At 30.6% G+C, this 115,343-nt stretch carries 107 protein-coding genes (2 of these 107 only partly in view); 52 read left to right on the forward strand and 55 right to left on the reverse strand.

Features of this window, described 5'->3' with window-relative positions:
- The 3 genes from WHD54_RS01565 to WHD54_RS01575 form a co-directional block, all read left to right on the forward strand.
- Positions 1 to 879: the 3' portion of an adenylosuccinate synthase gene (locus WHD54_RS01565; RefSeq protein ID WP_088322911.1), read on the forward strand. 396 nt of this gene lie to the left of the window's left edge; 879 of the gene's 1,275 nt are visible here — the last part of the coding sequence; the start codon falls outside the window, past its left edge; it ends in the stop codon at positions 877 to 879.
- A gap of 195 nt (positions 880 to 1,074) precedes the next feature.
- A complete protein-coding gene (locus WHD54_RS01570; protein ID WP_233130954.1) occupies positions 1,075 to 2,649 on the forward strand; it encodes an OstA-like protein in 1,575 nt (524 codons plus the stop codon).
- A gap of 9 nt (positions 2,650 to 2,658) precedes the next feature.
- Complete coding sequence (locus WHD54_RS01575; RefSeq protein ID WP_088322912.1) at positions 2,659 to 3,843, forward strand: aspartate aminotransferase family protein; 1,185 nt, start codon at positions 2,659 to 2,661, stop codon at positions 3,841 to 3,843.
- Positions 3,844 to 3,952: 109 nt separating this feature from the next.
- Here WHD54_RS01575 and WHD54_RS01580 read toward each other — a convergent pair whose 3' ends face one another.
- Together WHD54_RS01580 and WHD54_RS01585 are read right to left on the reverse strand one after the other, a co-directional pair.
- Complete coding sequence (locus WHD54_RS01580; RefSeq protein WP_088322913.1) at positions 3,953 to 6,394, reverse strand: polysaccharide biosynthesis tyrosine autokinase; 2,442 nt, start codon at positions 6,392 to 6,394, stop codon at positions 3,953 to 3,955.
- A gap of 4 nt (positions 6,395 to 6,398) precedes the next feature.
- Positions 6,399 to 7,190, reverse strand: a complete 792-nt coding sequence (locus tag WHD54_RS01585) for a polysaccharide biosynthesis/export family protein (RefSeq protein WP_088322914.1) — start codon at positions 7,188 to 7,190, stop codon at positions 6,399 to 6,401.
- A gap of 89 nt (positions 7,191 to 7,279) precedes the next feature.
- On the opposite strand from WHD54_RS01585, the gene WHD54_RS01590 reads away from it, so the two are divergent.
- From WHD54_RS01590 to WHD54_RS01610, 5 genes are all read left to right on the forward strand, one after another.
- Entirely contained in the window at positions 7,280 to 8,056 is a 777-nt protein-coding gene (locus WHD54_RS01590; protein ID WP_088322915.1) for an O-methyltransferase, read from the forward strand.
- A 108-nt stretch (positions 8,057 to 8,164) separates the two neighbouring features.
- Complete coding sequence (locus WHD54_RS01595) at positions 8,165 to 8,737, forward strand: cob(I)yrinic acid a,c-diamide adenosyltransferase (protein WP_088322916.1); 573 nt, start codon at positions 8,165 to 8,167, stop codon at positions 8,735 to 8,737.
- Positions 8,738 to 8,907: 170 nt separating this feature from the next.
- Entirely contained in the window at positions 8,908 to 9,129 is a 222-nt protein-coding gene (locus WHD54_RS01600) for a DUF2795 domain-containing protein (RefSeq protein WP_077809574.1), read from the forward strand.
- Between the two features lie 150 nt (positions 9,130 to 9,279).
- Complete coding sequence (gene secA / locus WHD54_RS01605; protein WP_088322917.1) at positions 9,280 to 12,621, forward strand: preprotein translocase subunit SecA; 3,342 nt, start codon at positions 9,280 to 9,282, stop codon at positions 12,619 to 12,621.
- 198 nt (positions 12,622 to 12,819) lie between these two features.
- On the forward strand, positions 12,820 to 13,584 hold the full coding sequence (locus WHD54_RS01610; protein ID WP_088322918.1) for a LuxR C-terminal-related transcriptional regulator: 765 nt from the start codon (positions 12,820 to 12,822) through the stop codon (positions 13,582 to 13,584).
- A 103-nt stretch (positions 13,585 to 13,687) separates the two neighbouring features.
- Here WHD54_RS01610 and folE read toward each other — a convergent pair whose 3' ends face one another.
- The 5 genes from folE to nadC form a co-directional block, all read right to left on the reverse strand.
- Positions 13,688 to 14,353 carry a GTP cyclohydrolase I FolE gene (folE, locus tag WHD54_RS01615; RefSeq protein WP_394364873.1) on the reverse strand — a complete coding sequence of 222 codons (666 nt, stop codon included), beginning with the start codon at positions 14,351 to 14,353 and terminating at the stop codon, positions 13,688 to 13,690.
- A 181-nt stretch (positions 14,354 to 14,534) separates the two neighbouring features.
- On the reverse strand, positions 14,535 to 15,899 hold the full coding sequence (gene hisS / locus WHD54_RS01620; protein ID WP_088322920.1) for a histidine--tRNA ligase: 1,365 nt from the start codon (positions 15,897 to 15,899) through the stop codon (positions 14,535 to 14,537).
- A gap of 102 nt (positions 15,900 to 16,001) precedes the next feature.
- Positions 16,002 to 16,949: a YihY/virulence factor BrkB family protein gene (locus WHD54_RS01625; protein WP_088322921.1), complete on the reverse strand. Its 948-nt coding sequence runs from the start codon at positions 16,947 to 16,949 to the stop codon at positions 16,002 to 16,004.
- 16 nt (positions 16,950 to 16,965) lie between these two features.
- Complete coding sequence (locus WHD54_RS01630; RefSeq protein ID WP_088322922.1) at positions 16,966 to 17,538, reverse strand: pentapeptide repeat-containing protein; 573 nt, start codon at positions 17,536 to 17,538, stop codon at positions 16,966 to 16,968.
- Between the two features lie 37 nt (positions 17,539 to 17,575).
- Positions 17,576 to 18,433 carry a carboxylating nicotinate-nucleotide diphosphorylase gene (gene nadC / locus WHD54_RS01635; protein WP_088322923.1) on the reverse strand — a complete coding sequence of 286 codons (858 nt, stop codon included), beginning with the start codon at positions 18,431 to 18,433 and terminating at the stop codon, positions 17,576 to 17,578.
- 159 nt (positions 18,434 to 18,592) lie between these two features.
- On the opposite strand from nadC, the gene rlmH reads away from it, so the two are divergent.
- The 5 genes from rlmH (at position 18,593) to WHD54_RS01660 (ending at position 22,723) form a co-directional block, all read left to right on the forward strand.
- Positions 18,593 to 19,066: a 23S rRNA (pseudouridine(1915)-N(3))-methyltransferase RlmH gene (gene rlmH / locus WHD54_RS01640; protein ID WP_088322924.1), complete on the forward strand. Its 474-nt coding sequence runs from the start codon at positions 18,593 to 18,595 to the stop codon at positions 19,064 to 19,066.
- Between the two features lie 86 nt (positions 19,067 to 19,152).
- Positions 19,153 to 19,737, forward strand: coding sequence for a non-canonical purine NTP diphosphatase (locus WHD54_RS01645; RefSeq protein ID WP_088322925.1), 585 nt, complete (start codon positions 19,153 to 19,155; stop codon positions 19,735 to 19,737).
- A gap of 27 nt (positions 19,738 to 19,764) precedes the next feature.
- Entirely contained in the window at positions 19,765 to 20,787 is a 1,023-nt protein-coding gene (locus WHD54_RS01650; RefSeq protein ID WP_088322926.1) for a FecCD family ABC transporter permease, read from the forward strand.
- Between the two features lie 112 nt (positions 20,788 to 20,899).
- A complete protein-coding gene (locus WHD54_RS01655) occupies positions 20,900 to 21,604 on the forward strand; it encodes an ABC transporter ATP-binding protein (protein WP_317043141.1) in 705 nt (234 codons plus the stop codon).
- 69 nt (positions 21,605 to 21,673) lie between these two features.
- Positions 21,674 to 22,723, forward strand: coding sequence for a M28 family metallopeptidase (locus tag WHD54_RS01660; RefSeq protein ID WP_088322928.1), 1,050 nt, complete (start codon positions 21,674 to 21,676; stop codon positions 22,721 to 22,723).
- Between the two features lie 68 nt (positions 22,724 to 22,791).
- Here the strand turns inward: WHD54_RS01660 and recG are convergent, their stop codons facing one another.
- Positions 22,792 to 24,888, reverse strand: a complete 2,097-nt coding sequence (recG, locus tag WHD54_RS01665) for an ATP-dependent DNA helicase RecG (protein ID WP_088322929.1) — start codon at positions 24,886 to 24,888, stop codon at positions 22,792 to 22,794.
- Between the two features lie 101 nt (positions 24,889 to 24,989).
- Here recG and WHD54_RS01670 point away from each other — a divergent pair, with 101 nt between their 5' ends.
- From WHD54_RS01670 to WHD54_RS01690, 5 genes are all read left to right on the forward strand, one after another.
- The gene (locus WHD54_RS01670; RefSeq protein WP_088322930.1) at positions 24,990 to 26,213 is read left to right on the forward strand and encodes an RsmB/NOP family class I SAM-dependent RNA methyltransferase; all 1,224 of its coding nucleotides are present in this window, start codon (positions 24,990 to 24,992) and stop codon (positions 26,211 to 26,213) included.
- Between the two features lies 1 nt (position 26,214).
- Positions 26,215 to 28,380 (forward strand): endonuclease, encoded by a 2,166-nt coding sequence (locus WHD54_RS01675; RefSeq protein ID WP_088322931.1) that lies wholly within the window; start codon positions 26,215 to 26,217, stop codon positions 28,378 to 28,380.
- A gap of 164 nt (positions 28,381 to 28,544) precedes the next feature.
- The gene (gene purL, locus WHD54_RS01680; RefSeq protein ID WP_088322932.1) at positions 28,545 to 32,228 is read left to right on the forward strand and encodes a phosphoribosylformylglycinamidine synthase; all 3,684 of its coding nucleotides are present in this window, start codon (positions 28,545 to 28,547) and stop codon (positions 32,226 to 32,228) included.
- A gap of 43 nt (positions 32,229 to 32,271) precedes the next feature.
- Positions 32,272 to 33,081 carry a helix-turn-helix domain-containing protein gene (locus WHD54_RS01685; protein ID WP_088322933.1) on the forward strand — a complete coding sequence of 270 codons (810 nt, stop codon included), beginning with the start codon at positions 32,272 to 32,274 and terminating at the stop codon, positions 33,079 to 33,081.
- A gap of 157 nt (positions 33,082 to 33,238) precedes the next feature.
- Complete coding sequence (locus WHD54_RS01690; protein WP_088322934.1) at positions 33,239 to 35,011, forward strand: AMP-dependent synthetase/ligase; 1,773 nt, start codon at positions 33,239 to 33,241, stop codon at positions 35,009 to 35,011.
- Between the two features lie 113 nt (positions 35,012 to 35,124).
- Here the strand turns inward: WHD54_RS01690 and sucC are convergent, their stop codons facing one another.
- The gene (gene sucC, locus WHD54_RS01695; protein WP_088322935.1) at positions 35,125 to 36,324 is read right to left on the reverse strand and encodes an ADP-forming succinate--CoA ligase subunit beta; all 1,200 of its coding nucleotides are present in this window, start codon (positions 36,322 to 36,324) and stop codon (positions 35,125 to 35,127) included.
- 303 nt (positions 36,325 to 36,627) lie between these two features.
- On the opposite strand from sucC, the gene WHD54_RS01700 reads away from it, so the two are divergent.
- The 8 genes from WHD54_RS01700 to WHD54_RS01735 all read left to right on the forward strand — a co-directional run bounded on the left by WHD54_RS01700 (position 36,628) and on the right by WHD54_RS01735 (position 45,452).
- Positions 36,628 to 37,311: an ABC transporter ATP-binding protein gene (locus WHD54_RS01700; protein ID WP_088322936.1), complete on the forward strand. Its 684-nt coding sequence runs from the start codon at positions 36,628 to 36,630 to the stop codon at positions 37,309 to 37,311.
- Position 37,312: 1 nt separating this feature from the next.
- Positions 37,313 to 37,858: a CPBP family intramembrane glutamic endopeptidase gene (locus WHD54_RS01705; protein ID WP_088322937.1), complete on the forward strand. Its 546-nt coding sequence runs from the start codon at positions 37,313 to 37,315 to the stop codon at positions 37,856 to 37,858.
- Between the two features lie 2 nt (positions 37,859 to 37,860).
- Complete coding sequence (locus tag WHD54_RS01710) at positions 37,861 to 38,625, forward strand: TIGR02757 family protein (RefSeq protein ID WP_088322938.1); 765 nt, start codon at positions 37,861 to 37,863, stop codon at positions 38,623 to 38,625.
- A gap of 68 nt (positions 38,626 to 38,693) precedes the next feature.
- Complete coding sequence (locus tag WHD54_RS01715) at positions 38,694 to 40,178, forward strand: S10 family peptidase (RefSeq protein WP_088322939.1); 1,485 nt, start codon at positions 38,694 to 38,696, stop codon at positions 40,176 to 40,178.
- A gap of 4 nt (positions 40,179 to 40,182) precedes the next feature.
- Complete coding sequence (locus tag WHD54_RS01720) at positions 40,183 to 42,126, forward strand: BatA domain-containing protein (RefSeq protein WP_088322940.1); 1,944 nt, start codon at positions 40,183 to 40,185, stop codon at positions 42,124 to 42,126.
- The gene (locus WHD54_RS01725) at positions 42,123 to 43,382 is read left to right on the forward strand and encodes a dihydroorotase (RefSeq protein ID WP_088322941.1); all 1,260 of its coding nucleotides are present in this window, start codon (positions 42,123 to 42,125) and stop codon (positions 43,380 to 43,382) included. Before WHD54_RS01720 ends, WHD54_RS01725 begins: the two co-directional genes overlap by 4 nt.
- Positions 43,383 to 43,485: 103 nt before the next feature.
- The gene (locus WHD54_RS01730; RefSeq protein ID WP_088322942.1) at positions 43,486 to 44,127 is read left to right on the forward strand and encodes an alpha/beta hydrolase; all 642 of its coding nucleotides are present in this window, start codon (positions 43,486 to 43,488) and stop codon (positions 44,125 to 44,127) included.
- An 89-nt stretch (positions 44,128 to 44,216) separates the two neighbouring features.
- On the forward strand, positions 44,217 to 45,452 hold the full coding sequence (locus tag WHD54_RS01735) for a DEAD/DEAH box helicase (RefSeq protein WP_088322943.1): 1,236 nt from the start codon (positions 44,217 to 44,219) through the stop codon (positions 45,450 to 45,452).
- Between the two features lies 1 nt (position 45,453).
- Here WHD54_RS01735 and WHD54_RS01740 read toward each other — a convergent pair whose 3' ends face one another.
- The 6 genes from WHD54_RS01740 to WHD54_RS01765 all read right to left on the reverse strand — a co-directional run bounded on the left by WHD54_RS01740 (position 45,454) and on the right by WHD54_RS01765 (position 49,525).
- Positions 45,454 to 47,001: an ATP-binding response regulator gene (locus tag WHD54_RS01740; protein WP_088322944.1), complete on the reverse strand. Its 1,548-nt coding sequence runs from the start codon at positions 46,999 to 47,001 to the stop codon at positions 45,454 to 45,456.
- A 6-nt stretch (positions 47,002 to 47,007) separates the two neighbouring features.
- Positions 47,008 to 47,493: a Rab family GTPase gene (locus tag WHD54_RS01745; protein WP_088322945.1), complete on the reverse strand. Its 486-nt coding sequence runs from the start codon at positions 47,491 to 47,493 to the stop codon at positions 47,008 to 47,010.
- A 1-nt stretch (position 47,494) separates the two neighbouring features.
- Positions 47,495 to 48,301, reverse strand: a complete 807-nt coding sequence (locus tag WHD54_RS01750; RefSeq protein WP_088322946.1) for a cell envelope biogenesis protein OmpA — start codon at positions 48,299 to 48,301, stop codon at positions 47,495 to 47,497.
- Positions 48,302 to 48,430 carry a hypothetical protein gene (locus tag WHD54_RS01755; RefSeq protein WP_262502695.1) on the reverse strand — a complete coding sequence of 43 codons (129 nt, stop codon included), beginning with the start codon at positions 48,428 to 48,430 and terminating at the stop codon, positions 48,302 to 48,304.
- A gap of 108 nt (positions 48,431 to 48,538) precedes the next feature.
- Positions 48,539 to 48,670, reverse strand: a complete 132-nt coding sequence (locus tag WHD54_RS01760) for a hypothetical protein (protein ID WP_262502696.1) — start codon at positions 48,668 to 48,670, stop codon at positions 48,539 to 48,541.
- Positions 48,671 to 48,742: 72 nt separating this feature from the next.
- A complete protein-coding gene (locus WHD54_RS01765; protein ID WP_088322947.1) occupies positions 48,743 to 49,525 on the reverse strand; it encodes an MBL fold metallo-hydrolase in 783 nt (260 codons plus the stop codon).
- Between the two features lie 77 nt (positions 49,526 to 49,602).
- On the opposite strand from WHD54_RS01765, the gene WHD54_RS01770 reads away from it, so the two are divergent.
- From WHD54_RS01770 to WHD54_RS01785, 4 genes are read left to right on the forward strand one after another with little or no spacing between them, the layout of a single operon-like run.
- A complete protein-coding gene (locus WHD54_RS01770; protein ID WP_088322948.1) occupies positions 49,603 to 51,051 on the forward strand; it encodes a nicotinate-nucleotide adenylyltransferase in 1,449 nt (482 codons plus the stop codon).
- Positions 51,052 to 51,106: 55 nt separating this feature from the next.
- Complete coding sequence (locus tag WHD54_RS01775) at positions 51,107 to 51,655, forward strand: RNA polymerase sigma factor (protein ID WP_088322949.1); 549 nt, start codon at positions 51,107 to 51,109, stop codon at positions 51,653 to 51,655.
- Positions 51,656 to 51,688: 33 nt separating this feature from the next.
- Positions 51,689 to 52,234 (forward strand): hypothetical protein, encoded by a 546-nt coding sequence (locus WHD54_RS01780; RefSeq protein WP_088322950.1) that lies wholly within the window; start codon positions 51,689 to 51,691, stop codon positions 52,232 to 52,234.
- A gap of 1 nt (position 52,235) precedes the next feature.
- Positions 52,236 to 52,688, forward strand: a complete 453-nt coding sequence (locus tag WHD54_RS01785; protein ID WP_143744233.1) for a sensor of ECF-type sigma factor — start codon at positions 52,236 to 52,238, stop codon at positions 52,686 to 52,688.
- An 80-nt stretch (positions 52,689 to 52,768) separates the two neighbouring features.
- Here the strand turns inward: WHD54_RS01785 and WHD54_RS01790 are convergent, their stop codons facing one another.
- Complete coding sequence (locus tag WHD54_RS01790) at positions 52,769 to 53,512, reverse strand: DUF6503 family protein (protein ID WP_088322952.1); 744 nt, start codon at positions 53,510 to 53,512, stop codon at positions 52,769 to 52,771.
- A gap of 94 nt (positions 53,513 to 53,606) precedes the next feature.
- On the opposite strand from WHD54_RS01790, the gene smpB reads away from it, so the two are divergent.
- The 3 genes from smpB to WHD54_RS01805 all read left to right on the forward strand — a co-directional run bounded on the left by smpB (position 53,607) and on the right by WHD54_RS01805 (position 55,626).
- The gene (gene smpB / locus WHD54_RS01795; RefSeq protein WP_088322953.1) at positions 53,607 to 54,065 is read left to right on the forward strand and encodes an SsrA-binding protein SmpB; all 459 of its coding nucleotides are present in this window, start codon (positions 53,607 to 53,609) and stop codon (positions 54,063 to 54,065) included.
- Between the two features lie 63 nt (positions 54,066 to 54,128).
- The gene (locus WHD54_RS01800) at positions 54,129 to 55,022 is read left to right on the forward strand and encodes a geranylgeranylglycerol-phosphate geranylgeranyltransferase (RefSeq protein WP_158211796.1); all 894 of its coding nucleotides are present in this window, start codon (positions 54,129 to 54,131) and stop codon (positions 55,020 to 55,022) included.
- A 25-nt stretch (positions 55,023 to 55,047) separates the two neighbouring features.
- Positions 55,048 to 55,626, forward strand: a complete 579-nt coding sequence (locus tag WHD54_RS01805) for a Maf-like protein (protein ID WP_088322955.1) — start codon at positions 55,048 to 55,050, stop codon at positions 55,624 to 55,626.
- A gap of 335 nt (positions 55,627 to 55,961) precedes the next feature.
- Here the strand turns inward: WHD54_RS01805 and rpsA are convergent, their stop codons facing one another.
- Entirely contained in the window at positions 55,962 to 57,782 is a 1,821-nt protein-coding gene (gene rpsA / locus WHD54_RS01810) for a 30S ribosomal protein S1 (RefSeq protein WP_088322956.1), read from the reverse strand.
- Positions 57,783 to 58,119: 337 nt separating this feature from the next.
- Between rpsA and WHD54_RS01815 the strand changes: the two genes are divergently transcribed.
- Positions 58,120 to 58,749: a 7-carboxy-7-deazaguanine synthase QueE gene (locus WHD54_RS01815; RefSeq protein ID WP_088322957.1), complete on the forward strand. Its 630-nt coding sequence runs from the start codon at positions 58,120 to 58,122 to the stop codon at positions 58,747 to 58,749.
- Between the two features lie 55 nt (positions 58,750 to 58,804).
- On the opposite strand, the gene cmk is transcribed toward WHD54_RS01815, so the two are convergent.
- From cmk to WHD54_RS01885, 14 genes are all read right to left on the reverse strand, one after another.
- Positions 58,805 to 59,497 (reverse strand): (d)CMP kinase, encoded by a 693-nt coding sequence (gene cmk / locus WHD54_RS01820; protein ID WP_088322958.1) that lies wholly within the window; start codon positions 59,495 to 59,497, stop codon positions 58,805 to 58,807.
- A gap of 13 nt (positions 59,498 to 59,510) precedes the next feature.
- Positions 59,511 to 60,545, reverse strand: a complete 1,035-nt coding sequence (gene porQ / locus WHD54_RS01825; RefSeq protein WP_088322959.1) for a type IX secretion system protein PorQ — start codon at positions 60,543 to 60,545, stop codon at positions 59,511 to 59,513.
- 106 nt (positions 60,546 to 60,651) lie between these two features.
- The gene (locus WHD54_RS01830; protein ID WP_088322960.1) at positions 60,652 to 61,545 is read right to left on the reverse strand and encodes an EamA family transporter; all 894 of its coding nucleotides are present in this window, start codon (positions 61,543 to 61,545) and stop codon (positions 60,652 to 60,654) included.
- An 85-nt stretch (positions 61,546 to 61,630) separates the two neighbouring features.
- The gene (gene hisIE, locus WHD54_RS01835; RefSeq protein WP_088322961.1) at positions 61,631 to 62,230 is read right to left on the reverse strand and encodes a bifunctional phosphoribosyl-AMP cyclohydrolase/phosphoribosyl-ATP diphosphatase HisIE; all 600 of its coding nucleotides are present in this window, start codon (positions 62,228 to 62,230) and stop codon (positions 61,631 to 61,633) included.
- Between the two features lie 69 nt (positions 62,231 to 62,299).
- Positions 62,300 to 63,055, reverse strand: coding sequence for an imidazole glycerol phosphate synthase subunit HisF (gene hisF / locus WHD54_RS01840; RefSeq protein ID WP_088322962.1), 756 nt, complete (start codon positions 63,053 to 63,055; stop codon positions 62,300 to 62,302).
- 11 nt (positions 63,056 to 63,066) lie between these two features.
- Positions 63,067 to 63,825, reverse strand: a complete 759-nt coding sequence (gene hisA, locus WHD54_RS01845) for a 1-(5-phosphoribosyl)-5-[(5-phosphoribosylamino)methylideneamino]imidazole-4-carboxamide isomerase (RefSeq protein WP_088322963.1) — start codon at positions 63,823 to 63,825, stop codon at positions 63,067 to 63,069.
- Between the two features lie 2 nt (positions 63,826 to 63,827).
- Positions 63,828 to 64,409: an imidazole glycerol phosphate synthase subunit HisH gene (gene hisH / locus WHD54_RS01850; protein WP_088322964.1), complete on the reverse strand. Its 582-nt coding sequence runs from the start codon at positions 64,407 to 64,409 to the stop codon at positions 63,828 to 63,830.
- Between the two features lie 53 nt (positions 64,410 to 64,462).
- Positions 64,463 to 65,599, reverse strand: a complete 1,137-nt coding sequence (gene hisB, locus WHD54_RS01855; protein WP_088322965.1) for a bifunctional histidinol-phosphatase/imidazoleglycerol-phosphate dehydratase HisB — start codon at positions 65,597 to 65,599, stop codon at positions 64,463 to 64,465.
- Positions 65,600 to 65,662: 63 nt separating this feature from the next.
- Positions 65,663 to 66,715 (reverse strand): histidinol-phosphate transaminase, encoded by a 1,053-nt coding sequence (hisC, locus tag WHD54_RS01860; protein WP_088322966.1) that lies wholly within the window; start codon positions 66,713 to 66,715, stop codon positions 65,663 to 65,665.
- Positions 66,716 to 66,759: 44 nt separating this feature from the next.
- Complete coding sequence (gene hisD, locus WHD54_RS01865; RefSeq protein ID WP_088322967.1) at positions 66,760 to 68,043, reverse strand: histidinol dehydrogenase; 1,284 nt, start codon at positions 68,041 to 68,043, stop codon at positions 66,760 to 66,762.
- 191 nt (positions 68,044 to 68,234) lie between these two features.
- Positions 68,235 to 69,092 carry an ATP phosphoribosyltransferase gene (gene hisG / locus WHD54_RS01870; RefSeq protein WP_088322968.1) on the reverse strand — a complete coding sequence of 286 codons (858 nt, stop codon included), beginning with the start codon at positions 69,090 to 69,092 and terminating at the stop codon, positions 68,235 to 68,237.
- 310 nt (positions 69,093 to 69,402) lie between these two features.
- Positions 69,403 to 69,780 (reverse strand): hypothetical protein, encoded by a 378-nt coding sequence (locus WHD54_RS01875; protein ID WP_088322969.1) that lies wholly within the window; start codon positions 69,778 to 69,780, stop codon positions 69,403 to 69,405.
- A gap of 57 nt (positions 69,781 to 69,837) precedes the next feature.
- On the reverse strand, positions 69,838 to 71,235 hold the full coding sequence (locus tag WHD54_RS01880) for a pyridoxal phosphate-dependent decarboxylase family protein (RefSeq protein WP_088323352.1): 1,398 nt from the start codon (positions 71,233 to 71,235) through the stop codon (positions 69,838 to 69,840).
- A 23-nt stretch (positions 71,236 to 71,258) separates the two neighbouring features.
- A complete protein-coding gene (locus WHD54_RS01885) occupies positions 71,259 to 71,792 on the reverse strand; it encodes a cysteine dioxygenase (RefSeq protein WP_233130956.1) in 534 nt (177 codons plus the stop codon).
- Positions 71,793 to 72,215: 423 nt separating this feature from the next.
- On the opposite strand from WHD54_RS01885, the gene WHD54_RS01890 reads away from it, so the two are divergent.
- Complete coding sequence (locus WHD54_RS01890) at positions 72,216 to 72,737, forward strand: hypothetical protein (protein WP_088322971.1); 522 nt, start codon at positions 72,216 to 72,218, stop codon at positions 72,735 to 72,737.
- 110 nt (positions 72,738 to 72,847) lie between these two features.
- On the opposite strand, the gene typA is transcribed toward WHD54_RS01890, so the two are convergent.
- From typA to msrA, 10 genes are all read right to left on the reverse strand, one after another.
- Complete coding sequence (gene typA, locus WHD54_RS01895; protein WP_088322972.1) at positions 72,848 to 74,620, reverse strand: translational GTPase TypA; 1,773 nt, start codon at positions 74,618 to 74,620, stop codon at positions 72,848 to 72,850.
- A 240-nt stretch (positions 74,621 to 74,860) separates the two neighbouring features.
- The gene (locus WHD54_RS01900) at positions 74,861 to 75,052 is read right to left on the reverse strand and encodes a cold-shock protein (protein ID WP_088322973.1); all 192 of its coding nucleotides are present in this window, start codon (positions 75,050 to 75,052) and stop codon (positions 74,861 to 74,863) included.
- Between the two features lie 138 nt (positions 75,053 to 75,190).
- Positions 75,191 to 76,501 (reverse strand): DEAD/DEAH box helicase, encoded by a 1,311-nt coding sequence (locus WHD54_RS01905; protein WP_088322974.1) that lies wholly within the window; start codon positions 76,499 to 76,501, stop codon positions 75,191 to 75,193.
- A gap of 139 nt (positions 76,502 to 76,640) precedes the next feature.
- Positions 76,641 to 81,395 (reverse strand): glycosyl hydrolase, encoded by a 4,755-nt coding sequence (locus WHD54_RS01910; protein WP_088322975.1) that lies wholly within the window; start codon positions 81,393 to 81,395, stop codon positions 76,641 to 76,643.
- A gap of 94 nt (positions 81,396 to 81,489) precedes the next feature.
- A complete protein-coding gene (locus WHD54_RS01915; RefSeq protein ID WP_158211797.1) occupies positions 81,490 to 83,376 on the reverse strand; it encodes a T9SS type A sorting domain-containing protein in 1,887 nt (628 codons plus the stop codon).
- Between the two features lie 387 nt (positions 83,377 to 83,763).
- Entirely contained in the window at positions 83,764 to 83,958 is a 195-nt protein-coding gene (locus tag WHD54_RS01920) for a hypothetical protein (protein ID WP_088322977.1), read from the reverse strand.
- Positions 83,959 to 84,080: 122 nt separating this feature from the next.
- Entirely contained in the window at positions 84,081 to 84,341 is a 261-nt protein-coding gene (locus tag WHD54_RS01925) for a hypothetical protein (protein ID WP_088322978.1), read from the reverse strand.
- Between the two features lie 42 nt (positions 84,342 to 84,383).
- The gene (locus tag WHD54_RS01930; protein WP_088322979.1) at positions 84,384 to 85,076 is read right to left on the reverse strand and encodes an HAD family hydrolase; all 693 of its coding nucleotides are present in this window, start codon (positions 85,074 to 85,076) and stop codon (positions 84,384 to 84,386) included.
- Between the two features lie 2 nt (positions 85,077 to 85,078).
- On the reverse strand, positions 85,079 to 85,810 hold the full coding sequence (gene kdsB / locus WHD54_RS01935; RefSeq protein ID WP_088322980.1) for a 3-deoxy-manno-octulosonate cytidylyltransferase: 732 nt from the start codon (positions 85,808 to 85,810) through the stop codon (positions 85,079 to 85,081).
- A 62-nt stretch (positions 85,811 to 85,872) separates the two neighbouring features.
- Positions 85,873 to 86,526: a peptide-methionine (S)-S-oxide reductase MsrA gene (gene msrA, locus WHD54_RS01940; protein ID WP_088322981.1), complete on the reverse strand. Its 654-nt coding sequence runs from the start codon at positions 86,524 to 86,526 to the stop codon at positions 85,873 to 85,875.
- Between the two features lie 230 nt (positions 86,527 to 86,756).
- On the opposite strand from msrA, the gene dnaX reads away from it, so the two are divergent.
- Complete coding sequence (gene dnaX / locus WHD54_RS01945) at positions 86,757 to 88,475, forward strand: DNA polymerase III subunit gamma/tau (RefSeq protein WP_088322982.1); 1,719 nt, start codon at positions 86,757 to 86,759, stop codon at positions 88,473 to 88,475.
- On the opposite strand, the gene WHD54_RS01950 is transcribed toward dnaX, so the two are convergent.
- Positions 88,451 to 90,295, reverse strand: coding sequence for a cation:proton antiporter (locus tag WHD54_RS01950; RefSeq protein ID WP_088322983.1), 1,845 nt, complete (start codon positions 90,293 to 90,295; stop codon positions 88,451 to 88,453). The two genes, dnaX and WHD54_RS01950, sit on opposite strands and share 25 nt — an antisense overlap.
- A 103-nt stretch (positions 90,296 to 90,398) precedes the next feature.
- Between WHD54_RS01950 and WHD54_RS01955 the strand changes: the two genes are divergently transcribed.
- Both WHD54_RS01955 and WHD54_RS01960 read left to right on the forward strand, forming a co-directional pair.
- Positions 90,399 to 90,980, forward strand: coding sequence for a tRNA-(ms[2]io[6]A)-hydroxylase (locus WHD54_RS01955; protein ID WP_088322984.1), 582 nt, complete (start codon positions 90,399 to 90,401; stop codon positions 90,978 to 90,980).
- 27 nt (positions 90,981 to 91,007) lie between these two features.
- Positions 91,008 to 91,439 carry a DUF4268 domain-containing protein gene (locus WHD54_RS01960; RefSeq protein ID WP_088322985.1) on the forward strand — a complete coding sequence of 144 codons (432 nt, stop codon included), beginning with the start codon at positions 91,008 to 91,010 and terminating at the stop codon, positions 91,437 to 91,439.
- A gap of 180 nt (positions 91,440 to 91,619) precedes the next feature.
- On the opposite strand, the gene WHD54_RS01965 is transcribed toward WHD54_RS01960, so the two are convergent.
- Complete coding sequence (locus tag WHD54_RS01965) at positions 91,620 to 91,958, reverse strand: DUF4870 domain-containing protein (RefSeq protein WP_088322986.1); 339 nt, start codon at positions 91,956 to 91,958, stop codon at positions 91,620 to 91,622.
- 230 nt (positions 91,959 to 92,188) lie between these two features.
- On the opposite strand from WHD54_RS01965, the gene mnmE reads away from it, so the two are divergent.
- The 3 genes from mnmE to WHD54_RS01980 all read left to right on the forward strand — a co-directional run bounded on the left by mnmE (position 92,189) and on the right by WHD54_RS01980 (position 95,649).
- Positions 92,189 to 93,583 (forward strand): tRNA uridine-5-carboxymethylaminomethyl(34) synthesis GTPase MnmE, encoded by a 1,395-nt coding sequence (mnmE, locus tag WHD54_RS01970; protein ID WP_088322987.1) that lies wholly within the window; start codon positions 92,189 to 92,191, stop codon positions 93,581 to 93,583.
- Positions 93,583 to 93,942, forward strand: coding sequence for a hypothetical protein (locus WHD54_RS01975; RefSeq protein ID WP_088322988.1), 360 nt, complete (start codon positions 93,583 to 93,585; stop codon positions 93,940 to 93,942). The genes mnmE and WHD54_RS01975 overlap by 1 nt, the downstream gene beginning before the upstream one ends.
- 174 nt (positions 93,943 to 94,116) lie before the next feature.
- Positions 94,117 to 95,649 carry a bifunctional GNAT family N-acetyltransferase/carbon-nitrogen hydrolase family protein gene (locus WHD54_RS01980; protein WP_088322989.1) on the forward strand — a complete coding sequence of 511 codons (1,533 nt, stop codon included), beginning with the start codon at positions 94,117 to 94,119 and terminating at the stop codon, positions 95,647 to 95,649.
- Here WHD54_RS01980 and WHD54_RS01985 read toward each other — a convergent pair.
- From WHD54_RS01985 to WHD54_RS02010, 7 genes are all read right to left on the reverse strand, one after another.
- Positions 95,642 to 96,397, reverse strand: a complete 756-nt coding sequence (locus WHD54_RS01985) for a LytR/AlgR family response regulator transcription factor (RefSeq protein ID WP_088322990.1) — start codon at positions 96,395 to 96,397, stop codon at positions 95,642 to 95,644. The genes WHD54_RS01980 and WHD54_RS01985 overlap by 8 nt on opposite strands.
- Before the next feature lie 40 nt (positions 96,398 to 96,437).
- Complete coding sequence (locus WHD54_RS11835; protein WP_394364877.1) at positions 96,438 to 96,563, reverse strand: 2TM domain-containing protein; 126 nt, start codon at positions 96,561 to 96,563, stop codon at positions 96,438 to 96,440.
- Positions 96,564 to 96,747: 184 nt separating this feature from the next.
- Entirely contained in the window at positions 96,748 to 97,080 is a 333-nt protein-coding gene (locus tag WHD54_RS01990; RefSeq protein WP_088322992.1) for a 2TM domain-containing protein, read from the reverse strand.
- A gap of 7 nt (positions 97,081 to 97,087) precedes the next feature.
- Positions 97,088 to 97,375: a 2TM domain-containing protein gene (locus WHD54_RS01995; RefSeq protein ID WP_088322993.1), complete on the reverse strand. Its 288-nt coding sequence runs from the start codon at positions 97,373 to 97,375 to the stop codon at positions 97,088 to 97,090.
- Between the two features lie 3 nt (positions 97,376 to 97,378).
- Positions 97,379 to 97,705 carry a 2TM domain-containing protein gene (locus tag WHD54_RS02000; RefSeq protein WP_088322994.1) on the reverse strand — a complete coding sequence of 109 codons (327 nt, stop codon included), beginning with the start codon at positions 97,703 to 97,705 and terminating at the stop codon, positions 97,379 to 97,381.
- The gene (locus WHD54_RS02005) at positions 97,696 to 99,069 is read right to left on the reverse strand and encodes a 2TM domain-containing protein (protein WP_088322995.1); all 1,374 of its coding nucleotides are present in this window, start codon (positions 99,067 to 99,069) and stop codon (positions 97,696 to 97,698) included. Before WHD54_RS02005 ends, WHD54_RS02000 begins: the two co-directional genes overlap by 10 nt.
- A gap of 35 nt (positions 99,070 to 99,104) precedes the next feature.
- Positions 99,105 to 99,518, reverse strand: a complete 414-nt coding sequence (locus WHD54_RS02010) for a DUF2141 domain-containing protein (protein ID WP_088322996.1) — start codon at positions 99,516 to 99,518, stop codon at positions 99,105 to 99,107.
- A 574-nt stretch (positions 99,519 to 100,092) separates the two neighbouring features.
- On the opposite strand from WHD54_RS02010, the gene WHD54_RS02015 reads away from it, so the two are divergent.
- The 9 genes from WHD54_RS02015 to argH all read left to right on the forward strand — a co-directional run bounded on the left by WHD54_RS02015 (position 100,093) and on the right by argH (position 109,127).
- Positions 100,093 to 100,722: a GNAT family N-acetyltransferase gene (locus tag WHD54_RS02015; RefSeq protein WP_088322997.1), complete on the forward strand. Its 630-nt coding sequence runs from the start codon at positions 100,093 to 100,095 to the stop codon at positions 100,720 to 100,722.
- Positions 100,709 to 101,905 carry an argininosuccinate synthase gene (locus WHD54_RS02020; RefSeq protein WP_088322998.1) on the forward strand — a complete coding sequence of 399 codons (1,197 nt, stop codon included), beginning with the start codon at positions 100,709 to 100,711 and terminating at the stop codon, positions 101,903 to 101,905. The genes WHD54_RS02015 and WHD54_RS02020 overlap by 14 nt, the downstream gene beginning before the upstream one ends.
- Before the next feature lies 1 nt (position 101,906).
- Positions 101,907 to 102,890: an N-acetyl-gamma-glutamyl-phosphate reductase gene (gene argC / locus WHD54_RS02025; RefSeq protein WP_088322999.1), complete on the forward strand. Its 984-nt coding sequence runs from the start codon at positions 101,907 to 101,909 to the stop codon at positions 102,888 to 102,890.
- A gap of 135 nt (positions 102,891 to 103,025) precedes the next feature.
- On the forward strand, positions 103,026 to 103,826 hold the full coding sequence (gene proC, locus WHD54_RS02030; RefSeq protein WP_088323000.1) for a pyrroline-5-carboxylate reductase: 801 nt from the start codon (positions 103,026 to 103,028) through the stop codon (positions 103,824 to 103,826).
- 10 nt (positions 103,827 to 103,836) lie between these two features.
- Positions 103,837 to 104,964 carry an aspartate aminotransferase family protein gene (locus WHD54_RS02035; protein WP_088323001.1) on the forward strand — a complete coding sequence of 376 codons (1,128 nt, stop codon included), beginning with the start codon at positions 103,837 to 103,839 and terminating at the stop codon, positions 104,962 to 104,964.
- Positions 104,965 to 104,976: 12 nt separating this feature from the next.
- Positions 104,977 to 105,915 (forward strand): N-acetylornithine carbamoyltransferase, encoded by a 939-nt coding sequence (locus WHD54_RS02040; RefSeq protein ID WP_088323002.1) that lies wholly within the window; start codon positions 104,977 to 104,979, stop codon positions 105,913 to 105,915.
- Between the two features lie 33 nt (positions 105,916 to 105,948).
- The gene (gene argB / locus WHD54_RS02045) at positions 105,949 to 106,725 is read left to right on the forward strand and encodes an acetylglutamate kinase (RefSeq protein WP_088323003.1); all 777 of its coding nucleotides are present in this window, start codon (positions 105,949 to 105,951) and stop codon (positions 106,723 to 106,725) included.
- Positions 106,726 to 107,805 carry a M20 family metallo-hydrolase gene (locus WHD54_RS02050; protein WP_088323004.1) on the forward strand — a complete coding sequence of 360 codons (1,080 nt, stop codon included), beginning with the start codon at positions 106,726 to 106,728 and terminating at the stop codon, positions 107,803 to 107,805.
- 47 nt (positions 107,806 to 107,852) lie between these two features.
- Positions 107,853 to 109,127, forward strand: a complete 1,275-nt coding sequence (argH, locus tag WHD54_RS02055) for an argininosuccinate lyase (protein ID WP_088323005.1) — start codon at positions 107,853 to 107,855, stop codon at positions 109,125 to 109,127.
- 59 nt (positions 109,128 to 109,186) lie between these two features.
- Here argH and WHD54_RS02060 read toward each other — a convergent pair whose 3' ends face one another.
- The 5 genes from WHD54_RS02060 to WHD54_RS02080 form a co-directional block, all read right to left on the reverse strand.
- Positions 109,187 to 109,837, reverse strand: coding sequence for a hypothetical protein (locus WHD54_RS02060; RefSeq protein WP_088323006.1), 651 nt, complete (start codon positions 109,835 to 109,837; stop codon positions 109,187 to 109,189).
- Between the two features lie 3 nt (positions 109,838 to 109,840).
- Positions 109,841 to 110,629, reverse strand: a complete 789-nt coding sequence (locus tag WHD54_RS02065) for a metallophosphoesterase family protein (protein WP_088323007.1) — start codon at positions 110,627 to 110,629, stop codon at positions 109,841 to 109,843.
- A gap of 285 nt (positions 110,630 to 110,914) precedes the next feature.
- Complete coding sequence (locus tag WHD54_RS02070; RefSeq protein WP_088323008.1) at positions 110,915 to 111,757, reverse strand: phytoene/squalene synthase family protein; 843 nt, start codon at positions 111,755 to 111,757, stop codon at positions 110,915 to 110,917.
- Between the two features lie 3 nt (positions 111,758 to 111,760).
- Positions 111,761 to 113,227 (reverse strand): phytoene desaturase family protein, encoded by a 1,467-nt coding sequence (locus tag WHD54_RS02075; protein ID WP_088323009.1) that lies wholly within the window; start codon positions 113,225 to 113,227, stop codon positions 111,761 to 111,763.
- A 65-nt stretch (positions 113,228 to 113,292) separates the two neighbouring features.
- Positions 113,293 to 114,186 carry a MerR family transcriptional regulator gene (locus tag WHD54_RS02080; RefSeq protein WP_088323010.1) on the reverse strand — a complete coding sequence of 298 codons (894 nt, stop codon included), beginning with the start codon at positions 114,184 to 114,186 and terminating at the stop codon, positions 113,293 to 113,295.
- Positions 114,187 to 114,306: 120 nt separating this feature from the next.
- Between WHD54_RS02080 and WHD54_RS02085 the strand changes: the two genes are divergently transcribed.
- Both WHD54_RS02085 and WHD54_RS02090 read left to right on the forward strand, forming a co-directional pair.
- A complete protein-coding gene (locus WHD54_RS02085; protein WP_088323011.1) occupies positions 114,307 to 114,801 on the forward strand; it encodes an RNA polymerase sigma factor in 495 nt (164 codons plus the stop codon).
- Positions 114,802 to 114,803: 2 nt separating this feature from the next.
- Positions 114,804 to 115,343, forward strand: the 5' portion of a protein-coding gene (locus tag WHD54_RS02090) for a hypothetical protein (protein ID WP_088323012.1). 75 nt of this gene lie beyond the right edge of the window; the window shows 540 of its 615 coding nt (coding positions 1-540); its start codon is at positions 114,804 to 114,806; its stop codon lies off the right edge, out of view.

Here is a 115,343-nt window from a genome sequence, read left to right on the forward strand (position 1 = left end):
ATCGGTCCGACTTACATGGACAAAACCGGAAGAAACGGAATGCGTGTTGGAGATTTAGAGTTAGAAAACTGGAAAGAGAAATACGACGCTTTAACAGAAAAGCATTTAAAAATGTTAGCTTTTTTTGATGTAAAAATTGAATATAATTTAGCAGAATTAGAAGCGGAGTTTAAAAAAGGTATAGACAAATTAAAAACCCTAACTTTTATAGATAGTGAAGAGTTTTTAAATAAAGCTATTAAAGATAAAAAGACAATTTTAGCAGAAGGAGCCCAAGGATCTTTGTTAGATATAGATTTTGGAACTTATCCTTTCGTAACTTCCTCAAACACTACTGCAGCAGGAGCTTGTACAGGTTTAGGGGTTGCTCCTAACAGAATTGGAGAAGTTTTTGGTATTTTTAAAGCATACACAACTCGCGTTGGCTCTGGTCCGTTTCCTACTGAATTATTTGATAATGATGGTGCACAAATGGCAAAAGTTGGTCATGAATTTGGCGCTACAACAGGAAGACCAAGACGTTGCGGATGGTTAGATTTAGTGGCACTAAAATATGCTGTAGATGTAAATGGTGTAACACAATTAATGATGATGAAAGGAGATGTACTTTCTGGATTTGACACATTAAAAGTATGTACTTCCTACAATTATAAAGGAAAAGAAATTCATCATTTACCATATAACATAGAACCTGAAAATGTAACCGTTAACTATTCAGAATTTAAAGGCTGGGAAGAAGATTTAACAAAAATGACCTCAGCAGAACAATTACCACAAAACTTATTGGACTATGTAGCTTTTATTGAAAAAGAAACAGGTGTTCCTGTAACTATTGTTTCTGTTGGACCAGACAGGAAACAAACAATTACTAGAGTTTAAAACGATTTACAATTAACTATGGAAGCATCTTTTTAACAAAAGATGCTTTTTTTGTTTACAAAAAAAGCATTAAAAAGTTACTCTTGGAGTCATATTAACTACTGATAGGAGAAAATAGTTAGTTTACTTTTAAATTTTAACTTTCTTTAATACTCTACAGATTACTTTTCTGTATTTTTGCTAAAATTTATCATTTTGAAAAAAATATTTTTTTTATTGTTGGCAATTGCACCACTACTTATTTATTCTCAATCTAAAAAAATATACTATGATGCAGAGTATCAAGAAGTAGATGAAGAAAATTATCCTGGTGCCACATTACTAATTGGCAATGTAAAAATGACACATGATGGCGCTGTATTAACATGCAAAAAAGCCCTATTTTATCAGAAAGAAAATTTTTTTAAAGCTTTAGAAGACGTAACTATTAAGCAAGGAGATACTATCACTCAAACAAGTGATTATGTAGATTATGACGCAAATTCTAAACAAGCATTATCATGGGGTAATGTTGTGTTAAAAGACCCAAGTATGACCCTAACTTCAGATACCTTACAATTTGATCGCTTAAACCAAAAATTATTTTATAAGAGCTACGCAACTATAAAAGATCAAACAAATACTTTAAAAAGTAAAAATGGCAACTATTATTTAGAAACCAAAAAATTTACTGCAACCACAAGGGTTACTGTAGTAAACCCAGAGCATAATCTCACTTCTAATCATTTAGACTATTATACAGATTCTGGCTTAACCTATTTATATGGACCTTCTACTATTACCAATACCAAAAATGCAAACAAAATATATTGTGAACGTGGTTTTTACAATACAAAAACTGATGTATCTTATTTTGTAAAAAATGCAAAACTTTATTTAAAAGAAAGAACTGTAGAAGGAGACAGTTTATACTACGATAAAAATAAAGGATTCGCATCTGCAACCAATAATATTAAAGTAATTGATACCGTAAAAAACTTTGTTACTAAAGGCAACTATGCAGAAATTTATGAGCTTAAAGATTCTTTGTTTATAGTTAAAAAAGCTGTTGCAATTTCTATTGTAGACAAAGACTCTACATTTATTCATGGAGATACTCTCTTGGTAACAGGTAAACCAGAAAAACGCATTGTAAGAATATATCCGGGAGTAAAAATTTTTAAATCAGACTTACAAGGAAAATGTGATTCCATTCATACAAATCAGCAAAATGGACTCACCAGAATGTTTGATTCTCCTGTTTTATGGTCGGACGGAAATCAAATTACTGGAGACACAATTCACTTACAAAGTAATGTAGAAACCGAACAATTAGATTCTTTAAAAGTATTGAACAACTCTTTTATAGTTTCTAAGGATAGCCTAGCAGACGATAACTATAACCAAATAAAAGGAAGAAATATGTTTGGTAAATTTATCAAAAACAAACTTAAAACACTTTTAGTAAAAGGAAATGCAGAGTCTGTATATTTTAATAGAAATGATAATGGAGAATTAGAAACTGTTACAAAAGAAGTTTCTAGCAACATAGAATTTACATTACTAGAAGGTCAAATTGAATCAATCAAATATTTAAAAGCATCTGAAGGAACTACCTTCCCTCCTTCTAAACTTCCAGAAGAAGTTAGAATTCTAAAAGGTTTTATTTGGCGAGAAAAAGAACAACCTAAAACGAAAGAGGCTATTTTTATTGATGATGTTGATATTAAATCAACACAATCAACAAAAAAATTGGACTCAAAACCTGTTATTTTACTAAAAGAGAATTAATAAACTTTAATGAAATCAGATTTTTTTAAATATCAAGCTCAAACTTCTCCACATCCTTTTGCCTTAGAAATTTCTCATGCAAAAGGAAGCTATATTTTTGATACTACTGGTAAAAAATATTTAGATTTTGTAGCTGGAGTTTCTGCTAATAGTTTAGGTCACAATCATCCTAAAGTATCTAAAGCTATTAAAAATCAACTAGATAAATACACGCATGTAATGGTTTACGGCGAATTTATTCAGAAACCTCAAGTAAACCTTTGTAAATTGTTAGCTAAAAATTCTCCAAGTAATTTAAATGCTGTTTATCTTACAAATTCTGGCACAGAAGCTACAGAAGGTGCAATTAAATTAGCAAAAAGAGTTACCATGAGGTCTGAGATTATTGCTGCGAAAAACTCATATCATGGCAATACAATGGGAGCAATGAGTGTTTCTGGAGTAGAAAAACAGAATAGTGCATTTAGACCATTAATACCTGGCACAAAATTTATACGGTATAATAACGAGATTGATTTAAACAAAATAACCCATAATACAGCTGCTGTAATTTTAGAAACTATACAAGGTGGTGCTGGTTTTATAGAACCTACAAACAATTTTTTACAAAAAGTAAAACAAAAATGTAACGAAGTTTGTGCATTATTAATTTTAGATGAAATACAAACTGGTATCGGAAGAACTGGCTCCTTTTGGGGCTTCCAAAATTATAATGTTACTCCAGATATTGTAATTACCGGAAAAGGCTTAGGTGGCGGAATGCCAATTGGGGCATTTATTGCCGATACAAAAATGATGTCGCTATTAAAAAAGAATCCTACTTTGGGGCATATTTCAACTTTTGCAGGTCATCCTGTTATTGCCGCCGCAGGAGAAGCAACTATTACCGAAATTTTAAGTTCAAATTTATTAAGCGAAAGTTTACGTAAAGAAAAACTAATAAAAAAACATCTGAAACACCCAATAATTAAGGAAATTAGAGGAAAAGGATTGATGTTAGCTGCCATTGTAGAAACTCCAGAACTTGCTCAAAAAATTGTGTTCAAATGTTTAGAAAAAGGATTAATTCTCTTTTTTTTACTCTTTGAAAGTAAGGCTCTAAGAATAACACCTCCACTAACTATTACAGATGACGAAATTGTTAATGGCTGTAAAATAATTTGCGAAAGTATAGAGGAAATTCTAAACAAATAGTATTTCTTTGTCAAGAAAAGATGACAAATTTAAATTGCTGATTTGTAGTTATTGTAAATGATAGCAAATATTTCTGTAAGAGATTACCTTTTAGCATTCAGATAATTTACTATCCTTTAAAAATGTCAAATAATTTTTTGAAGAATGACTTTTCTTGTTCATTCTCGTGATAACCATTTCCATATTTTCCATAACCATATCCGTAACCATAGCCATAACCATATCTATTTTTTATGATAAAATCATTCAAAACAAAACTAATATTATGAACTTCATTATTTCGATATTTTTCGTCTATCATTTTTATCATTCCTTTCTCTGTATAATTTTGTCGTACAACATAGATAATGGCATCAGAGTGTTTAAAAAGTTCTAAAGAATCAGAAACCAAGCCAACTGGTGGAGAGTCTATAACCACGTAGTCATACTCTTTTTTAAGTTGAGCAATCATATCATCTGCTTCTTTACTTAAAAGAAGTTCAGAAGGATTTGGTGGTATTGGTCCTGAGAGAATTAAATCTAAATTCGGAATTTCAGTTTGTAAAGTTACTTCTTCTAATGATTTTTGTTTAATTAAATGATTTACGATACCAACATCATTTGGAAAACCAAAATCATCAAAAATCTTTGGCTTACGTAGGTCTAACCCAATTAAAACTGTCTTTTTCCCACTCAAAGCAAAGGCAGTTGCCATATTTATAGAAATCATTGTTTTCCCTTCTCCACTCACCGAAGAAGTTAAAATTAATGTTTTTGAATCTGTAGATTTTGAATTTTTAAATAGAAACTGAACATTTGATCGAAGCGCTCTAAAAGATTCTGCTACAGTAGATTTAGGACTTTCATAAACAACCAAATTATTTTTACCAGGACTGTTTCCAACAACACCCAATACTGGTATGGCATAATTTTTCTGGATTTCTTCTACTGTATGAACTTTATTATCTAAAAGTTCATTAATTATTATATAAAATAACGGAAAAATAATACCTAACATTAAAGCAACGATATAATTAAATTTAGGCTGTGGATACACAGGACCTTGTCCTAAATCTTTTGCTGTATCTATAACTTTAACGTCAGATACACTCGCGGCTATAGCAGTTTCGGCTTCATATCTTTTTTGCTTTAAATAATTATAATTCATTTCTGAAATTTCGTAATCTCTTTGAAACGTAATTAACCCTTGCTCTTTCTTTGGTAATGTTTTTTTCTTGGTGTTGTATTTGCTTAATTGCTCATTTAAAAGTGCTATTCGCTGATTATTTAAAGTTAATAACGAAGTAATATTTTCTTGTAAGTTTTCTTTAGTTATACTTATTTCTCTGTTCAGCAACTTTACATCCGGATGATTTTCTTTTGCATACCCTCTTACACTTTCACTTAAACTAGATTTAGTAACTAAAATACTAATCAACTCAACAATTTTAGGATCTTGAATTTCTACTGTTGCTGGTACTAAATTCTCTCTACTAAAATTAGTATTAGACTGTATGTAAGACCTTAAATCTTTTAAATAATTTACGGTGCTTTTTAAAGCAGTTATTTCTTTTTCTAAAGCAATTGCCTCTGAAAAAATTTCTGCTCCTTGAGAGGATAGATCATAAATATTATTTTTTTCTCTATAATTTCCTAATTGATCTTCTAACAATCTTAACCGTTGCTCTTCTTCTAAAAACAATTCATTAATAAAAGATTGTGTTTTTACAGCGTATTCTATTTTCTGAACTTGCTTTACAGAGTCTAAAACGCGTATTGTAGTGTTTAAATAATCTTCAATTCTCCTTTTGTTTACACCTTCTTTTTGCAGTTTCAGCATCGAAGCAGCATTTGTTACACTGGTAACGCTAAGGTTTCTATTGGCCTTTACTGTCGAATCAAAATTATTAAATTGAATGTAAAATACATCTCCAACATCAATTGGCATTATTTTGTCAATAGAAAAATTGAAAAAAGGCGAGGATATTGGCTTGTTTGTACTATATTCTTTATCAAAATTTATAGTTTCTGTTTGAAAAGAAGTAATTTTATTGGCATTGTAATTTATAAGCTGATAAGTATTCTCTTCTGATGGACTAAAAGAAAGTTTAAACGTTTTTTCTCCTGTAAACTCAACTTTTATAAGGGTATTATAAAGCTGGTACTTGCTTTTATCTAAATTTACTAAAAAGGGAGTATATCCGTAATAATCTACCATTCTAAACTTCCCTTCTTTAAAGTAAGAAATATAAAAATTTAACCTATTAACAACAATTTCGTTATGTGTTCTAGACTTTAATATTACTTTTACTGTTTCCATCTCATCACTTGCACCTCCCCAGTTAAATGCAATATTGGTGCTTGAAGAAAATAACGGATTATTAACCTCTTTTACAGATATAATACTGTCTAAACTATATATTTTTTGCATATAGCTATTCATAAATTTAGCTACCAGCAAGCCAATAATTATAGTTACTAAAAATAACTTCCAGTAGGCTAACACTTTAAAAATATATTCCTTAACATCTATGTTAACAGTAGTGTTATTTTCTGATGATGGATTGTTCATTATATTATAAATTTCTTGCTAAAATAAGAGTTGTAGTAATGAGTGTTAAAACAGAAACTGCCGATGACAAGCTTTGTAAAGCTGTGGTTCCTGTACCCCAAGATTTTTGCTTTAACGGATTGATGTTGATGATATCATTAGATTTTATAAAAAAATTACTAGATGTTAACACATCAATATCTGTTAAATCCAAACTAAACTTTTCTACCCCATTTGGTGTCTTCCTGTATATTTCTACAGCTTTTCTATTTCCTAAATCGGTTATTCCTCCAGATTCTGCAATTACATCTACTATAGATAAACGATTTTGCAAAATAATACGTGTTCCAGGACTATTAATTTCACCAATAATAGTATATCTAATTCCAGACAACTTTACATCAACAAATAAACTTTCGTCGTTCTTTAAAAAGTCTTTTCTAAGCTTATTCTCAATTTTCTTTCTCACATCTGAGGTTGTATAACCAAGCACATTAATTTCTCCTAATGTTGGTATTCTAATGTTTCCATAAGAATCTATACTATAATCTAAAAAATAAGGCTGATTATTTAATTGACCTCCAGCTAAATTTCCACTATTACCATTTTTCTGAAAAGCATCTACTGCTTTTTCATTGTTAGAGTTAATTCGAATATTTAACATATCTCCAACTTGAAGTCTGTAAGGGGTATTGTCTACTCTTTTTACAATAGTAGAAGCCTTAGATTTTCCCTGAAAATAAGTTAAGTCTTTGTTAGATATACAAGACGTTAAACAGAAAATTGCGGCTATAATGTATAGGTATTTTTTTATCATGAATTTTTGTTATAACAAGCACAAATATACTTTTTATAAGTCTAATGCTATAATTTTATTTTATTTTCGTTTTTTTAATATAAATCCTAATGCTTTATCAACAAAGAAAATACATCAACTTTTTATTCAAATCTACCAATCATCATGGTGTTCACTCACCATTTATATTTAATTTTATTACTAAGTCTCTTTACAAAAAAACAAACAAAAAAAGTTGGCAGCTATTTACAAAACATAAACACAAACTATTAGACAATAAAAAATTTATTGAAGTCACAGATTTTGGCTCAGGATCAAAAATATTTAAAAGCAATCTTCGACAAGTAGCAAAAATTGCCAAAATTGCAGGTATTTCTAATAAGAAAGGAAAAATACTCTTAAAAATTATAAACTATTTTAAGCCGAATGCCATATTAGAAATAGGTACATCGCTTGGATTAGCAACTGCTGTAATGAAAATAGCACACCCAAGTACAATAATAACAACATTAGAAGGTTGCCCAGAAACAAGTAAAGTTGCCGACGCATATTTTACTAAAAGTAACTTTAATTCGATAACTATTGTAACCGGAAATTTTAATAAAACACTCGCTAAAGTTGTTAAAGACAAACAATACGATTGTATTTATTTCGATGGAAATCACACAAAAAAAGCAACAATTAATTATTTTGAAACCTGTTTAGAAAGTGCTCATAATAATTCACTTTTTATTTTTGATGATATTTATTGGAATTCTGAAATGCAAGAAGCTTGGCAAGAAATAAAAAACAACAATAAAGTAAGTGTAACTTTAGATTTATTTTACTTCGGAATTGTATTTTTTAGAAAAGAGCAAGCAAAAGAAGATTTTAAAATACGTATTTAAAAAACGTTCTAGATTAAGAAACAACAAAATTGTTAAAACTTACTAATTATAAGTCAAAGCAGTTTTAATCTTTGTAAATTTGATACTTAATTTATTGGCAAACTAAAAATGAAAATATACACAAAAACGGGCGATTCTGGAACTACAGCATTATTTGGAGGAACTCGAGTAAAAAAACACAATTTAAGAATAGAAAGCTACGGTACAGTCGATGAACTAAATGCCTATATTGGGTTAATTAAAGACCAAAAAATTGCAGAAAAAATAAAAAACGACTTGCTAATAATACAACACGATCTTTTTACACTTGGTGCTATGTTAGCAACCCCACCAGAAAAAGAAACGCTTAAATCTGGCAAAGAGCGATTAAATATTCCAAAAATAAATGAAAATTCTATTTTGTTTTTGGAACAACAAATAGACAACATGGAAGAATCACTTCCTCAAATGACACATTTTATATTACCTGGAGGCCACCAAGCAGTGTCATTCTGTCATGTAGCAAGATGTGTTTGTAGAAGAGCTGAACGATTAACAGTTGCCTTAAATGATGATGAAACACTTAACGAAGCCATTTTAATGTACCTCAACAGACTTTCTGACTATCTTTTTGTATTGGCACGAAAGTTGTCTAAAGACTTAGGAGTAGAGGAAATTAAATGGATTCCGACCAAAAAATAACACGTTCTTTTTTTATCGATTTTAAAGTTTCATTAAATTTAAAGATGCTCCTAGTTCTAGCACTACAAGAGCACAAAAAAAAATAAGATAAACTTTACAATAAATTTCTTAAAAAAGACTTGCATAATTCAGTAAAAAAATTATTTTTGCACAAAATTAAACAATAAGAAATGTATTGGACATTAGAATTAGCATCCTATTTAGCAGATGCGCCTTGGCCAGCAACCAAAGATGAGTTAATAGATTACGCTATTAGAACCGGTTCTCCTTTAGAAGTTGTAGAAAACCTACAAGATATAGAAGATGAAGGTGATGCGTACGACTCAATTATAGAAATTTGGCCAGACTATCCTACCGAAGATGATTATCTTTGGAACGAAGATGAATACTAAACGTACTAATAAAAATATAAAAAGTCTCTAAAGAGGCTTTTTTTTTGTTTTTTTATTTAGAAAAAAGATACCTTTTTTTCTAAATTTAAAAACCTGATATACAACTAAATAAAAACAGCTTTTTTTAAAGCCGTAAAAAATATTATATATATGAGCATTCTAAATTCAGTAATCAAACTATTTGTTGGCGATAAACAACAAAAAGACTTAAAGTTTTTACAACCAGTTGTAGAAGATGTAAAAAAGTTCGAAGCGGCTATTTCTAAACTTAGTAACGATGAGTTAAGAGCAAAAACCAGTCAATTTAAAAAACAACTTTTAGAGGCTACACAAAGTTTTGATTCTAAAATTGCTACACTCGAAGAAGAGGCAAAAAATGCAGATATAGACAGACAAGAAGACATTTACTCAGAAATAGATGCACTTAAAGATGAGGCTTATGCAATATCAGAAAAGACGCTATTAACTATTATGCCAGAAGCATTTGCTGTTGTTAAAGAAACTGCAAAACGCTTTGCCGAAAATGAAGAAATTGAAGTAACTGCTACCGCATTCGACAGAGAACTATCTGGTATTAGAGACCATATTTCGCTTGATGGCGAAAAAGCAATTTGGGCTAACTCTTGGGACGCAGCAGGAAAACCAGTAACTTGGGATATGGTTCATTATGATGTTCAGTTAATTGGTGGCGCTGTTTTACATCAAGGAAAAGTAGCTGAAATGATGACAGGTGAAGGAAAAACGCTAGTTTCTACCCTGCCCGTTTACCTAAATGCACTTTCTGGAAACGGAGTTCATGTGGTAACTGTTAACGATTATTTGGCAAAAAGAGACAAAGCCTGGATGGGACCAATTTTTGAATTTCATGGCTTAACAACTGATTGTATTGATTATCATCAACCAAATTCTGATGCCAGAAGAAAAGCATATAACGCTGATATTACTTACGGAACAAATAACGAATTCGGATTCGACTATCTTAGAGATAACATGGCAAGCTCTAAAGACGATCTTGTACAAAGAGCTCCCAATTACGCAATTATAGATGAGGTAGACTCTGTTTTAATTGATGACGCCAGAACTCCCTTAATAATTTCCGGTCCAGTACCAGAAGGAGATAGACATGAATTTACAGAATTAAAACCTCTAGTAGCAGATATAGTTGCGCTACAAAAACAACATTTAATTGGCGTACTTGCAGAAGCAAAAAAACTACTCGCAGAAGGCAATACAAAAGATGGTGGCTTTTTATTATTAAGAGTATACAGAGGGTTACCGAAAAATAAAGCACTTATCAAATTCTTATCACAAGAAGGGAACAAACAAATCCTTCAAAAAACTGAGAATTTTTATATGCAAGATAACAATAAACTAATGCCAGAAGTAGATGAAGACCTATGGTTTGTTGTTGAAGAAAAAAATAATCAAATAGATTTAACAGACAAAGGAATTGCTCATTTATCTAATAAAACAGCAGATGATTCTTTCTTTGTTTTACCAGATATTGGTGTAAAAATTGGAGACATAGACTCTTCTGAAGCCACCGCAGAAGAAAAAGCGAGCTTAAAAGAAGAACTTTACAAAGATTTTAGCATTAAAAGTGAGCGCATTCACACCATGAATCAACTTTTGAAAGCATACACTGTTTTTGAAAAAGATGTGGAATATGTTGTTATGGACAATAAAGTGATGATAGTTGATGAGCAAACAGGTCGTATAATGGACGGACGACGTTACTCGGACGGACTCCATCAGGCAATTGAAGCTAAAGAAAACGTAAAAATTGAAGATGCAACGCAAACTTTTGCTACGGTAACTTTACAAAATTACTTTAGAATGTACCGAAAACTTTCGGGTATGACAGGTACAGCCATAACAGAAGCAGGAGAACTTTGGGAAATTTACAAACTAGATGTTGTAGAAATTCCAACTAACAAACCAATTCAAAGAGACGACAAACAAGATCTAGTTTATAAAACTGCTCGTGAAAAATACAACGCTGTTATTGAAGATATTGTAAAATTGGTAGCTGAAAAAAGACCTGTTTTAGTAGGAACAACATCTGTTGAAATATCAGAATTATTAGGAAGGATGTTGCAAATGCGTAAAATTCCTCATAATATTCTTAATGCAAAACTACATAAAAAAGAAGCAGATGTAGTGGCAGAAGCTGGTAAACCTGGTGTTGTAACTATTGCAACGAATATGGCAGGACGTGGTACAGACATTAAACTTTCGGAGGCTGTAAAACAAGCTGGCGGTTTGGCTATTATTGGTACAGAAAGACACGATTCTAGAAGGGTAGACAGACAGTTAAGGGGTCGTGCAGGAAGACAAGGTGATGTTGGATCGTCTCAATTTTATGTAGCTTTAGATGATAATTTAATGCGTCTTTTTGGTTCTGATAGAATTGCCAAAATGATGGATAGAATGGGCCTTAAAGAAGGAGAAGTTATACAGCACTCTATGATTACAAAATCTATCGAAAGAGCTCAGAAAAAAGTAGAAGAAAACAATTTTGGAATTCGTAAACGTTTATTAGAATACGACGATATAATGAACGCTCAACGTGAATTTGTCTACAAAAGAAGAAGAAATGCGCTAGATGGTAAACGACTTCAGGTAGATATTGCAAACATGATTTATGATACTTGCGAATCTATTATCAATCAAAATAAACCTACCAAAAACTTTGAGAATTTTGAATTTGAGCTCATAAAATTTTCTGCAATGAGTGCACCTTTTTCTAAAGAGGAGTTCGAAAAAAGTTCTGAAAAAGAACTTATAGACAAACTATACAATGTGGTAACAGCTCATTATAAGTCTAAAATTGAAAGAAATGCCATTTTAGCATATCCAGTAATTAAAGATGTTTTTGAAAATGAAGGTGATAAATACGAACGTATAGTAGTTCCTTTTACAGACGGAACGAAATCTTTACAAGTAGTTACTAACCTTAAGGAAGCTTATGAAACTGAAGGGAAAAGTTTAGTAACTGACTTCGAAAAAAACATAACTCTAGCTATTATTGATGAAAATTGGAAAGAGCATTTACGTAAAATGGACGAGTTAAAGCAATCGGTACAAAATGCATCTTATGAGCAAAAAGATCCGCTATTAATATATAAGTTTGAAGCCTTTGAGTTGTTTAAGATTACTGTTGATGAAATTAATAAAGAAGTACTATCTTTCTTATTTAAAGGAGAATTACCTACTCAAGACAGATCTCAAATATCAGAAGCTCGTCAACAAAAAAGACAAGCTTTAAACACCAGTAAAGCAGCCGTTCAGAACTCTACAGAACAAGCTATACAAAATTCTCGTCAGCAATCTTCAGAGCCTGTAGAAACAGTAGTAAGAGAGCAACCAAAAATTGGAAGAAACGAAAAAGTTACTATTAAAAATGTAATGAGTGGCGAAGAAAAGCAAGTAAAATATAAACAAGCCATTCCTTTAATAGAAAAAGGCGAATTTGTTATAGTTCAAAAATAATTTTTGAGTTTCAAAAAAAAGAACAAATTTTAAAGTTTGAAAACCAAAGCACAATTGCTTTGGTTTTTTTTTATTAAAATGGGGGTTTTTCCTGATTATTATAAATGTGTATATTGTAGTTTTGGAAAAGTTGAATATAAATTTTGTTAATTATCCTTAACTGTTTACGCAACTATCAATAAACTTAAAATCCCTAAAATGAATCTAGAACTATTTGAAAAAGTATTTAGTACTATAGACAAAGTAAACCAAGATGTTATAAACAGACACTTAAAAAAAATTAAAGAACTTAGTGTTTATTTACCAAAAACTCAGTCTTACTTTATGCTTCAAGACACCGTTAATCAATCTATAGGGCATCTTTGCGAAAATTACAGTCGTATTTTAGGTTACAATAAAAACGAAACTTTAGAAAAAGGACTACCTTTTCATTTTTCGAACTATCACCCAGAAGATGTAGAAAACTGGCAGAAGACCTTAAATGAGCTAATGCAATTTACAATGAAAGAGATACCTGAAGAAGAAAGAAGTAATTGTACGTATACCTGGACTTACAGAATAAAAACAAAAAAAGGAAAATATTTAAATATACAAGAGTGCTTAACTCCTATTTATTTTGATTCTTATGGAAAACCGCTTGTTGGTTTTTCTCAAAGTACTGTAATAGATAGTGTAAAAAAACAAGCTCAAATTGGAGTTTGTAAAAAGTTAAATAACAATGGAGAATATGAAACTTTATTCTATAAAAATTATTCTAAAAATATTTTATTAGACAATTTAAGCAATAGAGAATTAGATATTGTACGTTTATTATCTTTAGGTCTATCAACTAAAGAAATATCCGATAGGCTAAACATAAGTAGTTTTACAACCTCTACACACAGAAGGAATATTTTAGCAAAATTAGATTTTAATTCTACTGCAGAAATTACAAAATACTGCTTAACGCATCAGCTGTTTTAAGCAAAATTTACAAGTTGCTAGTTTTGATAACCTGATTAGTATTCAAAAAAAAACTTTTTTCTATTGAAAAAAATTTTTTTTGAATCGACACAAAGAAATGTTTTTAAAACTGTGTATCCATTTGCAAATACTGTAAAAACTCTTTTCTGGTTTCTTTTTCTTTAAACTTTCCACCAAACTCAGAGGTTACTGTAGAGCTTTCTATATCTTTAATTCCTCTAGAGTTTACACATAAGTGTTTTGCATCTATTACGCATGCTACATCATCAGTACCTAAAGCTTCTTGCATTGCCTGTACAATTTGCATCGTTAAACGCTCTTGTACTTGTGGTCTTTTAGAAAAATATTCTACTATCCTATTCATTTTAGAAAGGCCAATTACTTTTCCTTTAGAAATATACGCAACATGAGCTCTACCAATAATTGGCAATAAATGATGCTCACAAGTAGAATAAACAACTATGTTTTTTTCTACCAACATCTCTCCATAATTATAATTATTATCGAAAGTTGATGCTTTTGGTTTGTTTTTGGGGTTCAGTCCCATAAACATTTCATTAATAAAGGCTTTGGCAACTCTTTTTGGAGTACCTTGTATGCTATCGTCTGTTAAATCCATACCTAAGGTATGTAAAATATCTTTAACACTTTCTTCTATTTTAGCTATTTTTTCTTGATCAGAAATAGTAAATGCATCTGGTCTTATTGGGTTTTCTGCAGAAGTTGCCACATGATTTGCGCCTATTTCTTCAATTCTTTCGTCATTCATTTTGCTACTAAATTCAAACATTTCAATCTGTTAATAAATGCAAATTTAAGTGTTTGGTTTTTATTATTTGATGTTTTGTATAAATTATCGTTATAATTAAATAATTTTTAACCTTTAATACTTAGGGATTATTAGTTATAAAGAATACTGTTCTTTATGCAATTGGCTACTATTTAAAATACTACTTTAATTGAAGTAGCAATTCATCTGATGTACATTCGAACTGTTCTCCTGTACTCATATTTTTTAAAGTAAAACGGCTGTTTTCTAATTTAGAAACTACAAATTCTATGGCTCTATTACTTACATATTTCCATTGCTTTTTTTGTTGCTTATTACTTTCTGCCAAATCTGGATAAAATTCTGATTTTACACCATTTTCTCGAAGCATTTTAATTGTTTTCATTATAGTGAGAGATGCTGAATCATCGAAATTTAAAAATAACACTTTCGGCTTTGGTAAATCTACCGACTTAAATAAGCCTAATTCTTCTAATACCAAATAAATTCTATCTAAACCAAAGGAAATACCTACTCCTGAAACATCTTTAAGTCCGAAAATTCCAGTTAAATCATCATATCTTCCACCACCACCAATAGAACCCATACTTACCTCTTTAGGAGCAGAAACTTCAAAAATAGCTCCTGTGTAATAATTTAAGCCTCTTGCTAAGGTAACATCTACCTCTAAATTTGCAGATTTTAAACCAATCTCTTGAATAGTATTTACAACAAATTGCAACTCCTCTACTCCTTTTAATCCTTCGTTAGAAGATGCTAACATATTTTTTAATGACAATAGTTTTTCTGAATTAGTACCAGAAAAGTCGAATAACGGCGCAACTTTATTTATGGCCTCTTCAGTAATACCTTTAGAAAGCATTTCTTTTACAACACCTTCTTTACCAATTTTATCTAGTTTATCTAAAGCTACAGTAAAATCAATTAACTTGTTTTTTGCACCAATAACTTCTGCAATACCTGATAGTATTTTTCTGTTATTAATTTTAATGGTTGTGTTATTTAATTGTAGGTCTGAAAAAACGGTATCATACAATTGAACAAAAGTAACTTCTTGCCACAAAGAAGTACTTCCTACAACATCTGCATCACATTGAAAAAACTCTCTAAATCTACCTTTTTGTGGTCTGTCTGCTCTCCAAACTGGCTGAATTTGATATCTTTTAAATGGAAAAGTTATTTCATTTTGATGCTGAACTACATATCGTGCAAAAGGAACGGTAAGGTCGTATTTTAGAGCTTTTTCTGATATTTGAGAAATTAATTTTGTACTATTTTTTTCTGACAACAGTTTAGATTCTGCCTTTTTTAAATAATCTCCCGAGTTTAATATTTTAAAAATCAATCGATCTCCTTCCTCTCCGTACTTTCCCATTAAAGTTGATGAATTTTCGAAACTTGGTGTTTCTATTGGCTGGAAACCAAAAATTTCAAATGCTTTTTTAATGGTGTTAATTATGTAATTTCTGTTAGTAACTTCTACAGGAGAAAAATCTCTTGTTCCCTTTGGAATACTTGGCTTCATTAAATGATTTTTATTTTTTATCCTAACATCGTTGTTTTGTAAAAAAACTTTATGTCTATTAAAAATGTAAATTTTATTTTCTCGAGCAAATATCGTGAAAAGTTATATTTTTTTGGAAGTTCTATTCATTTTATTTCTATGCTTTAAAGAATAAATAGTAGCATTTAGTTCGAAACCAAGCAATAGAATAATGGCGTTAAGCCAAACAAACAACATGAGTATTAAAAGTGTACCTATAGAACCATATAATTGATTATACTGAGCAAACTTAACTACATAAATTCCGAATAAATAAAAAGTAAATAAAGAAACCACAGTTGTTAAAAAAGCACCTGCTGAGAAAAATTTCACTTCTTTTCCTTGCTTTGTTCCAAAACGAAATAATAAGGATACTATAGTAAAAATCATGATTAGAAATAACAAACTTTTACCGATAAAAAATAGGTTTAAATCGCTGGTATTTAACCAACCTTTTTCGTCAATTTTTGATAATGCAACTTGGTATAAAATAATGAGAACGACCGTAATTATTAAAAAAAAAGACATTAATAAAGAAACACCTAAAGAAATAAAATAGGCTTTAAAAACATTTCTAAATTCTTTTACATGATACGAATATTCGAAACCTCCAAAAATAGCGTTTACGCCATTGGTCATTAAAAAAATTGACAATAAAAAACCTAACGATAGTAAACCTCCATACTGATTATTAACAATATCTACCAACACTAAATTTACAGCATCGAAGGTTTGTGGAGGTAAAATTTCTTTTATGAAAGAAAACAATCCTTCTTGGAAACCGTCTATAGGAATGTAGGGTATTAATGTAAGTATAAAGAGTAAAAAAGGAAAAACTGCCATAAAAAAACTAAAAGCTATTCCGCCTGCCCTAGAAGTTAAAGCACCTTTTACAATACCTATAATATACATTTCCAAAACATCGTACAAAGACATGCCCTCGAGACCCGGAATTTTAATCTTCTTTCCAAAAATTACCAATAAATTTACAATAGGAATTTTATGTAATTTATTTTCTATCTCTTTGCTCATGAGTTACATATCGATTTTAAACCAACTTAATACCAAAGGAAACTAGTAATCCATCTATAGTATTTCTGTTAAAAAGTGCATTTTTTAAACGATTTTTTTCTGGATGAATTTCAAAATTATATGCTGTTCTAAAATCAGATTTTATTAAATTAGAAGCATCAAAAATAGCGGATTTTAAGTCGCAATTATCAAAGATTACCTCACTGAGGTTTGTTTCTGTAAAATCTACTTCTTGTAAATTACAATTTGTAAAACTAGTTTTAGGAATATTTAATTGATAAAAAGAAGAAAAATTAAGCTGACAACTTTTAAAACTTAACTGGAGTAAAAAAGTATCACACTCATTAAATTTTAATCCTATCATTTTACAGCTTTCAAAAGAAACATTTTTAAAAGCAGTATTGGCAATGTTGGTATTGCTAAAATTACACTCTATAAAAATACAATCTATAAACTCGATGTTAGATGCATGAACACCATCAAAATTACAATTTAAAAAAGTACAACTATCATACGATGCTTTGACGATACCTATTGGGGTATAATCAATTTTCGAATAAGTTTCTTCTGTAAAATAAAGTTCCATCATTTATGTAAAGTAGTTTCTTTTAAAGTTCTTTTTTTTATTAAACAGCTTTTAAACTTAGGTCTAAATTGTGTACAGAATGGGTTAATGCTCCAGAAGAAATATAATCTACTCCGCATTCTGCATATTTACGAATAGTTTTCTCGCTAATTCCTCCAGAAGATTCTGTTAAGCAGGTATTGCCAATTAATTGAACAGCTTTTTTAGTATCTTCAAAGGTAAAATTATCAATTAAAATTCTATAAACGCCTTTGTTTTTGAGTATTTCTTTAATTTCTTTTAAGTTTCTTGCTTCTACAATTATTTTAATATCAATATTATTTTCTGACAAATATTTTTTTGTTTTTGTAATGGCTTGCGTAATTCCGCCTGCAAAATCGATATGATTGTCTTTTATCATAACCATATCATACAGAGCAAACCTATGGTTTTCTCCACCTCCAATTTTTACAGCCCATTTTTCTAAAGCTCTAATACCAGGAGTTGTTTTTCTGGTGTCTAAAACTTTGGTTTTAGTTCCGTTTAAAAGCGTTGTAAAAGCAGCTGTTTTTGTAGCAATTGCACTCATTCTTTGCATCGAGTTTAAAACCAATCGCTCTGCCATTAAAATAGATTGTGATTTACCTGAAACATAAAATACAACATCGCCAAAAGTAACTTTATCACCGTCATTTTTAAAAGTTTCTACAATTAAATCTTTATCAATATAATTAAAAACTTGTTTAGCAAACTCTACCCCAGCAATTATTCCATCCTCTTTAACTAATAATTTTGCTTTGCCAGAGGCGGTTTCGGGAATACAAGAAAGTGAGGTATGGTCTCCATTACCTACATCTTCTCTAACAGCATTTTTAATGATGATGTCTAATTCGTTTTGAAATTGTTCTTTTGATATCATAAATCTTTTTATTCTGATGTAAAAATAACAATGATTTTCAACTTTTAAGAAGTTCTAGTGATTTTATGTTCTAAAACTGATAAATTTGTAGAGAATTAGTATAATGATTTGTCGATATTTCTTAAAAGTTGAGTAATCATTAGAAATGATAGTTAAAAGATGAAAATTAAATTACTTGCCATTGGCAAAACTGATAATAAAAACTTAATACTGCTCATAGATGAGTATAAAAAACGGTTAAAGCACTACATAAAGTTTGAATTAGAAATTATACCAGATTTAAAAAACACCAAAAATTTAAGTGAAATTCAACAAAAAGAAAAAGAAGGAGAATTAATTCTTTCTAAAATAGAAAATACCGATAATCTTATTCTTTTAGATGATAAGGGAAAACAATTTACTTCTGTAGAATTTTCTAAATATCTTCAAAAAAAAATGAATGCTGGTATAAAACAGTTGGTGTTTGTTATTGGTGGTCCGTATGGTTTTTCTGAAAAAGTATATCAAAAATCTGCCGGTAAAGTATCGCTTTCTAAAATGACTTTCTCACATCAAATGATTCGCTTATTTGTAATAGAACAATTGTATAGAGGTTTTACTATTTTAAAAAACGAGCCCTATCATCATGAGTAAAACTCATACTTTTTTCCTTTTTTATATTTTTAAATTTAGTAGCGTTAAAACTTTGTAACTTTGGTTTTTTAAAACAACAATCTGAAATGGAAATAGTATTTGCTACCAACAATCATAATAAATTGGAGGAAGTTCAAGAAATGTTACCTGCTTCAATAAAATTATTAAGCCTAAATGATATTGGTTGTAATGATGATATAGAAGAAACTGAGACGACTTTAGAAGGAAATGCAAAATTAAAAGCCAATTATATTACAACAAAATTTGGTTATAACTGTTTTGCAGATGATACAGGTTTAGAGGTTGAAAGTTTGGATGGAAATCCTGGCGTATACTCTGCAAGATATGCAGGAGAACCATCAAATTCTGAAAAAAACATGCAAAAGTTATTGTTAGCACTTAATAATAAAACTAATAGAAAAGCTCAGTTTAGAACCGCAATTTGTTTAAATATAGATAAAAAACAATATATATTTGAAGGAATTTGTAAAGGAGAAATTCTAAATGAAAAAAGAGGAGAAAAAGGGTTCGGTTACGATCCAATTTTTTCTCCAGAAAATCACCAAATTTCGTTTGCAGAAATGGATTCTGAAAGCAAAAACAACATTTCTCATAGAGGCATTGCCATTAAAAAATTAGTTGCTTTTTTACAAAAGGTTACACACCAATAGGTATCACAATACAAGTATATTTTAAAAATGATTCTAAATAGCTTTAAAAAACAATTTATAATACTTGTAGCTTTTCTAGTTATATTGTTTTTTTTAAACATTTGCCTCGGTTCAGTAACGATACCTCCAAAAGAAATATTTAAAATAATATTGGGAAACCTTTCTGTAAAAGAAAGTTGGGAAATAATAATTATCAACTATAGGCTACCAAAAGCAATAACCGCAGTTTTGGTGGGATCTGGTTTATCAGTTGCAGGTTTATTAATGCAAACATTATTTAGAAATCCGCTTGCTGGCCCTTTTGTTTTAGGAATTTCTTCGGGAGCTAGCTTGGGTGTTGCCTTATTAATTTTAGGAGCAGCAGCCATTGGTGGCTTTACCATTACTAGCTCTCAACTATCTCTTCCTTTAGCGGCTAGTATTGGCTCATTTCTAGTACTTTTTGCAGTAATTTTAGCAGCAAATAAAGTAAGAAACACCATGTCTATACTTATTATAGGTTTAATGTTTGGAAGTTTAACTGCTTCAGTTATTAGTGTTCTTGCTTATTTTAGCCAAGCAGCACAAATACAACAATACCTATTTTGGAGCTTTGGTAGCTTAGGAAATTTATCTTGGAACGAATTATTAATTTTTAGTCCCATTTACTTTATTAGCATTGTAGCTACATTGTTTATTATAAAACCATTAAATAGTTTTTTATTGGGCGAAAACTATGCTAAAAGTTTGGGTATAAATATTAAAAAAAGTAGAAATATTATTTTGATAATTGCTAGTCTTTTAACTGGAGTAACAACAGCTTTTGCTGGTCCGATAGCTTTTATTGGACTTGCAGTGCCCCACATTGCAAGAATGATTTTTGCTACCTCGAACCACAAAGTGTTGCTCCCTGCGGTAATTATTTTAGGAGCCATAACAATGCTTATTTGCGATGCAATTGCACAACTACCAACTAGCGAATTTACTTTACCAATTAATGCCATTACTTCACTTTTTGGCGCACCAATTGTAATTTGGCTTCTCATTAGAAAAAAGAAATTATTTGTATAAAATTTAAAATATTAATAAAATTAAAACAACAACAGAAAATATCGTCTTAGAAACAGTTAATTTAAGTATTGGATATAACAACAATAACAACAGAAATGTAGTTGCGGATAACATCAACTTAAAAATAGAAGCTGGAAAATTAGTGGTTGTTTTAGGAAAAAATGGCATTGGTAAATCTACGTTGCTTAGAACATTTTCTAAAGTTCAAAAACCCATAGCTGGAACTCTTTATTTTGAAGAAAAAAAACTAGATTTATATTCAGAAAATGAACTCTCTAAAAAACTAAGTCTTGTTTTAACAGAAAGACTTCCAGAAAGTCAACTAACTGTTTTCGAGCTTATTGCACTTGGAAGACAACCTTACACAAATTGGCTAGATACACTAGCAAAAGAAGATGAAAAAAAAATACAAAATGCCATTGAACTCACAGATATTTCTCACCTAAAAAACCGACGGTTTTACGAATTAAGCGATGGTCAGCTTCAACGAGTTTTAATTGCCAGAGCATTAGCACAAGATACCGAAGTAATTATTTTAGATGAACCATCAGCGCATTTAGATATGCATCAAACGATTAAAATTTTTAGTCTCCTAAAAAAGTTGGTATCAGAAACAAAAAAAACAATTTTAATTTCTACACACGAAATTAATTTGGCTATACAGCTTGCAGATGAAGCTATCATAATATCAGAACAAAACGTAGTACAAGGAACCATAAAAAAATTAGTAGATAAAGGCACATTTGAAACACTTTTTCCCAATACGTTGTTAAAATTTAATAAAACCCTTCAGCAATTTGTGGTTAATAAAATATAATTTTGACGAAAGCCTAACTTTTTGTTACATTTGAATACTTAATTATACAAATAAATACTTTTAAAATCGATGAAAAAAATAATTTACCTTGCAAGTGCAGTAGCTTTTATAGCCTGCGGCACAAGCAAAACAGTGTCTAAAGAAGACGCAAACGTAGACCAAGCTGCTAAATACGCAGCAACAATTACAGCTAAAGAACTAGGCACGCACTTATTTACATATGCTTCAGACGAGTTTGAAGGTAGAAACACTGGAGAGCCTGGCCAAAAAAAAGCGGTTAAGTATTTAAAAGATTTTTATGTGAACGAAGGCATTTCCTCTCCCCTAGGTGGAGACGACTACTTTCAAGAAGTTCCTACAGAATGGATTAATAAAAATACTAGAAGAGGAGAATTTAAAGACTCAGAAAATGTAGTTGCATTTATAAAAGGTTCGGAAAAACCAGATGAAATTGTTGTAATTTCTGCTCACTTAGATCACGAAGGAATTAAAAACGGACAAATTTATAATGGTGCCGATGACGATGGCTCTGGTACTGTTGCAATTTTAGAAATTGCACAAGCATTTCAAATGGCGACAAAAGCTGGCAAAGGTCCGAAACGTTCAATTTTATTTTTACATGTAACTGGAGAAGAAAAAGGATTACTTGGCTCTAAATATTATACAGATGTAGACCCTATATTCCCGCTATCGAATACCGTTTGTAATTTAAATATTGATATGGTAGGTAGAATTGATGCAAGACATAAAGACAATCCTAACTTTGTTTATTTAATTGGTTCTGATAAATTAAGCACTGAGCTACATAATTTATCTGAAGCTGTAAATAAAAAATACACCAACATAAGTTTAGACTATAAGTACAATGATGAAAATGATCCTAATAGATTTTATTACAGATCTGATCATTATAACTTTGCAAAAAATAATGTACCAATTATTTTCTATTTTAACGGAACTCATGCCGATTATCACAGACCTACAGACACACCAGACAAAATAAACTATGAATTATTAGAAAATAGAGCTCGTTTGGTTTTTCATACAGCTTGGGAAGTTGCAAATAGAGAAACAAGAATTGTTGCAGACAAAGCAACTGAAGTTAAAACAAGTAAATAATTTTACTAATTTTGAGATATTAAAAAAGACCAAGCAAAGCTTGGTCTTTTTTAATTATAAATACAATATTAACTAATATTAGACCAAATTTTTGAAGATCTAGTTATTTTTGCAAACGTGTTTTTAATAGGTAAATTTACTGCTTTTTCTAAATTTGCATCCTCTTGTAAAACTGTTATAGCAGTATTTCTTGCTGCAACCAAAATTTTAGAATCTTTTACTACATCAGCTATTTTTAAATTTAAAACACCACTTTGCTGGGTTCCCATTATATTTCCAGGACCTCTTAGTTTTAAATCTACCTCTGCTATTTTAAATCCATCGGTAGTTTCTACCATTGTTTCTAGTCTTGTTTTAGCTTCACTAGAAAGTTTAAAGCTAGACAATAAAATACAATAACTTTGGTCTGCTCCTCTACCTACTCTACCTCTTAACTGGTGTAGCTGAGACAAACCAAACCGCTCAGAACTTTCAATTATCATTACACTCGCATTGGGTACGTTTACACCTACTTCAATTACAGTAGTGGCCACCATAATTTGAGTTTCGCCCTTCACAAAACGTTGCATTTCATAGTCTTTATCAGCAGGCTTCATTTTACCGTGAACAATACTAATTTGATATTTAGGCGAAGGAAATTCTCTAGAAACACTCTCGTAACCATCCATCAAATCTTTATAATCCATTGCCTCAGACTCTTCAATTAATGGGTACACAATATACACTTGTCTTCCTTTTGCAATTTCATCCTTCATAAACTTAAATACAGAAAGTCTGTTGCTATCATACCTATGCACCGTTTTCACTTCTTTTCTACCGGGTGGTAATTCGTCAATAACAGAAATATCTAAATCACCATAAACAGACATTGCCAAAGTTCTGGGAATAGGAGTTGCTGTCATCACTAATATATGAGGAGGCAATGTATTTTTAGACCATAATTTAGCTCGTTGCTTTACCCCAAACCTATGTTGCTCGTCGATAATTGCAATACCTAAATTATTAAACTGTACTTTGTCTTCTAAAAGCGCGTGAGTTCCCACCAAAATATGTAGTGTTCCATTTTCTAACTGTTCGTGAATTTCTCGCCTTCTTTTTGCTCTAACAGAACCAGTTAAAATAGCTACCTGAATATTTAAATCTCCTAAAAGTTCAGAAACTGCTGTAAAATGCTGATTTGCTAAAATTTCTGTAGGCGCCATAATTGTTGCCTGAAACCCATTATCTATAGCCAATAACATGGCTAAAATTGCTACAATTGTTTTACCAGAACCTACATCTCCTTGTAACAAACGGTTCATATGAGCACCAGACGCAACATCTTTTCTAATTTCCTTTAAAACTCTTTTTTGAGCATTTGTTAAATCGAAGGGAAGTTTTTCTGAATAAAATTGATTAAATACATCGCCAACAGTTTCAAAACTAAACCCTTTTATTTTTGATTTATGAATCAGTTTTTTTCTAACCAATTGCAATTGAATAAAAAACAACTCTTCAAACTTTAACCTATTTTGAGCTCTAGCAAGTTTTTCTTGATTTTTTGGAAAATGAACATTTAGTAGTGCCTCTCTTTTGTTCATTAAGTTAAAATCGGTAATAATTTCCTGAGATAATGTCTCTTGAATACCATCATAACATTGCTGCAATAAATTTTGAATATAGTTTCTCATTAACTTATTCGAAACTCCAGAATTATTTAACTTTTCTGTTGATGGATACACTGGTTGCATCTTAGATTGCAACTTTTTTTTGTAGTTTGTTACCAATTCTATTTCTGGATGCGGAATGCTAAAACTACCATTGTAATGATTTAATTTTCCGTAAACTACATAAGGCTCATTAATTTTTAATGAATCTTTAATCCATTTTTGTCCTTTAAACCAAACCAACTCCATAGAACCTGTTGCATCTTGAAACGTCGCTACCAGTCTACTTCCTCTTTTCTGTGCCACCGATTTCACATGAGTAATTTTACCAACAATTTGTACCTCCGAAGAACTCGGCTGCAAATCTTTTATGGCATAAAAAGCTGTTTTATCAATATACCGAAAAGGGAAAAAATTTAATAAATCATTGCATGTTTTTATACCCAATTCTGTATACAAAAGAGCAGCTCTTTGCACACTAATTCCTGCTATATATGTTACTGGATATTCTAAGTTCAAAAGAAAAAAATCTTATTACGAAAATACAGAAATCAGCGCTAATTTTAGTGAAAAATTCGATAATATTTAATGTATCTTTGCAAACCATTAGAAAACCACAAATGAGATTACATAGAAATTTAACTTTTGCAGTAATAGATAGTATTAGAGACATTTTTAACGAGGGTGTCTATGCCGATAAAGCTGTAGAAAAAGCACTAAAACGCGATAAGCGTTGGGGAGCTAGAGACCGAAAATTTGTTGCAGAAACCATCTATGAAATTGTACGTTGGAATCGTTTATATGCAGAAATTGCAGAGGTAAAACTTCCTTATGATAGAGATAATATTTGGAGAATATTTACAGTTTGGTGTGTGTTAAGAGGTATTAAGTTACCTGATTGGAATCAAATTGGAGAAAACGTACCAGAGAGAAGAATAAAAGGGAGATTTGCAGAGTTGTCTAAAATTAGAAAATACAGAGAATCTATTCCAGATTGGATGGATGAGTTGTGTGTTACTGAACTAGGTGAAGAAATATGGACCCAAGAAATAGCTTCACTAAACAAACAAGCAAAAGTAATTTTACGAACAAATACTTTACAAATTTCTAAAGAAATTTTACAAAAAAAATTACACTCAGAAAACGTAGTTACCGAAACTATACCCAATCACCCAGATGCCCTTTTACTTCCAGAAAGAGCCAATGTTTTTAAAACAGAAGCTTTTCATAATGGCTTTTTTGAAGTTCAAGACGCCTCTTCTCAATTGGTTGCAGCGTATTTAGACGTAGCACCTGGCATGAAAGTAGTAGATACTTGTGCTGGTGCTGGTGGCAAAACACTTCATTTGGCATCATTAATGCAAAATAAAGGGCAAATAATTGCAATGGATATTTATGAAAGTAAACTTCGCAAACTTAAAGTAAGAGCAAAGAGAAACAAAGCTCATAATATAGATATGCGTGTAATAGACTCTACAAAGCCAATAAAAAAATTATATGGTAAAGCAGACAGAGTTTTAATAGACGCACCTTGCTCTGGACTCGGAGTACTAAAAAGAAACCCAGACTCTAAGTGGAAACTTCAACCAGAATTTATAGAAAACATCAAAAAGGTGCAACAAGAGATATTACAAAGTTACTCTAAAATGTTAAAACCAGGAGGAAAAATGGTGTATGCAACCTGTTCTATTCTACCATCCGAAAATCAAAATCAAGTAAAAGAATTCTTAGCTTCTGAAGCAGGTAAAGATTTTACATTTATATCAGACAAAAAAGTTTTGGCGCATCAAAGCGGTTTTGATGGATTTTATATGGCACTCATAGAAAAAAATAACGCTTCATAAAATGAAAAAAATATTTCTTGCTATTTCAGCTATAACATCCTTTTGTAGTTTTTCTCAGCATGAATCTTATTATAATAATGTAAACTTGCAACTTACTGGTTTAGCTTTAAAAAATGAGTTAGCTACAAAAATAACCAGTAGCCATAGTAATTTTTTAACTTACACACCAGATGTTTGGATTGCTTCAAAAGCTACAGATAAAAATCCGAATAATAATGCTGAAGTTATTCTAATTTACGGTTACGAAAACGGAACTGATTCCGATTTATCTAATGACAGAGAAAGAGGAATAAACAATAATGGCGGCGCAATATTTAATTGGAATCGAGAACACGTTTTTCCGAAATCTCTTGGAAATCCAAATCTTGGAAATGTAGGGCCAGGTGCAGATGCACATCACCTAAGACCCGCAGATGCCTCTAGAAATTCTCTGAGAAGTAATAGAAAATTTGGAAGAGGAAGTGGAAATTCTGGCTTATCTACAATTGACTTTTACCCTGGTCTCGATGGTCCAAATACAGCTGCTTGGTATCCTGGAGACGAATGGAAAGGGGATGTTGCAAGAATGATAATGTACATGTATTTACGCTATGGAAATGTTTGTTTACCTTCTAGTGTTGGCATTGGAGACAGTTCGAAAACTCCTGATGATATGATTGATTTGTTCCTAAACTGGAATGTAGAAGACCCAGTTTCTGAATTCGAAAAAGCAAGAAATAATTATCATGAAAACACTAGTAATCCATCGGCTCAAGGTAATAGAAATCCGTTTATAGACAATCCGTTTCTTGCTACATTAATATGGGGCGGCGATGGTGCAGAAGATACCTGGGGAATTTACACATCAAAAGACAATGAAGCTCCTACCACTCCTACAAACGTTACAGTAAATAATATCGATTTTAGTTCGTTCAATATTACTTGGTTGGCAGCCACAGATAATGTGGGTGTAACGGGATATGATGTTTTTATAAACAATACGTTAGCCTTAAAAACTACTACAACATCTGCTACCATAAGCAATCTTTCTCCAGGTACCCAATATTCTGTACAAATACTTGCAAAAGATTTAGTAAATAATAAGTCTCAAAAAAGTAGCCCTCTAATTACCCAAACACTAAAAGACACAGAAGCACCAACTAAACCAACAAATATAATTATCAGAAATATTACAGATACTTCCTTCACTATTACTTGGCAAGCTTCTACAGACAATCATAAGGTAGATTCTTATAGTGTATATATAAATAATGTACTCTCTAGAAAAGTTACAAATACTAGCTATACTGTAACAAATTTGCAACCGAATACAAATTACAATTGTCAGATTTTAGCAACAGATATGTCTAATAATAATTCTGAACTATCCCAAACCATTACTACAAAAACAGTGGCTGGTACAAGCGGTGTTGCTACCTCTTTATTTATATCTGAATATGTAGAAGGCTCTGGTAACAATAAAGCTATAGAAATCGTAAACCTAACGGGCAAAACAGTAAATCTAAATAGTTATAACTTAAGGCGAAACCCTGGTGGTGGAAATAGTTGGTCAGATGCTTTTTACCTAAATAGCGGGAACATAAAAAATATTTTACCAAATGATGTTTTTGTGGTTACGCATCCAAACGCAAGTGCCACAAAACTTGTAACTGAATCTGACTTACAAACTAATGCCGCAGTAGATAATGGTGCGCCTTTGAGTTTTAATGGTGATGACCCTGTCGGACTTTTTAAAGGAAATAATTTAATTGATATTGTTGGAGAGTTTAATGCCAATAAAGGAGATTTTGCAAAAAATATTACTTTAAGAAGAAAAAGTAATATAACAGGTCCGACAACAAGTTTTAATTTAGAAAATGATTGGGTAACATTTACTACCGACACCTATGATGGTATTGGAAATCATAACTTTTCGTTAAGCAATACTAACAATGAGCTTATAAATTTTAAATACTATCCAAACCCAGTTAAAGGAAACTTCTTACACATCGACACGAAAGAAACTCTAAATATTGAAATTTACTCTACTATTTACAAACTAGTAAAAAAAGAAACACTTGATAATAGTAGAAATAGAATCAATATAGAAAACTTATCACCAGGTATTTATCTCTTAAAAGCATTTTCTAATAGAAAACAAACTACAGTAAAGTTCATGAAACTTTAATTAAACAATGTAAATTACACATTAAGAAGTGCCTATTAATTGACACTTCTTTTTTTGTTTAAAACCTAGTGAACAACTCAACAACATTAGAAAAAATAATTTATTATAATTAAGTTGAAAAAAAGTAAATTTGCATTTTTACAACAACACACAAACAAATTATAATGATTCATTTCTTTGGCAATGTAAACAATAAAGTATTTGCGGTTCAAACTTCAAAAACCATAAATGCTTCTAGTATTTCTAAATTATCTTGGCTATTTGGTGCACAACCAAAAATTGACACAACCAGCATAGATGGCTTTTTTGTAGGACCAAGAGCAGCTATGATTACTCCTTGGAGTACAAATGCCGTAGAAATTACCCAAAATATGGGGATTAAAGATATTATAAGAATTGAAGAATTTGAGGCTGTATCAGAACACTTTACCGACTTCGACCCTATGATTTCAGAAAAATACAATGGTCTTCATCAAACGTCTTTTAAAATAAACACTACACCTGCAGCCATTATAGAAATTGAAGATATTGACGCATACAACCAAAAAGAAGGTCTTTCTCTTAGCGATGAAGAAGTTTTGTACCTAGAAAATGTATCAAAAAAAATAGGAAGAAAACTTACTGATTCTGAAGTATTTGGTTTTAGTCAAGTAAATTCAGAACATTGTAGACATAAAATATTTAACGGTACTTTTGTGATTGATGGAGAAGAACAACCAACTTCTTTATTTAAAATGATTAAAGAAACTGCTAAAGAAAACCCGAATAGCATAGTTTCTGCATACAAAGACAACGTTGCGTTTATTAAAGGACCTAAAGTAACGCAATTTGCACCAAAATCTGCAGACAAACCAGATTTTTATGAAACAAAAGACTTTGAGTCTGTAATTTCTTTAAAAGCAGAAACACACAATTTTCCAACAACTGTTGAGCCTTTTAACGGAGCTGCTACGGGTTCTGGAGGCGAAATTAGAGATAGGCTTGCTGGCGGAAAAGGTTCTTTGCCATTAGCAGGTACAGCTGTATATATGACCTCTTATTCTCGTTTAGAAGAAAATAGATTTTGGGAACAAAAATTTAAAGAAAGAGATTGGCTATATCAAACACCAATGGATATTTTGATAAAAGCTTCTAATGGTGCTTCTGATTTTGGTAACAAATTTGGGCAACCACTAATTGCTGGTTCTGTATTAACTTTTGAACATGAAGAAAATGCTTCTTCTAGTATTGCAAAACCAAGAAAATTGGGCTTTGATAAAGTAATAATGCAAGCTGGTGGTATCGGGTACGGAAAAGCTTCACAAGCTTTAAAAGAAACTCCTAAAGAAGGTGATAAAATTGTAATTTTAGGTGGTGAAAATTATAAAATAGGGATGGGTGGTGCTGCAGTTTCTTCTGCAGATACTGGAGAATTTGAATCAGGTATAGAGTTAAATGCTGTGCAACGTTCTAATCCTGAAATGCAAAAGCGTGCAGCAAATGCTGTACGAGGAATGGTAGAAAGTGATGAAAACTTTATTGTTTCTATTCACGACCATGGTGCCGGAGGGCATTTAAATTGCTTGTCGGAATTAGTAGAAGATACTGGTGGTAATATAGATTTAGAAAAGCTACCTGTTGGAGATCCAACCCTTTCTGCTAAAGAAATTATTGGAAACGAGTCTCAAGAACGAATGGGACTTGTAATTGCAGAAAAACACTTAGAAACTTTAGAAAAAATTGCTGCTAGAGAAAGATCTCCCATGTATACCGTAGGTAATGTTACTGGAGACCACCGTTTTACCTTCGAATCTAAAAAATCAGGAGAAAAGCCAATGGATTTGGCGTTAGAAGATATGTTTGGCTCATCTCCAAAAACAATTCTTAACGATAACAACATCAACAGAAATTATAAAAACCCTCGTTATAAAACAAAAAACTTAGAGATATATCTAAAACAAGTTTTACAACTAGAAGCCGTTGCTTGTAAAGATTGGCTTACTAATAAAGTAGATAGATGTGTTGGCGGTAAAGTTGCCAAACAGCAATGTGTTGGTAGCTTACAAATTCCGCTAAACAATGTTGGCGTAATGGCATTAGATTATAATGGTAAAGAAGGAATTGCAACTGCTATTGGTCACGCTCCTATTGCAGGATTAATAGCATCTGAAGCTGGTAGTAGAAATTCAATAACAGAGGCGTTAACAAATATTGTTTGGGCACCATTAAAAGAAAATTTAAAATCGGTTTCATTATCTGCAAATTGGATGTGGCCTTGTAAAAATGAAGGTGAAGATGCTCGTTTGTACAAAGCAGTAAAAGCTGTTTCAGAATTTTCTATAGCGTTAGGAATAAACGTTCCTACAGGAAAGGATTCTTTGTCTATGAAGCAAAAATATCCAGATGGAGAGGTGCTTTCTCCAGGAACTGTTATTATATCTGCCGCTGCAAACTGTAATGAAGTTTCCAAAGTAGTAGAACCAGTATTACAAGTAAATGGTGGAAATATTTACTACATAAACATCTCTCAAGATGAATATAAATTAGGAGGTAGCTCATTTAACCAAACTCTAAATGCCGTTGGTAACGAAGCTCCAGATGTTACAAACCCATTGTATGTAAAAAACACTTTTAATACCATACAAAAACTTATCAAAGCAGAAAAAATAAAAGCTGGTCATGATGTAGCTTCTGGTGGTTTAATTACCACTCTTTTAGAAATGTGCTTTGCAGAAATTAACTTAGGTGCCAATTTTGACCTATCAGCATTAAATGAAGAAGATAGCATAAAAGTTTTATTTTCTGAAAATGCAGGTATTGTTTTTCAAGCAGACGATTCGGTAGAGCAAGTTTTGGAAGAAGCAGGAATAGCCGCTTTTAAAATTGGTAATGCAAATAATAAGGGTGTTGTTACAATTAAAAATAATGATGATACTTTTTCTTTTAATGTTGAAGAATTAAGAGACGTTTGGTACAAAACATCTTACCTATTAGACACTAAACAAACTGCAAACGGCTTGGCTAAAACAAGATACGAAAACTACAAAAAACAACCTTTAAAGTATCGTTTTCCAGAACATTTTACTGGAAAATTACCTGTTATAGAAAGTACAAATACTCGTCCGAAGGCTGCCATTTTAAGAGAAAAAGGTTCAAATTCTGAACGAGAAATGGCAAATGCTATGTATTTGGCAGGGTTTGATGTAAAAGATGTACACATGACCGATTTAATTTCTGGTAGAGAAACTCTAGAAGATATTCAGTTTATTGGTGCTGTTGGAGGGTTTTCAAATTCTGATGTTTTAGGCTCTGCAAAAGGCTGGGCTGGTGCTTTCTTATATAATGAAAAAGCTAAAAAAGCGCTCACAAATTTCTTTAAAAGAGAAGACACTCTATCTGTAGGTATTTGTAATGGTGCACAATTATGGATGGAATTAGAGCTTATAAATCCTGATCATAAAACACATGGTAAGTTAGTTCACAACGACTCCAAAAAGCACGAAAGCTCATTTACCTCTGTTAAAATACAAGAAAATAATTCGGTAATGCTATCTAGTTTAGCTGGCTCGGAATTAGGTGTTTGGATTTCTCATGGTGAAGGAAAGTTTAATTTACCAGAGGCAGAAGAAAACTATCATATTGTTGCTAAATACGGTTATGAAGGATACCCAAATAATCCTAATGGATCTAGTTTTAACACTGCAATGATGTCTGACAAAACTGGTAGGCACCTCGTAACTATGCCACATATAGAGCGCTCTATTTTTCAATGGAATTGGGCTAACTACCCTGCCGGAAGAAAAGATGAAGTATCGCCTTGGATAGAGGCATTTAGTAATGCTAAAAATTGGATTTTAAATAAAAAATAAATACTTCCCTTTTTTTTCATAAATTGGAATTTTATTTTTTCTAATGATAGATTTAAAATATTACAATACAGGATCAGCGGCTAATTTAGTCGAAGAATTTTATAGTGTTTCATACGCTAAAGAAATTGTACCCATAAAAACCGGAATTATTCCGATGGGTTTTTCTGGCTTGTCTTTTATATACTCAGATAATCAATATTCAATTCAACAAAAAAATAAACAAATTTTAAAAGGGTTAACTCTTACCGGACAATTTAACAAGTCTTACTTAATGTGTGTAGACACTGAAGGCTATACCTGCGGCATTAGTTTTAAACCTACAGCACTTTATAAAATAACTAAACTAAACCTTTCTAAGTACAAGAATAAACATGTAGACTTTAGTAGCATAAATAGCAAACTATCTAAACAGTTTGAAGACATATTTTTGCGTTACAAATCAGATCCTGTAAATCTTTTTAAACAAATAGAATTATTACTTAGCTCTATCTCCCTTTTTAAAACTAAAAGTACCATCATAATTGATAAAGTGATCCAAGAAATTCATAAAAAAGAAGGATTACTATCTGTATTAGATATTTTAGAAAAAGTTCCTTTCGGACAAAAAACTTTGGAAACAAAGTTTAAAACTATGATAGGTTTAACACCTGGAAAATATATAAAGTTGCAACGCTTTTTAAATTTGATGAGAAAATTTGAAAAAGAGCAAATAGATTTAAAGGACCTTATATATATGTATGATTATTATGATGAATCACACTTTTCTAAAGACTTTAAACTTTTTACTGATAAAACTTTTAAAAAATATTTTAATGAAGAGTACTCTCTTATAAAAAAAGCATTGAAAAAATAAGGAACTCCGATAATTATAATTATAAAATTTTAAAATAATAATAGTAATCTGACATGTTTTTAGTTTAAATTAACAATTCATTAATTTTTTTGACATTATATTAGTGTTTGTGAAATAGTTGTAAAATGATTACTTTGCAACTACAAATTTTTAAGATATGTCCATAGAAATAAAAAGATTATTTGACTTTCCCTATTACCAACTAGAAACCTACAATTTAGAAAAAGCATTTACCTCTAAATACAAAAATAGGTGGCAAAGCACTTCTACTAAAGAATACATAGAAAAGGCAAATAAAATATCTCGTGGTTTATTAAAACTTGGAGTTCAACCAAATGATAAAATAGCTATTATTTCATCTACCAATAGAACAGAATGGAATATTTGCGACATTGGTGTATTGCAAACAGGTGCTCAAAACGTGCCTATCTATCCAACAATTTGTAAAGAAGATTATGAATATGTAATCAATCACTCAGAGGCTATTTATTGTTTTGTTTCAGATCAGGAGGTGCTAGATAAAATCAATAAAATTAAAGGAAATACTAAAATAAAAGAAGTTTTTACTTTTGATGAAATAGCGGGAGAAAAATCGTGGGAGGAAATCTTAAAATTGGGCGAAGATACTTCTAATCAGCAAGAATTAGACGATAGAAAAAAAGCTGTTTTACCAGAAGATCTAGCAACCCTAATATATACTTCAGGCACAACTGGTAAACCCAAAGGCGTTATGCTTTCACATAAAAACATTGTAAGTAATGTTTTAGCCTCTAAAGAACGCGTACCACTAGAATATGGTAAAGACAAAGGTTTAAGTTTTTTACCTGTGTGTCATATCTTTGAAAGAATGATTTTATACCTCTATCAATACTGTGGCGTTTCAGTATATTTTGCAGAGTCACTAGAGAAACTTTCAGAAAATGCACAAGAAATTAAGCCGAATGTTATGACTGCAGTTCCGCGCCTATATGAAAAGATTTACGATAAAATTATTTTAAAAGGTGAAACTTTATCTGGTATAAAAAAAGGATTATTCTTTTGGGCAGTTAATTTAGGTCTTCAATATAAGCCAGACGGAGAAAATGGTTGGCTTTATGAAAAAAAATTAGGTATAGCTAGAAAACTTATTTTTTCTAAATGGCAGGCAGCTCTTGGAGGCGAACTAAAACTGATGGTTTCGGGAAGTGCTGCTTTACAACCAAGACTAACAAAAGTTTTTACTGCTGCAGGAATGCCAATTATGGAAGGATATGGTTTAACAGAAACATCACCAGTAGTAACAGTAAACGATCAAAGAAATAATGGTTTTAAAGTAGGTACTGTTGGTAAGGTTATTAAAGATGTAGAGGTAAAAATTGCCGAAAATGGAGAAATTCTTGTAAAAGGGCCAAATGTAATGATGGGCTATTACAAAGATTCAGAAAAAACAGCACAAGTTTTAAAAGATGGCTATTTCTACACCGGTGATAAAGGAGAAATTGACAATGATGGTTTTCTAAAAATAACAGGTAGAACAAAAGAAATGTTTAAGACCTCTGGAGGCAAATACGTGGTACCTCCATTATTGGAAGGAGACTTAAAACAATCTTTATTCATAGAACAAGTTATGGTTGTTGGAGAAGGTGAAAAAATGCCAGCTGCAATAATTCAACCTAATTTCGATTTTATTAGGGATTGGATTGATAAAAAAGAGTTAAAAATAGGCAAATCAAATACTGAAATTGCAAATTCTGAGATAGTTAAAGACAGAATTCAAAAAGAAGTTACCAAATGCAATACTCATTTTGGTAAGTGGGAGCAAATAAAACGTTTTGAACTTACAGATGATGTTTGGTCTATAGACGGTGGACATTTAACACCTACTATGAAAATGAAAAGAGAAATTATTAAAGAAATTTATAAAGATCTTTACTCTAAAATTTATGAATAATAACTGCTAATATTTTATAATTTGTAGTAAAAATTCACAATAATATCAACAAAAAAAAAGCCTTGCACAGTTAGTGCAAGGCTTTTTATTATATAAGTAAACTAAGTTTGTAATTAAGATACTTGAAGTACTTCTTGTACTTTATCTGCAGCTTCCTGAAATTCTGTTGCAGAAATTATTTTCATACCAGAATTATCTATTAACTCTTTGGCTTCTTTAGCATTTGTTCCTTGTAATCTACAAATAATAGGAACTGTAATTTTATCACCCATATTCTTGTACGCATCTACTACTCCCTGCGCTACTCTATCGCAACGTACAATACCACCAAAAATATTTACTAAAATTGCTTTTACAGCTGGGTCTTTTAAAATAATTCCAAATGCTGTTTCAACTCTTGCAGCATCTGCCGTACCACCAACGTCTAAAAAGTTTGCAGGTTCACCACCAGATTCTTTAATTAAATCCATAGTTCCCATGGCTAAACCAGCTCCATTTACCATACAACCAACATTACCATCTAAATCTACATAATTTAAACCTGCTGCTTTTGCTTCAACTTCAATAGGATTTTCTTCTCGTAAATCTCTCATAGCAGCATAATCTTTATGTCTGTATAATGCATTTTCATCAAGAGACACCTTAGCATCTACTGCCATAATTTTAGCATCTGAAGTTTTCAAAACTGGATTTATCTCAAACATTGCTGAATCTGACTTTATATAAGCAGTGTATAAAGCAGTAACAAACTTTGTCATTTCTTTAAAAGCCGTTCCCGATAATCCTAAATTAAAGGCTACTTTTCTTGCTTGAAAAGGCATAATTCCTAATAAAGGATCTATTTCTTCCGTAAAAATTAAATGCGGAGTTTCTTCTGCAACAGTTTCTATATCCATACCGCCTTCTGTAGAATACATAATCATATTTTTACCAGTTGCTCTATTGAGCAAAACCGAAATATAGTATTCATCTGGCTCTTCATCACCAGGATAATAAACATCTTCACAAATTAAAACCTGATTTACCAATTTACCTTCAGCAGATGTTTGTGGTGTAACCAACATCATTCCTAAAATATCATTAGAAATAGTTTTTACTTCGTCTAAGTTTTTAGCAAGCTTTACACCTCCACCTTTTCCACGACCACCGGCATGCACCTGAGCTTTAACAACATACCAACCTGTACCGGTTTCTTCTGTTAATTTTTTTGCCGCAGTTACCGCTTCTTCGGGCGTACTTGCTACAATTCCTCTCTGAATTCTAACTCCAAAACTATTTAATATTTCTTTTCCTTGATATTCGTGTAAGTTCATTCTATAAATGTTTAAAACGTCCACAAAAATACAAATTCAGTTGTTAATATTATTATATTTTAAAGAAAAAAACCTATCAATTATAATTTTGTGTTAACCGACTACATATAATTAAAAATACACCTTCTTGTTTTGCGAATGAAAGTTGTAAACGTATTTCTAAAGTTTACACATAAACTTATTTGGTTTGTAAAATAAATACTTCAATAAAATCTTTAAAAAGCTAATAACTACAAGAAATGAAGTCGAATTTTAGATGCATTATGATTTCTTTTTTATATTTTCGTTACAAATTATGTATGAATGATAACGTGTAAAAATATCCATAAAAAATATGGTGATATTGCTGTTTTAAAAGGTGTTGATTTACATATTGACAAAGGAGAAATTGTTGCCATTGTTGGTCCGTCTGGAGCAGGTAAAACAACACTGCTTCAAATATTAGGTACGCTAGACAAACCCGATGAAACAGCAGATTTTTCAATTTTAATTAATAACAATTCTCTAAAAGAATTATCGAATAAAGAACTCTCTTTATTTAGAAATACAGAAATTGGTTTTATTTTTCAGTTTCACCAACTTTTACCTGAGTTTACTGCTATAGAAAATGTTTGTATCCCAGCATTTATAGCTAAAAAAACAACTTCTGAAACAGAAAAAAAAGCCTTAGAAATTTTATCCTTTTTAGGCCTTTCGAGCAGAATACATCACAAACCCAACGAGCTTTCTGGTGGTGAGCAACAAAGAGTTGCCGTTGCAAGAGCTTTAATTAATAACCCTTCGGTAATTTTAGCAGACGAGCCCAGCGGAAATTTAGATAGTGAATCTGCAAAAAAATTACACGAATTATTTTTTGACCTTCGCGATAAATTCGGACAAACATTTGTTTTGGTAACTCATAATGAAGAACTTGCAGAAATGGCAGACAGAAAACTAACCATGAAAGACGGTAAAATTTTACAACCATCAAATACTTCAATCTCATAAGATGAAAGAAACTTTTATTGAAATTATAAATTACATAAAAAAACCTACTAACGAAAAAGATAGCAATACAAACTACAAATATCGAAGCAGAAAATTCTTTTTAATACTTTTAATATGCCTTATTACTAGCTTCGCATTATCTCCAATTTTTCTGGTTTTTGAATATTTTGAAATTGTAGATATGGAAAATCATAAGGTAGAAGAAATGCTTAAAAACATGTCTAACCTTCAAAATTTTATAGCAATATCTTTAATTGCACCATTATTTGAAGAACTTCTTTTTAGAGCCCCAATTACTACTTTTAAAAAACCTTTATTTTTTAAAATAGCCTTTTATACATTCACTCTCCTTTTTGGATATGTACATTTAACTAATTTCGACATTAACACCAACACACTACTATTCTCTTTCTTTCTAGTGCTTCCACAAATTATATTGGGTTTCTACCTAGGATATATTAGAGTTAAATTTGGGTTACTTTGGGCAATTCTATTACATAGTAGTTACAATAGTATTGTATTTATTCTAAGCTTATTAGAACCTTAAAAATGACAAAAGAAGCACTTCGAGACTTTTTAGATGAAAAAGTAGCACTTTATAATCACCCAAAGTTTATTGAATCTGACCCTATTCAAATTCCTCATTTATTCTCTAGAAAAGAAGATATTGAAATTGCCGGCTTTCTAATAGCAATCATTTCATGGGGAAATCGAAAAATGATTATTAAGAACGGCTATAAAATGATGGAGTTGCTAGACAACTCGCCTTATGATTTTATTATAAACCATCAACAAAGTGATTTAAAACTCATAGACAGCTTTGTACATAGAACATTTAATGCAAGCGATTTTATACAATTTATACGTTCTCTAAAAAATATTTATAACTCTCATGGAGGCTTGGAAAATAGCTTATCAATTAAAAAAGGAGAAAAAACTTATGCGAAGAGTATTCATAATTTTAAGAAATTGTTTTTTGAAATTGAACATCAAAATAGAACGCTTAAACACATTTCTGACCCTTTAAAAAATTCTGCTGCAAAAAGAATCAATATGTTTTTACGATGGATGGTAAGAAATGATAACAAAGGGGTAGATTTTGGAATTTGGAAATCTCATAATCCAGCTAACCTATCCTGCCCTTTAGATGTTCACTCTGGCAATGTAGCACGAAAATTAAAATTACTAACCAGGAAACAAAACGACTGGAAAGCTGTAACCGAGTTGGATACTAAATTACGAGAACTTTGCGCTTTAGACCCTGTAAAATATGATTTTGCACTATTTGGACTCGGTGTTTTCGAAAAGTTTTAATTAATAATTAACAAGAATTTTTTTATCCTTTTATTTTGAATAAATTAGAGTTTTTAAATTCTATTATTATGAAAAGGTTATCTATTATAATTGGGTGTATTTTAAGTTTAAATATTGTTGCACAAGATAACAGAATACCTATAGACACAACAATTGTTACCAACAATAGCGTTACCGTTAAAGGAGTAAAAGTTTCTTATTCTGCTACCACAGGAATGCAGCCTGTTTGGAACGAAAACGGTAAAGTAATTGCTTCTTTATACTACACCTACTACAAAAGAACTGATGTAAAAAATAGCGAACAAAGGCCGCTAATTTTATCTTTTAATGGTGGCCCTGGTTCTGCCTCTGTTTGGATGCATATTGCATACACTGGGCCACGAGTGCTTAAAATTGATGAAGAAGGTTTTCCTATTCAGCCTTATGGTGTAAAAGAAAACTCAAATACTATTTTAGATGTTGCTGATATTGTGTATATAAACCCAGTAAACACAGGTTACTCTAGACCCGTTTTAGAAAAAGGAGAAAAATTAGATAGGTCGTTATTTTTTGGAATAAATGCAGATATCAAATACCTAGCCAGCTGGATAACAACTTTTATTTCTAGAAATAATAGATGGGAATCTCCAAAATACTTAATTGGAGAGAGTTATGGCGGCACCAGAGTTATGGGATTAGCTGCTGCTTTACAAAATAAAGAATGGATGTACTTAAATGGTGTTATTATGGTTTCACCTGCAGATTATAAAGTTTTAAGAACAGAAAGCTCTGTAGATTATGCTATAAACCTACCTTACTTTACAGCCGCTGCTTGGTACCATAAAATGCTACCAGAAAACTTACAGTCTCAAGATTTGGAACAAATATTACCTATGGCAGAAAATTTTGCCATAAACACTTTATTACCAGCAATTGCAAAAGGTGGTTTTATAGAAAATTCCGAAAAAGAAAAAGTTGCTAATGAATTTTCTAAATTCTCTGGTTTAAGTAGTAAAGTGATACTGCAAAATAATTTAGAAGTTTCACCAAGTTTTTTTTGGAAAGAATTGTTAAGAGACAAAAATGGAAAAACAATTGGTAGGTTAGACTCTAGATATCTTGGTATCGATAAAAGAGAAACCGGAAGTAGTACAGACTACAATTCTGAATTAACCTCGTGGCTTCACTCTTTTACTCCAGCTATTAACTATTACATTCGTGAAGAACTTAAATTTAAAACTGATGTTAAATACAATGTTTTTGGAAATGTTTCTCCTTGGGACAACAGAAACAATAATGTTAGAGAAGAATTAAGACAAGCAATGGCACAAAACCCATTTTTAAAAGTACTTATACAGTCAGGTTATTACGATGGTGCCACCACCTATTTTGGTGCAAAATATACCATGTGGAAAACAGATCCTAGTGGAAAATTAAAAGATAGATTCTTCTTTAAAGGATATAGAAGTGGCCACATGATGTATTTGAGAAATGACGATTTAAAAAAATCTAATGACGATTTAAGAACCTTTATTTCTAATAGTTTGTCGAATGGTAAGTCTGCAAAATACTAAATAAATGCATTTTAAAAACCCTGAAGTTTTATACTTTTTATTTCTATTAATTATACCTATTCTAATACACTTATTTCAATTACAGAAATATGCAAAAACCACATTTACTAATGTTGCTTTTCTAAAAAAACTGCAACAACAAAATCGTAAAAGTTCTCGCCTAAAAAAATGGCTAATTTTATGCACAAGATTATTATTACTTTCAGCGATACTTTTTGCTTTTTCACAACCTTATTTTGGCAAAAAAAACACCCTAAATAAAAATCATACTTTTATCTATTTAGACAATTCTTTGAGTTTAGATACGAATGATGACAAAGGAAATCTGTTAAAAAAATCAATTGAAGAAATAATAGAAAATGCCTCAAAAAAAAATACATATACTTTTATTACCAACAATTCATTTTCTAAAAAAATTGACTATAACGAACTAAAAAATGAACTACTTAAAATCAAAATTACTCCTCTTCAATTAAATATTAACAGTGTTTTACTTTCAATTTTTCAAGAAAAAAAAACCAAAATAAAAACTTTAAATGATGTTGTATTAATATCTGACTTTCAGGGTAATTACAAAAATAAGTTTACAAATGTAAAAGACTATTTTTCTGTAGTAAAAAGAAAAAGCTCTTTAAATTACAACATTTCTATAGATACTGCTTACACTATTACAAAAAACCCCAACAATAAAACCCTAATTGTTGCTATTAAAAACCAAGGCAATAAAACAGACAAAGTACCAATTGCATTATACAACAACTATGAACTGGTAAGTAAACAAACCTTTTCGATTGCAAAAGATGAAACTAAAAAAATTGAATTTAACATCTCTAACTTCACATCATTTTTAGGAACTGTAAAAATAACTTATAACGACATTTTTGAATTTGACAACACGTACTATTTTGCAATTAATAAAAGCAAAAAAATACGAATTCTCTCTGTGGGAAATCCTCAAAAATTCATCTCAAAAATATTTAATGATGCTAAATTTTCACTTACCAACTCACCATTAAAAAACATCGATTATAATGGTATTTTAGAACATCAATTAATAGTGCTTAATAGCTTAGAAAAAATACCCACAATTTTTGCTGATAAAATTATAGATTTCACAAAAAAAGGAGGAACCCTACTAATTATTCCAGATGACAATATAGATATAGACTCCTATAATAATTTGTTTAAAAAACTAAACGCTGGTAATTTAAAACCAAAAGTTAAAGACACACTTAAAGTTACAACAATCAATTTTAGCCATCCTTTGTTTAAAAATGTGTTTACAAAAACTATAACAAATTTTCAATATCCAATGGTAGAGAGCTACTACCCTGTCATTAATAAAACATCCAGTAAAATTTTAACTTTAGAAAATGGCAAACCTTTTATAAGCCTACTTAACAAAAACATCTATTTTGTTAGTAGTTCCTTAAAAAAAGAGAACAGTAACTTTATAAATTCACCATTAATAGTACCTACTTTTTATAATATTGGTATTTCGAGTTTTAACAATAGTAAATTAGCTTATGTAATAGGAAAAAAGAATAAAATTGAAGTAAAAACGAAATTAAAAAAAGATGAAGTTCTTTCCTTAATCAACAATAAAAACAAAGCAATTATACCTCTACAACAATCCTATTATAATAAAGTAATCATATCTACAAGTGACGAAATTGTAGAAAACGGATTCCAAACCATTGCCATCAAAGGAAAAAGTATAAAAAATATTGCTTTTAATAATCCAAAAGAAGAGAGCCTACTCAATTTCTTAGACCTTAAAGAGATTACAAAAAACAACCAATACATACAATTACATAAAGACATCCCTTCTTTTTTTAACCAAGTAAAAAAAAATAACGAAGTTCAATGGCTATGGAAATGGTTTTTAATCATAGCAATTGTATCTTTGCTGTTAGAAATTTTGATTTTAAAATTCTTTAAACCATGAGTACGCTTATAAAATCTGCAACAATCATAGATAGCGAAAGCAAGTTTCATCGTCAAAAAAAAGACCTTTTAATCGTAGACGGTTGTATTGCAAAAATTGATGATAATATTCCTGTCAAAAAAAAGTACACTGTTGTAAGCAGAGAAAACTTACATATTTCTTGTGGTTGGTTCGATACTAGCGTTTCTTTTGGAGAACCAGGTTTTGAAGAACGAGAAACAATAAAAAACGGACTAAAGGTAGCTGCAAAAAGTGGTTTTACCAGTGTTGCTGTAAATGCAAATACATATCCTGTAATTGACACTAAAAGTAGTGTAGAATTTCTAATTAATAGTGCTAAAAATGCAGCAACTAAGCTCTATCCTATTGGTGCATTAACTAAAAATAGAAGTAGTAACGAAATTGCCGAGCTTTACGATATGCAACAATCTGGCGCTATTTCTTTTTATGATTATAAGAAACCAGTTACCAACGACAATTTGATGAAAATTGCATTACAATATGCTCAAAACTTTAACGGACTTATCCAAAGTTTTCCAAAAAATAATCAAATAGCTGGTGAAGGTATTGCGCATGAAGGAGAAAACAGTACTAGGTTAGGGTTAAAAGGAATACCTTCCCTTGCAGAAAACATTCAAATTTCTAGGGATTTATTTTTATTAGAATATACAGGTGGAAAACTTCACATACCTACAATTTCTACTGCCGAATCTGTGCAACTAATTAAAGAGGCAAAAAAGAAGGGACTGCAAGTAACTTGTAGCGTTTCGGCTCATCACCTAACATTAACAGACAGCACTTTAGAAAATTTTAACAGCCTCTATAAAACCAACCCTCCTTTAAGAACAAAAAATGACTGTAAAGCACTAATTAAAGGCGTTAAAAGCGGCGTGATAGACAACATTACTTCAGACCATAACCCAATAGATATAGAGCATAAAAAAATGGAGTTTAGCCAAGCAAAAAACGGTACTATTGGCCTAGAAAGTTTATTTGGGAGCCTACTTACTGTTTTAGAATTAGAAGATTTTATTGCCACATTAACCACAAAACCAAGGGCTATCTTTAATTTAGAAAAAACAGGAATTAGTGAAGGAAATACCGCAGATATTTCTTTATTCAACCCAACAAAAGAATACCTATTTACAGAAAAAAATATTTTATCTACTTCTAAAAACAGCGCTTTTTTAAATAAAAAAATGAAGGGAATTGTGTACGGTATTTTCGCTAATAACCAATTAGTTTTAAATGATTAAAAAAAACGACACTTTTCTATTAATTAAAACTAAAAATTTCAATTCCAAAAAAACTTAAAACGAATTCATACGTTTCCTCTTTTAAATAAATATTTATAAATATATGAGTAATTTACAGTACATTGTTAGGGCTCCAAAAAAGAATATCGAAAACCCTCCATTGCTTGTTTTACTTCATGGTTACGGAAGCAACAAAGAAGACTTATTTTCTTTTTCTGAAGAACTACTAGAAGAACTTTTAATAGTTAGTGCAGAAGCACCACTCTCTATGGGTTTTGGCGGATATGCATGGTACTCAATTAATTTTGATGATATAAATGGTAAATTCTCTGACTTAAAAGAAGCAAAGCAATCAATCGATAAAATAGCCACTTTTATTGATGAAATAAAACAAAAATACAATACAAATTCAGAAAAGACGTTCCTGTTAGGATTTAGCCAAGGAGCCATCCTCAGCTACTCCTTAAGCTTTTTTTACCCAAACAAAGTACAACATATAATCGCTCTAAGTGGTTATATAAATAAAGAGTTGTTGCCAGACAAAATTTCAGAAACTATCAAAACAACATATTACAGTTCGCACGGTATTGTAGACCAAGTTTTACCAATAGAATGGGCAAGAAACACAAAACCATTTTTAGATAAACAAGGACTTAAATGTAACTATTCTGAGTATAATGTCGGTCACGGTGTTGCGCCTCAAAACTTTTATAGTTTTAAAAAATGGATTGAAGAGCAATTATAAAGCAACAATCTAAAAATAAATATATTTAAAAAGTTCTTTTAACTATTAATAAAAAAAGGGATTAAAACTACCTTTACAAAAACACATCTATGCAGTTTTCTGATTTTTCCTTAAATTCTACTATTTTAAAAGCAGTAAAAGAACAACGCTTCCATACACCAACAGTGGTACAACATAAAGTAATTCCGCTTATACTAGAACAAAAAAATGTGGTTGTCTCTGCACAAACAGGAACAGGAAAAACTGCCTCGTTTTCATTACCTATTATAGAGTTATTATCGAGAAAAGAAGTAGATGAATCAAACTCATCAAAAATTAAGTCGTTAATAATTACACCTACCAGAGAATTAGCGATACAAATTTTAGATACTTTTAAAAATTTTAGCAAGCATTGCAACATAAAAACTACTGCTATTTATGGAGGTGTATCTTTAAACCCGCAAAAAGAAATGCTTGCAAAAGGGGTTGATGTTTTAATCGCAACTCCTGGTCGATTAATTGATCTTCAAAAACAAGGACATGTAGATTTAGGTAACGTAGAAATATTTGTTTTAGATGAAGCAGATTTACTACTAGATATGGGGTTTATAGAAGATGTAAAAAAAATTGAAGCAACTTGTCCTAAAAATAAACAGACCTTACTTTTTTCTGCAACAATGCCAGATAAAATTGTAGACTTGGCAAAAAGAATTATCAGCAAACCAGTAATTGTAGAAATTAACCCCACCGAAACTACCTCAAAAAACATTGGTCAGTTATTATATTATCTACCAAAAAAACATAAAACAGATTTATGCTTACACCTTCTTAGAAACACAATAAACGGAAAAATAATTATTTTTCGACGCACAAAGTTCGGAGTAGACAAATTAGAAGAATCGCTAAGTAAAAATGGGTACAATGTAGCTAGCATTCATGGAGACAAAACTCAAGCTCTTAGAAACCAAGCGATAGAAGACTTTAAAAGCAAAAAAGCATCCATTTTAATTGCTACAGATGTAGCATCAAGAGGTATTGATATTACCAATGTCGATGCTATTATTAATTTTGATTTACCAAATGTTGCAGAAACCTATATTCATAGAATTGGGAGGACAGGTAGAGCTGGAAAATCGGGAATTGCATTCTCTTTTTGCTCACCAGATGAAAATTCATACGTTAAATTAATAGAAGATCTTTTAGGAAGAACCATAAAAGTAATCTCTGATCATCCATACCCAATTTCGAAACCGAAACACAAAAAAAAGCAACCAAATACAGTAAGTAAAAATAAGAAAGGAAGAAAATCTGAGGCCTCAAAGAAAAGAAAAAAAAGATGGTATTAATTTATGAAAACGAATAGCAAGATCTCTTTATTTTCTCTAATAATGTAGCGGCATTATATGGTTTTCCTACAACTTCTGTAAAACCAACACTTAAATACCTCTCGACGTCTTCTTTAGATGTATTGGCTGTTAGCGCTATTATAGGAATCTTTTTGTTTTTTTCTAAAAAATCACTTTTTAAACTAACCAACTCCTCACCTGTAATATTTGGCATATGAATATCTAAAAGTAACACATCAAAAACTTCTTTTTGTAGACTATGCAACGCAGATAACCCATCTTTTACCTGAACAAAATCTACCTTTTCTTTCTTCAAAATATGTGCTACTATGGTCTGATTTAAAACATCATCATCGGCTACTAATACCCTTTTACCAGACAAGTTTTTGTTTGAAAAATTATTTTTTTCTATTAAATCATGTTGAACTGCATTAGACTCGTTTACTTTTTTAAAGGGAATTTTAAACGTAAAAGTACTACCAACGTGAAGTTTACTTTTTACAGAAATACTACCTCCCATTGCGCTTAATAGACGAGAAACTATAGAAAGACCTAAGCCTGCACCACCTAACACTCTATAATCACTACTATTATTTTGTTGATATTCTTCAAAAATTTTAGTTGCTTGCTCTTCGGTCATACCAGCGCCAGAATCTGTTACATCGAAAACAACTTGCACGCTTTTTGAGGTTTCTGATGCCACTGAAAGAGCAATAGAAATACTTCCTTTAGTAGTAAACTTTAATGCGTTAGACAATAAGTTAGAAAAAATCTGATATAATCTTACATCATCACCTAAAACAGTAAAGGTATCTTTGGGTAAAACTGGTTTATGTAAAACTAAAGAAACTTCTTTGTTAGCATTCTGATAACGAAAATTTTCGATACTGTTTTGAGCAATTTCAATAAGATTAATTGGGGAGTTTACAAGCTCTAACCTTCCTGCCTCTATTCTAGATAAATCTAAAATATCATTTACAATCACTTTTAAATGCTCACCAGAAATAGAGAGCAAATTGGTGTATTCTGCAACTTTATCTGTAATTGCCTCTTCAGAAATCATTGCAGCATAGCCTAAAATAACGTTTAATGGATTTCTTATTTCATGACTCATCATGGCCAAAAATCTAGATTTATCTTCATTTGCTTTATCGGCAATTTCTCTAAGTCTTTTTAACTCTTTGTTTTTTTCTGTAATTGCTCTTTTTAAAAAAAAGAGATCATTTCTCTGCTGGTTTAATTGAGAAATATGTTTATATGCAGTGGTTCTATCATGAATTAAAACAGTAACATCCGAATTACTTTTAAATAATTCTACAGAAACATTATACTCATTATTATTGTAAACAATAAGCATACCTTCTAACAAAATAGAAGTATTTAACTCCAAAGCTTCTAAAGTACCTTCTAAAAAGTCTGTAACTGAAAATATTGAGTTATTTGGCTTAAAAATGGACTTTAAAAAATTTCCTGCAGAAATCTCAATAATTAATCCATTAAAATTGGTGGTTAATTGTATAAATGTATCTTGTATTTTTGCAGGTATCAATTGGTATTATTTTAGGGCTTGGGAAACCAGTTTTATAAAAGCATCTTCTACATTTTCATCTTCTTTAGCACTTGTTAATAAATCAATTTTTACAGAAACTAAATTTTGTAAATTTTCTATTTCCACAGAATTAAGTAGGTCTTTTTTATTTCCTACAACTGTTACTTCTGATAAGCCAGAAAGTTCTTTAACAGTGTTTATATAAGCGGTAACATTCTCATAGGTTTCTTGCCTACTTGCATCAAAAACAAACATAGCGGCACTAGCTCCTAAAAAATAAGCTTTTGGCACTTTTTCGTTACCACTTGTTCCCGCAACATCCCAAATTAGTAATTTTATAGATTGATTCTTATAATTTACAATTTTAGAACTAACGCGAACGCCTATAGTACTTATATAATCTTCTGAAAACTCATTTAACACAAACCTTCTTATAAGAGAAGTTTTTCCAACACCAAAATTACCAACCAATAAAACTTTTTTTGCAAGCATTTTAATCTATAAGGTGTTTCTGAATTAATTTACCTAATTTGTCTTCATCTGATAAAAAAGAACGGTCTCTCAAAATTATTTCAGCTAAATCATTCACATTATCTGTCAACTCTTCTTTAAAATCGATATTGAGAACACCTGATGTTGCAATTGCTATATATATTGATTGGAAGTTTTTTATGGTTAATTGAAAACTATCAAACTTTATATCTTCTAAGTTTTGATTTTCTTTAGAAAAAGCATCTTCTGCAAAAGATTTAATAGCAGTTAGCATTCCAGAAATCATATCTTTATCTGCAACATTTCCTCTGGAGTAACTACCAGAAAGTAAACCAGAATTTTTTTCTATCACAAAAACCTCCTCTATTACAGGCTCAAAAACGTCTTGCAAAATAATTTCTGCGTCAGATTTTTCTCTTTTAAAATATCTCTTTATTATTTCTTGTAACGAAAACTTTTCTTTTACTGTAGCATTAATTTTCTCTGTAAGTTTGGTTATTTCACTTACAATAGCTTTTTTAACCAACTTACCCATTATTGGATACAAGGCCTCTACAACTTCGTCTTTAGAGTCTCTAATTTGAACTTTAATTGTTTGAGTAATAGTGTCTCCAAAATATTCTGGAAATTTATTACGAAGATCTTCTATTTTTTCATCTACTAGTGGTGAAACACTTTTGTGTAGTTGCTCTTTTTTGATAATTTCTTCGCTAAGAGCAGAAAATTTTTCTCTATCATCTTCTAATAAAAGTTCTCTGAGCAACTCAAAACGATTGTCTTTATTGTTATCTACAGTTTCCTTTCCCATTTATTCTTGCAGCATCAAAGCTATTTTCTCTAATGCTTTTCCTAGTTTTCTTCTGTCGGCTTTTTCATCATCTAAATCTGCAAGTTTCTTATCTAACTCTTCATTTAGGTCTTGAAACTTATGATCCATTAAACTTTCTAAATCTGCAATTTTATGCTCGAGACTGCTTACAGCTTCTGCTAAATTACTTTGTGTAGCTTGCTCTAACTTTTTAATTTTATCGTAAACATCTGCAAATTAAGAATCGTATTGCTGTATGTTTTCCCCGAATATTAAGTCTCTAACTGCAGCAATTCTGCTATCTATTTGTTGGGGAGTTTCTGTAATTTTTTGAGCCTCTAAATTACTTTTGTCAATTGTTTTTTTCATTGAAATTCTTTAATTGAGTTAACTAATTATTTAAATCATCAAACAAATATACATTAAAAATAAAATAAAAATCTAGATTTCAATCTTTAAGCCGTCAAAAGCAAGGTAAACGTTTGCGGGAAGTTTCTTTTCTACCTCATCATGAAAACCTAATTTATGGCTAATGTGCGTAAAATATGTTCTTTTAGGTTGCACTCTATCAACCAAAGCTAAAGCTTCATCTAGGTTAAAATGTGTTGGATGCTCTTCTTGCCTAAGTGCATTTATAACCAACACCTCTAAATTGTAAAGTTGCTTTTCTGTTTCTAACGGAATTGTTTTTACATCTGTTAAATACGCAAAATTCTGAATTTTATACCCAAGTATTGGCAAATTACCATGTAAAACATGTAGAGGTGTAACAGGCATATTATAAACTTCAAATGGAACCTCATTTACTATTTTTGGCAATACACTAGGAGCGCCAGGATATCTGTTCTCAACCGAAAAAATATATTCGAAACGTTTTTCTAAACTTTGCAAAGTTCTTTTGTTTAAATAAATTGGCATGGCACCAATTTGATAACAATAGGGCCTTAAATCATCAATTCCTGCAGTATGATCTGAGTGTTCATGCGTAAATAATACTGCCAAGATTTCTTGCACATTCTCTCGCAACATTTGCTGTCTAAAATCTGGCCCACAATCTATCACAATTGTTTTATCGTCCCAAGATATTAAAACTGAAGACCGTAAACGTTTGTCTTTACTGTTTTTAGACATACAAACCGGATGTTTACTGGCAATCATTGGTACTCCTTGAGAGGTACCCGTTCCTAAAAAAGTAACTGTTAATAGTTTTTTCTTTGAATTCATTTAAACAAAAATAAGATAAAAATTGACTGATAGCACAGTAATTTATTACATTTGTTGTTAGATATAAAAATAGATTTATGGCAATTTCTTTAAAAGGAGATCAAGAAATAAGTACAGTCCCTAGTACCAAAAGTAAAGCACTTAGAATAAACTTAAATAAAGACATTTACGGAACTTTTGCAGAAATTGGCGCAGGCCAAGAAACTGCAAGAAACTTCTTTAGGTCTGGTGGAGCTTCAGGAACCATTGCAAAGGCAATGAGTGCTTATGATAAAGATTTTTCTGATGCAATTTACGGTATTGAACAAGATAAACGTTATGTAACGCAACCAAGATTAAAAAAAATGTTGCATCACGAAATCGATTTAATTGAAGATCGATTGAGTAGAGAAAAACACCCTGATAAACTATTTTTTAGTTATGCAAATACAGTAACAACCATAGATTTTGCAAAAAAGTTTAAAGGTCATGGCTGGGTTGGTATTCGTTTTCAGTTAGATCCTCTAGAAGAATACAATGAAATAATACTGCATTTGCGTTTTAAAGAGACAGATGCTCGTTTACAACAGGAAACACTAGGTGTTTTGGGTGTTAACTTAATTTATGGTGCGTTTTACTTAAATGACAATCCGAAAGAATTGGTAAAATCTTTTTATCACAATCTTAGCAACGACCAACTAGAAGTTGATATGATTAACTTTTCGGGACCACGCTTTATGTATGTAGACAACCGATTGATGAGTTTACAATTGCTCAAAAACGGTATGACAAACGCTGTAATGTTTGGGCCAGATGGTAACAACTTATTGCCTGCTCAAGTGCTTTACAAGCAAAACATTTTAGCCTTAAGAGGTAGTTTTAGACCGGTAACCAAAGTAAATATGGATATGTACGAAAAGTCTAAAAAACTTTTCTTATCCGAAAACAAGGTAAAAGAAGAAAATACACAAGTTATTTTCGAAATTACACTTAGTAACCTTACTTCCGAAGGTAAAATTAATGAACGAGACTTCCTAGACAGAGCAGAACTCTTGTGCTCTTTAGGGCAAAATGTAATGATTACCAGCTTTCAACAATACTTTAAACTAGTAGAGTATTTTAGCGAATTCACTAAAGAAAGAATGGGCTTGGCAATGGGAGTTTACAATCTTATTCAAATATTTGATGAGAAATATTATCGTAATTTAAGTGGTGGTATATTAGAGGCTTTTGGAAAACTATTTTACAGAGATTTAAAAGTGTATATGTATCCTTATCACGACCAAGAGTCTGATGAATACATCAACAGTGAAAACCTAAAAGTTCACCCAAGAATGAAAGAATTATATAAATTCTTTAAAAATAACGGGCGATTAGTAAATATTGAAGATTTTGATAAAGAAATAATGGACATTTTTTCTAGAACAGTATTAAAAATGATTGTTGCTGGAGAGAAAGGTTGGGAGGAAATGTTACCTGAAGGAATTGCAGAAACAATTAAACAAAAACGCCTTTTTGGATACTCTAGAGCTAGGTTAAAAAAATAATTTAGCCGTATTAAACCTTTGTAAAAATATTTTGTCTTACTAAAAAAAGAAATTATTGAAAGACGAAAATATTTTAGTAGCAGAACTAAAAAATGCAACTACCAAAGACAAGGCTTTTAGAGCTCTTTTGTCGCTTTACAAAAAGCGATTGTATTGGCATATTCGAAAAATTGTAATTTCTCATGACGATGCTGATGATGTTTTGCAAAACACCTTTATTAAAGTTTACAGAAATATTGATAAATTTAACCAAGAAAGTAAACTTTTTTCTTGGATGTACAGAATTGCTACAAATGAAGCAATCTCATTTATAAATAAACGCGCCAAAAAAAATAATATTGAAGTTTCTGAAATTAAAAATCAATTGGTAAACTCGCTAGAAAGTGATATTTATTTTACCGGAGATGAAATTCAGCAAATACTACAAAAAGCAATTGCTACACTACCTCAAAAACAGCAGTTGGTATTTAATATGAAGTATTTTGATGAGTTAAAATACCAGGAAATTGCAGATATTTTAGAGACCTCTGTAGGAGCCCTAAAAGCCTCTTACTTTCATGCCGTTAAAAAAATAGAAACATATATAAAAAATAAAACTAATTAAACCTTTTGTTAAAAATTAGGTCTAACTAATATAATGAAACAGAATTCTAATAATATCGAAAACTTTCTGAACGCAGAAACTCCAAAAAAACCTGGATTTTCTTTGCCTGAAAACTATTTTATAGAATTAGAAGAAGAAATTCTGTGCTCAATATCTGAAAACAAGCTTCCTAATAATAAAAGCTTTACAGTACCAAATAATTATTTTGACAACCTAGAAGATAGCTTGCTCAAAAAAATAAAGACTGCCAATACCAAACCAAAAGCAATTTTAATTAAAAAGAAAGTTTTAAAATTAATATCTTTCGGTGTTGCAGCTTCTTTTATGCTCTTTTTAAGTGTTGAGTACTTTTTAAAAACGAATACTAATCAACTAAATTTTGATTCGGTAAGTGAATTGGCTATTGAAAATTGGATTGTAGATAATGTAACTGAATTGTCCGACGATGATTTTGCTAGCATTTTAGAAAATGAAATTTTAACAGTAAACGACTTTTCTTTTAACCAAATAAAAAATGAGGCTATTGAAGACTATTTAATTCAGACCGAAAACACCTCTATACTAAACGAAAATGATTAACATGAAAAAAAATATTTCAATTTTAATCTTACTATTGGCTTTTTTTCAAACAAATGCTCAACACAGTAAAGAAAGTAGAGATAAAATTAAAGCACTTAAAATAGCTTTCTTATCTCAAGAATTAAATCTGTCTTCTACAGAGGCTCAAAAGTTTTGGCCTATTTATAACAAACATCAAGAAATAATAGATTCTCTAAGAAGCAAGGGTAGAATAGAGATGAAAAATAGAATGAAAGAAAAAAATGATTACAAGAATATCTCCGAAGATGATGCCAAACAGCAAATATTGTCTAAAATTGATTTAGAGCGAGAAATGACCTCTCAAAGAGAGATATTCATAAAGGAATTGGCAACTTTTTTAAGCTATAAAAAAATTATGCATCTTTTTGTATCTGAACGAGAATTTGCCAGAAACTTAATGCGTAAGTATGGTAGAAGCAAAAAGGATAAATAATTCCTACACGAAATTTTATATATCATAAACCCTAAAAGTTAGTAACTTTTAGGGTTTTTTACTAATTATAGTGTAACAAATTAATTATTGTTAAGTACAACTTGTATATTTTCTAAAACAATTTCAGATACTTTTGTTAATTCGTTATTTTCAAAAGAAGTATCTAAATTAATTAAAGCAGTGTTGCTATCTAAAGGTTTATAATTATGGTAATCGACAAAACGAACACCATTTCTTACACATTGTTCTTTTAAAACTCTAAAACGTTTTCCTCCTCCATTTGTATGAAATGAATATGCTAAATAATCTATTAAAAAATCTTGCTTACCTATCCAATAAATAAACACGTCTTCAAAATCTTCTCCACCGCCATTCTCTGTAAAAGTAATTTCTACTTTATAATATTCTTTTCCTTTTATTGTTGCCGAACCCAGCATTTTTTTTCGAACTGCAGCATCGTTTAAACCATAAGGTAACGCAGCAAAATAATGCACTGAGTTTAAAGCATTAGAAAATCGAGAAGCCTCTTTTTTAGAGACTACCACTTTCTTGTTATTAATAGTTCTTATAAAACCATCGTTCGAAAGTACGTCTTTTACAATGTTAGAATCTTTTTTAAAAATGCGAGAAAGTTTAAAAACTCCATAATTTCTATATGCTTTGTAGCTTTTTTCTCTAAAACGAAAACTTAATTTAGCATTGTTTAAACTACTAGCACCCGATGTAATAATTGTTTTATCTATTAGCTGTTGTGCTGTAAAACTTTGTTTAGATGGTTGGCATGAAATAAAAAAAAGTAGAAAAAGTAAGAATATATAACGCATTTTATATTTTTATGTTCTTTATAAGAGATACCAAAATTACATTTCTTTCTCGAATGTAAAAATGTATCTTTGTTAAAATTAAAAATGATTTTTAATGGTTCAGAAAAAAATCAATATTCAAAATAAAAAAGCACGCTTCGAATTTGAAATTCTAGACAAATATGTTGCAGGGATTCAGTTGACTGGCACAGAAATTAAATCGATTAGATTAAGCCAAGCAAGAATAACAGAAAGTTTTTGCGAGTTTAATGAACGTGGAGAATTGTTTATTGTTAACATGTACATTCAAGAATATATGTTTGGTCATCATTTTAACCACAAGCCAAAAAGTGAACGTAGACTATTGTTAAATAAAAGAGAACTAAGAAGTTTAAAAAAAGATGTAGAAGCAAAAGGAAACACTATAGTTCCTTTGAGGCTTTTTATAAATGATAATGGTTTTGCCAAACTAGAAATTGCGTTGGCTAAAGGAAAACAAAATCATGACAAAAGAGAAGTAATAAAAGATAGAGATAACAAAAGAGAATTGGCAAGAATAAAAAAGAACTTTTAAATTTCTTTGTAATCCATAAAATCTAATTTAATTATTTTACCCCGAATGGCTATATTAAAACTAATGCGTTACAAAAACCTTTTAATGGTTTTAATAACTATGGTTTTAACTAAATATGCTGTAGTAAATATAGATGCAAAAAACACCAACATAAATAATGTAGAGTTTATTCTTCTTTGCACTAGTGTTCTTTTTTTAACTGCCGGCGGATATATAATTAACGATATTTTTGACATAAAAACCGACGCTATAAACAAGCCTCACAAAATGTTTATTGAAACATTTATACCAATTAAAAAAGCTAAAATATATTATTTTTTATGTACTTTAATAGGTTTTATTACGGGTACGTATATTTCTATACTTAAAAGCTCTTATGCTAATGGTTTTATTTTTTTTACCACTCCTATACTATTATATTTCTACTCTAAAAGTTTTAAAAAAAATACTCTTATTGGTAATCTAACTGTGGCTTTTCTTACTGCACTCCCCATTTATTTAGTGTACAGTTTTTCTACAGATTATAATGAAGTTGTATCAACCAATAACTTTTTAATGATTTTCAAAATAGCAACGCCACAAATATTTTTATATTTATTTTTTGCATTTACAACAACACTCATTCGAGAAATTATTAAAGATATTGAAGATGTTAATGGAGATTTAGCTATTAAAGCAAAAACTATTCCTATTGTAGTTGGCAGAAAACGAGCCGCAAATATTGCACTTTTTTGTAGCGGATTTTTAGTATTTATGTTAATGATAGTATTATTACGTGTTAGAAATCAACCATTTTTTTTATTATACGGAATCGCTTTTATTTTAGCACCTTTATTATACTTTACTTACCATCTTTGGATTGCTACAAATAAGAGTGATTATTCTAGATTAAGTAAAATTTTAAAAATAATAATGCTATTCGGCATTTTATCAATGCTTTTATTTCTAATCAAATAGTGTATTCATCTTAATAGATTCATAAATGTTAAAAGAACGACTTAAAAATTATCAAATTATTTTAGCTTCAAAATCACCAAGAAGGCAACAGTTTTTTAAAGATTTAGATATCGACTTTGTCGTAAAGCTTCAAGAGGTTGAAGAAAATTATCCGGATGAATTGAAAGGAAAAGAAATAACAGATTATTTAGCAGCTTTAAAAGCAACTGCCTTTAAAAATTTAAAAGAAAATGATATTCTAATTACATCCGACACAATCGTTTGGTTCGAAAATAAAGCGTTGGGCAAACCAAAAAATGCTTTAGAAGCTTTTACAATGTTAAAAAGTTTATCTGGTAAAACTCATGAAGTAATAACTTCTATTGCTATTAGCTCCTTAAATTCTACAAAAATAATAAATGATGTTACTACTGTAACTTTCAAAGAATTATTAGACGATGAAATACACTACTACATAAATAATTACAAACCTTTTGATAAAGCCGGAGCATATGGTATACAAGAATGGATAGGCTTTATTGGAATAGAAAAAATAAAAGGTAGTTATTTTAATGTGGTAGGCTTACCTACTCACAAACTATATAAAGCTTTATTAAAGTTTTAATCATTTTTTTATTAAAACAATTTTTACCAATTTCATTTTTGTAGGCTAATTTCTATTATAAAGTTGCGTTAGGGATTGAAACGACATCCTTTTTGTTTTGTTGGCAAAAAGATATAGTGGAAAGCCCGACCTTTTTAGGGAACGCCCAAAAAACTCAAAATTTAAATTTTTGAATTCAGCTTTTTAGATTTCTAAAATTATTTAAAAAATATTGCCTGTTATTTTGCTCGAAAGATACAAGCTTTTAAAAAAAAAGTGTGTTAAAAAAAAAGCCGATGCAAGTTGCATCGGCTTTTGTTAATAGATAAAAAATCTACTGGTATAAAAGAATAAAATTATTTCTTCTTTTTATCTCCAGCTTCCATTTTTTCTTTAAGTGCTGCTAAACCACCTATGTCTCCAAGAGTTGTTTTTTCTGCATCTGCAGATTTTTTTGCAGCAGCCTTAATGTTTCTCTTTTCTTCTTCTCTAAAAATAGAAGTATGAGAAACTACTACTCTTCTGTATTCTTTAGAAAATTCCATCACTATAAAGTCGATGGTATCTCCTTTTTCTAACTTAGAACCGTCTTCTTTTTCTAAGAAACGAGTTGGTGCAAAACCTTCTACGCCATCTGCAAAAGTAACTACAGCTCCTTTATCATTTTTCTCTTTTACTGTTCCTTGGTGAGTAGAACCGATTGCATAAGTAGCTTCATGAGCATCCCAAGGGTTGTCTTGTGTTTGCTTATGACCTAGGTTTAACTTTCTGTTTTCTACATCTAATTCTAAAACTTGAACATCTAATTTATCGCCAACAGTTACAAAATCTGAAGGATGCTTAATTTTCTTAGTCCAAGATAAGTCAGAAATATATACCAAACCATCAATACCCTCTTCTAATTCTACAAAAACACCAAAGTTTGTGTAATTTCTTACGGTACCGGTGTGGGTAGAACCTACAGGATATTTAGAAGTAATATCTGTCCAAGGATCTGGGTGTAATTGCTTAATACCAAGAGACATTTTACGGTCTTCTCTGTCTAAAGTTAATACCTGAGCTTCAACTTTATCTCCAACTTTAACGAAATCTTGAGCTGAACGTAAGTGTGTAGACCAAGACATTTCTGAAACGTGAATTAATCCTTCTACTCCTTGCTCTACTTCTACAAATGCTCCATAATCTGCTAAAACAACAACTTCTCCTGTTACTTTATCACCTACTTTTAATTCTGCATCTAAAGCTTCCCAAGGGTGCGCAGATAATTGTTTTAAACCTAATTGAATTCTAGACTTGTTATCATCAAAATCTAAAATTACAACGTTTAATTTTTGGTCTAACTCAACTACTTCATTTGGATGATTAATTCTAGACCAAGATAAATCTGTAATATGAACTAATCCATCTACACCACCTAAATCTACAAATACACCGTAAGAAGTAATGTTTTTAACAATACCTTCTAATACTTGACCTTTTTCTAATTGACCGATAATTTCTTTCTTTTGAATTTCAATATCAGCTTCAATTAATGCTTTGTGAGAAACTACAACGTTTTTAAATTCGTGATTTATCTTAACCACTTTAAACTCCATTGTTTTTTCTACATATTGATCGTAATCTCTAATTGGCTTTACATCAATTTGAGAACCTGGTAAAAATGCTTCGATACCGAAAACATCTACAATCATACCACCTCTTGTTCTACATTTAACAAAACCGTTCACTACTTCACCAGTTTCGTGAGCGTTGTTAACTCTTTCCCAAGCTTTAATTACTCTTGCTTTTTTGTGAGATAATACTAACTGACCAGAAGAATCTTCTCTTTTATCAACTAATACTTCTACAGTATCGCCTTCTTTTAAGCCTTGGTTGTAACGAAATTCATTTAATGAAATTACACCTTCAGACTTAGAATTAATATCTATAATTGCGTCTCTATCTGTAATTCTTATTACAGTTCCTTCAATAACATCACGTTCGTTTACAAAACCTACGGTTCCTTCTAACGCTTGCTCGAAGTTTTTTAATTTTTCTTCATCAACAGCTTCAATACCTTGTTCGTATTTGTGCCAGTTAAAGTCAGCTAAAAATTGTTTTGGATCTACAGCAGGAGTTGCTGCTTGGTTTTCAGAAGCTTCAACTTGCGCTTCAGTGTTTTTTGATTCTTCAGACATTTCTGAAAATAATTTTGTATCTTATTGTTTTACAGATTCTTAACAATTAAAACAGTAAGAGAAGTTTTTAAATTTGTTTTGTATAAAATTCCTTTTATGAATCTGTTCTCGTAAAAAGGAGTGCAAATTTACAAAAAATACTTGATTTTTAATCATTTAGAGTAAAAATATTTTTAAGATGTTACAAAACAGTATTTTTTATTTTTGAATATAAAGAACAAAAGTGCCTTATTTAAAAAAGTAAGTTCAATTATTGCTACTTTTTTAAGGATAATCTAATAGCAAGAACTACATTTGTACTCGATTTGATTAAAAGTAAATATTTCTTCTGATTAGCATGGATACAAAAACACAAGAATTAGTAAATAAAGGAATAATGCTTCCCTTAATGGAAGAGTTTTACACCATTCAGGGTGAAGGTTCTCATACCGGAACTGCCGCTTATTTTATTAGGGTTGGAGGTTGCGATGTTGGCTGCCATTGGTGTGATGTTAAGGAAAGCTGGAATGCAGATTTACACCCACCAACGCTTGCTGATACAATTGTTGAAAATGTAAAAAAATATGCCAACACAGTAGTTATAACCGGTGGAGAGCCGTTAATGTGGTCGATGGATTATATTACAGAGCTGCTCCAAAAAAATGGTATTAAAACTCATATTGAAACTTCTGGCGCTTACGCTTTTTCGGGCACTTGGGATTGGTTTTGTCTTTCTCCAAAAAAAACGAAACTTCCATTAGAAGAAGTTTACCCAGAAGCAGACGAGTTAAAAATGATTATTCACAATAAATCTGATTTTGACTTCGCAGAACAACAAGCAGCAAAAGTTTCTGAAAACTGCAAACTATATTTACAGCCCGAATGGAGTAAAAAAGAAAAAATGACTGCTGAAATTGTTGACTATGTAATGAAAAATCCGAAGTGGAAAATTTCTTTACAAACTCACAAATACCTTAACATTCCATAATTTAACTGGTCTTTTTAGAGGTAAAAACTGTATTCTCTATAAGAATATCTAATTGTTAATTAGCAATTTTAGCTTCTACTAAAGTACAAATTCTATTAAATTGCTCTGTTATTCCCATATCTGAGTTATCAAATTCGATAGCATCATCTGCCTTTATCAACGGAGAATCTTTTCTGGTAGAGTCTATTCTATCTCTTTCTTGTACATTAAAAAGAATTTCATCAAACTTTACTTCATCTCCCCTTTCTAATAATTCTTTGTAGCGCCTTGTAGCTCTTTTATTTGCAGAGGCAGTCATAAATAGTTTAAGTTCGGCATCCGGAAAAACAACAGTTCCAATATCTCTACCATCCATTACTACTCCGTTATTTTTTCTCATTTGTTGCTGTTCTTTCACCAACTTTTTACGTACTTCAGAAATTTCAGAAACCTTACTTACCAGCTTAGAAATTGCCAAAGTCCTAATTTCTTTTTCTACATTTTTTCCATTCAAATACATTTCAGCAAAACCAAGATTTTTATTAAATTTAAAAGACAAAGAGATAGCATCTAACTTAGAAATTAAGGTTGTAGCATCTAAAAAATTGTCTGAAACTAAATTATTATTTTTTGCATATAAAGTTACAGCTCTGTACATAGCACCAGTGTCTACATAAATGTAATTGTACTTTTTAGCTAATAATTTTGCAATGGTACTTTTTCCTGTTGATGAAAAACCATCTATTGCAATGGTAATATTTTTATTCATAAATTTATTTTTACTATCTAAATCTCGTGCGTGTATCTAAATCTATCTCTAAACTAAAAGTACTCGCATTAGAAGCACTATGAAACTTAGAATATGCATAATTAAGTTTAAAACGGTTCATTTGAACACCAAAACCAAAAGAAATACCAGAAAATGTTCTAACATTCTGTAACTTTAATTCAGCTGCTCTTTTAAAATTATACCCCAATCTTACATTAATAAGACTTTCTGGAAACAATTCTGCTCCAACAATAAAATGTCTAAAAGTATTTGCCAAAAAACTAATTTTTTCTTGTGTTATATTTCCGTTTAAGTCGCTTGTTTGGTTAGATGGATTCGGTACCGAAAGATTCCACCTTTGTAAATTATCAATTGTTAAATACCACTTTAAGGGAACATATTGCAATTTGTAAGATGCACCAAAAGCTACTTTCAAAGGAATATCTTCTTCGCTTCCTGTAAAAGATTTTATTTGTGTTCCTAAATTTCTGGCTACCAAAGTAAAGGAAAAAGGTTGAAAAGGACTAAAATAAAGTATTGAAAAATCTGCCGCAACACCGAAAGAATTAAAATTACTAATAGCCGCATTTATAAACTTAAAGTTCACTCCTGCATATATATTTGTTCTTGGAAAATTATATGAATATCCTAGAGTTATGGCCAAATCATTTGCCCCAAAATTACCTGTTTCTATACCTTGCTCATCGGCTCCTATAATAGTTCCATAATCTAAATACGTAATATTGGTATGCATCATTCCAAATCTTCTAGAAATTTTTGTGGCGTATGATAGCGAACCCAAGTTGATACCCGCTAAATAATTGGTATAATTTACAGATAGTTTTCTATCTAAGTCGTCATTTAAAACTGCTGGATTCCATAAAGGCTGGCTTACATCGTTCATAATATTTAAAACCTCACCACCTAAGGCAATTTGTCTGGCAGATGTAGACAGATTTAAAAATTGATATACTTGCTCACCGCCTACCTGAGATTTTACAGATTGACTAATTATCAGCATAAAAAAAAGAATAATTCTTAACCTCATCTTACTACAATATAGCAACGTATAATTAATAAACGAAAATAACGCTTAATATTTCACGGAAACAAAAATAATAACTCAAAATAACTTCTAGAATAGTATTGTAATTTTATCTTCTTTTTCTTGAGGTGATAAAATAAACCCCAGTAAGTAATATTACAGAAGCAATCATAGATTGGTTACTAATATTTTCATCTAAGAAATACCATCCCATAAACAGTGCAATAACAGGATTTACATATGCAGAAGTTGCCACTTTTTCTGTAGAAACAGTTTTTAATAAATAATTAAAAGCTGTAAAAGCGACAATACCGCCCAAAACTATTAATAACAACATAGATATTTGAACGTTTGAACTCCATGTTGTTGGAAAACTCCAATTTTCTCTAAAAGTAGCACTAATAATAGCTAAAACAAATCCTGCAATTACCATTTGAATACCGGTACTTACAAAAAAGTTTTTAGGTAAATTTGCTTTGGATACAAAAACACCACCATAACTCCAACCCAAAACACAACCCAACATTACTATAATACCAATAATTGTATCTTTAGAAGTAACAAGTTCTTGTTGACTAATTAACAAATACATACCAAAAATACCCAAACAGACACCTATTATGGATTTTCTCTGCATTGGTTTTCTGTCTAAAAAGCGAAGAATTAGCAGTACAAATAATGGTTGGGTAGAAGCAATTAAAGCTGCAAAACCACTATCTACGAATTGCAAAGACCAAACAAAAACACTATTTCCTAAAATTAAAAAAAAGAAAGAGGCTATAGCTGTATTTTTTAACTGATTTTTAGTTATTTTAAAACTATAACCAAAAAGTTTTGCTATTGTTAGCATTAAAACACCGGCTGTAGAAAACCGAATAGAGGCTAGAAAAAAAGGAGGTAATTCTGTAACTGCTACTTTATTAAATAGATAGGTAGAGCCCCAAATTACATAAATAGATATAAATGCAACTACAATTAATAGTTTTGTGGTGTCGAATTTCATTCTTAAGTAGAATTTTAATTGGCAAAACTACCACTAAAAATTAACTCGACATCAATACTTTTGTATTTAAATAAAATAACAAATTTTATTTCTTTCTTTTTAAAAGTTCTGCCTCAATATCTTTTAATGTAAAACCCTTTGCTTGTAATAGTAAAAGGTAATGAAACAACAAGTCTGCAGCTTCATATAAAAATAATTCGTTGTTTGTATCTAATGCCTCTATAACTGTTTCTACTGCTTCTTCTCCAACTTTTTGAGCAATTTTATTTATTCCTTTGTCAAATAAACTAGCAACATAAGATTTTTGTGTGTTTTTATTTTCTATTCTATCTGCAATGGTATTTTCTAGAGTTGATAAAAAACCAAAGTTACTATTATTGTTCTCATTCCAGCAAGTATCTGAGCCTTTATGACATGTAGGGCCTTTCGGGTTTACAAAAACCAACAATGTATCATTGTCGCAATCTAACTTTATATCTACTAATTGTAGTGTATTACCACTTTCTTCTCCTTTGGTCCATAATCTTTTTTTTGATCTACTATAAAAGGTAACCAAAGCTGTTTTTTTTGTTTTTAAAAAAGCCTCTTCATTCATGTACCCTAACATCAACACATTTTTTGTTTGTGCATCTTGTATTATTGCAGGTACTAAACCATCTAAATTTTTACTAAAATCTACGTTCATTATCGTTTATATTAAAACTTAACTTATATCAACATTTAAATGTCATTTATTATAATGTACTATGTTATTCTAAATTCTTACTTGAATGTTATTTTTTTTTAGCTCCTTTTTTAACTCTAAAATCGGAATTTCATTAAAATGAAAAACACTTGCTGCTAAGGCTGCATCCGACTTTCCTAGGGTAAATGTATCTACAAAATGCGCCATGGTTCCTGCTCCACCAGAAGCTATAATTGGTATATTTAATTCGGTAGACAACCTACGTAAAGCATCATTAGCGAAACCTGCTTTTGTTCCATCATTATTCATTGAGGTAAATAAAATTTCTCCAGCACCTCTTTTTTCAACTTCTTTTGCCCAATCAAACAAATTTAAATCGGTAGCTATCGTACCACCAGCTAAATGTACTTTCCAAACACCATTAACTTGCTTGGCGTCGATAGCTACAACAATACACTGATTTCCGAATTTATCAGATAATTCATTAATTAACTCAGGTCTTTTTATAGCAGATGAATTTATAGATACTTTATCTGCACCAGATTTTAAAAGTAAGTCTACATCTGCAATTGATGATATACCGCCACCAACTGTAAAGGGAATATTTACCTGTTCGGCTACTTTTAAAACCATTTCCAACATAGTTTTACGTCCCTCTAGAGTGGCAGATATGTCTAAAAATACCAATTCATCTGCACCTAATTCTGCATATTTTTTTGCTAAAACAACTGGGTTACCAGCGTCTATTAGGTTTACGAAATTGACTCCTTTTACGGTTCGCCCGTCTTTAATATCTAAACAAGGTATTATTCTTTTTGTCAGCATACACTTAATTTTTAACTATTCTTTAAAATGAATTGCTCTAGCTGTTTCAAAGAAATTTTTTCTTCATAAATAGCTTTTCCAATAATAACACCTTCGCAACCAATTTCTAATAATTTTGGGAGTTCATCAAAATTTGAAATACCACCAGAAGCAATTAATTTTAAAGATTTTTTTATGGCTGTTAATTTACAAGTACTTAAAATGCGCTTATAAACATCAAAACTAGGTCCTTGCAACATGCCATCTTTAGAAATATCGGTACAAATTACATACTGAATGTCTTTTTCTTGATATTCTTTAATAAAAGGAATTAACTCTAAATCACTTTCTTCTTGCCAACCATTGGTAGCAATTTTGCCACCGTATTCATCAGGATAAAAGTCTGCTCCTAAAATAATTTTATCTGCACCAAATTTATCAATCCAACTTTTAAAAAGTGTTTTATTTTTTACTGCTATACTTCCTCCTGTTACTTGATTTGCACCAGAATTGAAAGCAATTTCTATATCTTTATCAGTTTTTAAGCCTCCACCAAAATCTATTTTTAGATTTGTTTTACTGGCAATTTCCTCTAGAACTTTGTAGTTAATAATTTTACTTGCTTTTGCTCCGTCTAAATCTACAACATGTAAATACTCAATACCAGAAGCTTCAAACTCTTTTGCTACTTCTATGGGGTTTTCATTATAAACCTTCTTGGTAGCATAATCTCCTTTTGTTAAACGAACACATTTTGCGTCAATAATATCTATAGCTGGTATTATTCTCATTATTATAAATTTAAAAAGTTTTGTAAAATTTTACTCCCTTCAATACCACTCTTTTCTGGATGAAATTGTACACCATAAAAATTATTATGTTGCAATGCCGCTGAATATTCTAAACCATAGTTAGAAATAGCTATTGCTTGCTCATTTTTTGCTGCATAATAGCTATGTACCAAATACATAAACTCTTTTTCTTTAATCCCTTTAAATAAAGGCGATTTTAAATTGGAAATTACGTTCCACCCCATTTGTGGTACTTTTAAAGTATTCGGAAATTTTTTAACAGGTACATTAAATATTCCCAATCCTTTGGTATTTCCTTCCTCGGTATTACAACACATTAATTGCATTCCTAAACAAATACCTAAAACAGGTTGCTTTAAGTTCGGAATTACCACATCTAAACCACTTTCTTTAAGCATTTTCATAGCAGATCCTGCTGCGCCTACTCCCGGAAAAATAACCTTATCTGCAGTTTCTATCTCTGTTGTATTACTTGTTAAAATAGCATTTACCCCTAATCTTTTAAAAGCAAATTGAATACTTTTTATGTTTCCAGCACCGTAATCTATAATTACTAATTTCATGCACTAATTAATTTATACTTGTTTTTTAAAGTATCTTTTTTGTACTATTTTTTTTATAATAAGCCTTTTGTAGATGGTAAAAACATTTTATTAGAGTCTCTTTTTACAGCCATTTTTAAAGCTTTTGCAAAAGCTTTAAAAATACCCTCTATTTTATGATGCTCGTTAACGCCTGTTGCTTTAATGTTTAAATTACATTTTGCACCATCTGAGAAAGATTTAAATAAATGAAAAAACATTTCTGTAGGCATATCACCAATTTTTTCTCTCTTAAATTCTGCCTCCCATTCTAACCAATTTCTACCACCAAAATCTACGGCTACTTGAGCCAAACAATCATCCATAGGCAAACAAAATCCATAGCGCTCAATTCCTAATTTATCTCCTAATGCTTTATGAAATAATTCACCAAGAGCAATCATTGTATCTTCAATAGTATGGTGTTCATCCACCTCTAAATCTCCAGATACTTTTATGGTCAAATCCATATTACCATGTCTTCCTATTTGATCTAACATATGATCAAAAAAAGATAGTCCTGTACTAATATCATTTTTACCAGAACCATCTAAATTCAATTTTATGTAAATATCTGTTTCATTGGTAACTCTAGTAATTTCTTCTACTCTATCCTCTAGCTTTAAAAACTCATATATAGCAAACCAATCTGTTGTTTTTAAAGAAATTACATCTAATATTTCTTTTTTTGAACTCTCAATTTCGTCGGCACCTAAACTTATATCTTCAGATAAAAAGATTCCTTTGGCTCCTAAATTTTTTGCTAACTCCATGTCTGTAATCCTATCTCCTAACACGTAAGAATTTGCCAAATCATATTCTTCTGAAAAATATTTTGTAAGTAAACCTGTTCTTGGTTTTCTTGTTGGCGCATTTTGATAAGGAAAACTCTTGTCTATAAAAACCTCAGAAAAAATAACACCCTCTTTTGCAAAAGCATTGATAATTTTATTTTGAGCTGGCCAAAAAGTCTCTTCAGGAAATGACTCTGTTCCCAATCCGTCTTGATTTGTAACCATTACCAACTCGTATGATAACTCGTTAGCAATTTTAGCCATATACTGAAAAACTTTTGGGTAAAACTCTAACTTTTCTAAACTATCTAATTGATAATCTACTGGCGGTTCTAATACCAATGTACCGTCTCTATCTATAAATAATACTTTTTTCATTTGTTATTTTTATCTTAAGCTTACTTTATTAAAAGAAGTTAAAAAGTAAATTTTAATACATGCTTATATTATTTCTTTCAACGCTTGTAATAAAGCGCTATTTTCTTTTTCTGTACCAATAGTAAGTCTTAAACAATTATTACACAATGGTTGGTTAGTTCTGTTTCTAACTACAAAACCTTTTTCTGTTAGTTGCTCATACCTTTTTACCGCATCGTCTACTTTTACGAGCACAAAATTACAGTCGGTATTATATATTTTTTCTACAAAGCTTACTTCTTCTAAAGAGCTCATCAACCACTTTCTTTGTAATTTAATTTTTTCAATTTCTTTTACAACATTGCCTGGTTCTAATAAGCGTTCAATAGCCTTTTTTTGAGTTAATTCATTAACATTATAAGGAGGTTTTATTCGATTTAATATTGCTATTATTTCTTCTGATGCATAACAAATTCCCAACCGAATACCCGCCAAGCCAAAAGCCTTTGACAAGGTTTGAGTAATTATCAAATTCGGAAAATCCTTTAGTCTTTCTAGCCAAGTTAGCTGCTCGGAAAAATCTATATATGCCTCATCAATAACTACTAAGCCATTAAATTTTGTGAGTAACTCTTCTACAACAGTTACCGAAAAAGTGTTTCCGGTTGGATTGTTGGGAGAACATAGAAATAAAATTTTTGTTTGTTCGGTCGTTTTTTCTAAAATCTGCGAAACTTTTGGTTGAAAACTATCTGATAATAGGACTTCTTTATTTTCTACATTATTAATATTTGCTAAAACACTATACATACCGTACGTGGGTGGTAAGGTAATAATATTGTCTTTAGAGGGTTCACAAAATGCTCTAAATATTAGGTCTAATACTTCATCGCTTCCGTTTCCTAAAAGAATATTTTGTTTCGGAACACTCTTTAATTCTGATAGTATTTCTTTAACTAAATTTTGTTGAGGATCGGGATACCTATTTACTCCGTTTTCATAGGGATTTTCATTGGCATCTAAGAAAACCATATTTTTAACAGCTACATCTTTGTATTCGTCTCTTGCAGAAGAATATGGCTTTAGAGTCTTAATATTATCTCTAACTAAACTGTTTATATTAAACTTTACTTTCATTTTTTTGCGCTGTAAATAGAGTTCATTCTAATTTTAAATAGCTACTAATTTATATTATTTAGTCTTAAGGTTACTGCATTTTTATGAGCAAACAAGCCTTCCTTTTCGGCCATAATCTCTATAGATGTACCTATATTTTTAATGCCTTGTTCAGAGATTTCCTGAAAGGTAATACTCTTTGTAAAACTATCTAAATTTACACCAGAATATGCCTTTGTAAAACCGTTTGTTGGTAATGTATGGTTGGTGCCAGAAGCATAATCGCCAGCACTTTCTGGTGTATAGTTACCTATAAAAACAGAACCTGCATTTTGTATATTTTCTATGTAAAAAGAATTATTTTTTGTGCAAACTATAAAATGCTCAGGTCCATATTCATTAATTAAATCTAATGCAATGGTATCATTTGCTACTAAGATTGATTTCGAATTTTCAATTGCTTTTTTTGCAATTTCTACTCTCGGTAAGTCTAAAAGTTGTTTTTGCAAAGCGGCAGCAACTTCAAGTATTAGTTTTTTAGAGGTAGAGACCAAAATAACCTGACTGTCGATGCCATGTTCTGCTTGACTTAATAAATCTGAAGCAACAAAACTAGGGTTTGCACTATCATCTGCAACCACTAAAAGTTCGCTCGGCCCAGCCGGCATATCTATGGCAACTCCATATTTTGTTGCTAGTTGTTTTGCAACTGTAACAAACTGATTTCCTGGTCCGAATATTTTGTATACTTTCGGAATGGTTGTTGTACCAAATGTTAAACCTGCAATAGCCTGAATACCTCCAACTTTTATAATTTGTGTGACTCCACAAAGGTGTGCAGCGTATAAAATAGCTGGATGAATTTCGCCTTCTTTGTTAGGTGGTGAACATAAAACTATTTCTTTACAACCTGCAATTTTAGCCGGAATTGCCAACATTAATACTGTAGAAAAAAGTGGGGCTGTTCCGCCAGGAATATATAAACCTACTTTTTGAATAGCTCTTTTTTCTTGCCAACACACAACACCTTCTGTGGTTTCTACTATTTGTTTAGTTGTTATTTGTGCGTTATGAAACTTTGTAATATTGTCTTTGGCCAATTTTATAGCCTTTTTTAAATCACTTGAAATAGATTTTGTTGCCTTTAAAATCTCATCTGAATTTACTAAATGAGTATTTAAAGTAACATTATCAAACTTTTGAGTATACTTAAAAATGGCAGCATCTCCTTTTGTTTGAACTTCCTTAAAAACCTCGTTAACTGTTGCCTCAATATCATTGACAGTTTTTGTGGGTCTTTCTAAAATTTGTTTCCAACTTTCTTTACTTGGATTTTCTATACTTTTCATATTTATTTTACTGATGTAAATGAAATAAAATTTTAGTTTCTCTTTTTGCGTTCAGGATTGAAACGACATCCTTTTTATGTACTGTTTTTATTTAAACTAAGATTTTTGAATTACTTATTGATTAATTTTTTATATAAAACAACCATAAAAAGATATAGTGAAAAGCCTGTAAAAACGCCATAATTAAACAATTAAAGCACCATTTTTTCTATTGGACAAACTAATATACCTTCAGCACCATTGGCTTTTAAGCCATCTATAATTTCCCAAAATTGATTTTTTGAAACTACCGTATGCACAGAACTCCAACCCTTTTCTGCTAATGGTAAAACAGTGGGACTTCTCATACCTGGTAATAGTTCTAAAATAGCATCTAGCTTATTATTCGGTGCATTTAAAAGTACGTATTTAGATTCTTGTCCTTTTAAAACAGACTGCATTCTAAATTGTATTTTATCTAAAATAGCTTTCCTATCTGAAGATATTTTTGGCGAAACTGCTAAAACTGCTTCAGATTTTAAAAGTACTTCAACTTCTTTTAAACCATTTTTAAACAAAGTGCTTCCGCTTGAAACAATATCACAAATTCCGTCTGCCAAACCAATATTTGGTGCAATTTCTACCGAACCGTTAATTTGGTGTAATTGTGCAGTAATATTTTGAGCTTTTAAAAATTTTTTAACTGTTTCTGGATACGATGTTGCAATTCTTTTTCCGTTTAAATCTTTGAGTGATGCTACATTAGATTCTTTTGGAACTGCAATAGATACTTTACATTTAGAAAAACCTAAACGTTCTATAAACTGAATATCTGTTCCTTTTTCTACTAAAATATTTTCTCCAATGATAGCTGCATCTACTACTCCATCTCTTAAATACTGTGGTATATCTCCATTTCTTAGGTAAAAAACTTCTACAGGAAAATTTCTAGCCGCTGCTTTTAATTGATCTTTTCCGTTATCTATTGAAATTCCAATATCTTTTAAGATTTTCATAGAGTCTTCATTTAGTCTTCCAGACTTCTGAACAGCAATTCTTAAATTTTGCATACCTTTTTAATTGGTTTTTATGAGCTTGAACAAATTGGGCTTAAACTATAAAAACCCGTTTGATTTGCTCAAACGGGTTTTTAAATATCTTGAATTTACTCAATACATTTTTACATCGCTTGATGGCAATTATTAAAATGATGATGATGGTTTTGAGTAAATGTCATTTTCTTTTATTTTATGTTGCAAATATTCTAATTTTATTTTAATAAAAGCAAATAGATTTGTAAAAATTTATATAAAAATAAAAATTTATCAATTTCATAAAAATTGTTTAATTTTAATTTAATCGATAAAAAGTTATTATTTGCTAGTCTTTTCTAGAAAATTCAGGCAATTTATTTTTAAAACTTGGTAAATTCTCTCTAAAAGAAACTGCTTTGTTTTTAGAAATCATTACAATTACATCTTTCTGTAAAGTAAATAGTGTTCCTGCTCTAAAGGTTGTCATTAATAGATGTTCTAATTCTTTAATAGCCTCATTTAAAGGTACATTTTTATATATTTCCTTGTCATTATAACGGTATTTAAATTCAAACAGTTCATTATCCTCTTGCAAAAAATTTCGCATGTAAACATTTAGTAAACCTTCTTTTTTACGAAGTGGTTTGCTAACTGTAAATTTTACAAAATCTTTTGAGGCAATACAACTATGCAACTCTTTAAAAAGGGCATCTAACGAATTCATTAAGCAATATTATAAGATTTCAAAAATAAACTAGCTTTTAATGTTTAAAATATTGGTTTATACGTTTATAGCAGTTTCTTTAAAGAGGTGTTCATTTTTAGAAACAAAATCTTCTAATACTTTAAAAAAGTTTAAAATATCTTGCTCCTCATTATTTGCATTAATGGTTACAAATCTAACAAATGTATCTTGTTTAAAAGAACCAAAACCTACTACGGTTTCTTGATGTTCATACAACGCCGTGCACAATAATTTCGGATCGATATTTTTGTAATTAAAACAAACAGAAATGGCATCATTGAAACTATATAATGTGTAATCTGGATTGTTTTTAATATAATTAATGGCAATATTAGCTAGGTTAAATTGCTGATCTACAATTTTTTCCAATCCTTTTGTTCCAACAGACTTCCAAAGAGTCCAAAATTTTAATGCATCGTTTCTTCGTCCACATTGAAAAGAAGTTTTTCCCAAATTAAAATCGTCTCCATCTGTTTGATACAAATAATCGGCATCATTACTAAATGAATTATAGAGATGCTTTTTGTCATTTACCAAAATAATAGAGCAAGTAAGTGGTGTTCCTAACATTTTATGTGCGTTGTAACTAAAAGAATTTGATTTTTCTACCCCTTTTAACAAATGTTTGTACTTTTCACTAAATATTACGCTGCCACAGTAAGCACCATCTACATGTAACCAAATATTATACTTTTCTGTAATCGTTGCAATTTCATCTATTGGATCGAATGCTCCTAAAACTGTGGTTCCTGCAGTGGCATTTACATAAGTAGGAATACCACCATTATTTATATCTAATTTAATTTGATCTTCTAAAGCTTCTGGCAACATTCTTCCCTTAGCATCTGTTGGTATATAGCGTATATTATTTTTACCAATACCTGCAAAACTTGCATTCTTAGCGTTGGAATAATGACTTTCTTCTGAGGTATATATTATCAAAGGCTTTCTAACTCCTTGTAGCCTACTTTCTGGATCTTTTGCATCTCTCCCCATAACTAAAGCCATATAATTACTCATAGAACCACCCGTAGGAAAAGTACCATTACTTTGTGGTCCGTAACCTATAAGTTTGCAAGAATACTTTATAATTTCTTGCTCTATACCAACTTGCGGACCTGCAACTTTGTAGGTGTACATACTATTGTTTAACAATACTGCTAATAAATCTCCTAAAACAGCTTTGCTTTGTCTTCCTCCAAAAAGCTGATTAAAAAATAAATTTGTTGCTGTTTTTGGCGTAGCCTTTAAAACTTCTTTTAACAGCTCTTTAAAATTAGTATCTACCATGCCATTATCTGTTAAAGATAAATCTAAGGTGCTATATAATTCTGCGGCCTCAATTCTTTGTGCAACAGGGTTTTTACTCTCTTCTTCTAGCAAGGATTCTACCAAACTATTAAACAAATTTAAGTCACTTTTTATTTGAGAAATACTCATCTATATATTTTTATTAGTTATGATACTGTACAGTAAGACATTTCTTTTTCTACCAATTGATTAGAATCTTCATCTAACATTCTACAACTTCTAATTGGCTTTGCATACAAATGTAAAGATATACTGTTCGATTTAGCAATATTCTCTAAACGATGAAACCCCATAAAATCTTTCATATAAGTAATTTCTCCTTTTTGAGACTTAGAGGTTTTTACCAAGCTTAGAAGTCCATTATCATCCTCTTTGTAAATTGTTTCTTCAAAACAACCTTCAATTACTTTTACCCAACATTCTTCACCACCATGGTCATGAATTGGTGTTTTATGGCCTTCGCACCAACAAATTAAAATAAGTTCAAACTTTTCTGTATCTATAATACAGTTTCTTGTGTAACAATCTTCAGACCAAGAACAATAAGAATCAAAGGCATTTTGAGAAAACTGTACAGAATGAAAAATACGATTGTATTTTTTTATATCACTCTCTGTAAGGGCGGTAATTAATTGTTCTAAAGATTGAAGTTTTTCAGGACTGTGTTCGTTAGAATTCAAAATTATATATTGCTTTTTTGTAATTGATAAAAAGGGATTGCACTTTAGCATTATTTTTAATAACTAATAATAGTTAACAATTATTTTGCAAAAGAACCATTATTGCTAATATAACAATTTTAATCGTTTTTAGGGTGAAATCAAGATATTTTTACCGTTTTTTATGCAATTTTTATTAGAATTTGTTAAATTTTAGTGATTTTTAAAAAATCTGAAAAAAAATTATAGTTGATTTTATCTTTATAAAAAAAAATAATTGAAAATGTCTTTTCTAAAAATGTAACTAGCTAATGAAATTAAAAATGGGGGTTTTACCTCTTTTGAAATTTCAAAATAAAAGATAGTTTTGTAGAGCGTAAAATTCTAATATTATTTTAAAAATTAAATATAATTAGTTAAATTACAAGCTCATCCCTAATTATTATGAAAAAAAGTGTTACTCTTTTAGCTTTTTTTATGTTTTTGTTATCGAACTCAAATGTAAATGCTCAACAAAAAGCTATTGACCAAACTATTCGTACTATAAAAAACGTTTTTAAAGAGTATGGTGTTAAGGTAATTGGTGAGCAAAAATGTGCTACATGTCTGCCTTCTTTTACCACCGAAAGTGGTAATATTAAAGTAACTTACAATTCTGAAAAAAAACTATTAATAATAAGTGGTTTAGAGTATACTAAAATTGCCAAAGAAAATTATAGAAATTGGACTATTTGTAACGACTCTAACATTACGTTTACTTATCATTTATCAGAATTAAACCCAAAATGGATGTATAGTTTTGCATACATACATGTTCCTAAAGGAAGTACAAAAGTTCCGTTAAAAATTTCGAACAATTCTTGTACTTCGCTAAAAATTACCGATTTTATAAAAGACAAACATAAAGCAAAAGTAACGTTTAGCAATGCTCTAAAGAAACTGAGTTTGTTGGTATTTTCTGAGTAATAAGTTCAAAAAAAAAATAAATATCCCCACAACCAAAGTTGTTGCATCAACAAAAAAGCTCAAGTTTTACAACTTGAGCTTTTACATATTAAGTAAATTAAATACTATTATTATCCTTTAAAGTTTATTTTACGCATACGTAAACTTAAAGGAGTTACCTCTAAATATTCGTCTGCTTTTATATACTCCATATTTTCTTCCAAAGAAAAATCTACTTTAGGTGCAATTTTCATTGCATCATCTGTACCAGATTTACGCATGTTGGTTAATTGTTTACCTTTAATTAGATTCACAGCCATATCTTCAGACTTTGAATTTTCTCCAATTACCTGACCAACATATATTTCTTGATTTATATCGATAAAGAAACGACCTCTATCTTGCAAACGGTCTAAAGCATACGCAGTAGCTTTACCTGCTGCAGAAGAAACTATAGCTCCTTTAATATCTTCTGAAAAATCTCCTTTGTAAGGACCGTATTCCGAAAAACGGTGATTTATAATTGCTTGTCCAGAAGTAGCTGTTAAAATTTTGTTTCTTAAACCAATCAATCCTCGAGAAGGAATTGTAAACTCTAGGTGTTGTAAATCTCCTTTTGGCTCCATTACTAATAAATCTCCTTTTCTTAGTGATACAAGGTTTACAGCTTTCGAGGCAACATCTTCAGGCACATCTATAGATAATGTTTCATATGGTTCACATTTTACACCATCTATTTCCTTTAAAATTACTTGTGGTCTACCTACTTGTAATTCGTATCCTTCTCTACGCATTGTTTCTATAAGAACAGATAAGTGTAATACTCCTCTACCAAAAACATTAAATTTGTCTTCGCTGTCTGTAGTTTCTACTTTTAAAGCAAGATTTTTTTCTAACTCTTTAAATAATCTATCTCTTAAATGTCTTGAAGTTACATATTTTCCTTCCTTACCAAAAAATGGAGAATTGTTTATAGTAAACAACATACTCATTGTTGGCTGATCTATTTCTGTTCTTGGCAGCGCTTCTGGGTTTTCTAAATCGGCTATAGTATCTCCAATTTCAAAACCTTCTATACCAGTAATTGCACAAATATCTCCACAAGGAACTTTATCTACCTGTACTTTACCCATTCCTTCAAAAACATGCAACTCTTTAATACGTACTTTTTTTGTGCTTCCATCCGATTTACACAACATGTAATCTTTTCCTACTTCTAAATCTCCTCTAAAAACACGTCCTATAGCAATTCTACCAGTAAATGCAGAAAAATCTAAAGATGTAATTTGCATTTGAGGGGTACCTTCATTGTATTTAGTTTCTGGAATAGAATCTAATACAGCATCTAATAATGGGACAATATTATCTGTTTGTTTCTTCCAATCGGTAGACATCCAGTTATTTTTGGCAGAACCATAAATGGTTGTAAAATCTAATTGCTCTTCTGATGCTTCTAAAGCAAACATTAAATCGAAAACTTTTTCATGAACTAAATCTGGTGTACAATTTTCTTTATCTACTTTATTAACAACAACAATAGGTGTTAAACCAAGTTCTAGTGCTTTACCTAATACAAAACGTGTTTGTGGCATTGGTCCTTCAAAAGCATCAACTAACAATAAAACTCCATCTGCCATTTTTAAAACACGCTCTACCTCTCCACCAAAATCGGCGTGACCCGGTGTATCAATTACATTAATTTTGGTGTTTTTATAGTTTACAGAAACGTTTTTAGAAAGAATTGTAATTCCCCTTTCACGTTCTAAATCGTTATTATCTAACAATAAATCTGTACGTTCTTTACGATCGTCTAAAATTTTAGCCTGATCAATAATTTTATCTACTAATGTCGTTTTTCCGTGATCGACATGGGCAATAATTGCGATGTTTCTAATTGGTTGCATTTGTGCTTTCTTAAATTTCGTGCAAAAGTAGTTGTTTCTATGTAAATTATACGTTTTCTGTTTGCTTTTTTTTCAAAAAACAGTTATTAATATTTGTTTTACAATACATTAGAAACGGGTATTAAGAATGGCACTATTGTATTTTATTAACTAAAATAGATTTATAAAACTTATTTTTTTTAATAAAGAGCAAAAAAAATCCGTCTTAAGACGGATTTTTAGAAAATGTATGAATTTATATTAGATAACTTTTACGTTAACTGCGTTTAATCCTTTGTTTCCTTCTTGTAAGTCAAATTCAACTTCGTCTCCTTCTCTAATTTCATCAACTAAACCAGAAACGTGTACAAAATGATCTTTATCTACTCCTTCTTCAGTTATAAATCCAAAACCTTTTGTTTCGTTGAAAAACTTTACTGTACCTTTACTCATAATACTTTATTTAATTTTTATCAATATTGATGTTGCAAAGATGGTGCAATAAAACTCATAACAACTATATTTTTAGATAAAGTTTTAAAATTATTATTCAGGGCACTTTCAAACCAATTTTATTTAAAAAAATCTATTTTATATCTTGTAAATTCTTACTTTTTTCTTTTTCAGTCTTAAATTATTTAATTTTTCTACCAATGTATCCGATAAAGTTGCTGGCACAGCAACAAAAGCACAGTCTTGCTTTAACTCTATAACTCCTAACTCTTCTTTTTGTAATTTACCTTGTTTTATAAAAAGTCCTGCAATATCTCCTTTAGAAATTTTATCTTTTCTTCCTCCAGAAATAAAGAGCGTTTCCCAATAAACAGCCTCTCTAACTGCTTGCTTACTTATGTTTTCTGAATCTTTCACATTAATAAAACTTGGTAATTGTTCATCTTTCCATCGTAAAACATAAGCAGTACCTGTATTTGAAACTCTAGCTGTTCTACCATTTCTATGAGTAAATTCTTCTATTTCTCTTGGTAATTCATAATGAATAATGTACTTTAATTCGGGTACATCTATACCACGAGCAGCCAAATCTGTAGCTACTAAAAGCTGATTAGTACCATTTCTGAATTTTATTAATGAACGCTCTCTGTCTTTTTGCTCCATTCCACCACTAAAACACTCATGTTTTATATTTTTAGTTTCTAAGAATGCACTCACATTATTTATTGTATCCTTAAGATTACAAAAAATAATACCTTGCTGATTTCCTAAGTGATTTAATAAATGTAATAAAGTATTCAGTTTATTTTTTGCTGGAGAAACTACTGTTTTTACTTGTAATTTAGATGATATTGCCTTTAAATAATTAACGATATTTGGTGAGTCTAAATTTACAAAATCGGGTATTTCTACACCTTGGGTAGCCGATGTTAGTATTCGCTTGTTAACAGCCGGAAGTTCGTTTATAATTCCTCTCATTTCGTACTCAAAACCAACTTCTAAAGACTTATCAAACTCATCTAAAATCAGTGTTTTTATATACTTTTTAGAAAAACGTTCATTTGCAAAATGATCTGAAATTCTACCTGGTGTACCAATTAAAATTGCAGGTAAATGCTTCAATTCAATTTTATCTTTAGACATTGGTCTACCTCCATAAACGGCATTTACTTTAAAACCAGCCCCCATAGATCTTATTACCTGTTCTATTTGAATTGCTAATTCTCTAGAAGGCACTAAAATTAAAGCCTGTATTTCCTCTAAATCAGCTTGTAAAGTAGCTAATAAAGGAAGCGAAAAAGCGAGTGTTTTACCAGTTCCTGTAGGAGATAATAAAACGGTATTTGTGTTCTTTTTAATAGTTGCAATGGCCTCTAATTGCATAGGATTTAACTGATTTATACTCAGTTTTTGTAAAATTTCTTCTTGATCTTTTATCGTATTTGCCATATTACTACTAATTTAATAAGGCTGCAAAGATAGTTAGACTTATGCCCTACATATAATTATAACATTCTTTTTTTATTTTGATAAAAAAAGTCCCATTATTTTTAGAAAACTGGAGCCTTAAAAAAAAGAAAATATCCTTTTATTTTTTAAATAACTTTTTTGTTATGATTTTATGGTTACTATGAATTTTGACAATATAAATTCCGGAATTCAAATTATTTAAGTTGATTTTCGAATAGCCTTGTTGAACTTCTAATACTTTTTTCCCTGATACAGAGTAAAAGGAAACTTTTTGAATGATATTATTTCTGTCATAAATAGAAATTTGATTATTAGAAGGATTTGGATACATTAAAATTGAGTCTTCTAACTTTTCTTCTGCAACATTTAACGAACAAGAATTTCCTACTGTATATGAAAAATATTTGCTTACTGCCAAACCTCCTGCAAAAGCAAACTTACAACCATAATTAATTGTTTCCCCTACAGTTAACCCAGTAATAGTTGCTCTAAATTTATTTCCTGATTCACTGTTCATAGCGGTTTCTGCAAAAGGAGATTCTTTCCATAAATAAGCCACCAAGCCTGTTTTATCGGTATCTAAAAGTTCAAAAGTAATAACAACATCACTTCCAATGGTTTCAAAACTATAATTATATCCTAAACTAAAGCTACCTTGTTGTGCATCTGCACTACTTCCTGCGCACTCTGTACTTAGATCTTTTGCAGTAGTTGTTGAAATTTCTATCGAATTGTTTGTAGCTTCATTTCCCGTTAAATCGGAGGCATTTACAGAAAATACATAATTAGTTTCTGGGCTTAAACCTGCTATTACTAGAGATTTCTGTACACCAGAATCTGCAGTTATCGTTTCTGTAATACTGTTGTATGATGCACTATATAAAACAGTCCCAGAATTGTCATTTCCCTGAACTAAAATTTCTACAGAACTTGCGGTAACATTACCGATAGTAGCTGTAAAATTGGTAGGTACTTCATTATCTCCACTATTAGTGCCACAATTAGTACCTACTTTATAGTCTATATATTTGGTAACTGATAGACCACCAGCAAAAGCAAATTTACATGCATAACTTATGGTTTCTCCAACCGTAAGACCTGTAATTTTTTTTGAAAAAACACGCTCAGAAGTGCTCTCCATTTGAGTCTCACCAAAAGGCGTTTTTTGCCACAAGTAAGCAACAACACCCAACTTGTCGGTATCTAAAAGTTCAAAAGAAATAGTTACCTCATTTCCGACAGTCTTAAAAGTTGCTTTGTATCCTGTTGAAAAAGAACCTTGCTGAGCAATATTAGTAGACTCTGAACACGAAAGTACTGCAGCTACCGAAATATTTACAGCCGCCGATGTAGTCGTTTCGTTTAAATTATCTTTTGCAACAGCTGTTATTAATTGATTTCCTACTGGTGCGTTTTCCCACTCAAAAGTATATGGAGCCGTAAAATCTTCCCCAATTTTTGTGGTTCCCTTATAAAAAGCAACACTTGCTATTGTTCCATCTAAATCACTTGCAGAAGCGGTTATACTTATTTTTTCATTTTCTTGAAAAACGCTATTATTATTGGGAGAAGTAATTGCCACAGTTGGTTTTGTATTTCCAGTGTCAGATACAATAACTAATACTTCATCAAAAGCACTATAAGTTCCATCGGTTACCGTTAGCCTTACTTTGTAAATTCCATCTTCTAAATTTGAAATATTAGGAGAAACACTTGTTACGTCATCAAAAGTTATGGTTGTTGGCCCATATACTTGATTCCAAACATACGTTAGAGATTCTCCTTCGTCATCTTTACTTAAAGAACCGTCTAGCACCGCGGTGTTATTAGGTAATATTACCACAACATTATCTCCTGCATTAGCAACTGGTGGCACAAATGGTAAAGGATTACTATATATAAAAGTTATTTTACCAATATTAAATTCTCCATTAGCTACTTTTAATCTTAAAACATGTTTTCCTGCTGTTAATTCTATATTTGAAACAGTCTTTGTACTCCACGAACTCCAATCATTTGTTGAACTTAACATGACATCTGGACTTATTTTTTTGCCCTCTATTTCGAAGTGAAAAGGACCACCTCCACTGGTATTTCCTGATGCATATCTAATATCTACATCATAAATTCCAGCTGTTTGAACATCAACAGTATATTCCAACCATTCACCTGCAACAATCCATCCAACAATTTTTCCTTCTTGTGTATTTGTTACTGCATCTACAGATTCGTTGGTTCTGTAATCTCCTTCGTTAAAAGAAGAAGTGTCTACGTAACTAATATTTTGACCTCTTCCACCCTCAAAAACATCATAATTACCCGCTTCTATAACTCCAGGTATTTGGTTTAAATTCCCATTAAATGGGAGTTGCTCGCCCACTTGAACCGTTACTATATTAGTAACATTAAAAAGATTACCTACATATACTTTTGCATAAAAACCATGCATACCTAGCTGTAGATTGTCTGCTTTTATAGAATATGGTGCTGTTGTAGATTCTCCTATAAAAGTATCTCCATCATAAAAAGCAACCTTTGTAATTCCTGCGCCTAAAGTTTGAACTGATAAATTTACACTTCCGTTCGGAAAAGCTTGTTTAAAATTTGACGATAACACCCCATTTACAGCAACATCTCTACTTGTTGCCATTGTATTTGGAGGCACTATTAGACTGAATCCGTCTGAAAAAGTTACTGTAATTTGAGAATTTGAATAATTATGAGCAACATATGTTTTCTCTCCTGATTTTTCAAAAACTGAAGCAATCGGATAATTTGCAGTAATATCTGTATTTACTATTCCAAGAGCATTTATGGCATGTAACCAATGGTAGGTTTGCGCATCTGAAATACCAAATTTTAAATTTCTATCTGGGTTAGAGTCATATAAATCTATAGCAGCCTCTGGGTTTGTTAAAGACAAAAATTTCCAATAAGTATCGTGCCATAAATTCGGATTTACTTCATTACTTAATATCCCTGTATTATTTGAAATTTCTGTCCATAAAGACTTTGCATATGTTTGCTGATGTCCTAAATATAGAGAACCTCCATGAATAGGATACATTTCTATACCATATGAAGCGGCAATGTCTGAGGTCCAGAAAGTACCGTTATCATATGAATTTCCCCAAACTCTAGAAACAAGGCTATATTGTTGTGATGGCGCAAAGTTTCTATTGTAAATATCAAACCAATATTCTTCTACTGCTGTTTGCTCTGTTGTATAAATGTAAATACCTAAATCTCTAATTGAGTTATTATTAGTGATAGTTCCCCAATGGATTAACGAAGATGCAAATTGCATACTTTCTGAAGTTGATTCTTGATCGTTTCCTTGAGGGAATGAAGCAAAACCGTTTGCCCAACTATGTCCGGCATAAGGACTGAAATTTCTTAAAAAAGGAAACTTTGTATCGCTCCTATCTGAGGTTGCTGCATCTCTTACCAAAATATTAATCATTCCAGCCCAGTTATTTGTCCAACCTGGCTCGAACTGCTCCATAAAAGAAGCCGCATGAATAAAATAACCCCAATGAAAATGATGGTCATTAATATTTGTATCTTGACCGTGCCCCGCAGGATACCCAAGCATTGCAGACCAAGTATTATTGTAATAAAATAAAAATGCTTTTTCTCCTGATTGGTAGGTTAGCCAGTTTTCCAAGCGTTCTTTAATGGTAGCTATTATTTTATCTCTCGCGGTTCTATTACCCGTTTGATCTGCAATTCTAGCTGTTTGAATTAATCGATTCATTACCTGACCCTCATTGTATGAATCTGTCCAAGTTGACAAACCATCATTTTCAATTTGCGCAATTTTTTGCTGCAGCTCCGATGGACTAAAACCTTCACTATAATTAGCTAAGTAGGGTAAGGTTGGTAAAATACCTTTAAATTTATTTTCTACTACAAAACTGTTACCCGCCAACATTTTTAAAACACCTCTTACAGATTGATAATTGTCTCCTTGAGGTGTTGGAGAAGAAGTTGCCAAATTACTCCACTGATGAGGCAATAAACCCAATAAAACGTTAGTTTCTACCCCTTCTTTTACTTCAGTATCTACAATAAATGTAGTTGTAACAATGGCACTATTTTGGTTGTAAATCCAACTTGTTCTTGTTTCTTTTGGAAACACATAAGCGTATTTTTTATAGGCTTGAGCTAATGAACTAATATTGATGTTATTTTCTGGCAACATAGCCATAGACCAATAATTTTTATTCGCTAAACTAGAGGTAAATAATGTTCCGTTTTGAGTCCATGTACTTCCCGATGGTGCATATAAAACAAAATCTGCATCATAAGAGGCATTTTCTATTATTAACATTTCATTGTTAATTGTAGTGGTTCCTGAGTTTACCTTTATCGCTACAACATCGCTTGGCTTTTTGTCGAAATACAAAAAAGGCATTCCAATTCCAGCAGTGACTTTTAGGTTATTATCAGCATCATTCCAATTCATTGTAACAGTCCAATCCGAATAATCATCTACCGTTGTTTTGGTGGTATTTAATCCTAATAAGCTTACTTCTATTGGGGCAGAATCTCCAATTACACCCCACGGAATATAACTTACAATCAAACCTTTATTGGTGGTTTTTAATGTCATGGGATAATTAAATAAATTGTCGGCATGGTTTTCTTTTACCAATTTAGACCACCAATCGTTTGTTGGAACCGGTTTACCAATAGCATTTCCACTTAATTGCGGGCTACCACTTGGAAAACCATTTCTACCCGCTGCATCTGTACCAGGAAAATTAGTTGTATAACTACCACTACCTACAATAGTTTGCCCCAAAAATGTTGCTACCGTAAATAAAAGAATGAAAATAGAGGTAATATGCTTTTTTGTCTGATTTTCCATAAAAGGTTTTTTGATTATTATCATGTATTTAAAAAAATAGAGCGATATGTTATATACCGCCCTATTAACTTTGTTGGGAATTTAAGTAATTAAATTACTCTTTTATTAGTTTTAAACTAGTAGTTCCTTTATCACTTTTAAGAACTGCTAAATAAACACCTTTGCTAAAACTTGTCGCATCAATTTTAATGTTGTCTTTACTTTTTGACGAGGTATATACTTTTTTACCTAAAACATTATAAATTGAAATAGTATGAATTTGACTCTCATGAGCCGCAATATTCCAATAGTCTGTTGTAGGATTAGGGTAAGTTGTAACAGATAATTTCGATACATTTTTAGTACTTAATGTATTCGATTCAATAATTATGCTCCCTAGAGCTGATTCATCTGCAGGATTTGCATTTACACCTGCAATTGTAAATCCGTACTGAATGATTAACCCTGCTGGTAAATCTGCAGCATCTACAGATACTGAAAACTCTCCAGAGGCAGGAATATCGATAACTTTAGATGCATTTAATGCATCTGCAAAATTATTATTAGGATCTAAAGCTTTAATAAAATATTTAGCTGTGTAATTGGCATCTAATGTATTGGATACAACTTTACCTGTAAAAGTTAAATCTTTGCCAGTAAAAGTAGCTCCTGGCTCGATAAAAGTAGAAGCTTCTACATTTTTATTTCCTTTGGGCCCTGGTGTTACTCCACCATCAGAAGAATTTGTCCAGAAAGCTTTGTCTCCATCTCCACCGCTTAAAGAGTTTTGATATCCATTAAAGTTTGGCTGTAAAGTAATTGTATTTGAACTAACGGTGGTTTTTAAATCAGCCACCCCCCAAGATTGACCAAATACATACGTACCATTAGTCTCAAATACATTCATAAAACCTTTCCAGTTATTGTCTGAATTGATGGTAACAGTATTTGTTGTACCATTTTGACTCCCATTATCCATTGCATTAAATGAAATATTATCTAGGTAAATAATATTGTCTTGACTTCTTGCTGCAAAATCTGGAATAATAACTATTCGATTGTATGTTTTTGAAATTTCTGAACTAAAATCAAAACTTAATTCTTCCCAATCTCCATTAACAATAGTATTGATTACTTTAAGTTCTGGAGAAACCGAATTATTTGGCCCTTCAAATTTTACACCTACATCTGAAGCCACCGTTTTTAAAATTGATATTTTTACAATACTATTCGTAGCATCAAAAGTAATAGAACCAATATCATCTGTATAGGTTAAAGCCCAATCGTTACCTGCGTCTAATGCAGTAAATTTTGCCACTTTATCTGAGTTATTCTCCGACGTTTTATTAGGATTATTTACTATTTCTAGCGGTGGGTTTGCACCATTTTGATCTACCGTCCATGAGAAATCTGCCCCGAAACCATTTGCTTCAAAATCTATATTCTCTTGATTATAAACTACAGTTCCTGCAGGCTGAGCATTAAAAGTTAAATTATCAAAATAAATGATATTATCTTGGTCTCTAGCTGCAAAATCTGGAATGATAACTAATTTATTAAAAGTGGTTCCAATGGCACTTTTAAAATCGAACGTTAGCTCTTCCCAATCGCCATTAATTACAGAAGATGCTGCTTTTACTTCTTTGGCAGCTCCTGCTGGCCCCTCAAACTTTACTCCAACATCTGACGCAACATCTTTTCTTACCATTAACTTTACCAAACTATTGGAAGCATCAAAAGTAAAAGAACCTATATCGTCACTTATTACCAACGCCCAATCGTTACCTGCATCTAAGGCCGTAAATTTGGCTACTCTTGCAGAGGTATTGATACCAGTTGTGGCAGGGTTTGCTACAATTTCTAATGCCGGGTTTGATGCATTATCATTTACTACCCAAGTCCAGTTAGCTCCTTTACCAGAATCTTCAAAATCTATTGGAACGTTCTGGGCTTGAAAAATATAAGTGCTTAGTAATAAAATAAGGAAAGTAATTTTTTTCATAATGATTGCTTTTAAGTTAATGAATTTCTTCATTTGTAAAGTTATCTATGAAAAAATGTTAAATCATCATTTTTAACCACTATATAAAACATACATCACAAAATAAAGTATGCAAAACTACGAAAACACTAAACATAGCTTAACTTTTGAATGTTTATTAATATTTCTATTTTGTTAAATAAGGATGAAAAAACTAATAATGTGCAGTTAATGTTGTGGTAATTTTTGATGAGTTTAAGAAGTGTATTTACAAAAATGGAAAAACAACTCTTTAACAAACAGCAATTTAACATTAACTAAATAAGTCTGCAATTAAAATAATATCCTTAAAAAGGTGAAAGGTTATTCATCAAAAAAGAGGCTCAAGGCCTCTTTTTATTTAAATTATTATTTAATTGTGGATAAACATCCAATGAGTTCTGGCTTATTTTCTGTATAATTTTCGAGCCAAATTAACAACTCATCTACCTCATAAGGTAATAACATTTTTAATGCTTTGTTTAATTCTTTACAGAACAAATCTGAGTTGAAACTCACTTTTTTTAATACCGTTTTGGTATATTCAAACATTGCTCTAGCCATTTTTAATGTGTATTTAATAGATAACGTTATTAAAAATTATTTATTATATGTTTCCAAAAATAACAAAAAAACCATCAATATTATATTGATGGTCGTTAAAAAAATGTTTAAAAGTGTTAAGATTATAGCTTATTAATTTTAGCCACTAAATCTGTTGCTTTTTCTTCTAACTCTGCACTTATTGCATTGAAATGAGCTTTTTTATTCTCTACACCTTTTGTATTTATCTTTGCAATTAAGACATCGAAAGTATTGATTGTTTCGTCTATAATTGCCTCTACTTTAGAGTTATCTCCTTTTACATCAACTTTTTCAGATACAAAACCTATAATATCCCCTAATGTGTAGTTGATGTCTTTTTTTAAATTTTTTATGCTAGCCATAATTTATTTTATTTTTAGAAGTTGCAAAGTTAGTTTAATTATTTAAAAGAGCGTTAAAACTTCTTTGATATTTGCTAAAGTAATCACTTCTGTTTGTCTCTTATTATCTAAAAAAACTTCTTCATGAACCCATGTTGTATGAAAAGGGATGTGAATTGCATGGGATTTTATACCTAATACTGGTAAAATATCCGATTTTAGTGAATTCCCAATCATCAAAAACTCGCTAGGTAAAACATCTAAATGCTCCAATAACTTTTTATAGTCCTTTTCATTTTTTTCACTCATAACCTCTACATGATGAAAATACTTTAACAAATTAGATTTTTCTAATTTTCGTTCTTGGTCTAATAAATCTCCTTTAGTAGCCACAATGAGTGTATATTTATTACTTAAAAAATCTAAAACTTGGGTAACATTTTCTAAAAGTTCCACCGGCTTCTCAATCATTTCTTTACCAATGTTAATTATTTTCGAAATAGTAGGTTGTGGTAAAGTATTATTAGATAAAAGCATTGCACACTCAATCATTGAGAGTACAAAACCTTTTATACCGTATCCATATATTGGTAAATTTTTGATGGTAATTTTAAAAAGCTCTTGATCAATTTTATTTTTTGTCTCGTATCTAGATAAAAGTTCTGCAAATTTCTCTTCAGCCTCTCTAAAATAGGTTTCATTTACCCATAAAGTATCATCGGCATCAAAAGCAACTACTTTAATATTGTTAAACATTCTTATAATTTTAACTGCTTTTTTGCTTTTTCTAAATCTTCTGGAGTATCTATTCCAATAGATTCTACGGTTGTTTCTACCATTTTTATTTTTTTACCAATTTCTTGGTACCTAATTGCTTCGATTTTTTCTGAGGCCTCTAAAGGTGTCATTGGAGTGTTGTAAAAATCTATTAAGGCCTGTTTTCGAAAAGCATACACCCCTTTATGTTTGAAGTATGTTACCGAAACATTAGTATCTCTATGATACGGAATTACACTTCTAGAAAAATAAATGGCCATATTATTTACATCTGTAATCACTTTTACATGATTCGGATTTTCAATATCTTCTTTTGTTTTTAAAGCTACTTTTAGAGAAGCTAAATCAACTTCTTTTTTGTTATCTTTTTTAAAAACATCAATTAATTTAGCTAATGAAACTTTATCAATAAAAGGTTCATCTCCCTGAACATTTACCACAATATCGGTTTCTAAGTTTGTAACTGCCTCTGCAATTCTATCCGAACCACATTCATGTTCTTTTTCACTTATTATTACTTTACCACCGGCTTGCCTAATTACGCTAGCTATTATCTCTGAGTCTGAAACTACATAAACTTCAGAAAATAGTTGAGTATTTATAGCAGCTTCGTAAGTCCTTAAAATTACAGGCTTGCCGCCCAAATCTTGCATTAACTTACCCGGAAATCGAGACGCGCTATAACGCGCAGGAATCATTGCAATAATTTTCATACATCTTTAATTTATAATTCAAAGATAGTATTTTATGATACAAAAGCTATTTGTATAAAAAACTAATGCTTTTCCTGCTTTAAAAGAGTTGGAAACTTCTTTTTAAATTTATTTAATCTTGGTATAGAAACTGCTTTTACGTAGCTTTGATTTGGATTTCTTTTTTCAAAATCTTGATGATACTCCTCTGCTTTATAGAATTTTTCTAACTCTAAAACTTCTGTTGCAATTTTCCCATCATAAATTGTTGAATTTAGCATGGAAATCGTTTTTTCTATAACTGCTTTTTCTTCTGTAGTCTTAAAAAAAGCGATGGAGCGATATTGAGAGCCATAATCTGGATGCTGACCATTGACAGTAGTTGGATTATGAGAACCAAAAAAAACATCTACTAAAGTATTAAAAGATACTATTTTAGGATTATAATATACTGCAACTGTCTCTGCATGACCAGTTTTTCCGGTGCCTATTTTCTCGTAAGTTGGGTTTAATGTAAATCCACCAGCATAACCAGAAACAGCCTCCTCTACTCCTTTAACACTCTCGAAAATTGCTTCTACACACCAAAAACAACCACTTGCAAAATAGGCAACTTTTGTTGTTTCTTGAGGGAGATAATTTTTAACTTTAATAGTATTGTCGTTTTTTTCAAACCCGAAAAGAGCAATCAATAATGAAAGGCAAGTTAAAAGTAATACTGGTTTTAAAAATTTCATTTGATATATTAATTTAAGGAGTAAAATATCTACTAATAGTCGTTTGTAATGAGTTGCAAAATTACTGAACTTTTTACAGTTGTTCACAACTTTAGCATTTTGTTAAGAAACCTATTTGTAGGAAAGCTTGTAGATGGTTATTTTTGTTGAAAATTATAGATTATTTGTATTCACTATTTTAAAAATAAAGAAGCAAAACAATCATTATTTTATTCAATTATTTAAACTAAATGGAACATTTTATAGTATCAGCACGTAAATACAGACCTCAAAACTTTGAGGATGTTGTAGGCCAACAAGCCATAACAAATACGTTAGACAATGCTATAAAAAATAATCATTTAGCACAAGCATTACTTTTTACAGGTCCAAGAGGTGTTGGTAAAACTTCTTGTGCTAGAATTTTGGCTAAAAAAATTAATCAGCAAGAGGCTAACTTTTCTACTGATGAAGATTTTGCCTTTAATATTTTCGAGTTAGATGCTGCTTCTAATAATTCAGTTGATGATATTAGAAGTTTAACAGACCAAGTACGTATACCACCACAAACTGGTAAATACAAAGTATATATTATAGATGAGGTACACATGCTATCTCAGGCGGCTTTTAATGCTTTTTTAAAGACTTTAGAAGAACCTCCAGCTCATGCTATTTTTATTTTAGCAACTACCGAAAAGCACAAAATAATACCTACAATATTATCTCGTTGTCAAATTTTCGATTTTAAGAGAATTGGTGTTTTAGATGCCAAAAACTACTTAAAAACTATTTGTGAAAAAGAGGCAATTTCTGCAGATGATGATGCGTTACATATTATTGCTCAAAAAGCAGATGGTGCTATGAGAGATGCATTGTCTATTTTTGATAGAGTTGTTAGTTTTTCTGGAAAAAACTTAACTAGAGAGGCGGTTACAGAAAATTTAAATGTACTAGACTATGACACCTATTTTACAATAACCGATCTTCTTCTAGAAAATAATATACCGGAAGTTTTAAACGCTTTTAACACTGTTTTAAGCAAAGGATTTGAAGGACATCACTTTATAAATGGCTTAGCAAGTCATTTTAGAGATTTGTTGGTAGCAAAAGATAAAGCAACCATCTCTTTACTTGAAGTTGGCGATAATGCCAAAAAGAAATACTTAACACAAGCTACCAAAGCTAGCATTCCTTTTCTAATGCAGTCTATTGATAAAGCTAATCAATGTGATTTAAATTATAGAGCTAGTAAAAACCAACGGCTACTCGTAGAATTAACGTTAATGCAAATTGCCTCTATCACTTTTGATGGAGAAAAAAAAAAGCCAGCTAATTTCATAATTCCGGCTAAGTTTTTTCAAGCATTATCGCCCGTAAAAAAAACAGCACCTCTAATAAAAGAACCTACAAAGCAAGATTTTAAAGAGGAAGTTACATCGGCTACGACGGCCAAAAAAATAGTTGATGATAAAAAGGAAGCTTCACCAATTTTAAAAAATATTGGTCGTTTAAATAAACAACCTAGCAAATATTCTTTAAAAGGAATTCATCAAAAAAAGGAAACAAAAAAAACAGTAGAAGAAGAAAACTTCGACAATCATCCTAAAACTCCTTTTACCAACAACGATTTACAAAACTACTGGAAAGAATATGTTACTGTATTAAACAAAAAAGGGGAAAGAAGTATGGCTTCTATAGTTGCTACAGATACTCCTGTGCTTAAAGAAAATTTTGAAATATCTTTTACTGTTCCTAATAAATTGATGCAAGATCAGTTCTTAAAGGGAAGACCCAAATTACTAAATTTCTTAAGAGAAAAACTAAACAATTATGGTATTGATATTTTGGTAGCTCTTAATGAAACTATTGAAAAAAAGTTTGCGTATACACCTCAAGAAAAATACAATAAACTTAAAGAGAAAAATCCGCTTTTAGAAAAATTGCGTCAAACATTTGAGTTAGACTTGTAAGAATCTCCAATGCTTTTGCCTAAATAAGAAAAAGTAAGCTCTTTTTTATCAACGCCTAATTTTTCGAACTCAGAAATTAAATAAATGCCTTTATCTTTTTGCACAAATAAGGGTATTGATTTTTCTTCTGTGGATAAAAGCGTTAAAATATTATAGTATTCTTGAGGCGAAGAAATAGTTACTTCATGAATTTTCGGGTCTTCTCTGTACGCTTCACTTAAATTTATATAATCGTCATTTGGTGTAAAAAAACTTGCTCTCGCATCTTTCGGCGCGTTTATAATTTCTGTTGAAGAAGCCAGCTTATAACTTCCATGCTCTCCGAAATCTTTTGTAAAGCTTGTAATAGCATGGTTATTTACAGCATCGCTACCTGTTAAAGCTATTAAATAACCTACATCATTAAGCTCTATATTGTTTGCTAATTCATCATCATAAACATCAACTTCAAAAGCATCTAAATCGTTATCTAAGGCTTGTTGAATAAATATTTTATTGGAATCAATTAATATAACTCTTTTTCCTTTTTGCTTAAGATAAGAGGCAATTAAACGAACCGGATTGGAGGCACCAACAAACAAAATAGCGTCTGACTTACTTAAAAATACTCCTACAAGCTTTGCAAAAAATCTAGCGGTAGTTGCATTTAAAAGTACTGTACCCAACACTATCATGAAAACTAATGGAGTTATGTACTCTGCACCAGCAACGCCCTGTTTTAGTAATTTACTACCAAATAAAGAAGCAATACCCGCAGCTACAATACCACGTGGTCCTACCCAACTTATAAATAGTTTTTCTTTAAATTTTAATTTCGATTTAAAAGTACTAGAAAAAACTGCTAGTGGCCTTATAATAAATACAACACTTGCAAAAAGTGCCGCTGTTTTCCAGTTATAAAGCAACATTAAATCTTCAATATTTATGTTTGCTGCAAGCAAAATAAATAAGATAGAAATTAATAAAACACTTAAAGATTCTTTAAAATACAATAGTTCTTTAATATTGTTTAACTTTCCGTTTCCAAGAACCATTCCCATTACTACCACTGCCAACAAGCCAGACTCATGGGCAAATAATTCTGATTCTACAAAAACTAACAAAACGGTAGATAATGAAACTACGTTTAATAAGTAATGCGGAATTAACTTTTTATTTATTGCATACGCCAATGCATGGGCAAAAGTGAAACCGAAAGTAGTACCAAATAGTAAAATTTTACCAAATTCTATTAAAGCTGTTTTGGTAAAACCACCACCACCGCCAACACTTATAAATTCAAATACCAAAACGGCTACTAATGCACCTATTGGATCAATTAAAATACCTTCCCATTTTAACACTGTCGAAATGTCTTTTTTAAGAGGAATGTTTCTAAGAATGGGGGTAATTACCGTAGGACCTGTAACAATTATTAAGCCAGAAAAAAGAAACGACAAATCCCAACCTAAATTAAAAGTATAGTGCGCCGCTATGGCTGCGCCAAAAAAAGTAATTGCAGAACCTAAAGTAATCAACTTTGTTATTACAGGGCCTACATTTTTAATTTCACTTCTTTTAAGTGTTAATCCTCCTTCAAAAAGAACCACACTTATGGCTAAAGAAACAAAATAATATAAGCCATCTCCAGGAAAAAGGCCTTTAGTACCGTTCCAGATAGGTTCTATCCACTTACTACCATCTTCGCTTAAATATGCCGCTGCTATGGGACCAACCAACAAACCAATGAGTATTAATGGTAAAATTGCTGGAATTTTAAATTTCCATGCAAACCATTGTGCTAATATTCCTAGTATAATAATTCCTGCGAGTTCTAACATTGCTTAATTTAAAAAAACTAAGTTATAAAAAAACCTTTGACTAGCAAGTTTCTTCTGTAGAATAATCATTATTTTTGTTGCCTTACAAAAAAGGAAACAAATCATGTTAGGACTACAATTTGAAACGGCTACTTCTTGGGCAGATATTGCCAAAGTGAATTTAGAACAAATATTAACCGATCATGCTTTTTTAGAGCAAAAAGCGGCCTCTAATGCTGTTTCTATTATTATTAATTACTCCGAAGAAACGGAGCTAGTAAAAGAAATGAGCAATATTGCCATAGAGGAAATGCAACACTTTAAAATGGTTCATTTGTTAATGGTAAAACGTGGAATGGTTTTAGGAAGAGAACAAAAAAACGATTATGCAATTCGTTTGCAAAAATTTTTCACAAAAACAAAAGACAGAACAGAGGCCTTAGTTCAGCGTTTATTAATTGCTGCATTAATTGAAGCAAGAAGTTGTGAGCGATTTAAAGTTTTTTCTGAAAATATGGAAGATGAAGAGTTGCAAAAATTTTATAAAAACTTAATGATTTCTGAAGCCGGGCATTATACCACATTTTTAAAGTTTGCAAGAGAATACCAAGACAGAGAAGTTGTAGACAAAAAATGGAATGACTTGTTGGCTTTTGAAGCAGAAATGATGAAAGAACGTGGAAAAACTGCTAAAATTCACGGCTAATTTTATTGAGTAAAATAACCACAAAGAATGTTTAGCAAAGAGGAAGCTGCGTTATTAAGAAAAGAATTTTGGACTAGCTTTGGAAAGTCTTTTCCAAGAAAATGGCTTTTGTACAACACAAAAATAAAAGGTTTTTCTTTTAAATTTGTAGCAGATAGAAAAAAAGCTGCCGTTTGTTTGGATATTGAAAATAAGGATGAATTGGTAAACCTACTCTACTACGATCAGTTATTGTCTTTAAAAACGTTACTTGAAAATGAGATTCCGGATGTAATTTTTGATGATGATTATCTGTTAGAAAACGGAAAAAGAATTCATAGAATATATGTGCCTTTTCAAGGAAAGTTTAGCATTCATAATAAAAATACCTGGAGGGATTGTTACAAATTTTATGTTGAAAAGATGTCTAAACTCGAAGATTTTTACATTAACTATGAAGATGTTATAAAAAATATTTAATTCCTATTCACAACTACTATTTTAACTGTAACAACGCTTTTGCGTTAAGGATTGAAGCGAAAATCATTTTATTTTTTTGGTTTTTGAAATATGAAGAAACAAAAAAAATAAAATAGTGTAGCAAAAAGCCTGACCACACTTTTTTTGTGTGGTAACGCCCAAAAAAAAAATTTACTCGTTTTATTTTATAAATTGTATGCTTAGCGGGTATGAAGGCAATTGGTTATTGCTCGCTCTTATTGCGTTTATTATAGGAAAAATAAGATAAAACACACCAATAATAATTAGCCCTAAAATACCTAAACCGAGTAATAAAATTAGCGGAATGCAAATTAATATGTAAATAAACATCGAAATTCTGAAGTTTAGAATAGCCTTACCATGAAAATCCATATCCAGTATTTCATCCTTTTTTGTGAGCCATAAAACCAAAGGAACAATAAAACCTCCAATACCTGATACGAAGTCTAATAGTTGACTTAAATGGGTTATTACCAATAATTGTTTATCTTCTTTCATAAATTTAAAGTCGTTTTTTATAAAGTAACAATGTAGTAAATAAAAACTACATAAAAAATACAATTGGCTTTATCGCCTTTAATTGATGCCTATTTTATAATAAAGTTACTTTTATTAAAGACTTTATTTTATTTATTTTGTTACAACCAAGGTGAATTTTTTATTCATTTATATTGAATTAATAGATTTATTATCTACAAACTGATAAAAATGTTCTGTATTTTTGCTTTATGAATAATAATGATACAATTATTGCATTGGCAACACCTGCAGGTGTTGGTGCTATTTCTGTTATTAGACTTTCTGGCGAAAAAGCCATAGAAATTGTTGCTGCAAACTTTAAGTCTGTTCATAAAAATAAGCAGTTGCTAAATCAAAAAACGCACACAATTCACCTTGGTCATATCATCCAAAATGATACTATTATAGACGAAGTTTTGGTATCTGTTTTTAAAAATCCGAATTCCTACACCGGAGAAAATATTGTTGAAATATCTTGTCATGGATCGAGTTTTATACAACAAGAAATTATTCAATTATTTCTAAAAAAAGGTTGTAGAATGGCAGATAACGGAGAGTTTACCATGAGAGCCTTTTTAAACGGAAAGATGGATTTGAGTCAAGCAGAGGCAGTAGCAGATGTAATTGCATCTAATTCGGCGGCAAGCCATCAAATGGCTATACAGCAAATGCGTGGCGGTATTACAAGCGAGTTAAAGGAATTGCGAAGTCAGCTACTAGATTTTGCTGCTTTAATTGAGCTCGAACTCGATTTTTCCGGTGAAGATGTTGAGTTTGCAGACCGAACAAAGTTTAAGGAATTAGTTGTTAAAATTACAGCTGTTTTAAAGAAATTAATAGACTCTTTTGCCTTTGGAAACGCCTTAAAAAACGGAATTCCAGTTGCAATAATCGGTGCTCCTAATGTGGGCAAATCTACCCTATTAAACGCGCTCTTAAACGAAGATAAAGCAATTGTTTCTGATATTGAAGGAACCACAAGAGATGCCATAGAGGATGAAATTATAATTGATGGTGTTGCTTTTCGTTTTATAGATACTGCGGGTATTAGAGACACTACAGATGTGGTAGAAAATATTGGTATTTTAAAAACATTTGAAAAAGCAGAAAATGCACAGTTGCTAATATTTATGATTGCAGCCAATAAATTTACAACTGAAAAAAATAAAATTGAAGAAGAAATTAATCGAATTAAAGAAAAATTTCCAAACAAAAGATTGCTAATCATTGCCAATAAAGTGGATACGCTTTCTAACACTGAAATTGAAACGTTAGAAAGATCGTTTGAAAACTTAATTCCTCTTTCTGCAAAAAACAAAACAGGTTTAGACCAGCTAAAAAATGAATTAACAGGTCTTGTAAATATTGGTGCTTTAAGTAACAACGAAACTATAGTTACCAATTCTAGGCATTTTGAAGCTTTAAATAACGCGCTAAACGCCATTTCTTCTGTAAAAGAAGGTATAGATTTAGAAATTTCTACAGATTTATTTTCTATTGATATTCGTGAGTGCTTGCGTCATCTTGGAAATATTACCGGAGAATATGATGTTGATAAAGATATTTTAGGACATATTTTTGGTAATTTTTGTATCGGGAAATAATGAAACCTGAAGATTTAATTGGAAACTACTCAATTATTGGTAGCAATCAAGACGACAAAGACGCCACATACACTGGCACACTGTCTCTAACTTTAGATGAGCATAACAGAATTATTGCTAAATGGTTCATTAATAAAGGTCAGGAACAATTTGGAGTCGGATTTTTTAAAAACAACATCTTAGTAATTAATTTTCAATACCATGGCGACGAACAAAATATTTATAAAGGAGTGGTAGTTTATAAATGCATCACCAAAAACATTTTAGAAGGTTTTTGGTCGGAAGAGTTCGGAAACCCACAATTTTTAGGCGAGGAAAATTGCTTTCGAGTGCTAGAAAGTCCAGAAACGATTCATTAACGGCTTTTTTGCAAAAATAAAACTTGTTTTATGGCAATATAAATTACCATACGTATAAATTTTATTTAACAATTAAACTTTTTTTTACCTATCTATTTTTTTTAAAAAGACATTCTTTTTTTATTTAAATTCGTTAAAACAAAATGGTGTCAATTAAATTACCATTATTTAATTATGATTCAAAATATAGAAAATATAGAGCTTCATTTTTTAACTTTAAATGACTATAAAGAGTTAAAAGACGCTATGATAAATGCCTATGACAGCATGCCAGATTCTTACTGGAAAGAAGCGCAAATAAAAGCGCTAATAAATAAATTTCCTGAAGGACAAGTAGTTATAAAAATTAATGGAGAACTAGCAGGCTGTGCGCTTTCTATAATTTTAGATTACAACCGTTTCGACGACCAGCATACCTACAAAGAAATTACTGGTGCTTTTACCTTTGATACTCATAATAAAAATGGTGATATTTTATATGGAATTGATGTATTTATTAAATCGGAATATCGAGGCTTACGACTTGGACGAAGGTTATATGATTACCGAAAAGAATTGGCAGAAAAATTAAACCTTAGAGGTATTGCATTTGGTGGGAGAATACCGAACTACCATAAATATGCAGCAACTTTAACCCCAAAAGAATACATAGAAAAAGTAAAACGTAAAGAAATTAATGATCCTGTATTAAATTTTCAAATTTCAAATGATTTTCATCCTTCTAAAATATTAAAAGGCTACTTAGAAGGAGACGAAAACTCGGGAGAATTTGCAGTACTACTAGAATGGGATAATATTTATTACGAGAAAAAGTCTAAAGAGGCAGCTAATAAAAAGAAAGTAGTTCGTTTAGGCCTAATTCAATGGCAAATGCGTTTGTACAAAGATTTAGAAGAACTTATGCAACAAGCAGAATATTTTGTGGATGCCGTTTCTGCCTACAGATCTGATTTTGCTCTTTTTCCTGAATTTTTTAATGCTCCTTTAATGGCAGACAACAATCATTTACCAGAATCTGAAGCCATTAGAGAATTGGCAAAATATACGCCACAAATTGTTCAGAAATTTTCTGAGCTTGCAATTACGTATAATATTAATATTATTACTGGTAGTATGCCTGAAATTAAAAATAAGCTTCTTTACAACGTAGGCTATATTTGTAAAAGAGATGGAACCACAGAACGATATGAAAAACTTCATGTTACGCCCGATGAAGCTAAAGTTTGGGGTATGCAAGGTGGTAATCAGTTAAAAACTTTTGATACTGATTGTGGTAAAATTGGCGTTCTTATTTGTTACGATTCAGAATTTCCAGAGCTAAGTCGTTTACTTGCAGATGAAGGAATGGATATTTTATTTATACCTTTTTTAACTGATACTCAAAACGGATACTCGAGAGTGCGATACTGTGCACAAGCAAGAGCAATTGAAAATGAATGCTATGTTGCTATTGCTGGTAGTGTAGGTAATTTACCTAAAGTAAATAATATGGATATACAATATGCGCAATCTATGGTGTTTACCCCATGCGATTTTTCTTTTCCTGCAAACGGTATCAAGGCAGAAGCCACCACTAATACAGAAATGATTTTAATAGCAGATGTAGATTTAGATTTACTGAAAGACTTAAACAAGTTTGGCGCTGTAAGAAATTTAAATGATCGGAGAAAAGATATTTTTGAATTGAAAAAAAGAGATATTAATTAATCCAATTTTTAAAATCTTTTACGCGTTCTCTACTTACTATAATTTCTGTATCATTATAAGAAGTTAAGGTTAACTTCAATCGAGAATTAGTGTATGAAATAATATCTTCGATAGCATTTATATGCACAATAAAAGTTCTATTAACTCTAAAGAAAATTTCTGGGTTAATAAGCTCTAACCAATATTCTAAAGAATGGTCTAGTAAATAATTTCTTCCGTCTAAAGTGTGTATGTAAGTAGCTTTATTTTCGCTAAAAAAACATACAATTTCATTTATGTTAATAATTTTTATATGCTGCCCAACTCTAATAGTTATTCTTTTTTTAAACTTCCTATCTACCGGATTTACTAATAACTTTTTAATATCATCTAGATGTACTTTTAAATTAGCAATGTTCGGTTGATGTTCTTTAAATTTTTCTATGGCAACTTTTAATTCATCTTCATCTAAAGGTTTTAGTAAATAGTCTATACTATTTAATTTAAAAGCTTTTAAAGCATACTCGTCATAAGCAGTTGTAAAAATAATAGCAGATTTTACAGTAATTTCCTCAAAAATTTCAAAAGATAAACCATCTGAAAGCTGAATATCTAAAAAAATTAAATCGGGATGCTTGTTATTTTGTAACCAATTTAAAGACTCTTCTACCGAATGTAAGAGTTGCTGAACCTCTATATTAAGAACAGACAACATTCTTTTTAATCTTCTTGCAGCTGGTTTTTCATCTTCAATAATTAATACATTCATTATTCGATTACTTTTATCGGAGTTATTTTGTTACTTTAATTTATTTTAAATATTCATTTATTTTTTTCTGTTTCCAATCTGAACCAAAAAAAGCAGGAAAAACAAAAACTACTAGTGCATGTAACATCAAAAAGACGCCCCAAAATAACCATATAGGAGTTGCTATAAATCCGTTTTAATTAAAATTATTACTCAATACAAAATTTCCAATAATGGTAAATTTAATTTTGATAATAAAGGTAAATAATATGTTTAGCAACAGATAAAAGATTAGGTGTTTGTAAAACTTTTTTTGCTTTAAAACACTGCATTTTACCTCTTCTAATTGCTTTTTTTGTACATCGGTCATATTAACTTTTTCTTTGATGATTGTCTTGCTTTTCTAAAAGTTCTTTTATTTTTCGTTCTTCCCAATCATCACCTAATACCGACTTAAATCCAAAAACACCTAACCAGTGAAAAAAAAGACCAATACCCCAAAATATCCAAGTAGAATATACTCCGAAATTGTTAAACGCTTCTGCTAGAGTGTCTCCACTTTTTGTTAATCCAAAAACTATTAAAGCGCTTAAAAAAACGTTAACTATTACAAAAACAATCAAATGAATGTAAAAGCCCTTCATTGCTTTTACTTTTTTCTTAGCTCTAATATAACTTTGTTCTTCTATAAAATCTTGCTCCATATTGTAATTATTTATTTTGTTCTTTTTGTATGTATTCTTTTATTTTCTTGTCTTCCCATTTTTTACCAAACCCTAATAAATAGAATCCAAAAACGGATAACCAATGACAAAAAAGCCCAAATCCCCATCCTAAAGTAGAAACCCAAAACCAATGAAAAGAGGGTTCAAATTTTAAATTTACAAAAATTATAGTCGGAATTACAATACAGTATACAGATAAATGTGTGTAAAAAGCCTTTATATCTTTTACTCTTTTTTGTGCCTTTAAATAGGCTTGTTGTTCTGTTAAATTCATCTTTTAATAGTAGTTCTTTTTATGTTTAGTTATGTATTCATTTATTTTTTTCTGTTCCCATTCTTCTCCTAGTAATAGTTGAACTCCGAATGTTACACAAAATTGAAACACAATCCCTACACCCCAATAAAGCCAAATTTTGTAATTACTAAAGTTTAGTATTGCTTCACTAAAATGTTTACCATCATTTATTTCTCCTACAATAAACATTATACTTAAAAAGATATTTACTATCAGATAAATAAGCAGGTGTTTATAAAATTTTTTAATTCTTACTACCCTATTTTGTGCTAAAATATAACGTTCTTGATCTTGTTGATTTATCTCCATGATTGCAGTTTTTTATTCTTTTTCTCTTTTTCTATCATTTCTTTTATTTTTCTTTCTTCCCAATTTTCTCCCAAAAATATGTTGTAATTATTTATTTCTAGGAAATGAAATAATAAGCCAATACCCCAACCAATCATAGGAAACCAAAACCAATAAAAACCTGAGGTAAACCTTAAATTTATAAATATTAGGAAAGGAATTATTAAACAGTAGGACGCTAAGTTTTGATAGAAATCTTTTAATCTTTCTACTTTTTCTACTGCTTTTACATAGTTACTGTTTTCTAAATTTTCGTTGTACATAATATTTTTTATTTTAGTTAAAAGTGGTAAGCTTACTTTAAATTGTTTGTTATTATTTTCTATTTTAACTGGTTTTTGGGTTATTAAACCATACCTATCGGCTATATTTTGGAGTCCTACCTTAGTGCTTTTTCCAATGGCTTCCTTAGGATTTAAAGTGTTTTCTATAATTAAATAATTAGCTGCTTCATAAATGTTGATATGCAATGGTTTAGTAGAAGAAACTACGTTGTGCTTAACTGCATTTTCTAATAAAAGTTGTAATGACAATGGAACAATTTTTAACTCACTATTACCAATAGTATCAGGAATATTAAACTGTATGGCATCTTCAAATCTCATCGATAACAACTCCATGTAAGTTTTAGCAAACTTCAATTCTTCTTCTATAGGGACTATATCTTTATTTCTCTGCTCCAGAACATATCGATAAATTTTAGACAATTTAGTGGTAAATTTCTCTGCCAATACAGTATTCTCTCCAATTAAACTCGTTAATACATTTAGGCTATTAAATAAAAAATGTGGATCTAATTGGTTTTTTAATGATTCGAATTTAGCGGTCTCTGTTTTAGCAACAATTTCTTGTTTTGTAGACTCTTGAGACATGGCTACTTTCCAATTTTGCATAAATCCCTTTGCATGTAAAAATGCGGATACTGTTATAGACAATAAAAAGTAAAATAAATGTGCCCATAAATATGAACCTCTAAAAAATTGAGAAGAATTACCGTTGTTAATTACAATAAATACTAAATAATTAATTGATAAAACAACCGGAATTGTATATAAAGTAGTTGCTATAATTCCCGCCCAAACACGCTTATTAGTATCTGAAACCCAGTGCCATTTTTTAGATAAATAATTGTTTATAAAACCATTACCAAAACCAATACCAAAACAATACATGGCAGATATTAAAAAAGACCATGATATGCCGTTTAAAGAAGTTTGCCTAAAAACAATGCTAAAAAAAACACCAAAAATTAGGGTTAGTTTCAAACATAAAATGGCGGTTTTCTTAATATCATTTATAGTATAAATTTCGGGCAATGCTTTCATATTTAAAAAGTTCTTTTAAAAGTTTAAAGTTACCATTATAATTTAATTTTTATCTTGGTAGGCTTTACATCATGTAAAAACTTTGTTTCTTCGAAAGTTGGAGGGCCAAAAGCATTGGTAACACCAGAGGTTCCATAGCTCTCTAAGGGCATTCCATTGGGTGTAAAATCCATTTTCTCATTTTCATTTTTGTCATGAAAACAAATAATAGCGTACGTTCCTTTTTTTACATCTTCAAAAACAATGGTAGCTTTAGAGTTGTTTATTTTAGAGATTGCTGTTTTTAAGGGCTTAATTCTAAAATCTTTTTCGTTGTATAAAGCAAAACGAACAGTTCCTTTACTAGAAAATATATTTTCTACGGTTACTTCAATTTGATTATTTTGAGACATTAAAGACTCTGAGACTAGCGTTGTTACTAATACTAAAATTGGTATTAAAATTCTCATTCCTTTTTATTTTTAATAGTACAAATGTGCATCTGTAACATCAATAAAAAAAGTAAAGAATACCGAAGTGTAAAAAACTACTACCGAATTGTAAATTTTTAAAAATTGATATGTACACCTTAGCTTTAAGGTAAACATTTAATAATACAATATTGTAAAAAGCAAAAAATAAAGATTCACTAATTAATGATTTGTTTTTTTGTCATTCTCATAAAAATTTAAAAAAACACTTTAATTTTATCCTTCAATTAAAAAAATAATTTACATTTACAACATGTTTACAAACAAAAATAAAATATATACTCTTGTTCCGAGTTTCCGCTTTCGCAATCTAATACGCTAATAATCTATTTCGTATTATTAAGGAAACTCTCATTTTATTTTTTACAACATGTACCAATCAAACAATTTTAGTAGCCCACAAAAAAATATTATTAATTTTAATAATAGTTTTTATACACGCCGATTTTTAATGTTTCGCCCTTTGGGTGTGGCATAATTACTAGAATTAGGTGCGTCCAATTCTCCTTTTAAAATCATCTTAACAAATATCAATTTTTAAATTATCAATACAATGCGAATTGTAATTGCAGACAAAACACATAGCGTATATGCAGAAATTATATGCAATACGATTGAAGAAGCCTCTAAGGTAAGAGGCACTGGTATTGCCAAAAGAAAGCCTGAATACATTATTTCTAAAATGGAAAATGGCAATGCAGTAATTGCCTTAGAAGGAGATAAATTTGCTGGTTTTTGCTATATAGAGGCTTGGGACCATGGAAAATTTGTAGCAAATTCAGGTTTAATTGTGCATCCAGATTTTAGAAATATCGGTTTGGCAAAAAAAATAAAACAAGTCATTTTTAATCATTCCCGAACAAAATTTCCTGAGGCAAAAGTTTTTAGTATTACTACTGGTTTGGCGGTAATGAAATTAAATAGCGATTTAGGATACAAACCGGTAACATTCTCTGAACTCACCGATGATCAATCTTTTTGGAAAGGCTGCCAAACTTGTAAAAATTACGATGTTTTAACAAGAACAGAACAAAAAATGTGCCTTTGTACCGGTATGCTCTATGACCCAAAAGCAGTAAAAAATGAACCTAAAAAAGCTGTTAAAGAGACTGTTTTTAAACGATTAAAAAATATAAAACAAACACTACTTCTAAAAAAAAATAAAAATAATGGAAACGACTAAAAATAAATTAGTAATTGCCTACAGTGGTGGCTTAGACACTTCTTACTGCGCTGTAAGTTTAAGTAAAAAATTTGATGTTCATGCAGTAAGCGTAAATACAGGAGGATTTTCTGAATCTGAAATTAAAATCATAGAGAGTAATGCCTACAAAATGGGCGTGTCTACCTACAAAAATATCGATGCTATTGCTACATTTTACCAAAAAGTTGTAAAATATTTGATTTATGGTAATGTTTTAAAAAATAACACCTATCCGCTTTCTGTAAGTGCCGAAAGAATTGTACAAGCTATAGAAATTATAGAGTACGCCAAAAGTATTGGTGCACAATACATTGCTCACGGTTCTACGGGTGCAGGAAATGATCAAGTTCGTTTCGATATGATTTTTCAAACACTGGCTCCCGAAATAAAAATTATTACTCCTATAAGAGATGGCAGCTTAACTAGACAACAAGAAATTGACTATCTCATAGATAATGGTATTGATATGTCTTGGGAAAAATCGAAATATTCGGTAAATAAAGGTTTGTGGGGAACCAGTGTAGGTGGTGTAGAAACCTTAGGCTCTGAAAAAGCATTACCAGAAAATGCCTATCCTTCTCAACTTGAAAAAAAACAGGAAGAAAAAATTACACTGACTTTTAAAAAAGGAGAATTAGTAGCCTTAAATGGTATAGAAAACACTCCAGAAAAAGTAATTGAATCATTAAATCTAATTGCCTCTAAATATGCTATTGGTAGAGATATTCATGTAGGCGACACTATTGTTGGTATAAAAGGGCGTGTTGGCTTTGAGGCTGCAGCAGCTCTTATAACCATTAAAGCACACCATTTATTAGAAAAACATACACTTACCAAATGGCAATTACAACATAAAGAATACTTAGCAAGTTTCTACGGAATGCATTTGCACGAAGGACAGTATTTAGACCCTGTAATGAGAGATATGGAAGCTTTTCTAGAAAGCTCACAAAAAAATGTTTCTGGCTTGGTTACTGTTTCATTAAAACCTTATCACTTTTCTCTAGATGGTATTATTTCTAAACATGACTTAATGAATGCAAAATTTGGAAGTTATGGGGAAGAAAATAAAGGATGGTCTGCTGAAGAGGCCAAAGGATTCATAAAAATTGTTGGAAATCAGAATAAAATTTATCAACAAGTAAATAATACTTCTATTTAAAATGAAAAAATTAGAAATAGGCATTGTTGGTGGTGCAGGATATACTGCAGGTGAGTTAATAAGGTTATTATTACATCATCCTCATACAAATATTAATTTTGTGTTTAGTACATCTAACGCGGGAAACAAAATACATACCGTTCATAAAGATTTGTTGGGTTCTACAAATCTTTCATTTTCAAATGAAATAAACAGAAATATTGATGTTCTATTTTTGTGCCTTGGTCATGGAAACTCAAAAATTTTCTTGGAAAATAATTTTTTTTCTGCGCAAACAAAAATCATAGATCTAAGTAATGATTTTAGACTTAGTAAGGATAATTTTTTTAACAATAAAGAGTTTATATATGGCCTACCAGAACTACAAAAAGAAGCAATAAAAACAGCTCAAAATGTGGCAAATCCGGGTTGCTTTGCTACTGCGCTTCAACTAGCTATTTTACCATTGGCTTCTAGTAAATTATTAAAAAATGATGTTCATATACATGCTGTTACAGGTGCAACAGGTGCTGGTACTTCTTTGTCGGCAACCACTCATTTTACATATAGAGACAATAATTTTTCGCATTACAAAGCCTTTAATCATCAACATTTAGGTGAAATAGTACAAACGGTTCAACAGCTACAAAAATCTTTTGATAAAGAAATTAACTTTATACCTAATAGAGGAAATTTTTCTAGAGGAATTTTTGCAACTGCTTATACTGTTTTTGATGATAGTCTTGAAAATGCTTTGAAATTATACAAAGAGTTCTATAAAGAGGCTGCCTTTACTTTTATTTCTGATGATGAAATCCATTTGAAACAGGTAGTAAACACCAATAAATGTATAATTCATTTAACAAAACACGGTAACAAATTATTAATTACTAGTTGCATAGATAATTTGTTAAAAGGTGCATCTGGTCAGGCAATTCAAAATATGAATTTAATGTGTAACCTAAATGAAACAACTGGTTTGCAGTTAAAAGCAAATTATTTTTAAAATTTTCAAAAGCTCGCGTTAGCGATTGAAATGACATCCTTTTTAGTTTTTTTTGAACTATTAGGGACAAAAAAAACTAAAAAGATATAATGAAAAGCGCGACCCCTTTTTTGGGGAACGCCCAAAACAAAAAAAATGAAAATAGCTATAATAGGTACAGGGAACTTGGGTAAATCTATTGCAAAAGGACTAATTGTAAATAATGCAATAACTTCGTTGTTTTTGACGAAAAGAGAGGTAAATACCTTAGAGAATTTTAAGGGATATAAAAATGTACAGATTACTTCGAACAATAAAGAGGCTGTGAAAAATAGTGATATTTTAATTTTTGCTGTTCAGCCAAAACATTTTGAAGAAATACTGTCAGAAATAAAGCCGCTGTTAACAGAAAAACACATTATAATTTCTACTATTACTGGTTTTTTAATTCCAAAAATTGAAAAAATTATAGGAAAAGATAAATTTATAATAAGAGCAATGCCAAACACCGCAATTGCTGTTGGTAAGTCTATGACATGCTTGTGTGCCAATAAAGAAGGAGAAAAAAGAATAAATATAGCCATTGCAATTTTTAATAGATTGGGAAACTCTATTGCTATTCCAGAAACTCAAATGCAAGCTGCAACGGTAGTTTGTGCAAGCGGAATTGCATTTTGGATGCGACTTATTAGAGCTACTACACAGGCAGCTATTCAATTAGGTTTTGATGCAAAAGAAGCGCAAGAATTGGCCATGTTCACCAGCGAAGGTGCGGCTAGTTTATTAATTGCAAATGGAAAACACCCAGAAGAGGAAATAGACAAAGTTACAACACCACAAGGGTGTACTATTACAGGTTTAAATCAAATGGAACAAAAAGGTTTAAGTGCAGCACTTATTCAGGGAATGGTAGCTTCTTTCACCAAAATAAATTCAATAAAAGAAGAACAAATATAATAGTTAAAAAATGAGCTTATTTAATGTATATCCGTTATTTGATATTACTCCAACAACGGCAAAAGATGTGTATATATTTGACGAAAATGGCACAAAGTATTTAGACTTGTATGGCGGTCATGCTGTTATTTCAATTGGTCATTCGCATCCTAAGTACGTAAAAAATATTAGTGAACAAGTGGCAAAACTTGGTTTTTACAGCAACGCTATTCAAAACCCACTTCAAACAAAACTAGCCGAAAAATTAATACAAATATCTGGTTGTAATGGTTATGAGTTATTTTTGTGTAATTCTGGTGCAGAGGCTAATGAAAATGCGCTAAAACTAGCTTCTTTTCATACCAACAAAAAGAAAATTGTAGCCTTTAAAAACGGATTTCATGGTAGAACTTCGGCGGCCGTTGCTGCCACAGATAATGCTAAAATAATTGCCCCTTTAAATGCTCAGCAAGAAGTAGAAATACTTGCATTAGGCGATTTATCAGGACTAGAAAATGCTTTAAAAAAAGGAGATGTTTGTGCAGTAATTGTCGAGTTTATTCAGGGTGTTGGTGGTTTAGACGAAAGCAATGCTAGTTTTTATGAAGGAGCAGATGCACTTTGTAAAAAATACAATTGTTGCTTTATTGCCGATGAAGTTCAGTCTGGCTTTGGAAGAACTGGTGATTTTTTTGCATTTCAAAAATACAATGTGAGTCCAGATATTATTCCTATTGCCAAAGGGATGGGGAATGGCTTTCCTATTGGAGGCATATTGATTCACCCAAATATAAAAGCCTCTTTTGGTTTATTGGGAACAACTTTTGGAGGAAATCATCTTGCCTGTAAAGCCGCTTTAACCGTATTAGAGGTTCTTGAAGATGAAAAATTGATGGAAAATGCTACCAAAATTTCCAACTATTTTATAGAGAAAGCAAAAGAAATATCTGAAGTAAAAAAGGTAAAAGGAAGAGGTTTAATGTTAGGACTAGAATTTGATTTTCCGATTGCAGAAATAAGAAAAAAAATGATTCTAGAGCACCATATTTTTACAGGAAATGCTAAAAACCCAAATGTAATAAGAATTTTACCATCGCTAACAGTAAAAGAAAAACACATCGACCAATTTTTTATTTCTTTAAAAGAAGTATTAAAATAAAAATAACGAATCATGAAAAATTACACACATATAAATGACATAGATAACATTTATTCTTGGATAACAGAGGCAAAAGAAATTAAAAGTAATCCCTTAAAAAACAAGAAGCTAGGAACAGATAAAACGTTGGGTTTATTGTTTTTTAATGCTAGTTTAAGAACCCGTTTAAGCACACAAAAAGCAGCTTTAAATTTAGGAATGAATACCATTGTTATGAACGTTACAGAAGACTCTTGGGGAATAGAGTTTGAAGATGGAGCGGTAATGAATGGAACTACTGCCGAACATATTAAAGAGGCTGCTGCCGTAATTTCTCAATATTGTAATGTAATTGCTGTAAGAGCTTTTCCGAGTTTAACTGATAAAGAAAAGGATGAGAAAGAAACTGTTTTAAACGCCTTTTTAAAACATGCCACTGTACCAATTATAAATATGGAAAGTGCCACGGGGCATCCACTTCAAGGTTTAACCGATGCAATTACTATTGCAGAATACTCTCTAAAAAAAAGACCTAAAGTTGTACTAAGTTGGGCGCCTCATGTAAAAGCACTTCCGCACGCTGTTGCTAATAGTTTTGTACAAACAATGCAAAAAATGGATGTTGATTTTATAATTGCAAATCCGGATGGATACAATTTAAATAAACAAATAACTAAAAACTGTATGGTTACAAATAACCAACAAGAAGCTTTTAAAAATGCAGACTTTATTTATGCTAAAAATTGGAGCTCTTATGACGATTATGGTTCAATTACTCAAAAATATGATGATTGGAAAATTACCAAACAAAAAATTGGAAATGCCAAATTTATGCACTGTTTACCAGTTAGAAGAAATGTTGTTGTTGAAGATGCAGTGTTAGATAGTAAAAACTCTTTGGTAATTAAGCAAGCAAATAACAGAACATTTGCTGTACAATTAGTATTAAAAAAAATTCTAGAAACGCTTTAGGTCAAATAGTATATTGCTAATAATTGAAAACAAATGGAAAAATTATCAATTGTAAAAATTGGAGGAAATATTATTGAAGACGAAAATTTACTAAACAAATTTTTAACGTTATTCGCTCATTTGAAAGGAAAAAAAATACTGATTCATGGAGGTGGTAAACGTGCAACAACTATTTCTAAAAAATTAGGAATCGAACCTTCAATGCTAAATGGTAGGCGTATAACAGATGCAGCAACTTTAGAGGTTATTACGATGGTTTACGGCGGATTAATAAATAAAAACATAGTAGCTAAATTACAAGCTTTACAAACAAATGCTATTGGTTTAACTGGTGCAGACGCCAATACTATAATTTCTGAAAAAAGGCCAAAACAAGAAGTCGATTTTGGTTATGTTGGTGATGTAAAAAAAGTAGATCAACTAGCCATTAATAAATTGATGCAAGCAAATTTTACTCCTGTATTCTGTGCAATAACACATGATAACTGCGGACAATTATTAAACACAAATGCTGATACTGTTACGGCTCAAATAGCCATTTCATTAAGTAAAATCTATGAAACTTCTATTTATTATTGTTTTGAATTAAATGGGGTTCTCGAAAACATAAACGATACAAACTCTGTTATTAAAACTATCAACAACAGTACTTACAATAAATTATTATCAGAAAATAAAATTGTAGATGGTATGATACCAAAATTAGAAAACTGTATAAATGCTATTAATAAAGGGGTGCAAAAAGTATACCTTGGTAACACAGATATACTCACAAAAAACAACACTAACTTTACTACAATTTCACTATAAATGGATATTCAGAAACTAACTAATAACGCAATTTCACTTTTAAAAAAATTAATTGAAACTCCTTCTTTTTCATCAGAAGAAACGCAAACAGCACTTTTAATTGAAGAGTGGTTTCAGTGCAATAAAATTCCTTTTAAAAGAACAAAAAATAATGTTTGGGCCACCAATAAATATTTTGATAGCACCAAGCCTACCATTCTTTTAAATTCACATCACGATACTGTTAAGCCCAATTCTGCATATACCAACAACCCTTTTGAAGCTTTCGAAAAAGATGGTAAATTGTATGGTTTAGGAAGTAATGACGCCGGTGGTTGTTTGGTTTCTTTACTGGCAACTTTCTCATATTTCTACAGCAATAAAAAGCTACAATATAACCTAGTAATAGTTGCTTCTGCCGAAGAAGAAAGTAGTGGTAAAAATGGCTTAAACTCAATGTTAAAAATAATACCAAAAATTGACGTTGCTATTGTTGGTGAACCTACACAAATGCATTTAGCCGTGGCAGAAAAAGGCCTGGTTGTGTTCGATGCAAAAATAAAAGGTACTCCTAGTCATGCTGCACACCCCAATAATAACAATGCAATATACAACAGCATACCAGTATTACAGTGGTTTAAAGATTTTTCGTTTGGCAAAACCTCTGCAATTTTAGGTGATGTAAAAATGACTGTTACTCAAATAAACGCAGGTTCTCAGCACAATGTAGTACCTGGCCATGTAGATATGGTTGTAGATGTTCGTGTAAACGATGCGTATACTAATAAAGAAATTGCAGAAATTTTAGAAAGAGAATCTCCTTGCGATGAAATAAATGCAAGAAGTTTACACTTAAACTCATCTTCAATATCACTACATCATCCATTGGTAAAAGCAGGCATTGAAATGGGAAGAAATACATATGGCTCTCCAACGCTCTCCGACCAAGCATGTTTAAGTTGTCAATCTTTAAAATTAGGACCAGGAGACAGTACACGCTCTCATTCTGCGAATGAGTTTATCTACATAAATGAAATCGAAGAAGGTATTAACATTTATATAGAGCTATTAAATCGAGTAATTATTAAAAATGATAATTAGTAATCAATTATAAAAATAACCATCAATAAAAATAAAATACTGAAACTATGAAGTTGTGGGACAAAGGATTTTCTATAGATAAACAAATAGAAAAATTTACGGTAGGAAATGATAGAGAAATAGATATGTATATTGCAAAATATGACATACAAGCATCTATTGCACACGCAAAAATGCTTGCGTCTATTGGTATTATTAGCAATAATGAATTAACTGATTTAGAAAAAGAACTAAAAGTTTTAGCAAGCCATATAGAAAAAGGCACTTTTATAATAGAGGATAATTTTGAAGATGTTCACTCAAAAATTGAATGGGAACTTACAAACAAACTCGGCGAAATAGGGAAAAAAATTCATACCGCAAGGTCTAGAAACGACCAAGTTTTGGTGGCCTTACAACTTTATTACAAAGAAAACTTACTAGAAATAAATAACAAAACTAAAACTTTATTTAACACACTTTTAAATTTAGCAGAAACCCACAAAGACAATCTTTTACCAGGCTATACCCATTTACAAGTAGCTATGCCATCATCTTTCGGACTCTGGTTTTCTGCTTATGCAGAATTGCTGATTGACGATGTTTATGTATTAAATGCTGTAACTAAAATTGTAGATCAAAATCCGTTAGGCTCAGCTGCTGGTTATGGTAGCTCCTTCCCTATTGATAGAGAATTAACAACAAAAGAGCTTCAGTTTAGTACTTTAAAATATAATGTTGTGGCAGCACAACTAAGTCGTGGTAAAAGTGAACGTGCCATTGCTAGTGCTTTTGGTAGTTTGTGTAATACAATGGCAAGATTTGCAATGGATGTTTGCCTTTATATGAGTCAGAATTTTAATTTCATTTCTTTTCCAGATGAACTTACCACTGGAAGTAGTATAATGCCGCATAAAAAAAATCCGGATGTTTTTGAGTTAATTCGTGGTAAATGTAATAAAATTCAGGCGCTGCAAACAGAAATGATTTTAATTACTAATAATTTGCCTACAGGATATCATCGAGATTATCAGTTATTAAAGGAGAATATTATAAATGCTTTTGAAGACTTAAAGGATATATTAGATATTTTTAATCATACTATTAAACAAGTAATTGTAAAAGAAATAGATTTAAATGATGAAAAATATCAATATTTATTTACAGTAGATAGTATAAACAACTTGGTTATTAAAGGTATGTCATTTAGAGAGGCATATCAACAAATTGGTGGTCAAGTACAAAACGGAACTTATAAACCAGATCTTGGTAAACAACACACTCACACCGGAAGTATACATAATCTTTCTATTGATAAGATTCGTGACAAATATCCTAATTAAATCGTAAGACTAACTTTATTTACACCATTATTCTATGTACAGAATAATGGTGTTTTTATTTACGATTTAATGTGAAAATTGATACCAATTGCTGTGCTAAAAACATCTTTTAAACCTACTTCTTTTGAGGTGATTAAATACCATAAATAAGTTTCTACAGTACCCAATTCGAAATAAATATTTACACCATCTAACAATGCATCATTGGTAAAGTTTTTGTGAAAGGATACTCCACCAAATAATGTAAAATGTACTGCATTTGTAATATAATATCCACTTGGGTAAATATCTGGAACCGTTATAAATGAATTATTATTAGTTTCTAAAGTAGTTGTAAAACCAACAATAGGAGAAAAACTGAGCGTTTTGGATATGTTTTTTGTTGTTAGAGAAAAACTATTTTTAAAAGTAACAAGATGAACTGGTTTTGCCTTAGTTATAGACTCAGGTACAAAGCCAAATAGTAATTCTGAAAACCATACTTTGTCTATAACTTCATAACCTACACCAAAAGAAAAAAGACCAATATTACCCGCAAATTGGGTTTTTACATAATCTGGCACATACCAAGGTTTCTTGTTTTTTAAATCAGAAATAATTGGTAATTCATCTTTATAAATACTTTTCTTATTAGAAATATTTTGTGCAGAATACTTTTGATAACACAAAATAACAACAACAATTACAAAGCATATTTTTTTTAATTTCATAACCTAAAGTTCGACCAACGAAACATTAAAAGAATTTTCTGAAACTTCAACTAAACAATATGCAGCTTCTTTTACAGAGGGACCCGTTAAATAACTAACCGTATTTTGTTTAAAATAATAGTTATGAGTGTGCCCATGAGTAGAAAGAGTTACCTTTTGATTTTCTAATATAGAGGTATAAGTTTCTCTCATTTCTTCTGTAAACTGATCTCCATTTGGCGGAATATGAGCAAATACAAAAACCTGATTAGCAGCATTAGAGTTTTCTAATTCTTTTGACAACCACGTAAAATCTGGATTTTTTTTACTCTCCCAAACAATATTGTCAAAAAAAACAAACTTTTTATTATCAAAGTAAAATGAATAATTGAATGATCCAAACATAGCATTGTAAATTTGAGCACCGTTAGACTTATAATCATGATTTCCTATAACAGTTAAATATGGCTTCTTAAGATTATCTATAATATCATAAAAAATCTCATATTCTTTTAAAACAGCTTGCTCTGTCATATCTCCTCCAATAATTACAAATAAAATATCTTCATTTTTATTAATGTCATCAATTACTTTTCTAAAATTTGTGTAGTAATAATGAATATCTGTAATAAAGGCAAACTTAAAACTGTTCGAAGTGGGTTGTAAGTTTTTAATTAAAGTAATGTTTCTTGCAGTGCTATTTTTATCTTCATTTCTAACTTCTGCACCGTAAACCGAATAGTCAAAAACATTATCACACCTAACAAATGTTAGTATAAACCCAATAGATAGTGCTAATTTTACGAATTTCATTCTTTAATTTTTACCCATAAAAAAAAAGTCAAAATTTAATTTAACTTCAGCTACTTTAGGGGATGTTTAATGTATTAAAAGATACTTCTTAACATATTCCAAAGAGTATGCCATAAAGTAAAATAAAATGGTATATTTTCATAAATTAAGGTTATTTTAACAACCACAGGAGCATACTTTACAAGAAAAATGATTTTGGGATTTAATTTGCATGCCTTTAACAAAAAACCTCACCGTTTATGTGAGGTAATTGTTACTTATTATTTAGTAAAAATAAAATTGATTCTATATTAAATTCAACTTATATTTTACATAACTTCTAGCCCAAAGGTTTATTTTCATTGGGTCGGAAATACGGATTCTAGTATCCATAATTTTTTCTGAAGGTACACTGTCTAACTTTTTTAATAATCTTCTGTAATATCTATAAGCCATATACACTCCAAATTTAGCCTCAGATGGTAAGTTTAATATACCGTTTTTAAAAGCAAAATCAAAATCTTCTTCAATTTCATCAATAATAACTTGTTTAGATACTTTGTCTAACTTTCCGAGGTCTATATTAGGAAAGTAAGAACGGTTTAAAACCTCATAATCGTCTTTTAAATCTCTCAGAAAGTTAACTTTTTGAAAAGCTGAGCCTAAACGCATTGCTGGCTCTTTTAGTTTATTAAAAAGTTCATCATCTCCATTTACAAAAACCTTTAAACACATTAAACCTACTACATCTGCTGAGCCATAAATATATTGGTCATATTCCTCTTTTGTAGCATAGGTTGTTTTGTGCAAATCTGCTTTCATACTTTTTAAGAAAGCTTGAACCATTTCATCTGGAATGTTGTATTTATTAACTGTTTGCTGAAATGAATTTAAAATAGGATTTAAACTAATTTTTTGCTCAACTGCTAAATAGTAATCTCTTTCAAAATTCTCCATTAACTGCGCTTTATCAAAATCATGAAAAGTATCTACTATTTCATCTGCAAAGCGAACAAATCCATAAATATTATATATATCAGTTCTTATTTTAGGGGACAACGTATTAACTGCCAAAGAAAAAGAAGTGCTGTATTTTTCAGTAACTAACTTACTACACTCATTAGAAACCTTATCAAATAATGCTTTCATCGGTTACTTATTATTTTTAATAATTAATTCTGTTGCTAACTTTCCAGAAATTAAGGCTGGCGGAACTCCAGGACCCGGAACAGTTAACTGACCTGTAAAGTACAAATTTTTAACTTTACTACTTTTTATTTTTGGTCTTAAAAAAGCAGTTTGTAACAAAGTATTTGCCATACCATATGCATTTCCTTTGTAAGAATTGTATTCTGATTGAAAATCTTTAACACAAAAAGATCGTTTAAAGAGTACGCTACTCTTAACTTCTTGGTCTGTTAATTTTTCAAATCTATCTATAATTTTATGAAAGTACGCTTCTCTTAATTCTTCAGTATCTTCAATACCAGGTGCAATAGGAATTAAAAAAAAGCCAGCCTCTTTTCCTTCAGGTGCAGAGGTAACATCTGTAATTGATGTAAAATTGGCATAAAACAATGGCGATGATGGCCATTTTGGCGCATCATAAATTTCTTCTGCATGGGCATCGAAGTCAGTATCGAAAAATAGTGTGTGATGACTTGCATTTTGAATTTTTTTATCGAAGCCTACATAAAACAATAACGAAGAGGGTGCAAATATTTTTTTACTCCAATATTTTTCTGAATATTGGCGTAAACTTTCATCTAGTAAGGTTTCTGTATGATGATAATCGGCGCCACTTAAAACAAGATTAGTATCAATTTTTTGTCCATTTACCAACAGCCCTGTTACTTGATTATTACTGTCTGTGATAATCTTTTCTACATTCGCATTTACTTCAAAAGTAACACCTAAATTGGTCGCTAAAGAAACCATACCTTCTATAACTTTATACATTCCTCCACGAGGATGCCACGTTCCTAAACCGAAATCTGCATAATTCATAAAATTATAAAACGCCGGTGTGTTACTAGGTTTTGCACCTAAAAAAAGTACAGGAAACTCTAAAATTTTAATAAGCTTTTCACTTTTAATATTTTTTCTAACTTGCTTTCTAATGGTAGAAAAAAATTGAGATACTCTTGCAACAGTTGTAGTTGTAACGAGTTCTAAAGGAGAAACACCTGGCCTATAAACTAGGTCTTTAATGGCAGTTTCGTAATTTGATTTGGCAGAGTCTATAAACTTTTTTAAATGTTTTGAACTCCCTTTCTCTTCTGATTCAAATAACTGATAGATTTCCTCTAACTTATCAGAAATTTTTAGTGAAGAATTTTTACCAAAGTATACTTCATAACCTGGGCTGAGCTTGTCTAAGGTGTAATAATCTGACGGCTTCTTTCCAAAATCAGCAAAAAAACGTTCAAAAACATCTGGCATCCAATACCAAGAAGGACCTAAATCGAAGGTAAATCCTTCTTTTTTAAATTGTCTAGCTCGACCACCTAAAGTGTTATTTTTCTCTAAAACTGTTACTTTGTAACCCTCTTTTGCTAAGTAACACGAGGCTGATAAAGCTGAAAAGCCAGATCCTATAATATATATTTCTTTACTCATTGATGGATATGATTGTTTAACAAATATATTTAAAAATTAAACAATTTGTTTCACTAACATTATTATTATAATTCTTTTAACAAATCGGTCACTGAATCATGAAAAGAAATATTAAAATTATACTTCTTATCTTTAATTTTTATTGTTTTTCTACCAATAGCAATAAATTCATGAGAGGTATCTTTTAAAATTCCTTCAAGCTCATTAAAATAGGCTTCTAATTTATCATCATAAGGTTGAACTGTTAAGGAGGTTATAAAACAAAGTTTTCTATCATTTTCGAAAAAATAACTTAAATTATCTAAAGGTAAACTTTGACCTAAGTAAATTGTATGATTTCCTCTTAACACTAATTCGTAATTTAAATATAGTAGGCCTAAATCATGAATTTCATTTTCTGGTAAAAAAAGTACAAATGTTTTGTTAGAGCTTGGAACACTACTTTGTAAGTTTTCTGTATTGATATGAATTTTTTGAGCAATTAAATTAGATATAAAGTGTTCGTGGGCAGGCATTAAAGTATCTGTTTGCCACAGCAAGCCAATGTGTGTTAAAAACGGAATAAAGACATCTTTAAATATTTCTCGAAATGTTTTTTTGTGTAAAAGCTGATCGTAAGTATTGTTAAACAATACCTTATCGAACTGAAACATCGATAATTTTAAAGTATGAATTGCCTCATCATTAATTGCCGTTGAAAAAGCGAGCTGTCTTGCATGTTCTTTTAATTCTTCTTCAGACATTTTGGCAATCGCAGAAATTTTAAAACCATTATTGTTTAACAACACAATGTTTAAAAGCTTTTGTAAATTACTATGTGTATAATATCTAATATTGGTCTCTGTTCTTTTTGGCTCTAATAAACTATATCTTTTTTCCCATATTCTTATAGTATGCGCCTTTATACCAGAAATATTCTCTAGGTCTTTAATAGTAAAATCTTCTTTAATATTGTTCAATGTATTTTTTTTTTAGTTAAACAAATGTAGCAGTTTTTTATAAATTACAAGTTATTTTAGCATAATTGTAACATTTTTATGAAATTGTATACTAATAGATAACTAGCTAACAAAAACTAAGTGCATCAAGATTTAGAGAAAAAATTTTTAGAAGACTTTGAAATCAATCAAAATATTGTTCATAAAATCTGTCGTGTTTACACCACAGATGACGATTCTCACAAAGATTTATTTCAAGAAATAACCATACAAGTCTGGAAAAACTATCCGAAATTTCGTGGAGATTCGAAGTTTAGTACATGGCTTTATAGAGTTGCGTTAAATACAGCTATTTCTTTGTATAGAAAATCTACTCGAACAATTAAAACACAAAACTATAGCGATTTAGCTTATAAGATTGAAACCAAAGGATATGATGCTACTCAAGATGAGCAATTGAAAGCGTTATACAGCGCAATTCATAGGCTAAATGATATAGATAAAGCGCTGATATTTTTATATCTTGAAAATAAAAACTATGATGAAATCTCTGAAACTCTAGGAATTACTAGTGTAAACGCAAGAGTAAAAATGAATAGAGCTAAAGAAAAAATAAAAAATATTTTAAACTCATAGAAATGGATGTATTAGATAACTATAAAAAAGCTTGGAAAGATCAGACTGATAGTAGTACCAAATTATCTGCTTCAGAAATTTATAAACTTGCACACTCTAATTCATCCTCTATTGTAAAATGGATTTTTATTATTGGACTATTGGAGTTTATCTTATTAAATTCTCTGTATCTATTTGTAGATTTAGAAGATGCAAATAAAACTTACTCAGATTTAGGTATTGTCGATATTGTGTGGTACTCTCAAATTATTTGTTACCTAGTACTTTTTTACTTCCTATATCAATTTTACATGAATTATAAAAATATATCTGTTGTAGAATCTACAAAAGGACTTTTAACCAAAATTATAAAAACAAGAAAAACGGTAAGAAACTATGTTATCTTTAATTTAGCGTATGTTGTTTTTGTTATTGTAACTGTTACTTCAGCCGTTCTTTTTAATAGCAACGAATATCCATTTAACACATCACAAAGTATTTGGTTTGTTTTAATAATGTTCTTTATAACAATTATTTTTGTGGGGTTATTTTATCTTTTTTAC

It is taken from the genome of Polaribacter tangerinus (assembly GCF_038024095.1).
Classification (GTDB): Bacteria; Bacteroidota; Bacteroidia; order Flavobacteriales; family Flavobacteriaceae; genus Polaribacter; species Polaribacter tangerinus.

Bases quoted from the DNA above. Each gene is read 5' to 3' on its own strand.
- WHD54_RS01575 (WP_088322912.1), top strand. From the start codon at position 2,659: ATGAAATCAGATTTTTTTAAATATCAAGCTCAAACTTCTCCACATCCT.
- WHD54_RS01580 (WP_088322913.1), bottom strand. From the start codon at position 6,394: ATGAACAATCCATCATCAGAAAATAACACTACTGTTAACATAGATGTT.
- WHD54_RS01585 (WP_088322914.1), bottom strand. From the start codon at position 7,190: ATGATAAAAAAATACCTATACATTATAGCCGCAATTTTCTGTTTAACG.
- WHD54_RS01590 (WP_088322915.1), top strand. From the start codon at position 7,280: ATGCTTTATCAACAAAGAAAATACATCAACTTTTTATTCAAATCTACC.
- WHD54_RS01595 (WP_088322916.1), top strand. From the start codon at position 8,165: ATGAAAATATACACAAAAACGGGCGATTCTGGAACTACAGCATTATTT.
- WHD54_RS01600 (WP_077809574.1), top strand. From the start codon at position 8,908: ATGTATTGGACATTAGAATTAGCATCCTATTTAGCAGATGCGCCTTGG.
- secA (WP_088322917.1), top strand. From the start codon at position 9,280: ATGAGCATTCTAAATTCAGTAATCAAACTATTTGTTGGCGATAAACAA.
- WHD54_RS01610 (WP_088322918.1), top strand. From the start codon at position 12,820: ATGAATCTAGAACTATTTGAAAAAGTATTTAGTACTATAGACAAAGTA.
- folE (WP_394364873.1), bottom strand. From the start codon at position 14,353: ATGAATGACGAAAGAATTGAAGAAATAGGCGCAAATCATGTGGCAACT.
- hisS (WP_088322920.1), bottom strand. From the start codon at position 15,899: ATGAAGCCAAGTATTCCAAAGGGAACAAGAGATTTTTCTCCTGTAGAA.
- WHD54_RS01625 (WP_088322921.1), bottom strand. From the start codon at position 16,949: ATGAGCAAAGAGATAGAAAATAAATTACATAAAATTCCTATTGTAAAT.
- WHD54_RS01630 (WP_088322922.1), bottom strand. From the start codon at position 17,538: ATGATGGAACTTTATTTTACAGAAGAAACTTATTCGAAAATTGATTAT.
- nadC (WP_088322923.1), bottom strand. From the start codon at position 18,433: ATGATATCAAAAGAACAATTTCAAAACGAATTAGACATCATCATTAAA.
- rlmH (WP_088322924.1), top strand. From the start codon at position 18,593: ATGAAAATTAAATTACTTGCCATTGGCAAAACTGATAATAAAAACTTA.
- WHD54_RS01645 (WP_088322925.1), top strand. From the start codon at position 19,153: ATGGAAATAGTATTTGCTACCAACAATCATAATAAATTGGAGGAAGTT.
- WHD54_RS01650 (WP_088322926.1), top strand. From the start codon at position 19,765: ATGATTCTAAATAGCTTTAAAAAACAATTTATAATACTTGTAGCTTTT.
- WHD54_RS01660 (WP_088322928.1), top strand. From the start codon at position 21,674: ATGAAAAAAATAATTTACCTTGCAAGTGCAGTAGCTTTTATAGCCTGC.
- WHD54_RS01670 (WP_088322930.1), top strand. From the start codon at position 24,990: ATGAGATTACATAGAAATTTAACTTTTGCAGTAATAGATAGTATTAGA.
- WHD54_RS01675 (WP_088322931.1), top strand. From the start codon at position 26,215: ATGAAAAAAATATTTCTTGCTATTTCAGCTATAACATCCTTTTGTAGT.
- purL (WP_088322932.1), top strand. From the start codon at position 28,545: ATGATTCATTTCTTTGGCAATGTAAACAATAAAGTATTTGCGGTTCAA.
- WHD54_RS01685 (WP_088322933.1), top strand. From the start codon at position 32,272: ATGATAGATTTAAAATATTACAATACAGGATCAGCGGCTAATTTAGTC.
- WHD54_RS01690 (WP_088322934.1), top strand. From the start codon at position 33,239: ATGTCCATAGAAATAAAAAGATTATTTGACTTTCCCTATTACCAACTA.
- sucC (WP_088322935.1), bottom strand. From the start codon at position 36,324: ATGAACTTACACGAATATCAAGGAAAAGAAATATTAAATAGTTTTGGA.
- WHD54_RS01700 (WP_088322936.1), top strand. From the start codon at position 36,628: ATGATAACGTGTAAAAATATCCATAAAAAATATGGTGATATTGCTGTT.
- WHD54_RS01705 (WP_088322937.1), top strand. From the start codon at position 37,313: ATGAAAGAAACTTTTATTGAAATTATAAATTACATAAAAAAACCTACT.
- WHD54_RS01710 (WP_088322938.1), top strand. From the start codon at position 37,861: ATGACAAAAGAAGCACTTCGAGACTTTTTAGATGAAAAAGTAGCACTT.
- WHD54_RS01715 (WP_088322939.1), top strand. From the start codon at position 38,694: ATGAAAAGGTTATCTATTATAATTGGGTGTATTTTAAGTTTAAATATT.
- WHD54_RS01720 (WP_088322940.1), top strand. From the start codon at position 40,183: ATGCATTTTAAAAACCCTGAAGTTTTATACTTTTTATTTCTATTAATT.
- WHD54_RS01725 (WP_088322941.1), top strand. From the start codon at position 42,123: ATGAGTACGCTTATAAAATCTGCAACAATCATAGATAGCGAAAGCAAG.
- WHD54_RS01730 (WP_088322942.1), top strand. From the start codon at position 43,486: ATGAGTAATTTACAGTACATTGTTAGGGCTCCAAAAAAGAATATCGAA.
- WHD54_RS01735 (WP_088322943.1), top strand. From the start codon at position 44,217: ATGCAGTTTTCTGATTTTTCCTTAAATTCTACTATTTTAAAAGCAGTA.
- WHD54_RS01745 (WP_088322945.1), bottom strand. From the start codon at position 47,493: ATGCTTGCAAAAAAAGTTTTATTGGTTGGTAATTTTGGTGTTGGAAAA.
- WHD54_RS01750 (WP_088322946.1), bottom strand. From the start codon at position 48,301: ATGGGAAAGGAAACTGTAGATAACAATAAAGACAATCGTTTTGAGTTG.
- WHD54_RS01755 (WP_262502695.1), bottom strand. From the start codon at position 48,430: ATGGATCATAAGTTTCAAGACCTAAATGAAGAGTTAGATAAGAAACTT.
- WHD54_RS01760 (WP_262502696.1), bottom strand. From the start codon at position 48,670: ATGAAAAAAACAATTGACAAAAGTAATTTAGAGGCTCAAAAAATTACA.
- WHD54_RS01765 (WP_088322947.1), bottom strand. From the start codon at position 49,525: ATGAATTCAAAGAAAAAACTATTAACAGTTACTTTTTTAGGAACGGGT.
- WHD54_RS01770 (WP_088322948.1), top strand. From the start codon at position 49,603: ATGGCAATTTCTTTAAAAGGAGATCAAGAAATAAGTACAGTCCCTAGT.
- WHD54_RS01780 (WP_088322950.1), top strand. From the start codon at position 51,689: ATGAAACAGAATTCTAATAATATCGAAAACTTTCTGAACGCAGAAACT.
- WHD54_RS01785 (WP_143744233.1), top strand. From the start codon at position 52,236: ATGAAAAAAAATATTTCAATTTTAATCTTACTATTGGCTTTTTTTCAA.
- WHD54_RS01790 (WP_088322952.1), bottom strand. From the start codon at position 53,512: ATGCGTTATATATTCTTACTTTTTCTACTTTTTTTTATTTCATGCCAA.
- smpB (WP_088322953.1), top strand. From the start codon at position 53,607: ATGGTTCAGAAAAAAATCAATATTCAAAATAAAAAAGCACGCTTCGAA.
- WHD54_RS01800 (WP_158211796.1), top strand. From the start codon at position 54,129: ATGCGTTACAAAAACCTTTTAATGGTTTTAATAACTATGGTTTTAACT.
- WHD54_RS01805 (WP_088322955.1), top strand. From the start codon at position 55,048: ATGTTAAAAGAACGACTTAAAAATTATCAAATTATTTTAGCTTCAAAA.
- rpsA (WP_088322956.1), bottom strand. From the start codon at position 57,782: ATGTCTGAAGAATCAAAAAACACTGAAGCGCAAGTTGAAGCTTCTGAA.
- WHD54_RS01815 (WP_088322957.1), top strand. From the start codon at position 58,120: ATGGATACAAAAACACAAGAATTAGTAAATAAAGGAATAATGCTTCCC.
- cmk (WP_088322958.1), bottom strand. From the start codon at position 59,497: ATGAATAAAAATATTACCATTGCAATAGATGGTTTTTCATCAACAGGA.
- porQ (WP_088322959.1), bottom strand. From the start codon at position 60,545: ATGAGGTTAAGAATTATTCTTTTTTTTATGCTGATAATTAGTCAATCT.
- WHD54_RS01830 (WP_088322960.1), bottom strand. From the start codon at position 61,545: ATGAAATTCGACACCACAAAACTATTAATTGTAGTTGCATTTATATCT.
- hisIE (WP_088322961.1), bottom strand. From the start codon at position 62,230: ATGAACGTAGATTTTAGTAAAAATTTAGATGGTTTAGTACCTGCAATA.
- hisF (WP_088322962.1), bottom strand. From the start codon at position 63,055: ATGCTGACAAAAAGAATAATACCTTGTTTAGATATTAAAGACGGGCGA.
- hisA (WP_088322963.1), bottom strand. From the start codon at position 63,825: ATGAGAATAATACCAGCTATAGATATTATTGACGCAAAATGTGTTCGT.
- hisH (WP_088322964.1), bottom strand. From the start codon at position 64,409: ATGAAATTAGTAATTATAGATTACGGTGCTGGAAACATAAAAAGTATT.
- hisB (WP_088322965.1), bottom strand. From the start codon at position 65,599: ATGAAAAAAGTATTATTTATAGATAGAGACGGTACATTGGTATTAGAA.
- hisC (WP_088322966.1), bottom strand. From the start codon at position 66,715: ATGAAAGTAAAGTTTAATATAAACAGTTTAGTTAGAGATAATATTAAG.
- hisD (WP_088322967.1), bottom strand. From the start codon at position 68,043: ATGAAAAGTATAGAAAATCCAAGTAAAGAAAGTTGGAAACAAATTTTA.
- hisG (WP_088322968.1), bottom strand. From the start codon at position 69,092: ATGCAAAATTTAAGAATTGCTGTTCAGAAGTCTGGAAGACTAAATGAA.
- WHD54_RS01875 (WP_088322969.1), bottom strand. From the start codon at position 69,780: ATGAATTCGTTAGATGCCCTTTTTAAAGAGTTGCATAGTTGTATTGCC.
- WHD54_RS01890 (WP_088322971.1), top strand. From the start codon at position 72,216: ATGAAAAAAAGTGTTACTCTTTTAGCTTTTTTTATGTTTTTGTTATCG.
- typA (WP_088322972.1), bottom strand. From the start codon at position 74,620: ATGCAACCAATTAGAAACATCGCAATTATTGCCCATGTCGATCACGGA.
- WHD54_RS01900 (WP_088322973.1), bottom strand. From the start codon at position 75,052: ATGAGTAAAGGTACAGTAAAGTTTTTCAACGAAACAAAAGGTTTTGGA.
- WHD54_RS01905 (WP_088322974.1), bottom strand. From the start codon at position 76,501: ATGGCAAATACGATAAAAGATCAAGAAGAAATTTTACAAAAACTGAGT.
- WHD54_RS01910 (WP_088322975.1), bottom strand. From the start codon at position 81,395: ATGGAAAATCAGACAAAAAAGCATATTACCTCTATTTTCATTCTTTTA.
- WHD54_RS01915 (WP_158211797.1), bottom strand. From the start codon at position 83,376: ATGAAAAAAATTACTTTCCTTATTTTATTACTAAGCACTTATATTTTT.
- WHD54_RS01920 (WP_088322977.1), bottom strand. From the start codon at position 83,958: ATGGCTAGAGCAATGTTTGAATATACCAAAACGGTATTAAAAAAAGTG.
- WHD54_RS01925 (WP_088322978.1), bottom strand. From the start codon at position 84,341: ATGGCTAGCATAAAAAATTTAAAAAAAGACATCAACTACACATTAGGG.
- WHD54_RS01930 (WP_088322979.1), bottom strand. From the start codon at position 85,076: ATGTTTAACAATATTAAAGTAGTTGCTTTTGATGCCGATGATACTTTA.
- kdsB (WP_088322980.1), bottom strand. From the start codon at position 85,810: ATGAAAATTATTGCAATGATTCCTGCGCGTTATAGCGCGTCTCGATTT.
- msrA (WP_088322981.1), bottom strand. From the start codon at position 86,526: ATGAAATTTTTAAAACCAGTATTACTTTTAACTTGCCTTTCATTATTG.
- dnaX (WP_088322982.1), top strand. From the start codon at position 86,757: ATGGAACATTTTATAGTATCAGCACGTAAATACAGACCTCAAAACTTT.
- WHD54_RS01950 (WP_088322983.1), bottom strand. From the start codon at position 90,295: ATGTTAGAACTCGCAGGAATTATTATACTAGGAATATTAGCACAATGG.
- WHD54_RS01955 (WP_088322984.1), top strand. From the start codon at position 90,399: ATGTTAGGACTACAATTTGAAACGGCTACTTCTTGGGCAGATATTGCC.
- WHD54_RS01960 (WP_088322985.1), top strand. From the start codon at position 91,008: ATGTTTAGCAAAGAGGAAGCTGCGTTATTAAGAAAAGAATTTTGGACT.
- WHD54_RS01965 (WP_088322986.1), bottom strand. From the start codon at position 91,958: ATGAAAGAAGATAAACAATTATTGGTAATAACCCATTTAAGTCAACTA.
- mnmE (WP_088322987.1), top strand. From the start codon at position 92,189: ATGAATAATAATGATACAATTATTGCATTGGCAACACCTGCAGGTGTT.
- WHD54_RS01975 (WP_088322988.1), top strand. From the start codon at position 93,583: ATGAAACCTGAAGATTTAATTGGAAACTACTCAATTATTGGTAGCAAT.
- WHD54_RS01980 (WP_088322989.1), top strand. From the start codon at position 94,117: ATGATTCAAAATATAGAAAATATAGAGCTTCATTTTTTAACTTTAAAT.
- WHD54_RS01985 (WP_088322990.1), bottom strand. From the start codon at position 96,397: ATGAATGTATTAATTATTGAAGATGAAAAACCAGCTGCAAGAAGATTA.
- WHD54_RS01990 (WP_088322992.1), bottom strand. From the start codon at position 97,080: ATGGAGCAAGATTTTATAGAAGAACAAAGTTATATTAGAGCTAAGAAA.
- WHD54_RS01995 (WP_088322993.1), bottom strand. From the start codon at position 97,375: ATGAATTTAACAGAACAACAAGCCTATTTAAAGGCACAAAAAAGAGTA.
- WHD54_RS02000 (WP_088322994.1), bottom strand. From the start codon at position 97,705: ATGGAGATAAATCAACAAGATCAAGAACGTTATATTTTAGCACAAAAT.
- WHD54_RS02005 (WP_088322995.1), bottom strand. From the start codon at position 99,069: ATGAAAGCATTGCCCGAAATTTATACTATAAATGATATTAAGAAAACC.
- WHD54_RS02010 (WP_088322996.1), bottom strand. From the start codon at position 99,518: ATGAGAATTTTAATACCAATTTTAGTATTAGTAACAACGCTAGTCTCA.
- WHD54_RS02015 (WP_088322997.1), top strand. From the start codon at position 100,093: ATGCGAATTGTAATTGCAGACAAAACACATAGCGTATATGCAGAAATT.
- WHD54_RS02020 (WP_088322998.1), top strand. From the start codon at position 100,709: ATGGAAACGACTAAAAATAAATTAGTAATTGCCTACAGTGGTGGCTTA.
- argC (WP_088322999.1), top strand. From the start codon at position 101,907: ATGAAAAAATTAGAAATAGGCATTGTTGGTGGTGCAGGATATACTGCA.
- proC (WP_088323000.1), top strand. From the start codon at position 103,026: ATGAAAATAGCTATAATAGGTACAGGGAACTTGGGTAAATCTATTGCA.
- WHD54_RS02035 (WP_088323001.1), top strand. From the start codon at position 103,837: ATGAGCTTATTTAATGTATATCCGTTATTTGATATTACTCCAACAACG.
- WHD54_RS02040 (WP_088323002.1), top strand. From the start codon at position 104,977: ATGAAAAATTACACACATATAAATGACATAGATAACATTTATTCTTGG.
- argB (WP_088323003.1), top strand. From the start codon at position 105,949: ATGGAAAAATTATCAATTGTAAAAATTGGAGGAAATATTATTGAAGAC.
- WHD54_RS02050 (WP_088323004.1), top strand. From the start codon at position 106,726: ATGGATATTCAGAAACTAACTAATAACGCAATTTCACTTTTAAAAAAA.
- argH (WP_088323005.1), top strand. From the start codon at position 107,853: ATGAAGTTGTGGGACAAAGGATTTTCTATAGATAAACAAATAGAAAAA.
- WHD54_RS02060 (WP_088323006.1), bottom strand. From the start codon at position 109,837: ATGAAATTAAAAAAAATATGCTTTGTAATTGTTGTTGTTATTTTGTGT.
- WHD54_RS02065 (WP_088323007.1), bottom strand. From the start codon at position 110,629: ATGAAATTCGTAAAATTAGCACTATCTATTGGGTTTATACTAACATTT.
- WHD54_RS02070 (WP_088323008.1), bottom strand. From the start codon at position 111,757: ATGAAAGCATTATTTGATAAGGTTTCTAATGAGTGTAGTAAGTTAGTT.
- WHD54_RS02075 (WP_088323009.1), bottom strand. From the start codon at position 113,227: ATGAGTAAAGAAATATATATTATAGGATCTGGCTTTTCAGCTTTATCA.